This window comes from Dietzia sp. IN118, assembly GCF_032905965.1.
GTDB classification, from domain to species: domain Bacteria; phylum Actinomycetota; class Actinomycetes; order Mycobacteriales; family Mycobacteriaceae; genus Dietzia; species Dietzia kunjamensis.
Genome location: NZ_JAUMSR010000001.1, coordinates 1891155 through 2006497, shown reverse-complemented (window position 1 = coordinate 2006497; position 115343 = coordinate 1891155). Strand labels below are relative to the sequence as shown.

Annotated in this window: 103 protein-coding genes, 1 tRNA gene and 1 rRNA gene (1 of these 105 only partly in view); 70 read left to right on the top strand and 35 right to left on the bottom strand. The window is 70.2% G+C overall.

All coding sequences use genetic code 11. From position 1 onward, the window contains the following. The 3 genes from nadA to Q2K20_RS09710 all read left to right on the top strand — a co-directional run. Positions 1 to 1043, top strand: the 3' portion of a protein-coding gene (gene nadA / locus Q2K20_RS09720; protein WP_269502625.1) for a quinolinate synthase NadA. It extends 43 nt beyond the left edge of the window; the window shows 1043 of its 1086 coding nt (coding positions 44–1086); the start codon falls outside the window, past its left edge; it ends in the stop codon at positions 1041 to 1043. Further along, positions 1040 to 1945 carry a carboxylating nicotinate-nucleotide diphosphorylase gene (nadC, locus tag Q2K20_RS09715; RefSeq protein WP_390890254.1) on the top strand — a complete coding sequence of 302 codons (906 nt, stop codon included), beginning with the start codon at positions 1040 to 1042 and terminating at the stop codon, positions 1943 to 1945. The genes nadA and nadC overlap by 4 nt, the downstream gene beginning before the upstream one ends. A 64-nt stretch (positions 1946 to 2009) precedes the next feature. Beyond that, entirely contained in the window at positions 2010 to 2534 is a 525-nt protein-coding gene (locus tag Q2K20_RS09710; protein ID WP_269502627.1) for a hypothetical protein, read from the top strand. 36 nt (positions 2535 to 2570) lie between these two features. Here the strand turns inward: Q2K20_RS09710 and Q2K20_RS09705 are convergent, their stop codons facing one another. From Q2K20_RS09705 to Q2K20_RS09680, 6 genes are read right to left on the bottom strand one after another with little or no spacing between them, the layout of a single operon-like run. Next, positions 2571 to 3095: a hypothetical protein gene (locus tag Q2K20_RS09705; RefSeq protein WP_182636191.1), complete on the bottom strand. Its 525-nt coding sequence runs from the start codon at positions 3093 to 3095 to the stop codon at positions 2571 to 2573. Positions 3096 to 3134: 39 nt separating this feature from the next. Then, the gene (locus tag Q2K20_RS09700) at positions 3135 to 4151 is read right to left on the bottom strand and encodes a cation diffusion facilitator family transporter (RefSeq protein ID WP_313313464.1); all 1017 of its coding nucleotides are present in this window, start codon (positions 4149 to 4151) and stop codon (positions 3135 to 3137) included. Continuing rightward, positions 4148 to 4687: a transporter substrate-binding domain-containing protein gene (locus tag Q2K20_RS09695; RefSeq protein WP_227022248.1), complete on the bottom strand. Its 540-nt coding sequence runs from the start codon at positions 4685 to 4687 to the stop codon at positions 4148 to 4150. Before Q2K20_RS09695 ends, Q2K20_RS09700 begins: the two co-directional genes overlap by 4 nt. Positions 4688 to 4711: 24 nt before the next feature. Then, complete coding sequence (locus tag Q2K20_RS09690) at positions 4712 to 5602, bottom strand: NAD(P)H-hydrate dehydratase (protein ID WP_119192923.1); 891 nt, start codon at positions 5600 to 5602, stop codon at positions 4712 to 4714. Then, the gene (locus Q2K20_RS09685; protein WP_132063179.1) at positions 5599 to 6423 is read right to left on the bottom strand and encodes a histidine phosphatase family protein; all 825 of its coding nucleotides are present in this window, start codon (positions 6421 to 6423) and stop codon (positions 5599 to 5601) included. Before Q2K20_RS09685 ends, Q2K20_RS09690 begins: the two co-directional genes overlap by 4 nt. Beyond that, positions 6420 to 7601 carry a zinc-dependent alcohol dehydrogenase gene (locus Q2K20_RS09680; protein WP_269502632.1) on the bottom strand — a complete coding sequence of 394 codons (1182 nt, stop codon included), beginning with the start codon at positions 7599 to 7601 and terminating at the stop codon, positions 6420 to 6422. Before Q2K20_RS09680 ends, Q2K20_RS09685 begins: the two co-directional genes overlap by 4 nt. 196 nt (positions 7602 to 7797) lie before the next feature. Between Q2K20_RS09680 and Q2K20_RS09675 the strand changes: the two genes are divergently transcribed. After that, positions 7798 to 8757 (top strand): hypothetical protein, encoded by a 960-nt coding sequence (locus Q2K20_RS09675; RefSeq protein ID WP_269502634.1) that lies wholly within the window; start codon positions 7798 to 7800, stop codon positions 8755 to 8757. A 29-nt stretch (positions 8758 to 8786) separates the two neighbouring features. Here Q2K20_RS09675 and Q2K20_RS09670 read toward each other — a convergent pair whose 3' ends face one another. Next, positions 8787 to 9932 carry an alkaline phosphatase family protein gene (locus Q2K20_RS09670; protein ID WP_096905615.1) on the bottom strand — a complete coding sequence of 382 codons (1146 nt, stop codon included), beginning with the start codon at positions 9930 to 9932 and terminating at the stop codon, positions 8787 to 8789. 88 nt (positions 9933 to 10020) lie between these two features. Beyond that, positions 10021 to 11892 (bottom strand): HNH endonuclease signature motif containing protein, encoded by a 1872-nt coding sequence (locus Q2K20_RS09665; protein ID WP_317176781.1) that lies wholly within the window; start codon positions 11890 to 11892, stop codon positions 10021 to 10023. Between the two features lie 210 nt (positions 11893 to 12102). Between Q2K20_RS09665 and Q2K20_RS09660 the strand changes: the two genes are divergently transcribed. After that, the gene (locus Q2K20_RS09660) at positions 12103 to 12621 is read left to right on the top strand and encodes a hypothetical protein (RefSeq protein WP_159149162.1); all 519 of its coding nucleotides are present in this window, start codon (positions 12103 to 12105) and stop codon (positions 12619 to 12621) included. 94 nt (positions 12622 to 12715) lie between these two features. Here Q2K20_RS09660 and Q2K20_RS09655 read toward each other — a convergent pair whose 3' ends face one another. Genes Q2K20_RS09655 through Q2K20_RS09640 form a run of 4 tightly spaced genes read right to left on the bottom strand, consistent with a single transcriptional unit; the run spans position 12716 to position 18616 of the window. Further along, on the bottom strand, positions 12716 to 13102 hold the full coding sequence (locus Q2K20_RS09655; RefSeq protein ID WP_269502639.1) for an MmcQ/YjbR family DNA-binding protein: 387 nt from the start codon (positions 13100 to 13102) through the stop codon (positions 12716 to 12718). Then, positions 13099 to 15672, bottom strand: coding sequence for a GNAT family N-acetyltransferase (locus Q2K20_RS09650; protein ID WP_269502641.1), 2574 nt, complete (start codon positions 15670 to 15672; stop codon positions 13099 to 13101). Before Q2K20_RS09650 ends, Q2K20_RS09655 begins: the two co-directional genes overlap by 4 nt. Next, on the bottom strand, positions 15669 to 17048 hold the full coding sequence (locus Q2K20_RS09645; RefSeq protein WP_269502644.1) for a lysine N(6)-hydroxylase/L-ornithine N(5)-oxygenase family protein: 1380 nt from the start codon (positions 17046 to 17048) through the stop codon (positions 15669 to 15671). Before Q2K20_RS09645 ends, Q2K20_RS09650 begins: the two co-directional genes overlap by 4 nt. Next, positions 17045 to 18616, bottom strand: coding sequence for a pyridoxal phosphate-dependent decarboxylase family protein (locus tag Q2K20_RS09640; RefSeq protein WP_269529417.1), 1572 nt, complete (start codon positions 18614 to 18616; stop codon positions 17045 to 17047). Before Q2K20_RS09640 ends, Q2K20_RS09645 begins: the two co-directional genes overlap by 4 nt. A 239-nt stretch (positions 18617 to 18855) precedes the next feature. Between Q2K20_RS09640 and Q2K20_RS09635 the strand changes: the two genes are divergently transcribed. The 5 genes from Q2K20_RS09635 to Q2K20_RS09615 are packed head-to-tail and all read left to right on the top strand — an operon-like array spanning position 18856 to position 23996. Then, complete coding sequence (locus Q2K20_RS09635; RefSeq protein ID WP_159148478.1) at positions 18856 to 19962, top strand: iron-siderophore ABC transporter substrate-binding protein; 1107 nt, start codon at positions 18856 to 18858, stop codon at positions 19960 to 19962. Between the two features lie 5 nt (positions 19963 to 19967). Further along, positions 19968 to 21092 (top strand): FecCD family ABC transporter permease, encoded by a 1125-nt coding sequence (locus Q2K20_RS09630; protein ID WP_269502650.1) that lies wholly within the window; start codon positions 19968 to 19970, stop codon positions 21090 to 21092. After that, positions 21089 to 22180 (top strand): iron ABC transporter permease, encoded by a 1092-nt coding sequence (locus Q2K20_RS09625; RefSeq protein ID WP_317176780.1) that lies wholly within the window; start codon positions 21089 to 21091, stop codon positions 22178 to 22180. Before Q2K20_RS09630 ends, Q2K20_RS09625 begins: the two co-directional genes overlap by 4 nt. 44 nt (positions 22181 to 22224) lie before the next feature. Beyond that, positions 22225 to 23061 carry an ABC transporter ATP-binding protein gene (locus tag Q2K20_RS09620; RefSeq protein ID WP_313313321.1) on the top strand — a complete coding sequence of 279 codons (837 nt, stop codon included), beginning with the start codon at positions 22225 to 22227 and terminating at the stop codon, positions 23059 to 23061. After that, on the top strand, positions 23058 to 23996 hold the full coding sequence (locus tag Q2K20_RS09615; protein WP_096905605.1) for a siderophore-interacting protein: 939 nt from the start codon (positions 23058 to 23060) through the stop codon (positions 23994 to 23996). The genes Q2K20_RS09620 and Q2K20_RS09615 overlap by 4 nt, the downstream gene beginning before the upstream one ends. Before the next feature lie 6 nt (positions 23997 to 24002). Here the strand turns inward: Q2K20_RS09615 and Q2K20_RS09610 are convergent, their stop codons facing one another. Genes Q2K20_RS09610 through Q2K20_RS09575 form a run of 8 tightly spaced genes read right to left on the bottom strand, consistent with a single transcriptional unit; the run spans position 24003 to position 33409 of the window. After that, entirely contained in the window at positions 24003 to 24746 is a 744-nt protein-coding gene (locus Q2K20_RS09610) for a phosphodiesterase (protein ID WP_317176779.1), read from the bottom strand. Between the two features lie 16 nt (positions 24747 to 24762). After that, positions 24763 to 25968: a Wadjet anti-phage system protein JetD domain-containing protein gene (locus Q2K20_RS09605; protein ID WP_269502657.1), complete on the bottom strand. Its 1206-nt coding sequence runs from the start codon at positions 25966 to 25968 to the stop codon at positions 24763 to 24765. Between the two features lies 1 nt (position 25969). Beyond that, a complete protein-coding gene (locus Q2K20_RS09600; RefSeq protein WP_269502659.1) occupies positions 25970 to 29290 on the bottom strand; it encodes an ATP-binding protein in 3321 nt (1106 codons plus the stop codon). After that, a complete protein-coding gene (locus tag Q2K20_RS09595; RefSeq protein WP_269502661.1) occupies positions 29280 to 29975 on the bottom strand; it encodes a DUF4194 domain-containing protein in 696 nt (231 codons plus the stop codon). Before Q2K20_RS09595 ends, Q2K20_RS09600 begins: the two co-directional genes overlap by 11 nt. Continuing rightward, the gene (locus Q2K20_RS09590; RefSeq protein ID WP_317176778.1) at positions 29975 to 31462 is read right to left on the bottom strand and encodes a DUF3375 domain-containing protein; all 1488 of its coding nucleotides are present in this window, start codon (positions 31460 to 31462) and stop codon (positions 29975 to 29977) included. Before Q2K20_RS09590 ends, Q2K20_RS09595 begins: the two co-directional genes overlap by 1 nt. Positions 31463 to 31520: 58 nt before the next feature. Continuing rightward, a complete protein-coding gene (locus Q2K20_RS09585) occupies positions 31521 to 32120 on the bottom strand; it encodes an energy-coupling factor transporter transmembrane component T family protein (protein ID WP_096905600.1) in 600 nt (199 codons plus the stop codon). Next, positions 32121 to 32825, bottom strand: a complete 705-nt coding sequence (locus Q2K20_RS09580; RefSeq protein WP_159148818.1) for an energy-coupling factor ABC transporter ATP-binding protein — start codon at positions 32823 to 32825, stop codon at positions 32121 to 32123. It lies immediately after the preceding gene. Continuing rightward, on the bottom strand, positions 32822 to 33409 hold the full coding sequence (locus tag Q2K20_RS09575) for a biotin transporter BioY (RefSeq protein ID WP_119191839.1): 588 nt from the start codon (positions 33407 to 33409) through the stop codon (positions 32822 to 32824). Before Q2K20_RS09575 ends, Q2K20_RS09580 begins: the two co-directional genes overlap by 4 nt. Before the next feature lie 348 nt (positions 33410 to 33757). Between Q2K20_RS09575 and Q2K20_RS09570 the strand changes: the two genes are divergently transcribed. After that, on the top strand, positions 33758 to 34837 hold the full coding sequence (locus Q2K20_RS09570; RefSeq protein ID WP_241504332.1) for a hypothetical protein: 1080 nt from the start codon (positions 33758 to 33760) through the stop codon (positions 34835 to 34837). A 100-nt stretch (positions 34838 to 34937) separates the two neighbouring features. On the opposite strand, the gene Q2K20_RS09565 is transcribed toward Q2K20_RS09570, so the two are convergent. Next, positions 34938 to 35522 (bottom strand): helix-turn-helix domain-containing protein, encoded by a 585-nt coding sequence (locus tag Q2K20_RS09565; RefSeq protein ID WP_120285857.1) that lies wholly within the window; start codon positions 35520 to 35522, stop codon positions 34938 to 34940. Between the two features lie 108 nt (positions 35523 to 35630). Here Q2K20_RS09565 and Q2K20_RS09560 point away from each other — a divergent pair, with 108 nt between their 5' ends. Genes Q2K20_RS09560 through Q2K20_RS09550 form a run of 3 tightly spaced genes read left to right on the top strand, consistent with a single transcriptional unit; the run spans position 35631 to position 38927 of the window. Further along, on the top strand, positions 35631 to 36584 hold the full coding sequence (locus tag Q2K20_RS09560) for an NAD(P)/FAD-dependent oxidoreductase (protein ID WP_317176777.1): 954 nt from the start codon (positions 35631 to 35633) through the stop codon (positions 36582 to 36584). Beyond that, positions 36568 to 37257 (top strand): class I SAM-dependent methyltransferase, encoded by a 690-nt coding sequence (locus tag Q2K20_RS09555; protein WP_317176776.1) that lies wholly within the window; start codon positions 36568 to 36570, stop codon positions 37255 to 37257. Before Q2K20_RS09560 ends, Q2K20_RS09555 begins: the two co-directional genes overlap by 17 nt. A gap of 59 nt (positions 37258 to 37316) precedes the next feature. Then, positions 37317 to 38927, top strand: a complete 1611-nt coding sequence (locus Q2K20_RS09550) for an NERD domain-containing protein (RefSeq protein ID WP_163375638.1) — start codon at positions 37317 to 37319, stop codon at positions 38925 to 38927. Between the two features lie 74 nt (positions 38928 to 39001). Here the strand turns inward: Q2K20_RS09550 and Q2K20_RS09545 are convergent, their stop codons facing one another. Both Q2K20_RS09545 and Q2K20_RS09540 read right to left on the bottom strand, forming a co-directional pair. Continuing rightward, positions 39002 to 39460 (bottom strand): Hsp20/alpha crystallin family protein, encoded by a 459-nt coding sequence (locus Q2K20_RS09545; RefSeq protein ID WP_067713942.1) that lies wholly within the window; start codon positions 39458 to 39460, stop codon positions 39002 to 39004. Between the two features lie 122 nt (positions 39461 to 39582). Next, positions 39583 to 41103 carry a lamin tail domain-containing protein gene (locus Q2K20_RS09540; protein ID WP_283467006.1) on the bottom strand — a complete coding sequence of 507 codons (1521 nt, stop codon included), beginning with the start codon at positions 41101 to 41103 and terminating at the stop codon, positions 39583 to 39585. 230 nt (positions 41104 to 41333) lie between these two features. Here Q2K20_RS09540 and Q2K20_RS09535 point away from each other — a divergent pair, with 230 nt between their 5' ends. The 26 genes from Q2K20_RS09535 (at position 41334) to Q2K20_RS09410 (ending at position 65235) form a co-directional block, all read left to right on the top strand. Further along, positions 41334 to 41969, top strand: coding sequence for a hypothetical protein (locus tag Q2K20_RS09535; RefSeq protein WP_283467008.1), 636 nt, complete (start codon positions 41334 to 41336; stop codon positions 41967 to 41969). 29 nt (positions 41970 to 41998) lie between these two features. Next, positions 41999 to 42904, top strand: a complete 906-nt coding sequence (locus Q2K20_RS09530; RefSeq protein ID WP_269502683.1) for a hypothetical protein — start codon at positions 41999 to 42001, stop codon at positions 42902 to 42904. A gap of 29 nt (positions 42905 to 42933) precedes the next feature. Further along, positions 42934 to 43164 carry a hypothetical protein gene (locus Q2K20_RS09525; RefSeq protein WP_119191832.1) on the top strand — a complete coding sequence of 77 codons (231 nt, stop codon included), beginning with the start codon at positions 42934 to 42936 and terminating at the stop codon, positions 43162 to 43164. Positions 43165 to 43184: 20 nt separating this feature from the next. Then, entirely contained in the window at positions 43185 to 44525 is a 1341-nt protein-coding gene (gene hisD / locus Q2K20_RS09520) for a histidinol dehydrogenase (protein WP_159148056.1), read from the top strand. Further along, a complete protein-coding gene (locus Q2K20_RS09515) occupies positions 44522 to 45661 on the top strand; it encodes a histidinol-phosphate transaminase (RefSeq protein ID WP_119191831.1) in 1140 nt (379 codons plus the stop codon). The genes hisD and Q2K20_RS09515 overlap by 4 nt, the downstream gene beginning before the upstream one ends. Beyond that, positions 45658 to 46281: an imidazoleglycerol-phosphate dehydratase HisB gene (hisB, locus tag Q2K20_RS09510; RefSeq protein WP_120285867.1), complete on the top strand. Its 624-nt coding sequence runs from the start codon at positions 45658 to 45660 to the stop codon at positions 46279 to 46281. The genes Q2K20_RS09515 and hisB overlap by 4 nt, the downstream gene beginning before the upstream one ends. A 7-nt stretch (positions 46282 to 46288) precedes the next feature. Continuing rightward, complete coding sequence (locus tag Q2K20_RS09505) at positions 46289 to 47536, top strand: MFS transporter (RefSeq protein ID WP_269502692.1); 1248 nt, start codon at positions 46289 to 46291, stop codon at positions 47534 to 47536. Continuing rightward, a complete protein-coding gene (gene hisH, locus Q2K20_RS09500; RefSeq protein WP_119191829.1) occupies positions 47533 to 48198 on the top strand; it encodes an imidazole glycerol phosphate synthase subunit HisH in 666 nt (221 codons plus the stop codon). The genes Q2K20_RS09505 and hisH overlap by 4 nt, the downstream gene beginning before the upstream one ends. A 22-nt stretch (positions 48199 to 48220) precedes the next feature. Next, on the top strand, positions 48221 to 48472 hold the full coding sequence (locus Q2K20_RS09495; protein WP_119191828.1) for a hypothetical protein: 252 nt from the start codon (positions 48221 to 48223) through the stop codon (positions 48470 to 48472). Continuing rightward, positions 48472 to 49227 carry a bifunctional 1-(5-phosphoribosyl)-5-((5-phosphoribosylamino)methylideneamino)imidazole-4-carboxamide isomerase/phosphoribosylanthranilate isomerase PriA gene (gene priA, locus Q2K20_RS09490; protein ID WP_119191827.1) on the top strand — a complete coding sequence of 252 codons (756 nt, stop codon included), beginning with the start codon at positions 48472 to 48474 and terminating at the stop codon, positions 49225 to 49227. The genes Q2K20_RS09495 and priA overlap by 1 nt, the downstream gene beginning before the upstream one ends. Before the next feature lie 65 nt (positions 49228 to 49292). Further along, on the top strand, positions 49293 to 50207 hold the full coding sequence (locus Q2K20_RS09485; protein WP_159148050.1) for an inositol monophosphatase family protein: 915 nt from the start codon (positions 49293 to 49295) through the stop codon (positions 50205 to 50207). 7 nt (positions 50208 to 50214) lie between these two features. Beyond that, entirely contained in the window at positions 50215 to 50988 is a 774-nt protein-coding gene (hisF, locus tag Q2K20_RS09480; RefSeq protein ID WP_096905587.1) for an imidazole glycerol phosphate synthase subunit HisF, read from the top strand. Beyond that, positions 50985 to 51338, top strand: a complete 354-nt coding sequence (gene hisI / locus Q2K20_RS09475; RefSeq protein ID WP_119191825.1) for a phosphoribosyl-AMP cyclohydrolase — start codon at positions 50985 to 50987, stop codon at positions 51336 to 51338. Before hisF ends, hisI begins: the two co-directional genes overlap by 4 nt. A 5-nt stretch (positions 51339 to 51343) precedes the next feature. Continuing rightward, positions 51344 to 51523 carry a tautomerase family protein gene (locus Q2K20_RS09470; RefSeq protein ID WP_119191824.1) on the top strand — a complete coding sequence of 60 codons (180 nt, stop codon included), beginning with the start codon at positions 51344 to 51346 and terminating at the stop codon, positions 51521 to 51523. Next, positions 51520 to 53061 (top strand): anthranilate synthase component I, encoded by a 1542-nt coding sequence (locus tag Q2K20_RS09465; RefSeq protein ID WP_269502710.1) that lies wholly within the window; start codon positions 51520 to 51522, stop codon positions 53059 to 53061. The genes Q2K20_RS09470 and Q2K20_RS09465 overlap by 4 nt, the downstream gene beginning before the upstream one ends. Continuing rightward, complete coding sequence (locus tag Q2K20_RS09460) at positions 53058 to 53705, top strand: TIGR02234 family membrane protein (protein ID WP_317176775.1); 648 nt, start codon at positions 53058 to 53060, stop codon at positions 53703 to 53705. The genes Q2K20_RS09465 and Q2K20_RS09460 overlap by 4 nt, the downstream gene beginning before the upstream one ends. A 97-nt stretch (positions 53706 to 53802) precedes the next feature. Continuing rightward, positions 53803 to 54615: an indole-3-glycerol phosphate synthase TrpC gene (gene trpC, locus Q2K20_RS09455; RefSeq protein ID WP_159148048.1), complete on the top strand. Its 813-nt coding sequence runs from the start codon at positions 53803 to 53805 to the stop codon at positions 54613 to 54615. A 66-nt stretch (positions 54616 to 54681) separates the two neighbouring features. Continuing rightward, on the top strand, positions 54682 to 55977 hold the full coding sequence (trpB, locus tag Q2K20_RS09450) for a tryptophan synthase subunit beta (protein ID WP_119191823.1): 1296 nt from the start codon (positions 54682 to 54684) through the stop codon (positions 55975 to 55977). Continuing rightward, positions 55974 to 56765: a tryptophan synthase subunit alpha gene (gene trpA, locus Q2K20_RS09445; protein ID WP_120285877.1), complete on the top strand. Its 792-nt coding sequence runs from the start codon at positions 55974 to 55976 to the stop codon at positions 56763 to 56765. The genes trpB and trpA overlap by 4 nt, the downstream gene beginning before the upstream one ends. After that, the gene (lgt, locus tag Q2K20_RS09440; protein WP_067713993.1) at positions 56762 to 57670 is read left to right on the top strand and encodes a prolipoprotein diacylglyceryl transferase; all 909 of its coding nucleotides are present in this window, start codon (positions 56762 to 56764) and stop codon (positions 57668 to 57670) included. The genes trpA and lgt overlap by 4 nt, the downstream gene beginning before the upstream one ends. A gap of 46 nt (positions 57671 to 57716) precedes the next feature. Next, positions 57717 to 59135 carry a pyruvate kinase gene (gene pyk, locus Q2K20_RS09435; RefSeq protein ID WP_159148045.1) on the top strand — a complete coding sequence of 473 codons (1419 nt, stop codon included), beginning with the start codon at positions 57717 to 57719 and terminating at the stop codon, positions 59133 to 59135. 174 nt (positions 59136 to 59309) lie between these two features. After that, positions 59310 to 60023: a M23 family metallopeptidase gene (locus Q2K20_RS09430; RefSeq protein WP_269502720.1), complete on the top strand. Its 714-nt coding sequence runs from the start codon at positions 59310 to 59312 to the stop codon at positions 60021 to 60023. A gap of 140 nt (positions 60024 to 60163) precedes the next feature. Beyond that, positions 60164 to 61249, top strand: a complete 1086-nt coding sequence (locus Q2K20_RS09425; RefSeq protein ID WP_159148041.1) for an S-(hydroxymethyl)mycothiol dehydrogenase — start codon at positions 60164 to 60166, stop codon at positions 61247 to 61249. Then, a complete protein-coding gene (locus Q2K20_RS09420) occupies positions 61246 to 61905 on the top strand; it encodes an MBL fold metallo-hydrolase (RefSeq protein ID WP_172812117.1) in 660 nt (219 codons plus the stop codon). The genes Q2K20_RS09425 and Q2K20_RS09420 overlap by 4 nt, the downstream gene beginning before the upstream one ends. A 51-nt stretch (positions 61906 to 61956) precedes the next feature. After that, positions 61957 to 64704, top strand: a complete 2748-nt coding sequence (locus tag Q2K20_RS09415) for a cation-translocating P-type ATPase (RefSeq protein ID WP_268091999.1) — start codon at positions 61957 to 61959, stop codon at positions 64702 to 64704. Between the two features lie 81 nt (positions 64705 to 64785). Further along, positions 64786 to 65235: an SRPBCC family protein gene (locus Q2K20_RS09410; protein ID WP_269502727.1), complete on the top strand. Its 450-nt coding sequence runs from the start codon at positions 64786 to 64788 to the stop codon at positions 65233 to 65235. A 25-nt stretch (positions 65236 to 65260) separates the two neighbouring features. Here Q2K20_RS09410 and Q2K20_RS09405 read toward each other — a convergent pair whose 3' ends face one another. From Q2K20_RS09405 to Q2K20_RS09395, 3 genes are all read right to left on the bottom strand, one after another. Further along, the gene (locus Q2K20_RS09405) at positions 65261 to 67051 is read right to left on the bottom strand and encodes an MDR family MFS transporter (protein ID WP_317176774.1); all 1791 of its coding nucleotides are present in this window, start codon (positions 67049 to 67051) and stop codon (positions 65261 to 65263) included. Continuing rightward, complete coding sequence (locus Q2K20_RS09400) at positions 67048 to 67518, bottom strand: MarR family winged helix-turn-helix transcriptional regulator (protein ID WP_067714010.1); 471 nt, start codon at positions 67516 to 67518, stop codon at positions 67048 to 67050. Before Q2K20_RS09400 ends, Q2K20_RS09405 begins: the two co-directional genes overlap by 4 nt. Before the next feature lie 164 nt (positions 67519 to 67682). Further along, positions 67683 to 67759, bottom strand: a tRNA-Leu gene (locus Q2K20_RS09395). 79 nt (positions 67760 to 67838) lie between these two features. On the opposite strand from Q2K20_RS09395, the gene polA reads away from it, so the two are divergent. The 4 genes from polA to Q2K20_RS09375 all read left to right on the top strand — a co-directional run bounded on the left by polA (position 67839) and on the right by Q2K20_RS09375 (position 73367). Next, positions 67839 to 70625 (top strand): DNA polymerase I, encoded by a 2787-nt coding sequence (gene polA, locus Q2K20_RS09390; RefSeq protein ID WP_181694257.1) that lies wholly within the window; start codon positions 67839 to 67841, stop codon positions 70623 to 70625. Between the two features lie 86 nt (positions 70626 to 70711). Beyond that, positions 70712 to 71614, top strand: coding sequence for an ABC transporter substrate-binding protein (locus Q2K20_RS09385; RefSeq protein WP_159148648.1), 903 nt, complete (start codon positions 70712 to 70714; stop codon positions 71612 to 71614). Positions 71615 to 71625: 11 nt separating this feature from the next. Further along, positions 71626 to 72609: an amino acid ABC transporter permease gene (locus Q2K20_RS09380; RefSeq protein WP_119191811.1), complete on the top strand. Its 984-nt coding sequence runs from the start codon at positions 71626 to 71628 to the stop codon at positions 72607 to 72609. After that, positions 72606 to 73367 (top strand): amino acid ABC transporter ATP-binding protein, encoded by a 762-nt coding sequence (locus tag Q2K20_RS09375; protein ID WP_119191810.1) that lies wholly within the window; start codon positions 72606 to 72608, stop codon positions 73365 to 73367. Before Q2K20_RS09380 ends, Q2K20_RS09375 begins: the two co-directional genes overlap by 4 nt. 29 nt (positions 73368 to 73396) lie before the next feature. Here the strand turns inward: Q2K20_RS09375 and Q2K20_RS09370 are convergent, their stop codons facing one another. Further along, positions 73397 to 74149, bottom strand: coding sequence for a class I SAM-dependent methyltransferase (locus tag Q2K20_RS09370; protein ID WP_235027857.1), 753 nt, complete (start codon positions 74147 to 74149; stop codon positions 73397 to 73399). Positions 74150 to 74291: 142 nt separating this feature from the next. On the opposite strand from Q2K20_RS09370, the gene rpsA reads away from it, so the two are divergent. Then, complete coding sequence (gene rpsA / locus Q2K20_RS09365) at positions 74292 to 75767, top strand: 30S ribosomal protein S1 (RefSeq protein ID WP_067714021.1); 1476 nt, start codon at positions 74292 to 74294, stop codon at positions 75765 to 75767. Between the two features lie 358 nt (positions 75768 to 76125). Here the strand turns inward: rpsA and Q2K20_RS09360 are convergent, their stop codons facing one another. Next, positions 76126 to 77679 carry a DUF4185 domain-containing protein gene (locus Q2K20_RS09360; RefSeq protein ID WP_269502740.1) on the bottom strand — a complete coding sequence of 518 codons (1554 nt, stop codon included), beginning with the start codon at positions 77677 to 77679 and terminating at the stop codon, positions 76126 to 76128. 101 nt (positions 77680 to 77780) lie between these two features. Here Q2K20_RS09360 and coaE point away from each other — a divergent pair, with 101 nt between their 5' ends. Further along, complete coding sequence (gene coaE / locus Q2K20_RS09355; protein ID WP_096905573.1) at positions 77781 to 78869, top strand: dephospho-CoA kinase; 1089 nt, start codon at positions 77781 to 77783, stop codon at positions 78867 to 78869. Between the two features lie 43 nt (positions 78870 to 78912). Here the strand turns inward: coaE and Q2K20_RS09350 are convergent, their stop codons facing one another. Further along, positions 78913 to 80469 (bottom strand): DUF4185 domain-containing protein, encoded by a 1557-nt coding sequence (locus Q2K20_RS09350; protein ID WP_269502747.1) that lies wholly within the window; start codon positions 80467 to 80469, stop codon positions 78913 to 78915. A 1-nt stretch (position 80470) separates the two neighbouring features. Next, on the bottom strand, positions 80471 to 81895 hold the full coding sequence (locus tag Q2K20_RS09345) for a DUF4185 domain-containing protein (RefSeq protein WP_269502749.1): 1425 nt from the start codon (positions 81893 to 81895) through the stop codon (positions 80471 to 80473). Between the two features lie 126 nt (positions 81896 to 82021). Between Q2K20_RS09345 and uvrB the strand changes: the two genes are divergently transcribed. Both uvrB and Q2K20_RS09335 read left to right on the top strand, forming a co-directional pair. After that, a complete protein-coding gene (gene uvrB / locus Q2K20_RS09340) occupies positions 82022 to 84151 on the top strand; it encodes an excinuclease ABC subunit UvrB (protein ID WP_120285892.1) in 2130 nt (709 codons plus the stop codon). 90 nt (positions 84152 to 84241) lie between these two features. Next, positions 84242 to 84691: a universal stress protein gene (locus Q2K20_RS09335; RefSeq protein WP_069390259.1), complete on the top strand. Its 450-nt coding sequence runs from the start codon at positions 84242 to 84244 to the stop codon at positions 84689 to 84691. A gap of 39 nt (positions 84692 to 84730) precedes the next feature. Here Q2K20_RS09335 and Q2K20_RS09330 read toward each other — a convergent pair whose 3' ends face one another. The 4 genes from Q2K20_RS09330 to Q2K20_RS09315 form a co-directional block, all read right to left on the bottom strand. Beyond that, positions 84731 to 85150 carry a DUF732 domain-containing protein gene (locus tag Q2K20_RS09330; RefSeq protein WP_240341260.1) on the bottom strand — a complete coding sequence of 140 codons (420 nt, stop codon included), beginning with the start codon at positions 85148 to 85150 and terminating at the stop codon, positions 84731 to 84733. Further along, on the bottom strand, positions 85147 to 87543 hold the full coding sequence (locus Q2K20_RS09325; protein WP_269502754.1) for a HelD family protein: 2397 nt from the start codon (positions 87541 to 87543) through the stop codon (positions 85147 to 85149). Before Q2K20_RS09325 ends, Q2K20_RS09330 begins: the two co-directional genes overlap by 4 nt. A 167-nt stretch (positions 87544 to 87710) precedes the next feature. Further along, a complete protein-coding gene (locus Q2K20_RS09320) occupies positions 87711 to 88778 on the bottom strand; it encodes a DoxX family protein (protein WP_269502756.1) in 1068 nt (355 codons plus the stop codon). A gap of 195 nt (positions 88779 to 88973) precedes the next feature. Then, the gene (locus Q2K20_RS09315) at positions 88974 to 89675 is read right to left on the bottom strand and encodes an MBL fold metallo-hydrolase (RefSeq protein WP_069390172.1); all 702 of its coding nucleotides are present in this window, start codon (positions 89673 to 89675) and stop codon (positions 88974 to 88976) included. Between the two features lie 148 nt (positions 89676 to 89823). Here Q2K20_RS09315 and uvrA point away from each other — a divergent pair, with 148 nt between their 5' ends. After that, positions 89824 to 92904, top strand: a complete 3081-nt coding sequence (gene uvrA / locus Q2K20_RS09310) for an excinuclease ABC subunit UvrA (RefSeq protein ID WP_069390173.1) — start codon at positions 89824 to 89826, stop codon at positions 92902 to 92904. 91 nt (positions 92905 to 92995) lie between these two features. On the opposite strand, the gene Q2K20_RS09305 is transcribed toward uvrA, so the two are convergent. Beyond that, the gene (locus Q2K20_RS09305) at positions 92996 to 93397 is read right to left on the bottom strand and encodes a DUF1844 domain-containing protein (RefSeq protein ID WP_069390177.1); all 402 of its coding nucleotides are present in this window, start codon (positions 93395 to 93397) and stop codon (positions 92996 to 92998) included. A 353-nt stretch (positions 93398 to 93750) separates the two neighbouring features. Between Q2K20_RS09305 and infC the strand changes: the two genes are divergently transcribed. The 21 genes from infC to Q2K20_RS09200 all read left to right on the top strand — a co-directional run bounded on the left by infC (position 93751) and on the right by Q2K20_RS09200 (position 115297). After that, positions 93751 to 94335 carry a translation initiation factor IF-3 gene (gene infC, locus Q2K20_RS09300; RefSeq protein WP_082923789.1) on the top strand — a complete coding sequence of 195 codons (585 nt, stop codon included), beginning with the start codon at positions 93751 to 93753 and terminating at the stop codon, positions 94333 to 94335. A 92-nt stretch (positions 94336 to 94427) separates the two neighbouring features. Next, entirely contained in the window at positions 94428 to 94622 is a 195-nt protein-coding gene (rpmI, locus tag Q2K20_RS09295) for a 50S ribosomal protein L35 (protein WP_007630819.1), read from the top strand. A 69-nt stretch (positions 94623 to 94691) separates the two neighbouring features. Continuing rightward, positions 94692 to 95072 carry a 50S ribosomal protein L20 gene (gene rplT / locus Q2K20_RS09290; protein WP_007630820.1) on the top strand — a complete coding sequence of 127 codons (381 nt, stop codon included), beginning with the start codon at positions 94692 to 94694 and terminating at the stop codon, positions 95070 to 95072. Positions 95073 to 95082: 10 nt separating this feature from the next. Continuing rightward, positions 95083 to 95946 (top strand): TrmH family RNA methyltransferase, encoded by an 864-nt coding sequence (locus Q2K20_RS09285; RefSeq protein ID WP_269502775.1) that lies wholly within the window; start codon positions 95083 to 95085, stop codon positions 95944 to 95946. Next, the gene (locus Q2K20_RS09280) at positions 95943 to 97604 is read left to right on the top strand and encodes an ABC-F family ATP-binding cassette domain-containing protein (protein ID WP_067714054.1); all 1662 of its coding nucleotides are present in this window, start codon (positions 95943 to 95945) and stop codon (positions 97602 to 97604) included. Before Q2K20_RS09285 ends, Q2K20_RS09280 begins: the two co-directional genes overlap by 4 nt. Before the next feature lie 119 nt (positions 97605 to 97723). Beyond that, positions 97724 to 98773, top strand: coding sequence for a phenylalanine--tRNA ligase subunit alpha (gene pheS / locus Q2K20_RS09275; RefSeq protein ID WP_069390175.1), 1050 nt, complete (start codon positions 97724 to 97726; stop codon positions 98771 to 98773). A 43-nt stretch (positions 98774 to 98816) separates the two neighbouring features. Then, positions 98817 to 101336 (top strand): phenylalanine--tRNA ligase subunit beta, encoded by a 2520-nt coding sequence (gene pheT, locus Q2K20_RS09270; RefSeq protein WP_269502779.1) that lies wholly within the window; start codon positions 98817 to 98819, stop codon positions 101334 to 101336. After that, complete coding sequence (thiD, locus tag Q2K20_RS09265; RefSeq protein ID WP_067714077.1) at positions 101329 to 102168, top strand: bifunctional hydroxymethylpyrimidine kinase/phosphomethylpyrimidine kinase; 840 nt, start codon at positions 101329 to 101331, stop codon at positions 102166 to 102168. Before pheT ends, thiD begins: the two co-directional genes overlap by 8 nt. Positions 102169 to 102259: 91 nt before the next feature. Beyond that, the gene (locus Q2K20_RS09260) at positions 102260 to 103078 is read left to right on the top strand and encodes a DUF2786 domain-containing protein (RefSeq protein ID WP_269502784.1); all 819 of its coding nucleotides are present in this window, start codon (positions 102260 to 102262) and stop codon (positions 103076 to 103078) included. A gap of 112 nt (positions 103079 to 103190) precedes the next feature. Then, positions 103191 to 104228 carry an N-acetyl-gamma-glutamyl-phosphate reductase gene (argC, locus tag Q2K20_RS09255; protein ID WP_067714078.1) on the top strand — a complete coding sequence of 346 codons (1038 nt, stop codon included), beginning with the start codon at positions 103191 to 103193 and terminating at the stop codon, positions 104226 to 104228. Then, positions 104225 to 104701, top strand: coding sequence for a hypothetical protein (locus tag Q2K20_RS09250; RefSeq protein WP_067714079.1), 477 nt, complete (start codon positions 104225 to 104227; stop codon positions 104699 to 104701). The genes argC and Q2K20_RS09250 overlap by 4 nt, the downstream gene beginning before the upstream one ends. 1 nt (position 104702) lies before the next feature. Next, on the top strand, positions 104703 to 105638 hold the full coding sequence (gene argB, locus Q2K20_RS09245; RefSeq protein ID WP_067714080.1) for an acetylglutamate kinase: 936 nt from the start codon (positions 104703 to 104705) through the stop codon (positions 105636 to 105638). Next, entirely contained in the window at positions 105635 to 106876 is a 1242-nt protein-coding gene (locus Q2K20_RS09240) for an acetylornithine transaminase (RefSeq protein ID WP_119193435.1), read from the top strand. Before argB ends, Q2K20_RS09240 begins: the two co-directional genes overlap by 4 nt. Then, on the top strand, positions 106873 to 107850 hold the full coding sequence (gene argF, locus Q2K20_RS09235) for an ornithine carbamoyltransferase (RefSeq protein ID WP_119193436.1): 978 nt from the start codon (positions 106873 to 106875) through the stop codon (positions 107848 to 107850). Before Q2K20_RS09240 ends, argF begins: the two co-directional genes overlap by 4 nt. Then, the gene (locus Q2K20_RS09230; protein ID WP_082923787.1) at positions 107847 to 108344 is read left to right on the top strand and encodes an arginine repressor; all 498 of its coding nucleotides are present in this window, start codon (positions 107847 to 107849) and stop codon (positions 108342 to 108344) included. Before argF ends, Q2K20_RS09230 begins: the two co-directional genes overlap by 4 nt. Positions 108345 to 108401: 57 nt before the next feature. Beyond that, positions 108402 to 109601, top strand: coding sequence for an argininosuccinate synthase (locus Q2K20_RS09225; RefSeq protein ID WP_269502795.1), 1200 nt, complete (start codon positions 108402 to 108404; stop codon positions 109599 to 109601). Beyond that, the gene (argH, locus tag Q2K20_RS09220; protein ID WP_067714091.1) at positions 109598 to 111037 is read left to right on the top strand and encodes an argininosuccinate lyase; all 1440 of its coding nucleotides are present in this window, start codon (positions 109598 to 109600) and stop codon (positions 111035 to 111037) included. The genes Q2K20_RS09225 and argH overlap by 4 nt, the downstream gene beginning before the upstream one ends. Before the next feature lie 5 nt (positions 111038 to 111042). Continuing rightward, positions 111043 to 111264 carry a Trm112 family protein gene (locus Q2K20_RS09215; protein ID WP_067714095.1) on the top strand — a complete coding sequence of 74 codons (222 nt, stop codon included), beginning with the start codon at positions 111043 to 111045 and terminating at the stop codon, positions 111262 to 111264. Positions 111265 to 111320: 56 nt separating this feature from the next. Next, the gene (locus Q2K20_RS09210; protein ID WP_067714140.1) at positions 111321 to 111947 is read left to right on the top strand and encodes a DNA-3-methyladenine glycosylase; all 627 of its coding nucleotides are present in this window, start codon (positions 111321 to 111323) and stop codon (positions 111945 to 111947) included. Between the two features lie 6 nt (positions 111948 to 111953). Next, the gene (tyrS, locus tag Q2K20_RS09205) at positions 111954 to 113234 is read left to right on the top strand and encodes a tyrosine--tRNA ligase (protein ID WP_172812119.1); all 1281 of its coding nucleotides are present in this window, start codon (positions 111954 to 111956) and stop codon (positions 113232 to 113234) included. 546 nt (positions 113235 to 113780) lie between these two features. Continuing rightward, positions 113781 to 115297, top strand: a 16S ribosomal RNA gene (locus Q2K20_RS09200). Positions 115298 to 115343 lie beyond the last annotated feature (46 nt).

Genomic DNA, 115343 nt, shown 5'->3' with positions numbered 1-115343 from the left:
CGGACACCACCGTCGGGCGGCTCGACTCGCCCCTGGCCGCGAGGATCCGCCATGACGGCTCGGTGTACACGGGCGTCGAGCCCGACGCGGAGTGGGCCGCCGAGATCCGCCGCCTCGCCGCCGAGCGCGACGCGGTGATCCTCGCCCACAACTACGAGGTCCCCGCCATCCAGGACATCGCCCACCACGTGGGGGACTCCCTGGCCCTGTCGCGGATCGCCGCGGAGGCCGAGCAGTCGACCATCATCTTCTGCGGCGTCCACTTCATGGCGGAGACCGCCAAGATCCTCTCGCCGGACAAGGCCGTCCTCATCCCCGACGAGGCCGCGGGCTGCTCGCTGGCCGATTCCATCACCGCCGAGCAGTTGGCCGAGTGGAAGTCCGAGCACCCGGACGCCGTGGTGGTCTCCTACGTCAACACGACCGCCGCGGTGAAGGCCCTCACCGACATCTGCTGCACGAGCTCCAATGCGGTCGAGGTCGTCGAGTCGATCGACCCGGACCGCGAGGTGCTGTTCCTTCCCGACCAGTTCCTCGGTGCGCACGTCCGGCGCAAGACGGGCCGCGAGAACGTCCTCGTGTGGGCGGGCGAGTGCCACGTCCACGCGGCGATCAACGGTGACCAGCTCACCGCCAAGTCGGAGGCCCACCCGGGCGCCGAGCTGTTCGTCCACCCCGAGTGCGGCTGCGCGACGAGCGCCCTGCACCTGGCCACCGAGGGTGCGGTCCCCGCCGATCAGGTCAAGATCCTGTCCACCGGAGGGATGGTCGACGCCGCCCGCGCCTCGGGGGCCAGCGAGGTCCTGGTGGCGACCGAGATCGGGATGATCCACCAGCTGCGAAAGGCCGCGCCCGAGATCGACTTCCTGCCGGTCAACGACCAGGCCAGCTGCCCCTACATGAAGATGATCACCCCGGCCGCGCTCCTGCGCGCCCTCGTCGAGGGTGCCGACGAGGTGCACGTTGATCCCGCCACGGCCGAGGCCGCGCGCGGGTCCGTCGAGCGGATGATCGCCATCGGCAACCCGGGGTCGGGGGAGTGAGCGGCGCTGCACCCGGGGCTGACGACGACGAGCTCTTCGATCCCGACACCCGTGCGGACGCCCTGATCGCGGTCCGTCGTGCCCTCGAGGAGGACCTGCGATACGGCCCGGATGCCACGTCGCTGGCGACGGTGCCCGCGGACGCCCGTGCCACGGCCCGCCTCGCGACCCGATCCGACGGCGTCGTGGCCGGGCTGCCGCTGATCGAGATGGTCCTGGCCGAGGTGCTCGGCCGGGCCGAGCCGGGGCGGGCGGATTTCTCGGTGACGCGCCACGCCCGCGACGGAGACCGCGTCTCGGCCGGCGACGTGGTGGCCGAGATCAGCGCCCCGACACTCGGTCTGCTCACCGCCGAGCGGACCCTGCTCAACCTCGTCTGTCACCTGTCGGGGGTGGCGACCGCGACCCGGGCGTGGGCCGACGAGCTCGCCGGCACGGACTGCGCCGTCCGCGACACCCGCAAGACCATGCCCGGCATGCGACTGCTGCAGAAGTACGCGGTGCGCTGCGGCGGCGGGGTCAACCACCGACTGGGCCTCGGCGACGCGGTGCTGGTCAAGGACAACCACGTGGTGGCCGCCGGCGGGGTGCTCCCGGCGTTGGCCGCGGTCCGCGAGCGCTTCCCCGACCTGCCCTGCGAGGTCGAGGTGGACTCCCTGGAGCAGCTCAACCAGATGTTGGACGCGGGCGTGAACCTGGTCCTGCTGGACAACTTCCCCGTCTGGCAGACCCAGATCGCGGTCCAGCGCCGCGACAAGGTCTCACCGGCCACCCGGCTGGAGTCCAGCGGCGGGCTGACCCTCGACGCGGCCGCCGACTACGCCCGCTGCGGGGTGGAGTTCCTGGCCGTGGGGGGCCTGACCCACTCCGTCGCGGTGCTCGATCTGGGGCTGGACATGTGAGGTACGCCCCACCGCCGCCTTCGGGCTCGGGCGACGGGCCGCGGTCCGCGTAAAGTCGAGGACCATGACGGGGTTCTGGGACTCAGGCGAGAAGAGCACGGCATCGGAACGACGATTGCAGCGGATGGAGGAAGCCCGCCGCCGCGTGGAGGCCGGGGAGAACACCTCGCCGCCGCCTCCGCCCGCACCCGCCAGGAGCACCCGGCCGACTCGGTCCGCCCGCACGGCCAAGGCCCCGACCGTCGATCCGCTCGCGGTGACCGGCGCGCAGTTCGCGGTGTGGCGCAGCGTCCAGCACTTCTGCAGCACCGACTCGACGCCCGACGCCCGCGGCGCGAACCTCGACCTCTTGGTCGCCTGGTCCGACTCGATCCAGCCGTTCCGGCTCCGGCAGCGCATCGTCGCCCGCCTGGACAACGAGGGCACCTGGCTGCCCGTCTGCTACGCCAAGGACGGCGCCCGCGAGCCCATCACGCAGGCCCAAGCGGAGCGCTACCGGGAGGCCCGGATCGGTGAGACCACCCTGTCCGGCGGGGCCCAGAAGCCGCTCAAGGACACCGACCACCCGGACGAGACGCTCACCCTGTAGTCGTCCCTGTCGCGCCCCGACCCCGCCGGCCGGGGGTCAGCGGTCCCCGAGCGCGAACCGCCGCCCCTCGGGCTGCGGGCCCGTCGCGAGGACGATCTCCTCGGCTCCCGCCTTCGCGGCCGCCGCGTCGGTGGTCTCCTTGGCGGCGGTGACCTCGTCGTCGTCGTTGTTGTCATTGCCGTCGTCGTGGTTACCACAGGCAGGGTCCCCCTCGCCGGTGGCGCGGACCATCTCGCCGTCGCCGGGCAGGGGATCGACGGCCACGATCGTCCCCTCGTCCAGCAGGTCGATGATGGCCGTGCGCGCGGCCCGGGCGTAGCGCAGGTTCCGTAGGGCCGGGGTGTCCGACTCGGGCGCGGACGGATCCACGTCGACCAGCCGCAGCGGCTCGCCCGATGGCGCCTCGTACGCCTCGCAGACGGATTCGACGAGCTCGTCGAGCGCCAGGCTGTCCCGCTCGCCGAGCTTGTCCACGATGATCATGCGGGCGCGCTCCAGCGCCGGCGCCTCGGGCTCGGTCGCGGTGTCGATGGCGGTTCGGATGGTCTCGAGTGAGGTCATACCCCGAGCCTGCCAGCCCGGGCGACGACGTGCAGCCGGTCAGCAGGGCCGGTGGGCGTCGTGTACCTCCGATACCACCGTCACCACCACGTCCTCGATCTTCCAGCTCAGCTCCGCCAGCCTCCGGCGCACGTCCGCGAGCCGCTCGACGGTGATCTCCCGGCCGCGGGCCGGGACGAGGAACGCCTCGACGTGGAAGACGTGCCCCTCGTCGCGTACCCGCGCGCCGTGGTCATCCGCCCAGTCGACGCCCGCCAGCAGTTCGTCGATCCGGTACACGAGCGGGTGCGGGTCCGTGCCGTCGAACCGGGTGGGTCGCGCATCGGCGAGTCCCTCGATCGCCCCGCGCAGGTTTGACCACCCGTCCCGGACGATCGACGCACTCACCACGAGCGCCGCCACCGCGTCCGCCCACCACAGGCCGAGCGAGATGCCCAGCACACCGACGATGGTGGCCAGTCCGGTCTTCCAGTCGGCCCGGTTCATGTCGGCGTCGGCGTAGAGCACCTTGTCGTGCAGCGCCTCGGCGGGACCGGTCTTCATGCGACCGAGGATGAGCGGCCCGATGACGGACAACGCCATCACCGCGATCATCAGCCACCCGGACCAGATCACCTGCCCGCCGATCACCACGACCCCCATCGGCGGGCGTTCACGGGTCAGCAGAGCCGTTCCGGAGTCGACGACGAGGAACGCCCCCATCGCGAGCAACGCCACCCCCGCGACGAGGTGCCCGATCCCGACGGAGCGGTGCCTGCCGTAGGGGAAGCGGGCGGTCGGCGGCATGCGGGAGACCCGGATCGCCACGAGGAAAGCGATCGGCGGGAGCAGCGACAGCGAGTCCTCGATCCACGCGGCCTTCATCGCCTGCGACTGACCCGACACCGCGTACACCGCAGCGACGGTCACGGTCATCACCGCGAGGGTGGCCCACTCCAGGCGGATCGCCCGGCGCAGCGCTTCCCGCTGCTCGACGGGCAGGTCGTCGCGACCGAGCCCCGAGGCCATGCCCGCCACCGCGCGTTCGCCCCGGCCCCTGTCCCTCTCGTCGCTCACGATGCACCCCCGGCCTCGGCGAGGTAGGTCTCCAACGCCACCAGCAGTGCGTTCTCCCCGAGCGGAGTGGCCATCACCATCTTCTCGGTGTCCCCGTCCGGGGTGACCTCCTCGGCGTACGGCCTCGTCAGTGCGACCTCCTTCTCCCACGGCGAGTCGGAGGTCAGCCCACCCACGACCACATCGAGGTCACCGCGGGCCATCGCCATTGCCAGTTCGCTCTCCGCGCCCGGCGTCCACTCGACGTCCGCAGCGTGGGCTCCGGCGAAGCCGGTGACGAGGTCGACCTCCCGACCGGCGACGCGGCCGTCGTCGTATACCTCGGTCCACGGTGGGTTCTCCGACACGCCCACCCGGAGCACGCCGTCGGTGATGCGCGCGAGGCTGCCGTCGGTGTCCTTGGGTATGGGTCCGCCGCATGCGGCCGCGAGGGTGGTGACGGCGGAGGTGAGAACAACGGCGACGACGCTGCGGGCGGTCGTCGACACCGGGCTGCGGGACGGACGACGCACGACGAGATGGCTTCGGACCTGCACGATTCCCCCTCCGCGTGGAGCAGTTCAGGACGAGAGTTCCACCAGGACGCCGGGGATCTCGGCCAGCAGTTCGCGGGCGAGGAAGCCGGTCGCACCGATCCGTGCGGACAATCGTTCCCCTGCCCGCCCGTGGCTGTGGGTCGCCCACGCGGCGGCCTGGGCGGGTTCGGCGCCCCGGGCGAGCAGCCCGCCGATGAGCCCGGCCTTGACGTCACCCGATCCCGAGATCCCCAGCCCGAACGAACCGGTCTCGTCCCGCCAGAGTCGGCCGTCCGGGGCGGCGATCCACGACGTCGAGGTGCCGGTCACCACCACGGCCCCCGCGCGCTCGGCCAGCGCCACGGCGTGTCCCGGGGTGTCGGCCTCCACGTCGTCCTCCGGCACGTCGAGGGTCCGGGCGAGCTCTTTGGGGTTGGGGCTGAGGACCGCGCGGCCGTCGAGGTGGGCGAGTCCGCCGGGGTTCTCGGTGACGTAGGCCATCCCCAGCGCGTCAAGCACGAGGGTGGTGTCCAGCCGGGGCACGACGTCCGAGAGCAAGTCCACCGCTGCGACCTTCTCGCAGATCCCGGGGCCGAGCACCACGGCGTCACACCCCTCGGCGAGCTCGACGATCGTGTCCGCCCCCGCGGCGGTGAGTTCACCGGCGTCGTCCTCGGGCAGACCGATCGACTTCGACTCGGGAATGTGGATCGCCAGCGACGACGACACCGACCCGGCGGTGGCGATCTGTAGTTTGCCGGCCCCGCACCGCAGCGTCGCCTCGGCGGCCAGCAGCACAGCGCCCGGGGTGGACCTGCTGCCACCGACGACCAGCACCCGCCCGCGGCCCTCCTTTCCACCACCGGGGGAGGGGAGCGCCCAGTCCCGCAGCGCATGGTGCGTGAGGACCGACTCGCTGCTCACCTCGCCGCTCATCTCGCCGCCTCCTCGTTCCCTGAAGGCGACTCCCGCGTGGTGGGCGCATGGCCGCGCTCCACGGCCGTCGTGTCGGCATAGCTATGCAGCTCGAGCCCAGCGCTGCCGGGGTGGTGCCCCACCGATTCGTGCCGCCCCGGGCGGTGCTGCCTCGGTGCGAGCTGCCGCTGGCGATAGATCGTCACCGAGCAGTTGGGCAGCGGGTCCTCGCGGTCGACCCGGAGGACCTCCTCTTCGGCCAACTGCTCCAAGGCAACCCGGAAACACATGATCACGGCCTGGTGGCTGAACACGCAGACCCGCTCGCCCGCGTACTGCTGCCGGAGGTCCGTCAGCAGGTACCGCACGCGCAGCAACACGTCGGTCCAGCTCTCACCACCCGGCGGGCGGTAGTAGAACTTGCCGATCCGGTCCCGTCGCTCGGCCTCCTCCGGGTACCGCTGCCGGATGCCCCGGCCGGTGAACCCGTCGAGGATCCCCAGGTCGCGCTCCCGAAGTCGCTCGTCGGTGAGCAGCCCGGTGCCACTCGCCCGACCGCCCGCCGCGCTGCCGCCGGCCGCCTCGAGCGCAGCCGTGGCCGTGTCCGCCGCACGGCGATAGGGCGAGGTGAGCCACACCGTCGGCAGGGCGTCCTCGGGTAATCCGCCGAGCCAGGCGCCCACTGCCCGAGCCTGTCCCACTCCCGACTCCGACAGCGGGGTGTCGGCATCACGGTGGTCCAGGTCGAGACGGTGGGCGCCGGCGGCACGGGCGTTGTCATTGGCGACGTTGCCCACGCTCTGACCGTGGCGGACCAGGAGGAGTCCGGCGAGTTCCGTCACGGCTCGAGGACCACCTTCACGGCGCCGTCCTCCTTCTTCTGGAACATCTCGTACGCGCGGGGCGCATCGGCCAGCGGGAGCCTGTGCGTGGCGAAGTCGTCGACGCCCAGCGGGTCGTCGTCGGTGAGCAGCGGCATGATCTCCGGAACCCAGCGCTTGACGTTGGCCTGGCCCATCTTCAGGGTGATCTGCTTGTCGAACAGCGTCAACATCGGAATGGGATCGGCGGTGCCGCCGTACACGCCCGAGAGGGAGATGGCCCCACCGCGGCGCACGATGTCGATCGCCCCGTAGAACGCCCCGAGGCGGTCCACCCCCGCGTTCTCCATCATCTTCTTGCCGAAGAACTTCGGCATCAGACCGACAGCGGCGTGCGCAGCGCTGGCGACCGGCGAGCCATGCGCCTCCATACCCACCGCGTCGATCACGGAGTCGGGCCCGCGGCCGTCGGTCATGTCGCGGATCGCATCGCCGATCTCGCCGGGAACGTCGGTCGGATCGAGGACCTCCACCCCCCGGTGGGCCTGACGGGCCCGGCGCTCGGCCACCGGGTCCACGCCGATCACACGGTGACCACGGTGGGCGGCGATCCGCGCGGCCATGTCCCCGATCGGCCCGAGGCCCAGTACGACGACCGTGCCGCCGTCGGGGATCTCGGCGTACTCGACGGCCTGCCACGCGGTGGGCAGGACGTCGGACAGGTAGAGGTAGCGGTCATCGGAGTGCTCGTGCGGCACCTTGATGTGGGTGTTCTGGGCCTGCGGGACGCGCAGGTACTCGGCCTGGCCGCCGGAGACGCTGCCGTACAACTCCGAATAGCCGAACAGTGCGGCGCCCATACCCTGGTCTCGGACCTGCGTGGTCTCACACTGGGTGTTCAGGCCCTTGTCGCACATGTAGCAGTGGCCGCAGGAGATCTGGAAGGGCATCACCACGCGGTCCCCGGGCTTGAGCCCGGTCACCTCGGCGCCGACCTCCTCGACGATTCCCATGGGCTCGTGACCGAGGATGTCGCCTTCGTTCATGAAAGGACCCAGCACCTCGTACAGGTGTAGATCCGATCCGCAGATGTTGGTGCTCGTGATCTTGACGATCGCGTCGGTGGGCTCCTGGATCTTCGGATCAGGAACGTCCTCGACGCGGACGTCGCGCTTGCCGTGCCAGGTGACTGCCTTCATGTGCGGGGCTCCTCTCTGGTCGTGCCATGCGCGTTCACGCATGCCTCCGACGGTAGTAACGGAGGGCAGCGTCCGCATCCGGTAACCGGGGGCCGCGGGTCGCAGGACGCTCAGGACAGCGCAGTGTGGTCGGGACATCATCGCGTTCGGGAGACCGTCGGCGAACCGGGGCTCTCGCTTCGCGATACCGGATAAAGTGATCGTCATTCAGATCGGATCGGTCGGTTACCCGACCCCGTCGCTGGTGGTGACCATGAGTAGTCCGCCCAACGGACCCGGCTGGGGTAACGAGGGGTGGGGGCACGCCTCGTACGGAGAGCCTCCGCAGGATGCGCGTCGCTCTCCGGTGGTCTGGGCGCTCGGCGCGCTCATCGTCGTGTTGCTGATCGCCCTCGCAGGCACTGTCGGGTACCTGCTCGCGTCCGACGACGACCAGCCGGGCGCGGCTTTCGCACCCACGACGACCCCCTCCGAAGCGTGGACGACGAGGCAGGGCGCCCCCTCGGCCTCGACAGGGAACGGCACGCGCGCAGGAGTGGCGGGGGTGGGGCCGTGCGACCCGGACGAGATCGCGGCAGAAGCGGGTATCACCCGCCGGGATGTGAACATCGATCGGTGCCTGGGCGACTGGGCTCTCGCTCATGTGGACGTTCCGGCCGGCGAACCGGCCGGGGACACGCAGTACATCCTCGGTCGCGCCGACGGAACCTGGAGTCGCTATACCGGCATTCCTTCGGGGATCTGCTCGGATGATGCGGAGGGTGACGGGATGCCCTCCGAACTGGCCGCGTTCCTGAACGAGTGCCCGCGATCTGAGGGCGCGGCGGGGGATCTGGGCCTGGCCACACCGATGTCGAGGCCGGCCTGCGATGGCCGGGGAATCGTGGTCCTGTATTCGGCTGTCACGCCGGGGGCCTACTCGGAGGAGATCTCTTCCGCGATGTCGAGGCACCCGGGGGCGTCCTACCTCCGTACCGACATGGCGTGCCCGTCCCTGCGTTCTCGCGATGAGAACGGCAATGTCATCTACGCGGTCTACCGGCCGTCGGGGTACACGCGTGGGGAATTGTGCAGCGATGTGCGAGCGGTGGGTCCGCCCGCATACGGCCGGTGGCTGGACACCACGAGCGACCCGACCGAGCTCGTCACCTGCTGACCCGGAGGTCGGCCGGGTCGGGGACGGGGTCAACGAATGAGCAGCGGAATGTGTTGTTCATCAGTGGTGTTGGCCCCGTGGTGGCCGAGCAGGGATGACTCCATCTTCTCGAGCTGTGTACGCGCGAGAATCACCCCTCCGGCGGCGATGCCGATGACGTCGCCCAGACGATCGGCGTGGTCTCGGTCAGGTCCGAAGAGGTGCTCGTCGAGTGCCTGCTCACGACTGATCACCCGGGCTCGCCCGGCCAACTCTGACCGCCACGTGTCCAGGACATCGTCGGCCGATCCCGGTCGCGCGTAGACGTGGCGCACTCGGGGCTCGCCGGCAACGGTCTCGACGTCGGCGAGCAGCGTCGGCGCCGCGTCTATGTCGACAACGGTTTCAGCAGTGACCATCCCGTGGTCTGCCGTCAAGATGAGCCTGCAGTCGCGGGGCAGGTCAGTCGCGAGGTCCGCGACGCACCTGTCCACTGCGCGCAGGGACTGCAGCCACTCGGGAGACCCTGGCCCGTGGACATGGCCGATGAGATCGAGGTCGCCGAAGTAGGCGTAAGCGAACCGTCGAGCGCGAGATGGCTGACTGAAGGTGTCGAGTATTCCCTGGCGGACTTCGTCAAGGGTGCTCGCCGCCCGATAGTCGCCCCCCGCCCGGAACGCTGCGCGGGTCAGTCCCGACTCGCGGAAATCCTCTCGCATGACGTAGGTGACATCGACCCCGTCAGCGGCAAGCAGCTCTAGAATGCTCGGCTGTTGTTGAACCTGTCGGGGCGGGAAGCGATCCATCGCCGAGGGGCCGCTCGACGATTCGACCGTCCACCGCAATGGATTGAACGACGCTGGCGGACCGCCGGACTCGCCGGAGATCCGGAAGCTGTATCCCACGATGCCGTGTTTGGAACACGGGGCACCCACCGCGAGGCTGGTCAGGCTGGTCGCAGTTGTCGAGGGAAAACCTGCGGAAATCATGCGGCTGGTCATCGCGGCGAGGGTGGGGGCCTCCTCGGCGTGCTGGCGGATGAGCTCCGCACCAAGCCCGTCGATGAGTACGAGTACTGCGTCCCGAGCCGGCGGTAGGTGCAGGGGGTTGCGAAGGTCAAGCCCCAGGGCCGCAGCAACTGACGGCATGACGTCGGCCAGTGAACCGTCAGACGGGTTGGCGGGGATCGCGCTCATCTCCTCACCATCCCCCAAAGACCCGCTCGGGGTGGGGGAAATCCGTGCCCCCAGGAGGTTCGGTTCACTCGGTGCGGCCCTCGTGGTGTCAGAAGGGTGGTGGGTCGATGAGTTCGTCGAGGCGTTCGTGGAGTAGGGCGCGGATGCCTTTTTCGATGTCGCTGTGGTGGGGTTTGTTGCGGGCCCACCAGCGGCTGGCGCTCTCGGGGGTGGCGCTGGCGGGGGTGGCTTTCTCGGGCGTGGCGTCCTCGGCCGCGGCGGCGCTGGAACCGGCGCCGCCTGTGCTCGTGCCGTTCCCGGTGCCCGTCCCGGTGCCGGGGGCGGGTGGGGTGGGGTCAAAGGTGCGGGCGCGTTCGGTGTTGCGGCGTTCGGTGCGGTGGCGGGAGGCGCGGCGCGACCAGAACGTCGGTTCCGCGTTGGCCTGCTCGTCACCGGTGGGCCCGGGGCTGCGGCGTTGCTGCCGGGTCCACGCCTCGGTTTCGGCGTGGGCCTGTTCACGCCGGTACTCGGCCAGTGGGCCGGAGGGTCGGGTGAGCATGGTCGAACCGTCCGGGGTGCGCACCAGCAGGGTGCCGTCGGGCTGCAGGTCGTAGATCCAGTCGGAGAAGGTCTTGAACCGGTGATGGCGCCGGCACATCGCCGCGAGGTTGCCCTCGACGGTGTGTCCGCCCCGCTGGGGGTTGGCGTGATCGAACGGCACCACATGGTCCAGATCGCAGGCCTCGGCCGGGATCGCGCAGCCGGGGTGGCGACAGGTGCCGTCCCGCAGCCGGATCCGGCGGGCCAACTGGGCACCGGGCCGGTATTTCAGGGCGGTGCGGGCGTCATCGGCGGCCCCGATGCGCGGGTCGATGGGTTCGAAGGTGGCTCCGTCGCTGGTGGCGAGCATGTCGAGCAGGGCTTGCAGGGCGGCCTGGCCGGTGCGGGTGAACTCCACTCGGGCGCCGCCGGCGTCGCGGGCGGTGTTGCCGGTGGCGATGACGGTGACCTTCGGCCGCAACGCCACCCCGGCACCAGGCGCGCCGGGCCGGCCGGGGCGGGTGGGGGTGCCGGCTAGGCCGGGATCGCCGCACACCAGGGACATCAGGGCGTCGGCGCGCCGCTCGGCGATCGAGTAGTCCTCGACCTCGCCAGAGCCGCCAGCGCCGCCGGCGCCGGGGTTGGCGGTGTCGGCTTGGGTGTTGGCGGCGGCTTGGGCGTCGGCGCACTTGTGGTCTTTCACGCGTTGGTCGAGGGCCTCGGCCAGGACGGCTGCTTCCTCGGTGGCCAGGATCGCCGACACGCTGGACATGCCGTCGACGCCCTTGTGGAACCGCACCCCGCGGGTGCGGGCCGCTTCCTGACGGCGCAAGCGGATCCCGTTGGCGTCGTAGCGGGCGATGATCGCATCGACGTTGCCGCGGATGGCTTTCTCACCAAGGCGCACCCCGCCCTCGATCGCGGCGAGATACTCCTCGACGACCTGCCGCTGCACCGCCTCGAGCACATCGACGTGGACGGTGGCCATCTGCGAGGCCAGGATATTCGCGGCCTGCAGATCCAGCCGCCCCTGCGCCATCGCGGACAGGATCGCCGGATACCGCAGGTGCAGATCGAGCGCGAAGGTGATCATCCGTTCGGCCCGGCCCGTCGAGATCGCCATCGCCGACACCACGTACCCCGCCGCGACATCGATCGGATCGAGCACCGCATGACCGGGCCGACACTCACCGCCGCCCGCCCCGGACTCCTCCCGGCGCTGGCATTCGACAAACAACTCGTAACAGGCCACGAACCGGCGCGCCGCCGCACGATTCTCGCCCATCCACCCCTCCCGCGCCGCCGCCCGCAACCCCGACAGCGACACGGGCGCCGCGGAACCGGAGCCGCCACCGGACGGGGACGGGCCACCGGACGAGGAGGGGCCACCGGACGAGGAGGGGGACGGGCCACCGGTCGCGGCGTCTGCGTTACCGCCCATGTGCCCCACCCCCTGCCCGTGCGCCGCCTACCCGGTATCGAATCTGTGTTCCATGATACGCACACACATTCGAACAGGCAAGGGTTTGTTCCGCTTCTGGCCTATCCATTGAATTGCAATCACCGATCGCCCATTTCAGCGAAATGTGTGATCCACTCTTCTTGATTGCTTGGGGTGGATGCCCCGTAGACCCAAACTCGGAGGCGTTCCATGACCAAGACCATCACCTGTGCCGGAGCCGTGGCCGCCGCGCTCCTCGTCTTCTCTACGGGGGCCGCCGCCGCCCAGACTTCGGAAGCCGCCGGCTCCGACTCCCTCCCGGGAGCATCGGAGACCGAGGGGGGCTATCTCGGCGAGGCTGGCGAGCTGCTGCCCGGTTCCGTTACAGGTTCTCTGCCCGGTTACGCCTCCGGACCGCTGGGTTCCACCGCCACCCTCGTGTGCAATCTCGGTTCGGCGGCCGGCGCTGCCGCCAACCTGATGGGCGTGCCGTTGCAGGTTCCGGTGGGAGTCATCTGCATGGTCCTCAACCCGGTCGCCGAGTCGGCGGATGCGCTGCTCGAGGGAGACGTCCAGGGTTCCGTCGGCGCGGTGGTGTCCGGTGTGCCGCTGGTCGGCGCGTCGCTCGAGGATCAGATTGACACCGGGTCCGCCACCGAGTCGGTGGAGGGGTCCGTGGGTGATCGACTGGGTTCTGTCTCCGAAGCCGCGCTGACTCCGGCGAACTGAGGCGGCTTCCGCGCCCCGCGCCCCGCGCCCGGACTCCAACCCCAAGGCCCTGGCTAAGGGGCGGGGTCGATCCGGGTGGTGGGCGTCGGCCTACCTAACGCTGCTGGCGCCCGAAGGCGTGCGGTTCGACGGGCTGCTGTGCCCGGGGTAGGCCCGACACCACGAGTCGGTAGGACTCGGTGACCAGCTCGAAAACCATGTCCGCGGTCAGCGTGCCGCCGGGGTGCAGCGAGATCCAATGCCGCTTGTTCATGTGGTACCCGGGCGTGATGTCGGCGTGCGCATCGCGCAGGGCCATCGAGTCCGACGGCAGTGCCTTGAGGATCACCTGACGCTCGCCGTTGACGACCGCGTGGAACATGAACATCTTCCCGCGGACCTTGAACACATCGAAGTCCGGCCCGAACGGGAACTCCAGAGTCGACGCGGGCAGTTCGCGGGCGCGCATCGCCGCGCACTTCTGGAGTTCCCGTCCGTTCATGCCGTCGACGCTACCGTCGCCGGCTCCGCGCCCGGGCGGGCGGGACGCTGCGGTTCGCCCGGCGTGTCGTCGTCCCGGACCAGCCGGGAGACGAGCGGGTTGGCGAGCGTCCCCGCGAACTGCAATGACCCGGCCTGATCGGTCAGGTCGACCATCTGCCGCGTATTACGCAACTGCAGGCGGTTGAGACACGAGTGCTTGAACCGCGGAGCGAACAGCGCCTCCCAGGTGGGACGGTGCACCTCGCCGTCGTGCACCCGGCCGTCGTAGTCCCCGCCGTCGTGGTCCTCGCCGTTGTGCCCCTCGCCGCCGCGACCCTCGCCGCCGCGACCGCCGCCGGGAGCCAGGGTCTCCAGGCACTGCCGCGTCTCGTCCCAGAACTGATCCGCCTCGAGCACCCCGGCGACGTCGAGGATCGAGGCGAGGTGGCGCAGCACCCCGTCCATGACGTCGGTGTGGACGCTCAGTGCGGCTGTCTCCGCGTCCACCACGTGGCGGATCCGCTCGAGCCCAGAGGGCAGAGGCCGGTCACGCACCACGGCGACCTCCTCGCCGATGTCCTTGAACAGCGCCCGGCGCACGGTGTGGTCGGGGCCCATCACCACGATCACGTTCTCACCGTGCGGCATGAAGACCAGCCCGTGCACGAGCAGGCATCTCGCGACGGGCAGCACGTAGGCGTCGAGCAGCGCCCGGAGCCAGGTGCGGGCGTCCAGGCCCGACCGCTCGAGGTGCTCGACGGCGAGGGACCGCCCGTGCAGGTCCACGTGCAGCATCGAGGCCAGCGTGACGGCACGTTCTCCGGGGGCCAGCCGCGAAACGGGGCTCTCGCGCCACAGGGCCGCGATCATCTTGGTGTGCGGCCCCTCGTCCGAGATCCCGGCCGCGGCCGCCCGGTGGTAGGCGTCGCCGGTGTAGCCCACGGCGGCGACCTCCCGCAGGATCTGGAAATCCAGCGCGCGCAACACCGGATCCGAGGCGACGACCCCGGCCACCCAGTCGTTGACGGCCGGGGTGTCGCGCATGTACTTCGGCGACAGGCCGCGGGTGAACCCCATGTTCTGCACGGCGAGGGCGGTCTTGACGTAGCCGCGCTCGGGGTGGGTCACGTCGAAGAAGGTGCGGACGGACTGCTGTGGCCGGTACTCGCTGTCGGATTCGCCCAGGTGGACCAGGTCGTGGCGCGCGAGATCGGGGGCGAACGCCACCGCGACCTCGTGCTGCCACTGCCACGGGTGCACGGGCAGGATGCGGTAGTCGGCGGGGTCGAGGCCCAGCGAGCGCAGCTGGTCGTCGCACCGCATTAGCGCCTCGGTGCCGAACTCGCGCGCGTAGTGGTCGCGCTCGTCGAGGCCCGTGACGGTGGCCAGGTGGCTCAGGCCGCGGCGGGCTGCTAGCCACACCAGGCGGACGGTCGACGGGGCTTCGGGCGTGTAACGGTGACGGTCGGACAGACCCAGGCCCACGCGGCCGTTGTTGGCGACGAACCCGGGATGACCCTCGGTCATCGCGCCCTCGACCTCCTGCAGGCCCGCCTCCGCCAGCTGTTGTGCGGGGCGATCGCGGTGATGCAGGCAGAACGCCGCCGAGCCGAGCGTGGCCGCGATCTCCTCCAGGTAGGTCCCCACGAGCGACCCGGGGATCCCCAGGTACGGCGCGAGGGTGAGGATCAACTCCTGCGCGTCCGGCTCGACCGGGACGCCGTCGACCTCGCGGTGCAGCGTGGCCTCGTCGATGGCCCAGTGCTCCAGCGGCAGCACCCGCGCGCGGAAGGTCCACCGCTCGTCGCCGGCGCGTATTTCGTAGGTGTCGGGGCCGGCGTCGGTGTGAGTGGAGCGGGTGGGCGCGAGGAGCCGCTCGTGGGAGAACTCGGCCAGCGCCTTGGCGCAGAGGTGGCGGTGCGCGCGGCGCATGGCGTGACCGGTGAGGTGGGCGTGGGGTGGCGGTGTGACCGGGGGTGACGACGACGAGACCGGCATCGACGTCCGGCCGATCTCCGACTCGCGGAACGCCTCGGCACGACAGATGGAGAGCAGCGCCGTCTTGTCGGGCAGGTCGACGGGGTCTTCCTCGCGGAAGCCGGCGCGGGCGTTGAGCCGGTGCACGGCGGTGTTCCGGATGTCCGGCTCCACCACCACCCGGCGGGCCGGGGCGCCGAACAGCGGCACCTCGAACGCGGTCGAGCAGATGGCCCCCATCACGGCCGCGGACGTGCCGGGGACCGGCGTGCGGGTGGGCGCGACGAGCAGGTGCATCCCGAGGTCGCCCGGCTCGTGCGGGTACCGGCCGTCGAGTTCGACGACGTCCGGGTCGTAGAACACGGCCAGGCCCACACGTAGACCGTCGATGCGCACCATGTGCACCGACCGGTGCGGGCTCGCCGACCAGTCGGTGAGGAACTCCTCGACCCGCGCCGGGGTGGTACCCCGCATACCCCAGTAGGCGGAACCGGGATGGTCGAGCCACGCGTGCAGGGTGCGGACGGTGTCGTGGTCGAGGGCCAGTGGTTCCAGGGTGACCAACCCGGCTGGCGTGTGGACGGTGCTGGTGTGGACGGTGCTGGTGTTCATCGTGCCTCCTGGTGCCGGGCGGTGGGGGCGCCGAACTGCTGGAACGCGATCGACGACTCGATCGGGTAGACCTCGCGGCCGCAGATCCCGCGCAGGATGATGCTGTTGCGCATCGCTCCCATGCCCAGGTCCGGGGCGGTGAGCCCGTGGGTGTGTTCCTCCGCGTTCTGGACATGGATGAAGGAGTGTGCGCGGTCGACGGTGTGATCACGGGCCACCCGGTAGCGCCCGCGGCCGTCCCTGTCGATCTCCTCGGCGATCCCGTCGAGGAACCGCGGCGGCGTGGGGGAGTAACCCGTCGCGAGGACGAGTCCCTCCGTGTGATGGGTCCACTGCCTGCCAGTGTCGGTGCAGTGCAGGTCCAGGCGCAGGGCAGAGGCGGTGGCGGTGGCGGTGGCGGGGCCGGCCTCCCGGCGGGCACCGTCGAGGGCCGTGGCGGCGGCCAGCAGCCCGGTGTCCAGGCCCTGGACCGAACGGCGGTAGAGCAGATCATGGATTTGGTTGATCAACTCGGCGTCGATGCCCTTGTACAACGAACGCTGCTCGCGCAGCATCCGGTCGCGCTGGTCAGGGGGCAGGTCGTGGAAGTGGTCGACGTAATCCGGTGACGTCATCTCGAGTGTGAGCTTGGTGTACTCCATCGGGAAGAACCGTGGCGAGCGTGTCACCCAGTCGACGCGCGGGCCGACGCCGGCGGCGGCGGAGAGCAGGTCGTAGTAGATCTCCGCGGCCGATTGGCCGCTGCCCACCACGGTCACCGACCCCAGCGAGAGCAGTTCCTCCCGCCGGTGCAGGTAGTCGGAGGCGTGGAGAGCCACCGTGCCGCCACCGTCGAGCGGGCCCGTGTCGATCGGCGACCACGGGGTCGTGCCGATCCCCAGCACCAGGTGGCGGGCGCGATAGGTCTCGGTGCCCTCGCGGGTGAGGGCGGTGACACGGTAGACGGGGGCCTCGTCGTCGTCGCCCGGTCCCTCTCGTCCCTGGTCTTCCCGTCGGACGTCGACCACCTCCCGCCCCCAGCGCAGGCCGCGCACCCGCTCGGCAGCCCACCGGCAGTAGGCGTCGTACTCGGCGCGCAGCGGCTGGAAATTCTCACGGATGTAGAACGCGTACAGACGCCCGACCTGCTTGAGGTAGGCGAGGAACGAATACGGCGAGGTCGGGTCCGCCAACGTGACCAGGTCGGCGAGGAACGGCACCTGGATGGTCGCGTCGTCGAACATGAGTCCGTGGTGCCAGGCGAAACCGTCGCGGGAATCGAGGAACACCGCGTCCAGACCCAGCGGCTCGGCCAGGCACGCCAGGCCCAGGTTGAACGGGCCGATACCGACGCCGAGCAGGTCGTGCACACGGGAGGAGCCCAGGTCAGTGCTCACGTCAGCACCCCCGCGGTCGTGGCCTCGCGTATCCCCTCGGCGAGGTAGCGAGCGGCGTCGCGGACGTCCGTCAGCACGACGGCCACGTCCTCGTCTTCGAGGTTCGGATCGAGGACCGTCAGCTTGAGACAGGGCCGGCCGTCCACGACCGTCGATGCGACGAGCGAGCGTCCCTCCGCGAACAGCGCGTCGCGGACGGGGCGCACGAGGGCGTCGGCCTCGTCGTCAGTGAGTGCGCTGCCGGTGACGGGACGGTCGGGTGCGGTCACCGCGGGCCGGGGCCGGAAGAGCACCGTCGACAGCGCCGGGCGCCGCACCAACTCGAGTTCCGGGTCGGCCTCGATCGTCCGGCCGATCCGGGCGGCCACGTCGATCGCCTCGTCGAGTAGACGGCCGATGCCGTCGGCGCCCATCACTCGGAGCGTCATCCACAGTTTGAGGGCGTCGAAACGGCGGGTGGTCTGCAGGGACTTGTCCACGGCGTGGTCGTCGCCGTCGGCGGGGTTGAGGTAGTCGGCGCTCACGGTGGAGTGGCGGAAGCCCGAACCGTCGCGCAGCAGCAGCGCCGAGGCGGCCACCGGCAGGAAGAACGTCTTGTGGAAGTCCACGGTCACCGAGTCGGCGAGCCCGATCCCGTCGAGCAGGTCCCGGCGCGTGGGGGAGACCAGCAGCCCGCCGCCGTACGCGGCGTCCACGTGTAGCCAGACGTTGTGGCGGCGGCAGATGCCACCGACCGCCCGCAGCGGGTCGATCGCGCCGTGGTCGGTCGTGCCGGCCAGCGCGACGACGGCCGCGACCTCGTCCCCGGCGTCGGCCAGCGCGGACAGGGTGCGGTCCAGGGTCGCGGGGTCCATCCGGTCGCCGTCTCCGGGCAGGGTGATGACCGCATCCGGCGAGAGTCCCAGTAGGCGGGCCGCCTTGACCACGCTGAGGTGGGCGTGTTCGCCCGTGACGATGCGCAGGCGGGACAGTCGGGCGCCGCGGTCCGCGTCCCGCCCCGCACCCCGGCGCCCGGGGGCCGGTCGGGCGAGACGGTCCTCGCGGGCGGTGAACAGGCCCTGCAGGTTGGAGGCGGTACCGCCGGTGGTGAAGACGCCGTCCGGGCGGGGGGTGGCGTCGAGAACACTGGCGTCGAGATCACTGGCGTCGAAAGCACTGGCGTCGAAACCGATGAGCCCGGTGACCCAGTCGATGAGCCTCTGTTCGATCAGACACGCCGACGTGCCCTGGTCCCAGGTTTCTACAGCCGTATTGACCGATGTCGCGAGTGCCTCGGCGGCGACCGCCGGGATGGTGATCGGGCAGTTGAGGTGGGCGAGGTAGCGCGGGTGGTGGTAGCCGACGGCGTGGTCGAGGTAGAGCTCCCGAACCTCCTCGAGTGCCCTGTCCAGCGTGCCCAGCGGTGCGGCGAGATCGACGGCGGCGGTCTGCGCTGCCAACGTCGAGGGCGACGCGGACGAGCGCGGCGTGGTCCGACCGTCGAGATACCGGCTCACCTCGGCGGTCGCGGCAGCCAGGGCGGCGGCGTGGGCCTCCCGGTTCCGGCTGCTCAACAATGGATCGTTCACGGGTACTCCGACCTACTCGGGGACAGTGGCACGACCGAACGCTATGCAGGGTAGGCTTACCTAAACAACAGTAGAGTGACATGAATCACGTTGCGGGACAGGTGAAGTGGAAATCTTTGACGTAGCTGTTGCGTTGAGGGTCCGGCTCCCGCTACGGTGACGCCCACCAAGGTAAGCCAAGCCTAAGTCGCCTGGGTCGGTTTCGGGCCGGGCGACGTTCCACACCAGACGGAGACCCCATGACCGCACCCGCTACACGATCCCGGCTGACGCTCGACGGACCTGACGGCCCCGCGCTCCCTCGGGCCCGGGCGGTCCTCGTGGCCCTCGCGGCCTTCGCGGCGCTCCTGGCCGTGCTGGCCGGGTGCTCGACCGGCGCCGTCGGCGACGGCGGGGACGCCGGCGCGGGAGGCGAGGTCGAGCGGCAGGGCGAGTTCCCCCGCACCATCGCGCACGCCTACGGCGAGACCGAGATCCCGGAGGCGCCCCAGCGGGTGGCCACCATCTCCTGGGTCAACGCCGACGTCTCCCTGGCGTTGGGCGTGGTTCCGGTGGGGATGCCCCGCAACTCGTTCGGCGCCAACGCGAACGGGTCCACCGACTGGTTCGACGCGGAGCTGGAGGAGGTCGGCGGTGACATGCCGACGCTGTACTCCGAGACCGACGGAATCAACACCGAGGCGATCGCCGCCCTCGAGCCGGATCTCATCCTGGGTGTCTACTCCGGGATGACCGAGGAGGAGTACGAGACCCTCTCGAAGATCGCCCCCACCATCGCGATGCCGGAGGGCGACGTCGCGTTCGGCACCGCGTGGCAGGACTCAACCCGGCTGATCGGCGAGGCCCTCGGTCGTTCCGAGGCCGCCGAGGAGCTCATCACGGACGTCGAGGGGCAGATCGATCAGGTCGCCTCGGACAACCCGGGAATCCGCGACACGACCTTCATCTACGGCACCGTCGACCCCGACGCGGCGGAGAAGATCTACGCCTTCACCGACGTCGACAACCGCCCCCGCTTCCTCGAGCAGCTCGGGATGGTCCAGGCGCCGGTCGTCGCCGAGGCCTCGAGCGGCTCGCCCGAGGAGTTCGCGGTGACCTGGTCACCCGAGCGCGCCGACGAGCTGGTGTCCGACATCCTCGTCACCTACGCCACCTCCCCGGAGGTCCGCGAGGCCATCGAGTCCGACCCGCTGCTCGGGCGCATCCCCGCGGTCGAGGCCGGGCGGATGGTCGTCCAGACCGACGAGCAGCAGGTGCTCTCGATCTCCGCCTCGTCGCCGCTGAGCCTGCCGTGGGCGCTGGAGAACGTCGTGCCCGACATCATCGCGGCGGCAGAGCAGGCCTGAGAAGCGTGACCAGCCCCGCGACGAGCACCGCCGACCCGCCTGTCCTCCCGGCGGGCGGGTCGGCGGTGCCTGCGGTACCGACCGTGCAGCGGCGCCACCGTGTCGTGATCGGCACGGTGGCCTCGTCGACGTTGCTCGTCGCGGGCGTGGCACTCTCGCTGTTCGTGGGAGCGCGATCCGTCGACCCGACGGTGGTGTGGTCGGTGTTGGCGGCGCTCCCGTCGCAGGTGTTCGCCGGTGACCTCATGGCCACCCTCGCCCCCGGTTCGGGTACCGGGATGGACGAGGTGGTGGTGGCCGCCCGGGTTCCCCGCACGATCACCGCGATCCTCGTGGGGGCCGCGCTTGCTGTGGCGGGCGCCGGGCTCCAGGGCGCCACCCGCAATCCGCTCGGCGACCCGGGCCTGCTCGGGCTCACCGCGGGCGCCGCGCTCGGCGTGGTGCTGGGGCTGGCCCTCGCGCCGGCCGCCGGCCCGTCCGCCGTCGCGTTGTTCGCGGTCGTCGGTTCCCTGGCCGCGGGCATGCTGGTGGTCGGCGCCGGCCGACTCGGAGCCGACTCGGGCACCGGACTCGTCCTCGCCGGGGCCGCCGTCACCGCAGGGTGTACCGCGGTGACCTCCTCGCTGGTCATCGCCCTTCCCGGGGTCCTCGACCGGTTCCGCTTCTGGGGCCTGGGCTCGGTGGCCCGCGCGTCCGCACCCGAGATCGGTGCCGCCGCGCCGTTCATCCTGCTGGGGCTCGCCCTCGTCCTGGCCGGCGCGGCCACCCTCGACGCCCTCGCGCTCGGCGACGACCTGGCCCGCGGGCTGGGAGTGGGACCCGTCGTCGGGCGCGCCGTGGTTCTGGCAGGTGTGGTGATCCTGTCCGGGGTCGCTACCGCGCTCGCCGGCCCCATCGCCTTCCTCGGACTGCTCGTGCCGCACCTGCTGCGGCGGCTGGTGGGGGTGGGCAACCGCGTCGTCCTGGGCCTGTCAGTGATCGTGGGGCCGGTGGTCCTGCTGTTCGCGGACACGGTCGGGCGTGTGGTCGCCCCGCCCGGGGAGATCGCCGTCGGGGTGATGACCGTGGCGATCGGTGTGCCGTTCCTCATCGCCCTGCTCCGCGCGAACCGGGGGGTGGGCGGCTCGTGAGCCCCGACGTCCTCGACCGAACGGCCGGCCCCGCCAGTGGCGCCTCGACCCACACCGAGCTCGCCGAGACCGAGCAGATCGTCAGCCACCTGTCGTCCCGCCGCCGCAGGCATGCGGGCCTCGTCGTCGTCGGCCTCGCGGTCGCGCTGGTGACGGTGATGGCGGTTCGCGTGCTGCTGGGTCGCTACATGGTGACCATCCCCGACTTCGTCGCCATCCTCGGCGGGGCGACGATCCCCGGTGCCACGTTCGTGGTGATGGAGGACAAGCTGCCGCGTGCGGTCCTCGGCGCGCTCGCCGGCCTGGCGTTCGGCGCGTCCGGCGCGCTGTTCCGACGCGTCCTCGGCAACCCCCTGGCCAGTCCAGACATCCTCGGGATCTCCCACGGCGCCTCCGCCGGGGCCGTGGCCGGGATGGCGCTGTGGGGGCTGCGCGGCGTGGGGGTCGTACCCGCCGCGCTGCTGGGATCCGCCGTCGCGCTCGCGATCGTCCTGGCGGCCTCCGCCGGTCGGCGCACCGGGATCGTCGGCCAACGCTTCCTGCTCGGCGGTGTGGCCGTCGCCGCCCTCGGCACCGCGGTGGTCACCCAGCTCATCGCGCGGCTCCCGCTGACCGGAGCCCAGGAAGCGGCGGTGTGGACCGTCGGCTCGCTGTCCGGGGCGTCGGGGGAGCGCATCGCCTGGCTCGCCGTCGCGCTGGTGGTCCTGCTCCCGCCGGGGATGTGGCTGCACGCCGCGCTCCGGCCCGCCGAGCTGGGGCCCGAGCTCGCCGTCGGCCTCGGGTCCCGCCCGGTCCCCACCCGTGCTGCCGCGCTGGGGGTGGGGAGCCTGCTCGCCGCCGCCGCGACGGCGGTGGCCGGCCCGCTCGCGTTCGTCGCCCTGCTGTCCACTCCCGTCGCCGCCGCGCTCGGCCGCGGACGCCCGCGCATCGGGGCGGCGGCGTTGACCGGCGCCGTGATCGTCGTGGCCGCGGACATCGTGGCCTCAGAGGCGTTGGGCACCGTCGACCTGCCCACCGGCGTGGTGACCGGCGCACTGGGCGCCCCCGCCATGCTGTGGATCCTCCTGCGTTCGAGAAAGGTGGCCTGATGAGCATCCCCGCGCCCGTCGCGTCCGTGACCCCGGCCCTGCCCATGGACCTCGGCCCCGAACCCGACCCGGCCTTCCGCCTGCGCGGCCTGACCCTGGGATACGGAGCCGAGCCCGTCATCCGCGACCTCGACCTGGATCTCCCCGCCGGACGGACCACCGTGCTCATCGGTGCCAACGGCTGTGGCAAGTCCACGATCCTGCGGGCCCTGGGGCGCCAGCTGCGTCCGCTGTCCGGGTCGATCGAGACCGACGGGCACCTGTTGTCCGAGGTCGGGGCCCGCGCGCACGCGCGGTCCGTGGCGTTCCTGCCGCAGTCCCCGCTGGTGCCGGAGGGTCTCACCGTGGCCGAGCTCGTCGCGCGCGGCCGGCACCCGCACCGTCGGTGGTGGGGAGGGGGCGACGACGACGACACGGCCGTGGCCGAGGCGTTGGCGATGACCGGCACCGCCGAATTCGCCCACCGGCGGGTCGACGAGCTGTCCGGCGGCCAACGGCAACGCGTCTGGGTCGCACTCGTTCTGGCCCAGGCCACTCCCACCCTCCTGCTCGACGAACCGTGCTCGTTCCTCGACCTGGCGCACCAGCTCGACGTCCTGGATCTCGTACGCGACCTGCCGCTGCCGGCCGGCCACCGCGACCACGGCACCGGCCGCCGCACCGTGGTGGCGGTGCTGCACGAACTCAGCCTGGCCGCGCGGGTGGCCGATCACCTGGTGGCGGTCGCCGAAGGCGGCGTGGTCGCCGCGGGCCCGCCCGGTCAGGTGATCACCCAGGAGACCTTGCGTCGCGTGTTCGACCTGGACGCCGACATCATCACCGATCCGGCCACCGGCCACCCCGTGGTGCTGCCCCGGGGACGACGAAAGGGGACCACATGACCGCTATAGCCGTAGAGGCACCGATCGTCGTCTCGGAGACCCGCGTCATCGACGCCCGTCTGCTGGGGGAGTCGTTCGTCCGCCTCGTGGTGGCCGGGCCCGGCCTGTTGCGGTGGTCCGCCGACGTGGTGGACCCGGGCACCGTCCGGGATGCCTACATCAAGGTCATCGTGCCCCCGCCGGGTGGCGGCGGAGCGATCCCCGACGCCGACGCGATCCGCGACTGGCTCGCTCTGCCCGAGGCCGAACGTGGCTGGATGCGCACCTACACCGTCCGCCGCGCGGACACCGTCGAACTGGACGGGGAACATGTTCCCGCACTGACGGTGGACATGGTTGTCCACCCCGGGGGCGACGAGGGGCCGGGATCCGCCTGGGCGCGGTCCGTACGTCCGGGCGACACCGTGCACATCGCCGGACCCGGGCGCGGGCACGCGCCGTGGGCGGCCTGGGCGCCCGGCCGCGCCGAGCGTGTCGTGTGCGCCGGTGACGAGACCGCCGCGCCGGCGCTGCTGGCGATCGCCGAGGAACTCGCCGCGGAACGGGCCACAGCCGGCTCGGTGACGCGGCGTCGGGTACAGATCATCGTTGAGGTGCCCACCCACCGCGATGCCGTGGCATTGGCAGAGAGTGCTCCCGACTTCGTCACGGTGCTGCCGAGGGAGGGGGAGCCCGGCACCGCGGTGGCCCGTCGGCTGGCGGGCGTGTTGGACCTGGGCGACGAGTGTGTGCGGACCGTCCTGGGTGGGCGCCGACCCGCGGAGCGCGAGTGGCAGCCGGCGACCGCCGTCTCCGCCGGCCAGCCGTATGTATTCCTCGCCGGAGAGGCGGGGCTCGTCCGTGCCATGCGCCGCCTCGCCGTGGACGCCGCCGGGGTGCCCAAGGAGGCCGTGGCGTTCATGGGGTACTGGCGGCGCGGCGCCGCGGAGTGCTGATCGGCCCTAGGCGCCGCGGTCGGCGGGCGGGTACGACGGGTCCCGCAGCGCCCTGAGGACATTCGGGTAGCGCGACCCGGGCAGACGGTTCCCGATCGGATCGAAGTGGAGGTTCTCGTCGTCGTCCTCCCACGAGTCCACCGTGATCCGGCCCAGCGTCTTCCACTTGCCGAGCGGTGTGGCGTGCTGCAGGGTCCACGTGCCGCCGTCGCCGGTGGGGATCGCGGCCAGGAGGAGCGGGCGACCGGCGATGAGCACCGGGAACATGGACGTCATGGTGCGGCCCATCGTGCGCCAGCCCGTGGTGAGGACGTACCGGCTCAGCGGGCCCGTGCCGGTGCTGGCCAGCAGGATGTCCACCGGCCTCTCGGCGTGGATGCGGACGGCCATCCCGCCGATATCGGGCACCGCGTCCGGCAGCCCCACCGCGCGGGAGAACCGGATCGTCGCCGGCCAGCGGCCCGTCACGTCCAGCAGGGACGACCCCGTGCGACCGACCCCGGTCACGCTCAGCGTGGCCTCGGCGATCACACCCTTGGGGTGCAGCGCCTTCGGGCGCGCGAGTCGCGCCACCGCGGCCACGGCGCCGAACGCGGACCCTGCCAGGCTGGACAGCGGGGCCGAGCGCAGCGCGACCTCCTTCGACTCCGTCGTGGTGGGCACGAGAGCGGAGGACCGGGGGGAAGAAGACTCGGCTGGAGAGCTCGCTGCGGCGTCGTCGCGGCCGGCATTCCGGGTGCGTCGGGACATGGCCCCACGATACGGGTCACTCCCAGGCTGCGCGGAGATGCGATATGGCCCAGTCCCAGGGGATTCGTTCCTGCTCGAGTCGGAGGTCCCCGGCGATTGTCAATTCCTCGAGCGCAGCGGATTCGTCCGGGGTGAGCCGCGTGGGCGCAGCACGGGTGGGCCTGGGGTCGGTCACGGCGAACTGTCGCCAGGCGGAGAACGTGTCGACATCCATGAGTGCACTAATCGCGTCGGGGGCGTGGTGTCTGAGTCGGTCGAGGATCGCGAACCCGTGCGAATCGAGGTCGCCCCAGTAGATGATGCGGGCGGTCAGGGCCCAGGGCAGCGCTGCGACAGCGTCGACTGCGAATCCCCGCCCGAACAGTGCGACGGCGCCGGGTAGAGGCGGGAGGGCGAGGAACGTGGTGAGATTCTCGACGACGACGAGGTGTTGCGGTCCCGTTCCGTCGTTCCAGAGCTCGGCCAGCTGATCGACCGGGCTCTCCACATCGCGCAGCGGAAAGGGGATCGCGGGGTCGAGGATCCGCATCCGGACGCGGAGGTCGGAGCGTTTGAGTCCCAGCCCGGAGACGATCGTCGATTCGTCGTGCGCTGCGCTGTCGCGACCCGACCGGGCGGCGTCGACGAGCTGCTCGACCAGACTGATGCGGGTTTCGATCCACTTGGTGTCGACGCCGGGAACCGCGACTTCGCGAGCTCGCAGCCCCTCGGTGGGATGCTCGAGCACCCATCGACACACGGCGAGCAGTCGCTCCATGTCCCGGTCGGCAAGCTTCTCCCAGAGGGGGGCCGTGGCGGCCGCGGCACGCCCGAGCGCTTCGGGGTCGGGACCGAGCTTCAGCACGTCTCCGGCCCGGCGGCGTAATTCCTTCCATCGGTCGGACTGCCCGGCGATCCGAGCGATCGCGTCGGCGCCTCGGACCTCGGCGCTCTGGGGGAGGGCGACCAGCCCGAACCCGGGCAGTCGGCGGTCCGCCCAGGTGACGCGCACATCGGGACCGTCGCAGCCGGATTCGACGTCCCGCCACCTCTCGATCCACTCCGAGGTGCGGGAGGGGTCCTCGGCGGCTCGCGTCGCGGTAGGGGCCGCGGTGGTGACGCGAACGACGTCGGCGGTTCCCTCACCAGGGTGCGCGATCCAATCGCGGTAGCGGCGGTTGAATCGGGTGGCGCAGGCACGTACGAGGTCGTCGGGTGAACGTGGCGACGTCCGGGCGGTCATGTCAGCCCCGGTCCCAGGTGACTCGTTCGATCCGGGACCGACTGCCGTCCTCGTTCCCCACCACTACCAGGCCCCCGATATATGGCTCCAGGGTCTGGAGCAGCTTGAGCGGGGTCGCCAGGACCATGTGGAACCCGAAGTCGGTGAACACGTCCATCGCGCGCCGGGTGTAGTCGGGGTCGGCCCGGTCGAACGCCTCGTCCAGGACGACGGTCCCGTAGCGGGGCACGTCGTCGTCGACCTCCGCCAGCTGGAACCGCAGCGCGGCGGCGAGGCAGAAGAACACCAGCTTCTGGGCCTGTCCGCCCGAGAGCCCCGAGGACGAGTCGTGGTAGTTGGTGGCTGCCCCGGACTCGTCGACCTCGACGCCGATGAAGCCCACGTGCCGCCTGGTGTCGAGCACCGTCTTCCTCCAGTGCTGGTCGCCCGCCTCGGCCGAACCGAGTCGGTCCAGGATCCTGGACATGACCGCGAAACCGGCCTCGGCGGCGTCGACGGTTCGCTTGTCGAGGGCACCGGACACCGCCTTCTCGAGATCACCGAGGAAGTCCGTGACGGTCTCGGAGCGTCGATCGCGTACCTGGATCTGCAGCCACCGGCCGGATTGGAACTCGGACCGTCGCAGGGAGTCGTTGACGGGCCCGATCTTGCTCTCGATCTCCGAGCGTGCGCGGCGGATGCGGCGGGCGAGCTCACCCAGGTTGCGGGTCTGCATGTCACCGATGAGCCCCAGGAAGCGGTCCTCGAACTCGGCCAGTCGGTCGCGCCGCAGCTGGACGAGCCACTCGACGGCTTCGCCGACGAACTCCGAATCCGGCCTGAGGTCCGACTTCTTCGCCGGCCAGAGTTCCAGGTACGAGGCGAGGATCGTGTCGATCCGTCGCGTGACACGTTGCAGATCCGCCGCAGTGGACGCCTGCTCGGTGGCGATCGCGCGCTCGGTGAGCTGGCAGATGTCCTGGACGTTGTCCGCGTTCAGGCGGCGGGTCGCGGTCGACAGCCGTTCGCGGATCCGGCGGGCCGCCGCCTCGTCGAGCTCGGATATGGCCTGACGGGCGAGCTCGGCGAGCCGGTTCTCCAGGGCCACCACGATGCTCGCGGCCACGGCACGGTGGCCGGTAGCGGAGTCGTAGTGGTCCTGGGCGCGCGTCTGGTCCTCCTCGGCAGTACGCAGTGCACGTTCCATCTCGGCGACCTCGGGGTGCTCCTGACGCCACCGCTCCAGACGATCGTGGGCGGCCTCGGCGCGCTGCTGCGCGGTCGTCGAGTCGATGTCCTCCCACCGCAGCCCCATGAGTGCGGAGGCCGCGCGACCGCGGGCGCGACGTTCGGCGTCGCGGGAGTCGAGCGTGCTCCACCGGCGCTCATGAGCCTCGATACGTGCCGAGATCTCGTCGCGGAGCGCGGTGAGGGCCTCGACCTTGGCATCGTCCATGCTGCCCAGCTGGAAGGCCGCCGGGTCGTCGATCCGCCGCCGGTCGTCCTTCTCGTACCTGGCGCCGCGCCGGATCAGGCCGTTCAGAGTGACGGCCCTGGGGTGGTCCTGTAGCTCGGCCGCGGTCTCCACGCAGGCGACGTCGAACTCTGTGGCGAGCCGGCGGTTGAGCCAGTGAAGAAACGGCCCGCGGGCCGGCCGGACCTTCCGGACCAGACTGTCCGGCCCGCTGCGCCGCGCCGCGGAGTCGTCGCCGTGGTCGACCACCTCGTACACCAGACGTGCCCCGAGGTGGATCGAGTCGACTGCGGCGGCGACCCGGACGTACAGGTGATCGGGGACGAGCATCGTGCGGGCGAATCCGGACAGGACCCGCTCGATGGCGGGCCGCCAGCGGGAATGCTCGGGCGGCACGTCGAGGAGCTCGCCCGCGAAGGGTAGCTCGCGGGCGCTGACGCCCGCGGCCTCGCAGATGAGCTCCCGGGCGGCCAACAACCGGGAGTCGATGTTCGACCGGTGACGGAGGAGAGCGGTCAGCTGCGCCTGCGCCAGGTCCAGCGAGCGTTGCTCCTCGTTGAGAGAACCGGCCACGTCGCGCAGGGTCGCTCGGTCGCGTTCCCGCTCGGCCTCCTGGTCCGCCTCCTCCCGCTCGAGATCCGCGAGCAATTCCGCGAAGTCCTCGGCGGTTGACGGGAGAGACGCTCCGAGGCGCCCGAGGTCCGCCGCGGCCCGCTCGCGCCGTGCCGAGATGTCGGCGGCGCGGTCGCGGGCGTGGCCCAGCTCTCGGGCGAGCTCGTCGCGGCCAGCGCCGGCGCTGCCCCTGAGCCGGGCGCGGAGATCCTCGGTCATCAGCCGCTCCGCGTCGAGACGGTCGCGGGCGGACGCCACGGTGGCCTCCGCGGCCACCAGTGCCCCACGGGCTGCGCGGAGTTCCTCCTCGACCAGCTCCGTCGTGACGGCTGCCTGGACCGCGGGGAAGGACTCGCTCTCGGCGTGCAGCTCGGCGGCCCGGTCTCGGAACCGGTCTCTCGACACCTTGAGATCCGCCAGCGGACTGAGGTGCGCGATCTGGTCGCGGACGTCGACGACCGACCGGTGCGCCTGGCGAAGCTCCGCGAACTGCTCCACCGCGCGGTCCGCGACGGCGAAGGTGCCCGGGACGTCCAGCATGAAGTCGCGGAAGAGCTGGTCGAGGCTGGACAGGGACTTCGCGGACAGGGTCCGGTGCAGTAGGAGCTGGGCCGACTCGGAGGCGATGCCGAGGCGGCGCCGGAACGCTGACGCGAACGCGGAGTAGCTGTCGTGGAACCGCACGTGCGACATCTCGCGTTTCAGCGCGCGCTTGTCGATACCGCTGCGGAGGTAACCGAACAGGTCCGGGAGCTCGAGCGGCTGGTCGGACGGGTGTTCGCCGATCCCGTGCAGACGCTTGACCCCGGTCGCGGAGTTGTCTCCGGAGCGGAGGTAGAGCATCAGAAGCAGGGTGACGCTGTGCCCCGTGCCGTCCGAGTAGGTCAGGGCGATCGCAGAGAACGTGGCCTTGGGCCGCAGGTAGACCGACGCGAGGTCACCCGACTCGGCGTCGGCACCCCGCCGCCAGGCACCGCGGATATAGGACACCAGGGTCCGTCCCGAGCCCCGCCCGGCTTCCTCTTGGGCGGCGGCGTTGAACCGCAGGTTCGCCGGCGGCACGAGTACGGCGGAGACGGCGTCGATGAGGGTGGACTTGCCGGAGCCGGACCCGCCGGTGACGAGGAATCCTTTCCTGGGCACCTTCACGTCGTGGTAGCCGTCGAGAGTTCCCCAGTTGCACACCTGGATCCGCGACAGCCGCATCTGGGCGGGGTGTTCGGGCGCGCCGGACAGCTGCAGAGCCTCAGTCATCATTGATGCCCTCGTCGTCGTCGAACAACGTCTCGTCCTGGTCGTCAGACCCGTCGCGCGCCTCGATCAGGGCACGGTACTCTTCGCGGATCCCTGCGACCACGTCGGCGTCGAACAGGTGACGGAGCACGGGGGAGACCTCCGCGCGGTTCTCGGTTTCGGTGTCGGACAGCAGCGAGTAGGACTTGAGCCGATTCCAGGAGGCGTCGAACTTGCGCGTGTACCGGGTCCGGTCCGAGTCGATGACCGAGCGATAGACGTCGATCTGTTCGGCGACGTCCTCTCGATCCACGATCACCCGCTCGCCCGGCTGCGCCACCGACAATTCGGACCGCAGGTGCAGGAGCAGGACGGTGTCCATATGGGACAGCGTCTCCGTTCGCAGCACAGCGGGAACCTCGACCCGGCCGCCGGTGTCAACCTGCCGGGTGAACGCGATCCCGGCGTCGTGGTCCAGCACGAGGTCGAGGAACACGTCCGCCAGCCGCGACCGGAGGGCGGGCTCGTCGGAGATCACTGCCGCCCAGATCTCCGGTTGGCGGTGGGCGTGGACCAGCGGGCCGGTGAGCAACCTGGCCAGCGCTCGTCGGGAGGCGAAGGACAGCGTCCCGGTATCGCCGGGCCACAATCCCTGCTCGGCCTGTTCGATGTCGGGTGGAACGTCGGAGCCGCCCACGTCGGGGGTCATCACAGGTCGTCCTCCAGTACGTGATCGGCCGTGAAGACCAGTGTGGGGATCCGGGCGCTGCGGACGGCATCGGAGCCACTAGTCCACCTGACGGTTTCGGTCGCAGTCGCCTCACCGGGAGGGGCCGTGGACCGTCTGGCCATGGCCAGATTCACCAGCCCGACGATACTGGCGACTCCCTGGGTGGCCGGGTGTTCGCTCAGAATCGTGGCAATCGATGACGGGCCACGCCTCGTCACCACGTCGCGCACGTGCGCGCGAAGCTCGGTCTCGTCGATCTCCGAGGCGCGTACGAGAGCGGTGAGCGCTCCGAGGTCCGCCGACCCCTCGTCGTGGTGCGTGACCTCCGTGGCAACTCGTTCCTCGCCCGGGTTCCGCAGGCGAAGCGCCCCGACCGAGCGGACCGACATGCCGATCCGGCGCAGCGGCACGGACATCCTAGTGTTCGGCCGTACGGCCCGTGCGGTGCTGGCCTCGGCCGCGGAGGCGCGAGCGGACCGGATGAGGGCCAGCATCCGCCGGTGCTCCACGTAGGCGTCGGTCGTGACGAAGTGTCGCAGGCTGCGTGACAGAGAGGTGAGCACCCCGTTGACTTCGGCGCCAGCGGTCTCCATCTCATCGAACAGTCCGCGGAGGCCGCGTCGGGCGGGCGCCGGAAGGCCCGTGACCTGCTGCCGACTCAGGATGTCGTCGATCCAGGTGTCGACGGAGGCGGAGCGCTCGGGATCGAGCAGTACCGAGTAGAAGGACGAGAAGCTACGGCCGGCCTCGGAGTCACCGATGAGGTCGACCCCGCCGAAGACTGCGTCGAGGACGTCGCCGCGGGCACCGTCCTGGTCGAGGAGACGACGTCGAAGATCCTGGTTGAGTGAGTCGAATTCAGCGCGGACGCGGGCGAAGTCCGCGGGGATGTCGTCCGCCCCCCGAAGGATCTCCGACACCTTCTCCGCGACCCGTTCCGGGCCCGCGAGATCCACCTCACCCTCCTCCACACGGGCGATGGCGGTATCGATACGGTCCCGTTCGCGGTGGAGGGCGGCCAATCTGCCCTGGACCGAAGGATCGGTCTCGCGGGCGAGATCCTCCAACTGCCGGGTGAGTGTCTCCACCCGGGACACGGTCAGCCCGCGCCGTGGCGTCTGCAGGCCGCCCAGGAAGTCCATCACCACCAGCGCGGCCTGGGTGGGCTCGAGCGTCTCACCCGTCGCGGCAGTCCCCGGCCGGCGGAGCATCCATCCGGCGTCCACCCAGGTACGCACATAGGACTGTGCAGTGCCGGGGGCCTCCGTGCCGACATCGCGTACGGCGGTCAGTGTCCGGTCCAGGAACTCGTAGAACTCGGACGAGGGGACACGCCTGGACGATCCCTCGAACACCTCACTCAGTACCGCGACGATCAACGGCCACAGCTGGCTCCGCAGCAGCGCCAGAGCAGGCGACTCGGCGCCGAGGCGGGAGAACGCGAGGTAGCGCGCGAGTGCGGACACGAGTTCATGGTGGCACGCGACACCGACACCACTCGTCCTGAGGTGGCGCCGGAGGTGATCAGTCGTCCACGCCCCGGGCGGCCAACGCGTCGCCCAACTGGTCGGCGGTGGTGAGCGCGCCGAGCACGGTCGGCACCACGAGCGCGCGGATCGACATGCCCAGGCCGCGGGCCTTGCGGGCCTCGGTGACCTGGCGAAGCCGACGCGCGAGCAGGGGGATGGCGCGGATGGTCAGTACCAACACCAGCGCGATCCGGTCCGGTGAGACACCGACGTGCCGCAGCGGCTGGGCGGCCCGCGTGACGGCGTCGAGCATGTCCGAGACGCGGGTGGTCAGGGCGACGAGGCCCGCCACGGTGATCGCGACGAGCAGGGCGCCGCACACCCGCAGGGCGGTGTCGAGGTCGGCGACGATCCACTGGAGTGCCAGAATCGCGACGAGCATCGGCAGCACCGGGCGGACCTGGTCCCACGCCGCTCGCGGACGGATCCGTCCGATCGCGTAGAGGACCGCGGTCACCCCCAGGGCGGGCAGCACGTGCCAGGGCTCGCGTATCGCCAGGGTGGCGACGAGGATGAGCACGCACACCAGCAGGATCTTCCACCCCGCCGGCAGTCGGTGCAGGAGCGAGTTCCCCGGTTGATAGGTGGCGAACACCTAGGCCCCCGGCCCCGAATCCAGCGCGATCCGCCGGTAGCCCGCCAGCGCGGGGCGGGGGGCGTCGTCGATCACGACGCGACCGCCGTCGACGACCAGCACGCGGTCGAAGTCGGCGACGAGGTCCAGGTCGTGCGTCACCACCACGAGCTGCTGCTCCAACCCGGCGAACGTCTCGGCGACCAGCGCCCGGTTGCGCAGATCCAGCAGGGTCGTGGGCTCGTCGGCGACCACCACGGCGGGTTCGATCACCAACACCGCGGCCAGGGCCAGCAACTGCTTCTGGCCCCCGGAGAGGAGGTGGCACGGATGTTCGGCATGGCCGGCCAGGCCGTAGGTCTCGAGCACCTGCGCGACTCGTCGTCGTCGCTCCTCCCGGTTCAGACCCGACCGGCGCAGGGAGAAGTCGACGTCCTCCTCCACGGTCGGCATGACGATCTGGGTGTCCGGATCGGTGAAGCAGAAGCCCACACGGCGGCGGATCGCCGCGCCCTTGCGGCGGGTGTCGAGGCCGTCGACGGTGACCGTCCCGGTGGTGGGGACCACGAGACCGTTGATCATCCGAGCGAGCGTCGACTTGCCGCCGCCGTTGACGCCGACGATCCCGATGCGTCGCTCGGTGAGGGTCAGGTCGACGTCGGCGAGGACGGTCCGGTCACCGTAGGTGTGGCCGACCCCGTCGAAGCGGATCTCCGTGCTGGTCACTTCCGGCGCAGCGGCGCGATCAGGCCGGGACGTGCCTTGTGGACCTGCGTCGCGACGATCGCCGTGACGACCGCCTTGACCAGGTCACCCGGCAGGAACACCGTGTTGGCGGCGATCGCACCGCCGAGCGTCAGTTCGGTGCGGAGCAACATGCCGGCCACCCCGACGGCATAGATGACGACGATGCCGCCGAGGAAGTTGATGAGCAGTCCCGGGACGAGCCGGTAGCGCGGCATGATCCACGCGGTGAGCAGACCGATCACGATCACCGCCGGGATCCAGCCGATGAGGAAGCCCGCGGTGGGGCCGGCCAGCGAGGTCAGGGTCGTGCGGCCGCCCGCGAGGACGGGCAGCGCGAGACCGATGACCATGACCGCGAGCACCGACAGGGCGCCCTTGCGCCAGCCGAGCAGTGAGCCGGCGAGCATCACGCCGAGCGTCTGCAGGGTGATGGGCACACCCGCCGAACCGATGCTGATCTGGCCGGGCAGGCCCAGCACCACGATGAGAGCGGCGAACACCGCGATCTGGGCGAGGTCTCGGGTGGCGCTACGGGCCGGGGCCCGGTCGACGGTGGTGCTCACTGGACTCCTTGGCTCCGCGGGTGCTGCTCGACAGCCTGATCCGGTCCATTGTCGCGCGTGTCACGTCGGATGGCCTCATCGGGCTCCGGCGCGTGCGGTCGCCGGCCGGAGGGATGCCGCATAAAGTGACTCAGATCACAGTCGGGCGAGCGGGGGGCGGTGCGTCATGGGTCGAGCACCAGACGGACTCGGAGCCCTCACTGTCGCACTGCTCGCCGCTCTCATGCTCACGGTGGTGTCCGTCGTCCACTCGCGGACGACCGCCGGTGCCACGCCGTATTCGGGGTCTACCTCGATGTCCCGGCCGACAACGCCGACGGCGAAATGGCGGGCGGCGTCTCCACCGGGATGACCACCGACGTGGCCGAGCTCCGGGCCGCGCTCGACGTCGTGAGGGCGGCCCGTGTCGCTCCGGAGAGGTACTCGACCCTGGCGCGCCAGTACTGGTTGGCGGTGGGGGCGGAGAACGCCGACATCGACCTGGAGCAGTGGGGACCCGCCCGGGGGTTGGCGGCTAACCTCGACACGGTCGACAAGGTGTACGTCAACTACCTGCGCCTGTACAACTCCCACGACGGGTACTGGTGGGCCGGGATGGCCGGGCTCGCGGGGATGTCGTTCGCCGCCGGGTTCTGGGACCTCGACGACGTCGGCGGTGTGCTCACCGTTCCCGGGGTGCACGAGGCGGGGCGCGGGGTCGGGGGAGCGATGGCCGGGCTGCCGTGGGAGGTGGCCCGCGAGATGCCGCGCGACGTCCGGCTGCTGGCCACGGTCGGCCCCACACTGCGGCAACCCGACGTGGACTGGTACCTGCACCGACTCCTCGTCATGCAGCGGCACATATTCACGGACATGATCCCGGTGCACCAGGCCTACGCCGCGGGGGGCCTGCCCGCGGTCGAGGAACTCGCCGCGGGAGGTGCGTACGACGACTATGCGCTGGAATCCTGGCGGATGCTCGACGAGGGATCCCCCGACGGCCTGTCCGAGGCGCTGCTGCGGATGGCGTCCCGGGAGCAGAACCAGATCATCGCCGACCAGTGGGATGCCACCGCCTCCGGTCGCGGCGACGTCGGCCGGGTTCTCACCTACATCACCACCGTCGGCGGGGCGCCCGACATCCCGGGCGCCCGCACGCTGGGGCAGTTCCGACCACTCTCGGTCCGCGCGGAGGTGGGCGGTCAGCCGGTGGTCGCCCACACGCCGCTCCCGGCCTTCAACTGGGCCGACCGCGTACCCCGGTGGGAGTACATCGAACAGGACCTGGTGCCGGCGTACCGCTCGCTCGTCCGCGACCGCCCCGACGAGGCGCCGCGGTATCTCGACGTGGGTTTCCGTCCCCGTGCCGAGCAGAACCGGATCCTGGTGCGTCTGCCGGAGTTCGCCGGTCAGATGACCACGGGGTGGGCGGTCGTCCCGGGGCGGTAGGGGAGGACGATCACAACTCCCGGCAGGGCGACCGACTCGCCTGCTCGGAACCGCCCCTCGCCCTCGTGCCCGACACGATGCTGACATCGTGTCGCGAAGATCACCGGGCCGGTGCCGCCCGGATGTGCGCCCGCTCGCCCTGCCGGCCCACCAGGCTGAGGAACTCCACCGGGCCGGCGCTCGTGGCGCCGAACCAGTGCGGGGTGCGGGTGTCGAACTCGGCCGCCTCGCCCGGCGTGAGGACGAGATCGTGCTCGCCGAGGACCAGTCGGAGCCTGCCGTCCAGGACGAACACCCAGTCGTAGCCCTCGTGGACGTGGAGGTGGGGCTCGTCGTCGTCACTCCCCGTGGGGAGCACGAACTTGTACGCCTGGATCCCACCCGGTCGGCGCGACAACGGGATCACGGTCGCGCCGTGGTCGGTGGCGATCGGCTGCAGCGTCACCCGCGGGTCACCGGTCGGCGGGGCGTCGACGAGCTGATCCAGGGTGACGCCGTGTGCCCGCGCCAGCGGCAGCAGCAGTTCGAGGGTGGGTCGGCGCTGCCCGGACTCGAGTCGCGACAGCGTGCTGGTGGAGATGCCGGTGGACTCCGCCAGGGCGGTCAGGGTGAGGTCGCGGCGTTGCCGGAGGGCCCTCAGCCGCGAACCCACCGCGTCGAGGGTGCGGGCGGTCGGATCGGTCATGCGCCGAGTTTGCCAGACTGGCAAGGTTAGTTGCGACACCGGGTGAAGGGACCATCGTCGAGGGGGACGAGGCCCGGAACCGGTGGCCCGGAGAGCGGAGGTCGACAGATGGACTCGGACGATCGGGAACTGCGGGATGTGGTGGTGGTCGGTGGCGGGGCGGCCGGCCTGAGCGCCGCGCTGACGTCGGCCCGCGCCCGCCGTCGGGTGACGGTGGTGAACGCCGGCGAGCCGCGCAACGCTCCCGCCGAGGGTGTCCACGGGCTGCTCGCCCTGGACGGGGTGAGCCCGTCGGACCTGCTCGCGCGAGGCCGCGCGGAGGTCGGACGGTACGACGGCGAGGTCATCGACGGCGAGGTCGTGGACACCCGCACGGCCGCGCACGGCTTCGACGTCATCCTGCGCAACGGTTCGGTGCTGCCCACCCGCACACTGCTCATCGCGACCGGGGTGAGCGATGAACTCCCCGACATCCCCGGGGTCCGCGAGCAGTGGGGGCGCGGCGTCCTGCACTGCCCGTATTGCCACGGTTGGGAGGTGCGCGACCAGCGGATCGGCATCCTGGGGACCCATCCGATGTCCGCGCACCAGGCCATGCTGTTCCACCAGTGGAGCCGGGACATCACGTTCTTCAGCGGCGGTCGCCCGATCGACGAGCAGGACCGGGTCTCCCTGGCCGCCCTGGGCATCCCGATCGAGGAGCGAAGGATCTCGGGAGTGGCGGCCGACGGTGGGCGGGTGGTCGGCGTGGAGGTCGACGACGACGAGGTGATCGATCTGGACGCCGTGGTGGTGGCCACCCGGTTGACGGTCGGGGTCGAGCCGTATGCGGCCATCGGTCTGGAGGCGGTCGATCACCCGGTCGGCACGGTCATCCCGACCGACGAGATGGGCACCACCCCGGTGCCGGGGGTGTGGGCCGCGGGCAACTGCGCCGATCTCATGGCGCAGGTCGGAGCCGCCGCCGCCCAGGGGGCCCGCGCCGCGCAGCAGATCAACGCCTCGCTGATCATGGCCGACCTCGAGAAGGCGATCGAGGTGCGCGATGGCACACGAGTTTGACCGCGCCTACTGGGACGACATCTGGGCGGGTGCCGGCGGCAGCGTCGGAGACGACGACGGTGACCGCCCGGCCGCGATGGCCGCGAACCCCCCGAACCCGCACCTGATCCGGGAGGTCTCCCGCCTCGTCCCCGGGACCGCGCTCGAGGCGGGCTGCGGCGCCGGGACCGAAGCGCTCTGGCTGGCCTCGCAGGGCTGGCAGGTCACCGGGGCGGACATCGCCGCGGAGGCGTTGACGATCGCCGCCCGGCGCTCGGCGGAGCTCGGGCTGTCCGGCCGGGTGTCGTGGGTGGAGGCGGACCTCTCGGCTTGGGAGCCTCCGGCGCGGTACGACCTGGTCACCACCTATTATGCCCACCCGGCGATTCCGCAGCTGGACTTCTACGAGCGGCTCGCCAGCTGGGTCGCCCCTCGCGGCACGCTGCTCATCGTCGGGCACCTGAACGACGCCGGGCATGGGCGGCACGGCGGGCACGTGACCCACGCCGGGCACGATCGCGGCGCCCATCCGCCGGCAGAGGCCGGTGTCACCGCGGCGTCCGTCACCGCGCGGCTCGAGGCCGACCGGTGGGAGATCGTCGCGGCCGAGGAAACCTCGCGCGAGATGCCGGGCCGCGGCGGCGCGCCCGTGACGGTCCACGACGTCGTCGTCACAGCCACCAGGAGGCCCTGAGGCGGTGGGTCGCGGCGTGTGGCCGACCCGCGCGACGGTGGCGAAGGTAGTTCTTATACATGGCCCGTGTCATCCCCGCTCACCCCGTCTACGGACATCCCACCGAGGAGAAGGTGGTCGACCTCCTCCGCGACCAGCTCTCCGACGACAGCCTGATCGTCGTGGGTCAGCGGGTGTCCACATACGAGAAGGAACACGAGGTCGACATCCTCGTGGCGATGCCCGGCGCGGGGATCGTGGCGATCGAGGTCAAGGCCGGGCAGATCGCGATCGAGGACGGCCGGTGGGTTCAGGGCAGCGGCACCAAGAAGGTCACCATCGACCCGGTCGCCCAGTGCCGCGACGCCCTCTACGCGTTGCGCGGGTACGTCAGTGAGGATCCGCGGTGGCCGGATCAGCTCCAGCGCTGGACCCACATGCTGGTGTTCCCGAACGCCTCGATCCCCGCGGACTTTGCGATGCCGGAGATCCCGCGCGACCGGATCGTGGACCGCGATCAGCTCGACGACCTCGCGATGATCGCTTTCCGGTTGGCCCGTGACTCGGGCCCGGCTGACCGTCCGTTCCTGTCCGCGGACACCGTCGACCGGCTGTCCGAGATCCTCGGAGGTCGGGGGCTACCCCAGCGCGACGTGGTGGCCCGCGCGGCCGAGAACGCCGACATCGCCGACGCGCTCACCCGTGAACAGTCGGTGCTCCTGCGGGCGGTCGACGCCCTGCCGCGGGTGGAGATCCGGGGCGGCGCGGGCAGCGGTAAGACCTATCTGGCGCTGGAACAGGCTCGACGGTTGTCAAGGGACGGGCAGCGCGTCGCATTGATCTGCTACTCGCACGGGCTGGCCAGCTACCTCAAGCGGGTCACCAGCGGATGGAAGCGCCGGGAACGACCCGCGTACGTCGGTGAGTTCCACGCCCTGGGCGTCGAGTGGGGCGCGCCGGTGGGCCCGGACGAGCGGATTCGGTCCACGGAGACGGTGCGGTGGTGGGAGGAGGATCTGCCCGGGTTGATGTCCGACCTGGCAGACGAACTGCCCGACGGCAAGCGATTCGACGCCGTGATCGTCGACGAGGCCCAGGACTTCGCCGACAGTTGGTGGCAGCCGGTCGTCGGAGCGCTGCGCGACAGGGAGAACGGTCGGCTCATGATCGTCGGCGACGCGGGCCAGAGAGTGTTCGAGCGTGCCGGCCGCCCGCCCGTGGACCTCGTACCGCTCGTGCTGGACCACAACCTGCGCAATACGCGGCAGATCGCCAGCGCGTTCATGCCGCTGGTGGGTCAGCGCATGGAGTTGCGCGGCGGCACCGGTCCCGCCGTCCGTTACGTGGAGGTGCCGGAGGGCGCCGATCCCGTCGCGGTGGGAGACGACGAGGCGATGCGACTGCTCGACGAGGGGTGGGAGCCCCGCGACGTGGCGTTGCTGACCATCGGCTCGCGTCACCCCATGCAGGTCGAGCTCCAGGAGGACGGCAACGACGCCTACTGGGAGACGTTCTGGGACGGCGAGGACATCTTCTACGGTCACGTCCTCGGCTTCAAGGGTCTCGAACGACGTGCCGTGGTCCTGGTGTGCAACAGCTACGAGGGCATCGACCGCCTCCGCGAGCGCATCTACGTGGGGCTGTCTCGGGCGACGGACGTACTCGTGGTGGTGGGGGAGATTGACACCTGAGCTCTCGCGGACGACACCGGCCGCCCCGGCCTCGAGGGGAGGCCGGGGCGGCCGGGGCGCGACGGAGTGGTGGATCAGCTCCCGAGGTCGGTCTCGCCCTCGACGAGCTCGGCCTGCTCGGCCCTCTGGTTGCCGTGCGAGACGGCGATCTTGCGCGGCTGGGCCTCTTCGGCCACCGGGATCACCAGGCGCAGGACGCCGTCGGTGTAGTCGGCCTCGATCTTGTCGGTCGCCAGGCCCTTGCCCATGGCGAGCTGCCGGGCGAAGGTCCCCGACTGCCGCTCGTGCATGAGCCACTGCGCGTCACCCTCGGCAGGCGCCCGCCGCTCGGCGCGGACAGTGAGGGTGCGGTCCTCCACGTCGATGTCGATGGTGGAGGGGTCGACCCCCGGCATATCGATGAGCCCGACGAAGCGATCGCCCTCCTTGTAGAGGTCCATCGGCAGGGAAGTCGAGGCGGTGGCGCTGCGGAGCCCCTCGCCCAGGAGGCGATCGAGCTCACGGAACGGATCGAAACGGGTGCTGGTGGCCATGATGGTCTCCTTCAGGACTGGTCGGGGCGCTCCCGGCATCTCCGGGTCGCACTCGGTTCAACCGCGGGTCGTAGTTGAGTATTCCCGACTCAGGCCAGATTTCTTGATTGAGTCCTCTGGGCTCAACCCACTGGGAGGGCGGGCAGTGCCGGAAGCAGATCGGCGACCGAACCGGTGTCGATCCCGAGGCCCTCGAGCGAACCGAGCAGGGCGCCCGGGTCGAGCAGGCCGCCGTCCTCGTCGTCGTCACCCTCCAGGCACTCCCCGGGCGCGGTGACGGCCGTGCGGAGGCCGGCACCGTCGGCGGCGGCGTCGTCGGCCCACAGGAATCGGACCCGCTCGGCGATTCCCTGAGCGTCACCGACGGTGCACTCGACGGTCTCGCGGTGGGCGGCGAAGCCCTCGTTGGCGAGGTTGGCCATCCCGGCCGGGCGGGCGTAGAGAGTGCCGTCGGTGACGAACCCGGTCCCGTCGAAGGTCATCTCGATCGAGCGCCCCTCGCAGACCTCGTCGCAGAGGACCCGGAGGGTGCCGGACGTTTCGTCGTGATCGAGCGCCATCACACCCTGGAACGGCGACGTGAAGGTCTGCAACTCCGTGACCGCTCCGGCCTCGCCGAACTGGACGAAATGGACCTTGCCCGTGCCCTCGACACCCACGGCGAACGCACCTCCCCATGCTTCGGGGAGGAACTCAATGGCTTCGAGGCCGCCGTTCGCGCCGACCTGCCCGGTGAGGGAGGAGAGGGAGTACTCATCGGTGGCGGCGAGCGTGCCGGAGTCGCGGTCGGCGGGGAGGTCGAAGCGCAGGACCGACGGGCGGCTGGTGCCGCCGGCGTTGTTGTTGCGCTCGGTGGCCACGTAGATCGCGCCGTCCGAGCCCACGGTCACGCCCTCGGCGTCGGGCAGCCCCGAGCCGTCGGGGTACCGGAGCACGAAGGTCCGCGCGAGCGAGTACGTGCCTGCTGCGCGGTCGTAGTCGAGGACGTAGAGCGCGCCGGTGCCGTTGTTCACGACGTACGCGGTGCCGTCGGCCGCGATGTCGACCCCGGACATGTCGTCCTCGGCGAAATCGCCACCGAGGGCGGCCGGGGAGACGGTCAGGGGGTCGAAGGGCCACAGAGACGTCGCGATCGGCTCCTGCGCGACCGCCGCGACATTCCGCGCGTCGCGGGTGGACTCGCCGGTGACGGCGAAGTCGCCCGTCATGTCGGGGATGCGACCCCAGGTGACGGCCGCGTGGCCGGACCAGGTCGTGGAATCGACCAGGTTGCCGTCGGCGTTGCGCAGGGTCACCGAGTCGTTCCCGCCCAGCCCGAAGTAATCCGGGTCCACGTCCGTGTAGAAGGACCGGTAACCGCCGGACTCAATGGTGGTACCGGAGGGGAACACGATCGGGTCGTGCGTGGGGTCGCCGTCGATGAGCGTCCAGCCGGAGATGTCGAGGTCCTGATCGGTGTCGAGGTTGGCGAGCTCGACCCAGTCACCGACCGGGTCGCCGTTGGACTCGACCTCGTTGATGACGATGTCCGCGGCGGTCGCCGCGGGTGCGGGTGCGGCGGCGGAGACCGTGGGCAGTCCGACCGTTGCACCGGCGGCGAGGAGTGTCGAGAGGGCACCGGAGAGGAGGGTGCGTGAGCGCATGTGTGGCCTTTCCTGGGCTTCAGGCGCGGGTGAGTGACCACGGAACCGTACGAGTGTCCCGTGCCCGGGGGCTTGCCGGATCATGGCGGGGAGCTGAACACTCCCTGACAGGCCGTTCCCGAACGTGGGGTGGTCGGCCCGATATTCCCTCGTCAAACCGGGATATCTCGATGAACTCACCTTCAGATTAGGATCCTGCGACTGCCGGATCCGGTGACTGGAGCTGCGACATGACACAGAATCCTCCCCCCGGATGGGACGGGCCGCCCACGTCGGAGTTCAGGGCCGTCCAGCAGCCAGGGCACGGAACGGGCGGGTACGGTGCCGGCGGCTACGGATCGAGCGGCTACGGGGACTACGGCGCCCCGCCACGTAAGCAGGGGATGTCCCCGGTCGCGATCGTGGCCCTGACCGTCGGTGCCATGCTCCTGATCGGGCTGGTCATCGCCACGGTCTTCCTGGTGGTGCCGAGGTTCACACAGGACTCGGCAGCGCCGGTGACCTCCACCGTCTCGGTGACAGCCACCGCGCCGGAGTCCCCGGCCCAGCCCACCGTCCAACCCGCTCGACCCGCTCGACCCGCTCAACCGGTGCAACCGGCGCGACCGGCGTCGCCGTCCGGCTCGTATGAATGCTCCAACGCGGAAGACGGTGCCTACTCGCGATCGGCGGTGGGTTCGAATGCCACCTCCTGCGAGTTCGCCCTGTCCGTGTGGGCGGAATACCTGCTGGCGGGTGGCAACGGCGCGCCGATGGTCCTGGACGCCTACAGTCCGGTGACCGGCGAGGTATACACCATGTCGTGTTCCGGTGGAGACGTGGTGACCTGCACCGGCGGCAACAACGCCGTGGTCTACATCTACTGATGGTGCCGCTACGCTGGAGGCGCGCGGTCGTGGCCGCCACGGCCGCGACAGCGGCCGCGGCGGGGGCCTGCTCCCCCCTCGGCGCGACCGATGGTGCGCAGCGGGCCGTCCTGGTCGTCACCGAGACGGTGGCCACCGTGACCGGGGCGCCACCGCCACCCGTGCAGGGCGGGGTCGGAGCGCCGGAGGTCCGCGCGGACACCCCGCCGGCGGCCCCCACCGCCGTCCCGCCGGCACCGAGCGCGCCGATCGACCTGTCCTCGGTTGTCGAAGGGGTGTCCGGCACCGCCGGTATCGCCGTGTCGCCGGTCGGCGGAGGGGACGTTCAGACGGCGGGCGAGTGGAGGACGGGTGTGGCGTGGTCGACCATCAAGGTCCCGCTGGCCGTCGCGGTGGCCCGCACCGACCCGCAGGCGCTCGAGAATGCGGCCACCGCGATCACTCTCTCGGACAACCAGGCCGCCGAGCAGCTGTGGAACGCGCTCGGCGGCGGAACCGCCGCGGCCTCGGCCGTGGGGGCGGTCCTGGTCGACGGCGGGGACGTCACCACACAGGTGCCGGCGGTCCGGGCCCGTGCGGAGTATTCGGTCTTCGGTCAGACCCGGTGGGCGCTGACCGATCAGGCCCGCTTCGGTGGTCGGCTGCCCTGCGTGCGGTCCGCCGGGCGGGTCCTGGAGCTCATGGGCCAGGTCTCGCCCGATCAGCGCTGGGGTCTCGGTCGGATCCCCGGGGCCCGGTCCAAAGGCGGCTGGGGCCCGGGGGAGAGCGGCGGATACCTGGTCCGCCAGTTCGGGATCGTGCCGGGCGCCGGAGGGGACGTGGCCGTCGCGATAGCGGTCGATGCTCCGTCCTTCGAGGCCGGGACGGCGGACCTGTCGACGATGGCGGACGCCCTCGCGCCGCTGCTGCCCTCGATCCCGGGCGGAGCCTGCTGACCCGCACGTGCGGGAGCCTTGTCACGACCGTGGCGACCGACACGAAAGAAGACAAGGTCGCCTGTCGGTTCGTCGCTCCCGACCTCGTAGTGCTTGCGGGTGAGCAGTATCGACAGCAGGCGAATCCCGGCGCGGTCGACCAGGGCCCTTACGCGGAGGCCGGGTCCGGCAACACCCGCGAGGGTGGCGTGACGATGTCGCCGTGGCAGCCGCACCTAGACTGGGTCAGGGCCGTCGACCGGGTGGTCGCCGTCCCGTGACCCGAAGGAAAGGCCACACCATGCTCTCCCGCATCGACCTGCGCGGTCGCAGTCTCGGCACCGCCGAGTTGCGTCGCACCCTCCCGCGCGGCGCCGCCGACGTCGACTCTGTCGTCGACACCGTCCGCCCGGTGGTCGAGGCGATCCGCGAGCACGGGGCCCCGGCGGCACTCGAGTACGGCGAGACGTTCGATTCGGTCCGTCCGGCGTCGGTCCGGGTTCCGGCCGAGGTCATCGCCCGGGCGGTCGACGAGTTGGACCCGGACATCCGGGCCGCGCTGTCGGAGGCGATCCGTCGTGCTCGCATCGTCCACTCCGCGCAGCGCCGCGGTGACACCGTCACCGAGGTCGCCCCCGGGGGGTTCGTCACCGAGCGCTGGGTGCCGGTCGAACGCGTGGGCCTCTACGTTCCCGGCGGTAAAGCCGTCTACCCCTCCAGCGTGATCATGAACGTCGTGCCGGCTCAGGTCGCCGGGGTCGGGTCGCTGGCAGTGGCCTCTCCGCCCCAGGCGGATTTCGGTGGCTGGCCGCACCCGACCATTCTCGCCGCGTGCTCACTGCTCGGGGTTGAGGAGGTCTGGGCGGTGGGTGGTGCCCAGGCCGTGGCGTTGCTCGCCTACGGCGGTCAGGACACGGATGACTCCGTTCTCGAGCCCGTCGACATGGTCACCGGCCCCGGCAACGTGTACGTCACCGCCGCCAAGCGCCTGTGCCGCAGCGTCGTGGGCATCGACTCCGAGGCGGGCCCCACCGAGATCGCCATCCTCGCGGATGACACCGCCGACCCGGTCCACGTCGCGTACGACCTCATCAGCCAGGCGGAGCACGACCCGAACGCTGCGAGCGTCCTGGTCACCCACTCCGAAACGTTGGCGGACGCCGTGGACCGTGAGATCGAGGCGCGCTACGAGGTGACCCTCAACTCGGACCGGGTGCGCGAGGCGCTCGAGGGGCCGCAGTCGGGCATCGTCCTGGTGGACGATATCGAGGCCGGCCTGCGGGTGGTCGACGCCTACGCGGCCGAGCACCTCGAGGTCCAGACCCGCGATTCCGCAGCCGACGCCGCCCGCGTGCGCAACGCCGGCGCGATCTTCGTGGGCGCCTACTCGCCCGTCCCGCTCGGGGACTACGCGGCGGGGTCCAACCACGTCCTGCCCACGTCCGGCACGGCGCGACACTCGTCGGGGTTGAGCGTGCAGACCTTCCTCCGGGGAATCCATGTCGTCGACTACGACCAGGCCGCCCTCAAGGAGATCGCGCCGACCGTAGTCGCACTCGCTGACGCCGAGCGGCTGCCCGCGCACGGTGAGGCCGTACGGGCCCGGTTCGAGGACCTCGGCACGGGAGAGGACGGACGATGACCGATTCCCCACGTCCCGGAGTCGGGCTCGGCGCCCTCCCACTGCGGGAGAATCTCCGCGGCCAGAGCGCCTACGGGGCCCCGCAACTCGAGGTCCCCGTACAGCTCAACACCAACGAGAACCCACACCCGCCCAGCGCGGAACTGGTCGCCGGCATCGCCGGCGCCGTCGCCGCTGCCGCCGAAGACCTCAACCGCTATCCCGACCGTGACGCCGTCGCACTGCGCACCGACCTGGCCTCGTACCTCACCCGCCAGACCGGCGTCGATCTGGACGTGGACATGGTCTGGGCCGCCAACGGTTCCAACGAGATCCTGCAGCAGCTGCTGCAGGCGTTCGGCGGGCCCGGGCGCAGCGCCATGGGCTTCGTCCCCAGCTACTCGATGCACCCGATCCTCGCGGCCGGAACCGATACCGAGTGGATCCCGGTGGACCGCGGGTCCGACCTGTCCATCGATATCGCCGCTGCGGTGGCTGCGATCGAGGAGCACCGGCCGGACGTCGTGTTCGTCACCACGCCCAACAACCCCACAGGGCATGTGGTCGACCTCGACGACCTGCGACGCCTGCTCGACATGGCCCCCGGCATCGTGGTGGTGGACGAGGCGTACGCGGAGTTCTCGCCGTCCCCGAGCGCCTGCACCCTGCTCGCCGACTATCCGACCAAGCTCGTCGTGTCGCGGACCATGAGCAAGGCGTTCGCGTTCGCGGGGGGCAGGCTCGGCTACTTCGCGGCCGATCCGTCCTTCGTCGAGGCGGTGCTGCTCGTACGGTTGCCCTACCACCTGTCGATGATCGCGCAGGCCGCTGCCCGTGCCGCGCTTTGTCACGCCGACGAGACGTTGGCCTCCGTCGCGTTGCTCGCCGAGGAACGCAAGCGCGTCACCGCCGGGCTGGAGGAGCAGGGCTTCGAGGTGCTTCCCAGCGAGGCCAACTTCGTCCTCTACGGGCCGTTCGTGGACGCGGCGCGTGCGTGGCGGCGTTATCTGGACGCCGGCGTGCTGATCCGTGACGTGGGCATCCCGGGTCGACTTCGTGCGACCATCGGGCTCGAGCACGAGAATGATCGGCTGCTGCAGGTGAGCGCCGAATTGGCGGTCGAGGAGATCGAGACCCGAACCGAGGAGAAGCGATGAGTGAACAGACCGCGCGGCGGGGTCGCGTCGAGAGGACGACCAGGGAGTCGTCGATCGTCGTGGAGATCGACCTCGACGGGACCGGCCGGACCGACATCTCGACCGGCGTGCCGTTCTTCGACCACATGCTGACGGCCTTCGGGCAGCACGGTGCCTTCGACCTCACCGTGCGCGCGACCGGTGACAGCGAGATCGAAGCGCACCACACGGTGGAGGACACCGCGATCGTCCTGGGACAGGCGCTCGCGCAGGCCCTCGGCGACAAGCGCGGCATCCGCCGCTTCGGTCAGTGTTCCCTGCCCATGGACGAGACGCTCGCCGAGGCGATCGTCGACGTCTCCGGACGGCCCTACTTCGTCCACACCGGTGAGCCCGAGATGATGGTCGGCTACGTCGTGATCGGTCACGACAGCGCGCCCTACGGAACGGTGCTCAACCGGCACGTGTTCGAGACCCTCGCCTACAACGCCCGGATCGCGTTGCACGTCCGCGTGCACTACGGCCGCGATCCGCACCACATCACCGAAGCCGAGTACAAGGCGGTCGCGCGCGCTCTGCGCGCAGCCGTCGAGCCGGACCCGCGGATCACCGGCATCCCCTCGACCAAGGGCGCGCTGTGATGCCGGCGTGACCCCGCGCGTCCACACCCCGGGGGCCTTCTCGAAGCTGGCGCGTACCCCCGGGGTCCCGGCCGCGTTCGTCCTGGTCCTGCTCGCCTTCGGCGGGTTCTCCCTGCTGCTGCCCGTGGTGCCGCTCGCCGTGGTCCGTGGCGGCGGGAGTGAGTTCGTCGCGGGCGCCACCACCGGCGTGTTCATGACGGTGACCGTCCTGTTCCAACTCGCCACCCCGAGAGTCACGGCCGCGATCGGCTATCGCTGGGTACTGGGGATCGGCAGCGCGCTGCTCGGTCTCCCCTCGGGTCTGCTCGCACTGCTCGATGGCCCGTTCGCGGTATTGGCGATCAGTGGAGTGCGAGGCGCAGGATTCGGCATGATGACCGTCGCCGGCTCGGCTCTGGTGGCAGAACTCGCGCCCCCCGGCATGCTCGGTCGGGCGACGTCACTGATCGGACTCGCCGTCGGCATCTCCGAAGCCATCTTCCTGCCGGTCGGCCTGTGGCTGCTCGACCTCTTCGGCCTGCCCATGGTGGCCTGGGCGGCCACCGGGTTCGGCGTCGTGGGACTGGTCGCCGCCGCTCGACTGCCCCATGTGTACCCGAGCCCGCCGGGGGAGTCGGACCAGTCGGCGCTCGGCCCGAGGCAGGTCGTTCTCCTCCTGGCCGGGCCGTTCCTGGTCATGGTGGCGGTGACCCTGCCCTACGGAGCAGCGGCGTCGTTCCTGTCACCCGCGTTGGATTCCATCGTCTCCGGAAGCGGCGCGGTCGTCGCCGGCGTGGGACTCGGACTATTGGGCGCCGGTGTCATCGTCGGCCGCACCGTCGCCGGGTTCATCTCGGACCGACGTGGACCCGGGGCACTGGTCTGGCCGGGTCTCGGGGTGGCGGCACTCGGAATGCTCGGCATCGCGGGGTTGTTGACCATGGAGGTGAACCCCTGGTGGTTCCTCGTCCCGACCGTCGTCTTCGGTCTCGGGTTCGGAGCCGTTCAGAACGAAGCCCTGGTCGCGTCGTTCGAACGGATGCCGCGCTCGCGTCTGGGGACGGCGTCCGCGTCGTGGAACATCTCCTTCGACGCCGGTACCGGTCTCGGATCCGTCGTCATGGGCGGGTTCGCCGGCCTCGGCTACGTCGTGCTGTTCGCCGTGGCGGCCGGGGTCGTCCTCGCGGTGGGCGGCCCGGCGGCGGTGGGCGCCCGACGCACCAGGCCCACGCGCGATCTGACCCTGACCGACACCGGCGATAAGGTGAACCAATGACGACTTCCGCCACACGGGTAGCACTCCTGGACTACGGCTCGGGAAACCTGCGGTCCGCGCACCGTGCGCTCGAGCGGGTCGGCGCCGAGGTCGAGCTCACCTCGGATCCCCGCGTCGCCACCGAGGCGGAGGCGTTGGTCGTGCCGGGGGTCGGCGCGTTCGCCGCCTGCATGAAGGGACTCGAAGCGGTCAAGGGCCCCCGGATCATCGGTGAGCGTCTCGCCGGCAGCCGGCCCGTCCTGGGTATCTGCGTCGGCATGCAGGTCATGTTCGAGCGCGGCACCGAGTTCTCGGACGGGGAGCACGAGGACTCCCCGGGGGTCCCCGGGTGCGGTGAGTGGCCCGGCGTGGTGGAGAAGCTGCACGCGCCTGTGCTGCCGCACATGGGTTGGAACACCGTCGAGGCGCCCTCGAACAGCATCCTGTTCGCCGGCATGCCCGCCGACGAGCGGTTCTACTTCGTCCACTCCTACGGCGTCCAGCGCTGGGAGATGGAGCCGTCGGATCACCTCCGAGCCCCTGACGTCACCTGGGCCGAGCACGGCACCAGGTTCATCGCGGCTGTGGAGAACGGCCCGCTGTCGGCCACTCAGTTCCACCCCGAGAAATCGGGCGACGCGGGACTGCAGCTCCTCGAGAACTGGATCCGTTCTGTCCGATAGGGGTGAGGGGGACCGGGCTCCGGTGTCCTTCGCCGTGCTCGCCTTGGGGGTGGCCGGGGCGGGAGTACTCGGTCTCGCGCTGACCGCGATCGCGGTGGCCGTGGTCCCCGTGCCGCCGGTCGGCAAGGCCGTCGTCGCACTGGTCGGGCTGCTCCTGTCGGTCGCCGCGATGGGTCTGGTGTCCAACCGCATCACCGATCGCGCGATCCGCGCCGAGTACGGCGAGGAGCCCGGCGGGCAGGCGGAGCGCCCCGGTGACGACGGACTAGGCTGATGGCCGTGACCAACGCCAATTACCTCGAACTCCTGCCCGCCGTCGACGTCGCAGACGGTCAGGCCGTCCGTCTCGTCCAGGGGGAGGCCGGGACCGAGACCTCGTACGGGGCCCCGCTCGACGCGGCGCTGCAGTGGCAGCGTGACGGTGCGGAATGGGTGCATCTCGTGGACCTCGATGCCGCCTTCGGCCGGGGCTCGAATCGCGACCTCCTCGCCGAGGTCGTGGGGGCGCTCGACGTCAAGGTCGAGATGTCCGGTGGCATCCGCGATGACGACTCGCTCGAGGCCGCCCTGGCCACCGGCTGTGCGCGCGTGAACCTCGGTACGGCCGCGTTGGAGAACCCGGAGTGGTGTGCCTCGGCCATCGCCCGTCACGGTGATCGCATCGCGGTGGGACTCGACGTGCGGGTGGTCGACGGCGAGCCCAGGCTGCGTGGTCGCGGATGGGTCTCCGACGGCGGCAACCTCTGGGAGGTTCTCGAGCGTCTGGACGCGGACGGCTGCGCCCGGTACGTCGTCACCGACGTGTCCAAGGACGGCATGCTGAACGGGCCCAACCTCGAGATGCTCTCGCAGGTGTGCGCGGCCACCGACGCCCCCGTGGTGGCGTCGGGAGGTGTCTCCTCTGTCGCGGACCTCGAGGCCATCGCCACGCTGGTGCCGCAGGGCGTGGAGGGCGCGATCGTCGGCAAGGCGCTCTACGCGGGCCGGTTCACCCTTCCCGAGGCGCTCGCCGCCGTCAGCCGACGCTGACCACGCGGCCTCGTGACCGCCAGGTAGCTTCCCGACCCCGCATGACCTCAAGCAGGAGGCCCGAGATGGACCATCAGACCGGAAATGCCCTGCCGACGGACCTCCCCGTCGACCCGACCGAGGCGCTCGCGCTGGCGACGCGCGTGCTCGACGAGGTGACTCCTCGCTTCGTCGAGGGGGTCGGCGCGAAGGGCATCCAGAACAAGGGATCGCGCAACGACTTCGCGACCGAACTGGACCTCGAGTTGGAGCGCCGTATCTCGGAGGCCCTGAGGGAGGGGACAGGGCTCGAGGTGCACGGTGAGGAGTACGGCGGTCCGCCCGTCAACGAGGGCACGCTCTGGGTGGTCGACCCCGTCGACGGCACGGCCAACTACTCGTTGGGCATCCCGACCGCCGGCATCCTGGTCTCGTTGGTCCACGAGCGTCAGCCGGTGCTGGGGCTGACCTGGTTGCCGCTGCTGGGGATGACGTTCACCTCGATCGCGGGGGGACCGCTCAAGGAGAACGGCGCGGAGGTCTCGCAGATCCCCGACGTCTCCATCCGTGACGTCGCACTGGGGCTGGGTTCCCTCAACACCGGTGCCCGCACGACCTACCCTCCGGCCTATCGCCGCGAGGTCTTCGAGCAGCTCACGCTCGACGCGGCCCGGACCCGCAAGTTCGGCTCCACCGGGGTGGACCTGTCTTTCGTCGCCTCGGGGCGACTGTCGGCGGCGGTCAGCTTCGGCAACTTCGCGTGGGACAACGCGGCCGGCGCCTCCCATGTCCGCGCAGCGGGTGGTGTGGTCACCGACCTCACGGGGGAGCCCTGGTCCACCGACTCCCAGTCCATCCTCGCCGCGGGCCCGCGAGCCCACGCGGAGGTCCTCGACACGATCCGTCAACTCGGCGAGCCGAGCAACTTCTTCGAGGCCGGGCGACGGCGCGCCACTCCGGAGCCCGAGAGCCCCCGTCCGTGGCTCCAGGGCGGGCGGTGACCGGATCATGACACTCGCCACCAGGGTCATCCCGTGCCTCGACGTGGACGCCGGCCGCGTGGTCAAGGGCGTCAACTTCCTCGACCTCCGCGACGCGGGTGATCCCGTGGAGTTGGCCGCCGCCTATGACGAGCAGGGCGCCGACGAGCTGACCTTCCTCGACGTGACCGCGTCGTCGTCGGGTCGCGGGACCATGATCGACGTGGTCAAGCGCACCGCCGAGCAGATCTTCATCCCCCTCACCGTGGGAGGAGGCGTGCGTACCGAGGAGGACGTCAACCAGTTGCTGCGGGCCGGCGCGGACAAGGTGAGCGTCAACACCGCCGCCATCGCCCGCCCCGAGCTGCTCGGCGAGCTCAGTCGACGATTCGGCTCGCAGTGCATCGTCCTGTCCGTGGACGCGCGGACCGTACCCGAGGGGTCCGAGCAGACCCCGTCGGGATGGGAGGTCACCACGCACGGTGGTCGCCGCGGTACCGGCATCGACGCCGTCGAGTGGGCGCGGCGCGGGCAGGAGCTCGGCGTGGGCGAGATCCTGCTCAACTCGATGGACGCCGACGGCACCAAGGCGGGTTTCGACCTGGCGATGGTGAAGGCGGTCCGCGAGGCGGTGTCGATACCCGTCATCGCCTCGGGCGGTGCCGGTGCGGTCGAGCACTTCGCTCCGGCGGTCCACGCCGGGGCCGACGCCGTCCTCGCGGCCAGTGTCTTCCACTTCGGGGAGATGACCATCGGCGACGTGAAGGACGCGCTCGCGGCAGAGGGGATCACGGTCCGATGAGCGCCCACGTCCTGGATCGTTCGATCGCCGAGAGGCTGTCGCGCAACGCCGACGGCCTCGTCGCCGCGGTCGTGCAGGACGCGACGTCGGGCAGGGTGCTCATGATGGCGTGGATGGATGACGCCGCGCTGGCGGAGACGCTGGCGACCCGGCGGGGTGTGTACTACTCCCGCTCGCGTGGGCAACGGTGGGTCAAGGGGGAGACCTCCGGCCACGTGCAACACGTGCGTCGCGTGGAGATCGACTGCGACGGAGACACCGTCCTGCTCCATGTCGACCAGACCGGCGCGGCCTGCCACCGGGGCACCACCAGCTGTTTCGACACCGCAACCCTGCTCGGAGAGGACTGAACGGCGTGCCCTTCATCCAGATCAACCAACTCGACGGGATGGCCGCGGCGGACAAGGCCCGCGTCATCGAGGCGGTCACGGCCGCGTACGCCGAGGCCTCGGGCAAGGACCCGGCGAAGGTGTGGGTCCACGTCCACGACATGCCGCACGATTCCTTCGGGATCGGCGGCAAGGCCCTCGGATGAGCACCGAGACGACCACGTTCGAACAGTTCCGCGCGCTCGCCGCGGGCCACCGGGTCGTGCCGGTGGTGCGCACGGTGTTGGCGGATTCCGAGACCCCGTTGTCCGGGTACGTCAAGCTCGCCGGCGACCGACCGGGGACGTTCCTGCTGGAGTCGGCGGAGCACGGGCGCTCGTGGTCGCGGTGGTCGTTCATCGGCTGTGGGGCGGCCGCCGCGTTGACCGTCGACGGCTCGGGCGAGGCGACGTGGTGGGGCAACGTGCCCGCGGGCGCGCCCACCGGCGGTGACCCGCTGGACGCGCTCCGGAGGACACTCGACCTGTTGCGCACCGATCAGATCCCGGGACTGCCCCCGTTGACGTCGGGAATGGTCGGTTACCTCGGGTACGACATTGTGCGCCGGCTCGAGCGGATCCGGCCCGACACCGTCGACGACCTGCAGGTGCCGGAGATGGTCCAGTTGCTGGCCACGGATCTGGCGGCGTTCGATCATCATGAGGGCCGCATCCATCTCATCGCCAACGCGGTCAACTGGGACGGCAGCGACGAGCGGGTCGAGCAGGCCTACGCGGACGCGGTGGCCCGGGTCGACTCGATGACGGCGCGGCTCGCCGACCCGGGGACGGGCGGAGTGAGCGTGTTCGACACTCCCGCCCCCGATGTGCGTCGCTGCACCGACGAGTCGACGTACCATGCGCGGGTCGCCGACATCATCGAGCAGATCTACTCGGGCGAGGCCTTCCAGGTGGTGCTCAGTCAGCGGTTCGAGGTCGACACCGCCGCCTCGCCGCGCGACGTCTACCGGATTCTGCGCACCACCAACCCGAGCCCCTACATGTTCCTCATGACGATCCCGGACGGTAGCGGGGAGGACGGGTTCGGCGATACCGCCTTCACCATCGTGGGATCGAGCCCGGAGGCGTTGGTGACCGTCCAGGACGGGGCGGCGACGACCCATCCGATCGCGGGGACCAGACCGAGGGGCGACGACGAGGAGCACGACGTCCTGCTCGCCAAGGACCTGGTGGATGACGCCAAGGAGAACGCCGAACACCTGATGTTGGTCGATCTCGGTCGCAACGACCTCGGCCGGGTCTGCGTGCCGGGCACGGTGGAGGTGACCGAGTTCCGCCAGGTCGAGCGCTACAGCCATGTGATGCACCTCGTGTCCACGGTGACCGGGCGCCTGGCCGACGGGCAGACGGGCATCGACGCCGTGACCGCCTGTTTCCCGGCCGGCACGCTGTCCGGATCGCCCAAGCCCCGCGCTCTGCAGATCATCGAGGACCTCGAGGACACGCGACGCGGTGTCTACGGGGGCGTGGTCGGCTACGTCGACTTCGCCGGAAACACCGATCAGGCCATCGCGATCCGGTCGGCCGTGATCAAGGACGGCACGGCCTACGTCCAGGCGGGTGCCGGCATCGTCGCCGATTCGGTGGCCGCCTCGGAGGATGCGGAGTGCCGCAACAAGGCGATGGCGGTCCTGCGGGCCGTCGCAGCCGCGGAGACACTGCGCGACGCAGGGGAGGGCCGGTGACCCACCGCGCCCGTCTGCTGGTCCCCGTCGTGCTGTTGGTGGTGGGGGCGGCGCTGCTGTGGGTCGCCTCGCGGATGGTGTGGCTCGACGTGGTGGCCTTCAACGACCAGTCGGGAGAGGGCCGACGGGCCCTGACCGGAGCGGACTGGCAACCCGCCCTCGTCCCGCTCGCACTGGGTGCGCTGGCGGCGATCGCCGCTGTGGCGCTGGTCCGAGGTACTGCCGCGCGAGCGGTGGGCGCCGTCATCGCACTGCTCGGCGTGGCCGCCGGGGGCCTCATGGCGATGTCGGTGGGGGAGGTCGACGCCGACCGGGTCCACTCGGTGATCACGAGTGACGAGGGCCTGGCCCGGACCGATGCCGGGCCGGGTTCCGAGGGCGCGGAGGCGATCCCGCAGTGGTCGGAGATCACCGAGTTGTCGACCCGGCCCGCGGGACCCGTGATCACCGGCGCGGGCGCCGTCGCCCTGTTGGCGGCGGGGATCGTCGTCCTGGCCGGTCCGGCCCGCCCGGTGCGCCGCGACGACCGGTACGTGACCCCGGCGGCCCGGCGGGAGGGTGCGGCGACCGGACCGGACACGGAGGACGACGCCGGGCGGGACCTGTGGCAGGAGTTGGACGACGGACGGGATCCGACCGGCTGACCGGGTCGGGGCGGTCCCGATTCGGGAACCCCGGCCGGGACCTCTATTGTTGATCTCGATCACACTTTCCGCCCTACGACTGCAGAGGGAGGTCACGGTGGGTACCGTGCTCGACTCGATTCTCGACGGGGTCCGTGAGGACGTCGCGGCCCGTGAGGCCGTCATCGATATGGCGGCCGTGAAGAAGGCGGCCCAGTCGGCGGCGGACCCACTCGACGCTCTCAAGGCGTTGCGCGATCCCGGGGTGGGCGTCATCGCCGAGGTCAAGCGGGCCAGCCCGTCCAAGGGTGCCCTGGCCGAGATCCCCGACCCCGCTGTCCTGGCCCGGATGTACGAGAAGGGCGGGGCGCGCGTCATCTCCTGCCTCACCGAGGAGCGGCGTTTCAACGGCAGCCTGGCCGATCTCGACGCGGTCCGCCGCGCGGTCGACATCCCGGTTCTGCGGAAGGACTTCGTGGTGGGGCCGTACCAGATCCACGAGGCGCGGGCGCACGGCGCGGATCTGATCCTGCTCATCGTGGCCGCGCTCGAGCAGGACGCCCTGGTGTCGCTCCTCGATCGCACCGAGTCGCTGGGTATGACGGCGTTGGTGGAGGTCCACACCGAGGAGGAGGCCGACCGCGCGCTGGAGGCCGGAGCCACGGTCATCGGTGTCAACGCCCGCAACCTCAAGACACTCGAGGTCGACAGGGACGTGTTCTCCAGGATCGCGCCCGGGCTCCCGTCCGACGTCGTCAAGATCGCCGAGTCCGGGGTCCGGGACGCCTCGGACCTCCTGGCGTACGCCAGCGTCGGGGCGGACGCCGTGCTCGTGGGCGAGGGACTGGTGACGCAGGGCGACCCGCGGGCGGCCTGCAACGCCCTGGCCACGGCCGGTGCCCACCCGTCCTGCCCGCAGGGACCCCGCTAGTCCGGTGCCGCCGGCTTCCGGCAGACTGGGGACGTGAACTCCAAGGATTTTCCGACACTGCCCACCATGGGAGAGGTGCTCCGGTCCACCACCGGACATGAGCCCGACCAGCGGGGCCACTGGGGGCCGTTCGGCGGCCGTTACGTCCCCGAGGCGCTGATGGCGGTGGTCGACGAGGTGACCGACGCCTACGCCAAGGCCCGGGCGGACGACGAGTACCTCGACGAGCTCGACCGGTTGCAGCGCCACTACTCGGGTAGGCCGTCGCCGTTGTACGAGGCGACGCGGTTCGGTGCGGAGATCGGTGCGCGGGTGTTCCTCAAGCGCGAGGACCTCAACCACACGGGCTCCCACAAGATCAACAACGTCCTCGGCCAGGCGCTGCTCGCGCAGCGGATGGGCAAGAAGCGGGTGATCGCGGAGACCGGCGCCGGTCAGCACGGGGTGGCCACGGCGACGGCGTGTGCCCTCCTCGGCCTCGAGTGCAAGGTCTACATGGGCGCGGTGGACGTGCGCAGGCAGGCGCTCAACGTGGCGCGGATGCGGTTGCTCGGTGCCGAGGTCGAGGCCGTGGAGATCGGTTCGGCCACGTTGAAGGACGCGATCAACGAGGCGATGCGGGACTGGGTCGCCCACGCGGACGACACCTATTACGCGTTCGGTACCGCGGCCGGGCCGCACCCCTTCCCGACGATGGTCCGCGACTTCCAGCGCGTCGTCGGCGCCGAGGCCCGGGTGCAGATCCTCGATCAGGCCGGTCGGCTGCCGGACGCCGCCGTGGCGTGCGTCGGCGGTGGTTCCAACGCGATCGGGTTGTTCCATTCGTTCATCGACGACGAATCGGTTCGTCTGGTCGGGTGCGAGGCCGGGGGTGACGGCGTGGGGTCCGGACGCACCGCGGCGACCGTCAACGCGGGGACGCCCGGGGTCTTCCAGGGTTCGTACGCCCATCTCATGCAGGACTCCGACGGGCAGACGATCGAGTCCCATTCGATCTCGGCGGGCCTGGACTACCCGGGTGTCGGGCCCGAGCATTCGCGCCTGGCGGAGATCGGGCGGGCCGAGTACCGCCCGATCACGGATACCCAGGCCATGGACGCGTTCGCTCAGTTGTGCCGCACTGAGGGCATCATCCCCGCCATCGAGTCGGCGCACGCGATCGCCGGTGCCGCGCAGCTCGCCGCGGAGGGCGTGGACCTCATCCTGGTCAACGTCTCCGGTCGCGGCGACAAGGACGTCGACACCGCCGCCCGGTGGTTCGGCCTGTTGGACGGGGGGACCCCGCCCGAGGCCGGGGTGGATTCGAGCCAGGGCGCCGACGACGGCGCGGGCGAGTTCGCGGACGGAGGAGTCGAGGGATGAGCGTTCTCAGTGACGTGTTCGAGCGGTGCCGGAGCGAGGACCGGGCCGCGCTCATCGGCTACTACCCGGCGGGTTACCCGACTCTCGAGGGGTCGATCGACGCCGTGCGCACGATGGTCGAGGGCGGATGCGACATCGTCGAGGTCGGCATCCCGTACTCCGATCCCATGATGGACGGGCCGACCATCCAGGCCGCCGCCGACACCGCGATCGAGGCCGGGTTCCGCGTGGCGGACACCTTCGAGGTGGTCCGCGCGGTCGCCGCAGCCGGTGCGGTCCCCGTGGTCATGACCTATTGGAACCCGGTGCTCCAGTACGGTGTCGACCGTTTCGCCGCCGACCTCGCCGCCGCCGGCGGTACCGGCGTCATCACGCCCGACCTCATCCCGGACGAAGCCGAGGACTGGATCGCCGCGTCGGACGCCCACGGAATCGACCGGGTGTTCCTCGTCGCGCCGTCGTCGACCCCCGAGCGACTCGCGATGACGCTCTCCAACACGGGCGGTTTCGTCTACGTCCAGGCCGTCATGGGAGTCACCGGCGCCCGGGACGTCGTCTCGGACGCGCCCCGGACCCTCACCGCGCGGGTCCGTGAGATCTCCGGCCTCGCCTGTGGGGTCGGGCTGGGGGTGCGCAACGGTGAGCAGGCGGCCGAGATCGCATCGTACGCCGACGGCGTGATCGTCGGGTCGGCACTCATCACGGCGGCGACCGAGGGGCTCGACGCCCTCGGGAGGCTGACCGCCGAGTTGGCCGAGGGCGTCCGCCGGCGCGGGACCGGGTCGTGATCCCCAGCCCTCCCCAGGGCGTCTGGGAGATCGGTCCGTTCCCCCTGCGTGCGTATGCCCTGTGGATCATCCTCGGCATCGTCGTCGCCATCTGGTGGGGCGAGAAGCGCTGGGTCGCCCGTGGCGGCCGGGCCGGCGTGGTGATCGACACGGCGCTGTGGGCGATCCCCTTCGGCCTGATCGGCGGACGGATCTACCACGTGGCCACCGATTGGTACCGCTACTTCGGAGAGGGCCGCGATCCCGTCGACGCGTTGAAGATCTGGGATGGCGGCCTGGGCATCTGGGGCGCGGTCGCGTTCGGCGCTCTCGGCGCCTACATCGGTCTGCGTCAACAGGGCATCCGGGCGCTGGGGGCGCTGGGCGACTCGATCGCCCCCGGCATCGTGTTGGCACAGGGGATCGGCCGACTGGGCAACTACTTCAACCAGGAGCTCTACGGCCGCGAGACCGATGTGCCCTGGGCGCTGGAGATCTACCAGCGTTACGACGAGTCCTACGGGTACTCGGAGACGATCGGGCGGTCGACCGGCCAGGTGCTGGCGACCGTTCACCCGACATTCCTCTATGAGCTGCTGTGGAACGTTCTCGTGGCGATCGCGTTGGTGCTGATCGACCGGCGGTTCCGCCTGGGCCACGGTCGGCTCTTCGCCCTCTATGTGGCGTTGTACTGCTTCGGTCGCTTCTGGGTGGAACTGCTGCGCGCGGACGCCGCCACAGAGGTGTTCGGACTGCGTATCAACACCATCGTCTCACTCGTGGTCATGCTCGCCGCGCTGGTGTATCTCTGGCGGGCCCGCCGCGGCCGGGAGGAGGCCTCTGACCTGCGGGCGCCGGACGACGTCGGGGACGACCCGGCGGAGGGTGGTCCCGCGGGCGACGCACCCCCGTTGGCTGGTCGTTGACCTCGGGTTAACCGGGTGGCCGGTCGAGGGGACTAGATTGGTACGAGTGAATCGTCGTACCAAGATCGTCTGCACCCTGGGTCCCGCCGTCGCGTCGGAGGAAGGCATCCGAGAGCTGGTCGACGCGGGGATGGATGTCGCCCGCCTCAACTTCAGCCACGGAGAGCACGCTGACCACGAGGCCAACTACCGATGGGTCCGCAAGGCCTCCGACGAGTCCGGCCGGGCCGTCGGCGTCCTCGCGGACCTGCAGGGCCCCAAGATCCGCCTCGGCCGCTTCATCGAGGGCCGGCACGAGTGGGCGGAGGGCGACCGTGTCGTCATCACCGTCGCGGAAGTGGAGGGCACCAAGGATCGCGTCTCGACCACCTACAAGGGGCTGGCGAACGACGCCCGCCCGGGAGACCGCCTCCTCGTCGACGACGGCAACATCGGACTGACCGTCGAGAAGGTCGACGGTGACGACGTCCACTGCGTCGTGACCGAGGGCGGAACCGTCTCCAATAACAAGGGCGTGTCCCTGCCGGGTATGAACGTCTCCGTCCCCGCGCTGAGCGAGAAGGACATCGCCGACCTCCGGTTCGCCCTCGGTCTGGGGGTGGACTTCATCGCGCTGTCGTTCGTGCGGTCGCCGGCGGACGTCGACCTCGTGCACGAGGTGATGGACGAGGTGGGCATCCACGTTCCCATCATCGCCAAGCTCGAGAAGCCGGAAGCCGTCAAGAATCTCGAGTCCATCGTCCTGGCATTCGACGCCATCATGGTGGCCCGGGGCGACCTCGGCGTGGAGTTGCCGCTGCAGGAGGTGCCGCTGGTCCAGAAGCGTGCCATCCAGATCGCGCGCGAGAACGCCAAGCCCGTCATCGTGGCCACCCAGATGCTCGAGTCGATGATCACGAACTCCCGGCCCACCCGGGCCGAGGCGTCCGACGTGGCGAACGCCGTCCTCGATGGGGCGGACGCGGTGATGCTCTCGGGGGAGACCTCCGTGGGCAAGTACCCGATCGAGACCGTACGCACGATGTCGTCCATAGCACTCGCGGTGGAGTCGGACTCCACGGCCGCGCCGGATCTGGTGCACATCCCACGGACCAAGCGCGGTGTCATCTCCTACTCCGCCCGCGAGATCGGTGAGCGGCTGGGGGCGAAGGCGCTCGTCGCGGTCACCTCGACGGGGGACACGGTGCGGCGGCTCGCCCGTCTGCACAGCCACCTGCCGCTCATCGCCATCACCAGCGACCCCCGCATCCGCAGCCAGCTGGCGCTGACGTGGGGGACCGAGACCTTCCTCACCGACCGCGTCAACGACACGGCGGAGATCGTCAAGGTCACCGACGAGATGCTGCTCCCGCTCGACGGGTACAACGAGGACGACCTGATCGTGCTCGTCGCGGGGAACGTGCCGGGCGTCGAGGGGTCGACCAACTTCATCCTCGTCCACCGGATGGGCGAGGTCGACCACTGATCACCATCGGATAACAACCGACAGGCGCCGGTGAGCAAGCCGCTCACCGGCGCTTTCGTCTGTGTTCGTGCCTTTGACGTGACAGAGTCGAGACACTTCTGTTACCTTCTTGGGGTCGACCGGGGAAGCCGGTCACGTCCCTGCTTCACCCGCTCCAGTCTCCGAGGTTCCCTGATGTCCGACGCCACTCGCATTTCCTACGCCGAGCTCGCCGATCGACTCGGCGTCGAGGGCACCGGCGCGACCGCCGGGCGCCACCGCGCCGCCCGCTCGTCCAACATGGGCCGCCTCGTTGCCGGCACCGTCGCCGGCGCCGCCCTCTCCGGCGGCATGGCCATGGCCGCCGCCCCCGCAGCCTCCGCCCAGTCCGCCGAGATCAACGCCGACCAGCTGACCGAGATGGCGCAGGGCGTCATCCAGGGCATCGGCCTCACCGAGGACCAGCTTCGGGAGTACGCGATCGACCCGGCTGTGTTCGGCTCGCTCGGTGTCCCCTCCGTCGGTGGCGCCCACGCCCCGACCTACGGTCCGATCACCTCCGGCTTCGGCCCCCGTTGGGGAACGTTCCACAACGGCACGGACTTCGGTGCACCGATCGGGACCCCGATGTTCGCCGCCAAGTCCGGCACCGTCGTGGCTGCCGGCCCGGCCTCGGGGTACGGACTGTGGATCCGGATCCAGACCGACGACGGCCACCTGCTCGAGTACGGACACAACGACCAGAACCACGTCTCGGTCGGCCAGCGGGTCAACGCCGGGCAGGTCATCGGAATGGTCGGAAACCGCGGCTACTCCACCGGGCCGCACCTGCACTTCGGTGTGCGCAACCCGGCCGGCCAGTGGATCGACCCGGTGCCGTGGCTCCGCGCCAACGGCGTCGCCGTCTGATCGATCGACGCCCCCGACACGCACCCGTCGCGCCCCGTCTCCCCTCGAGGAGGCGGGGCGCGACCGCGTTGACGGGCCACGTGTCGGGCCTTTCTGACACAGTGGGGCGAGAGAGTCCACCACCAGTCGAGAGGCGATCCATGTCGCAGACCGTCAAGGGCGTCATTGCCCGTAGCAAGGGGGCCGAGGTCGAGTTGGTCGACGTCGTCGTCCCCGATCCCGGACCGAACGATGTCATCGTGCGGGTGCAGGCGTGCGGCGTCTGCCACACGGACCTGGCGTACCGGGACGGCGGGATCAACGACGAGTACCCGTTCCTGTTGGGCCACGAGGCCGCGGGCATCGTCGAGACCGTCGGTGACCGGGTCACCCATGTCGCCGAGGGCGACTACGTCGTCCTCAACTGGCGCGCGGTGTGCGGTGAGTGCCGGGCCTGCAAGAGGGGCCAGCAGCAGTACTGCTTCGCCACCCACAACGCGTCCAAGAAGATGACGCTGAGCGACGGCACCGAGCTCACCCCCGCGCTCGGCATCGGCGCGTTCATCGACAAGACCCTCGTCCACGAGGGGCAGTGCACCAAGGTCGACCCAGCGGCGGACCCGGCGGTCGCCGGACTGCTCGGATGCGGTGTCATGGCCGGCATCGGCGCGGCCGTCAACACCGGCCAGGTCAGCCGTGGCCAGTCCGTCGCCGTCATCGGGTGCGGTGGAGTCGGTGTCGCCGCGGTCGTGGGCGCCCGACTCGCGGGCGCCTCGACGATCATCGCGGTCGATATCGACGACACCAAGCTCGAGTGGGCCAAGGACTTCGGTGCGACCCACGCGGTCAATTCGACCTCGACCGATCCGGTGGCCGCTATCCAGGAGCTCACGGACGGCGTCGGCGCCGACGTCGTGATCGACGCCGTCGGTCGGCCGGAGACGTACGAGCAGGCCTTCTACGCGCGTGATCTCGCCGGGACCGTGGTCCTGGTGGGCGTGCCCACGCCGGAGATGCGGTTGGAGTTGCCGCTGCTGGACTTCTTCGGCCGTGGTGGCTCGCTCAAGTCGTCCTGGTACGGCGACTGTCTGCCCGAGCGCGATTTCCCGATGCTCGTGGATCTGCATCTGCAGGGTCGGCTCCCGCTCGAGAAGTTCGTCTCCGAGCGGATCGGCATCGACGCCGTCGAGGCGGCGTTCGACGCGATGAAGTCCGGTTCCGTCCTCCGATCGGTGGTGACGATGTGAGCGAGATCCACACCAGCGCCGGGCACGCCGGCGGTCTGCGCATCGAGAAGGTCGTCACGAGCGGCATCTTCGCGCTCGACGGCGGCGAGTGGGAGGTCGACAACAACATCTGGATCCTCGGGGACGACTCCGAGGTGTACGTGATCGACGCCGCGCACACTGCCCAGCCGATCATCGACGCGGTGGCGGGCCGCCGGGTCAAGGGCATCCTGTGTTCGCACGCCCACAACGACCACATCACTGTGGCGCCGGAACTGTCGGAGAAGCTGGATGCGCCGATCCTGGTGCACCCGGGTGACCAGATGCTGTGGGACGAGACCCACCCCACCGTCTCCCACGGCGAGCTCTCCGACGGGCAGCGTCTGGAGATCGCGGGTACCCGCATCGACGTGATGAACACGCCCGGGCACTCACCGGGATCGTGCGTGTTCCACGTTCCCGAGGCGGGCGTGTTGTTCTCCGGCGACACCCTGTTCTCCGGCGGACCGGGGGCAACGGGCCGCTCGTACTCGGATTTCCCGACCATCATCACCTCCATCCGCGAGCGCATCCTCACGCTGCCCGCGGAGACGCTGGTGCACACCGGTCACGGTGACGGGACGAAGGTCGGGGACGAATCCCCGCACCTCGAGGAGTGGATCGCCCGAGGGCACTGAGACCGCCGCCGTGGGCGCGGGGAGGACTGACGCGGGGGAGGGTCCGGGGAGATGACGACGACGAGGACGCCCGCAGAGTCCGGTCCTCCCACTCCGTGGCACACCCTCGCGCCCGCGGAGGTGTTGTCCCGCCTCGGTGCGGGCCCGGACGGGCTCACCAGCGCCGAGGCGGGCGCCCGTCTCGTCCGGCACGGGCCCAACACCTTGCCCGAGGCCGAGCGGGTTCCCGGGTGGCGGCGGGTGGCAAGGCTGCTGGCGGACCCGATGATCCTCGTGCTCGCGGTCGCGGCTGCGGTGAGCGCGGGGGTGTCCCGGGAATGGGAGACCCCCGTGGTCATCCTGCTGGTGGTCGCACTGAACACGATCCTCAACTACGTCCAGGAGACCCGTGCCGAGGCCGGTCTCGCAGCCCTGCGCGATATGTCGGTCCCGCACAGCCGGGTGGTGCGGGACGGCGTGGAGGCCGAGACCGACAGCAGTGGGCTCGTCCCGGGCGACATCGTGGTGGTGGAGTCCGGAGACAGGGTCCCCGCCGACGGCCGGGTGCTCTCCGGATCCCGGTTGCAGGTGGCCGAGGCGACGTTGACCGGGGAGTCGGCCCCGGTGGACAAGGCCGCGGGAGCGGTACAGGGCGTCGACGCGCCTCTCGGAGACCGCGCTGGCATGGTGTTCATGAACACGGAGGTCACCCGGGGCCGGGCGCGCATCGTGGTGACCGGTACCGGTGAACACACCGAGATGGGCGCGATCGCGGACCTGCTGGGCGGTGCGGGCGCCGGTCCGACGCCGCTGCAGAAACGGATCGGTACGCTCGCCCGCGTCCTCACCGGGATCGCGCTGACCGTGGTGGGACTGGTCCTCGCGATCGGGCTCGTGCGCGGTCAGTCCTGGGAGGACATGCTCCTGTCCGCGGTCTCCCTGGCGGTGGCCACGATCCCGGAGGGGCTCACGGCGGTCGTGGCGTTCACGCTCGCGATGGGTGCCTCGCGCCTCGCCCGCGAGGGCGCGATCATCAAGAACCTCGCCGCCGTCGAGACACTCGGTTCGACGAGCCACATCGCGACGGACAAGACCGGGACCCTCACCCTCAACGAGATGACCGTCACGCGGATCGTCGCGGGCGGCGGGTCGTACTCCGTGACCGGGACCGGATACGACGGGGCCGGGACCGTCCTGTCGTCCGACCCGGACGTCGTACCGGACCTGAGACGGGCCGCGGTGGCCATGGCGTTGTGCAACGACGCGATCGTCGCCGACGGGCGACTGGTCGGAGATCCGACCGAGGGCGCACTGTTGGTGGCGGCGACCAAGTGCGGGATCGACGTCGAGGGGCTGCGCGCCGCCCGTCCGCGGGTGGCCCAGGTCCCGTTCGACTCGGCGTACAAGTTCATGGCGACGGTCAACCGCGCACCGGGTGGAGACCTCGTCCTCCACGTCAAGGGTGCCACCGGTGCCGTCCTGCCTCGCGCCACGCACGTCTGGGACGGGGCGACGGCGGTGGAGCTCGACGACGAGCGGCGTGGAGCGTTGCGCGCGGACACGGAGGGGCTCGCCGCGTCCGGCCTGCGCACGCTGCTCGTGGCCGCCCGGCCTTTCGGCGACGGTGACGGACCACCCGACGAGGACTCTCTGCTCGGCGAGGTCCGCGACCTGACAGTGCTCGCGGTGCTGGGGATCGTCGACCCACCGCGGCCACGCGCCGCCGAGTCGATACGCATCGCCCACCAGGCGGGCATCTCGGTGCACATGATCACCGGAGACCACCTGGTCACGGCCTCGGCCATCGCCCGCGACCTCGGTATCGGCGGTGAGGCGGTGAGCGGTGTCGAACTGGACCGCATCGACGCCGAGGAGCTGTCCGCCCGGGCCGCTCGCCTCGGCGTGCTGGCCCGCGTGACCCCCGAGCACAAGATCCGGATGGTGCGGGCCCTCCAGGCTGACGGGGACGTGGTGGCGATGACGGGAGACGGTGTGAACGATGCGCCCGCCCTGCGTCAGGCCGACATCGGGATCGCCATGGGGATCACCGGTACCGACGTGTCCAAGGGCGCGGCGGACATGGTGCTCACCGACGACAACTTCTCGACGATCGTCTCCGCGGTGCGGCAGGGGCGGGGGATCTACGACAACATCGTCAAGTTCGTGAAGTTCCAGCTCACCACCGCGTGGGCGTTTGTGATCGTCTTCTTGGCGAGTGGTCTGTTGGGGCTGGCGACGGTGCCGTTCACCGCGCTGCAGGTCTTGTTGGTCAACATCGTCATGGACGGCCCGCCGGCGATGGCCCTGGGTGTCGAGCCGGTGGAGAAGGATGCCATGCGCAGGCCTCCGCGTCCGGCCGGCGAACAGATCCTCACTCTGACGCGCTTGGTGCGGATCCTCTGGCTGGGCGTCGTGATGGCCGTGGGTACCCTGCTCGTGCTGGCGTCCGCCGAGGCGGTGTTCCCCGATCGAGCAGGGGAACCGCTGTTCGCCACCACGTTGGCGTACGCGACGTTCGTCTTCTTCCAGGTGTTCAACCTGATGAATGTTCGATCCGACCACGGCTCGGTGTTCTCTCGCGACATGGCGCACAACGCCCCGATCTGGGTCGCGCTGGGCGCGGTGCCGCTGCTGCTGATCGCGGTGGTCCAGGTGCCGTTCCTGCAGGGCGTCTTCGACACCACCTCGCTCCGCGCCGACGAATGGCTGCTGGCCACCGCGGTGGCGTCGTCGATCCTCTGGCTGGAGGAACTGCGCAAGGCCGGCGCGAGATGGCGTACGCGACGGGCCGGTGTGTCGGGCAGGATGGACGTGGTCTGACGCGCCCACCCGAGGGCGCCGCCACCACCGCGTCAGGTAGCGGGCGCGACACGGTCGGACCGACGAGGAGGAGTCATCATCATGGCCAGGGTCACCGCCAGCAACACCATCGTCATCGAGGCGCCCGTCGAGGCCGTGAGCGCGGCGATCGCCGACTACGCGCAGGTCCGGCCCCGCATCCAGCCCGAGCAGTTCAGCGCCTACCGCCTGATCCAGGGTGGACAGGGGGACGGCACCGTCGCGGCGTGGAACCTCCAGGCCACCAAGAAGCGAAGCCGGGACGTCAAGGCCAACGTCACTGTCGACGACGCCGCAGCGCACTGGTCACTCGTGGAGAAGGACGAGAACTCGTCCATGGCCACCACCTACACGGTGCGCGAGGCGACGGGGGGCGCGCTCGTCGAGATGACCACCTCGTGGGACGGCGCCGGGGGAGTGGGTGGATTCTTCGAGCGGACCTTCGCGCCGGCCGGGCTCAAGCGCATCCAATACGCCCTGCTGTCCAATCTCAAGGACGACCTCGAGGGGTAGCCGACCGGGCTCAGTCTGGCCGGGCTCAGTCTGGCCGATCCGCCGAGCGGGAGCGGTCCGCCGAGGGACTCGTCGTAGTCGCGGTGGCGGACTCGGCCGCCTCGACATCCGTCCCCGTGGGCGCGGCCGCCGCGGCCGCCTCGCGCGCGGCCTCGGCCTGTGCCGAGCCGGTCCGGAGTATGATCTGCGGCATGAACGCCAGGATCACCGAGGCGGCCACGGCGAGGATGCCGGCCACCAGATAGATCTCGGACATGCTCAGTGCGTAACCCTGCTCGAAGGGGTGGGCGACCAGCTCGGGAAGCCGGTTGATCACCGAGGAGTCCTTGGTGACCGTTTCCAGTGCCCCCGCGCCGGTGGTCGGGTCGGCGAGGGCCCGGACGATCCCGTACGCGTCGGGATCCTGCCGCAGGGCGGGGTCGGCGAGGCCCTCCTGAACACCGCGGGCGAGGCTACCGTCGGCGGCGGCCTGCTCTAGTTCGCCCGAGATGGAGCCACCGACGCGGCTGAAGAGAATTGACAGGAACACCGCGACGCCGGCGGTGCCACCGAGCTGACGGAAGAAGGTGGCCGACGCGGTGGCCACACCGATCTCCCGCGGACTCACGGCGTTCTGGACGAGCAGGGTGAGCGGCTGCATGCAGTTGCCGAGCCCGATGCCCAACACCAGCATGTAGACCATCACCAGCGTCAGCGACGTGTCTGCATCGATCGTCCACAGCAGGAACAGGCCGACAGCGGCCACCGCCGTGCCGAAGATCGGGAACTCGCGGACACGACCGGTCCTGGAGATGAGCTGGCCCGACACGATCGAGGCACCCATCATCCCCGCGACCAGCGGGAGCATCATGAGTCCCGACTCCATGGGATCGGCTCCGTGCACGATCTGCATGTACAGCGGCAGCGTCATCATGCCGCCGAACATGGCCATACCCACGATCACGCCTCCGACCGTGACGATCGCGAAGGTGCGGTCGCGGAACAGGCGGAGCGGGATGAGGGCCTGGTCGCCCGCGCGGGCCTCCACGATGAGGAAGAGCCCGATGCCGGCCAGCCCGACGACGTAGCAGCCGAGGGCGGCGGGGGAACCCCACCCCCAGGTGTTGCCCTGCTCGGCCACCAGCAGGAGAGGTACCAGACCGACAACTATAGCGGCGGCCCCCACCCAGTCCACGCGATGGTCGACCCGGACGTTCTTGACGTTGAGCGTGATCATCACGAGGGTCAGGGCCGCCGCGCCGATGGGGACGTTGATGAGGAAGATCCAGCGCCACCCGTCGATGCCGAAGATCGTGTCCGCCCCGGCGAAGAACCCGCCGATCACCGGCCCGAGGACCGACGACGACGCGAAGACCGCCAGCATGTAGCCCTGGTATTTGGCGCGGTCACGGGGCGGGATGATGTCGCCAATGATCGCGAGCGCCAGGGACATCAGTGCGCCGGCACCCAGTCCCTGGATGCCGCGGAAGACGGCGAGCATGTACATCGAGGCGGCGAGCGTGCAGAGCAATGAGCCGAACACGAAGATGACGATGCCGATCACGAAGAACGGCTTGCGTCCGTAGATGTCGGAGAGCTTGCCGTACAGGGGCGTCGAGATGGTGGACGTCATGAGATACGCGGTGGTGACCCACGCCTGGGCGTCAAGGCCCTGCAGGTCGTCGGCGATGGTGCGGATCGCCGTGCTCACGATGGTCTGGTCGAGGCTGGCCAGGAACATGGCGGACATGAGGCCGGCCAGGATGACGAGGATCTGGCGGTGCGTGAACTCGCCGTCCTCGCTTGCGTGGACCGAGGATGTCTTGGGAGTGGTCATCGGTTCTCCTCGGCGGAGGTGAGAGAGCAGAGTTCGGCGTGGAGGGAGTCGGCCAATCGGGCGAGGTCCGCGATGAAGGCGTCCGCCCGGTCCGGCGTCCAGTCCTCGAGGAGGCCGGCCATCCAGTCACCACTGCGCTCGAACACCTGGCTGACGAGATCGGTGCCCTCGGCGGTGAGTGTGACGAGGCTGGCACGTCCGTCATCGGGATCGGGGACCTTTGCGATGAGCCCGCGGGTCTCGAGTTGGCGGACCTGGCGACTCACCACCGAGACGTCGGTGTGGACTCGGGCGGCCAGGTCGGTGACCCGGGCCGGGCCGTCATGGATGGCGAACAGCAGCGGATGCGCGGACGGCTCGACGGCCTCGTCGTAGCGGGGCACCGAGAGGTTGACCGCACGCAGGAGTTTGACCACCCGCGAGAGGTCCACCACCAACCGGCCACCGCGTTCCGCGTCTATCGCCATCTTGACTCCTCGAACCGATTGCTTGCAACAAGCAAACATTACGCGCGTCGCGGACCACTGCGCCACCGGGTGGCGCGCGGGTGGAGAGGGCGGACGCGGTGATGAGGTGATGAAATGATGGGCTGATGAGAGGAATGCGAGCGGGTCTGACCTCGCTCGAGGGGTGGTGCCCCCGGTCGGACTCGAACCGACACTGGACGGGTTTTGAATCCGTTGCCTCTGCCAATTGGGCTACGGGGGCGAACGCGGTGAACCGCTGGTCCGGAAGTCTAACCGACGACCGATGAGCGTCTGTCCGACGCCCGCCCTAGAGTGGCCGTGTGAGCACCACGAGTCAGACCGCAGAAGCCAACACCGCCCCCGGTTCGGGCGCCTCCTCCGGCGCCCCAGCGGGGGAGGGGCCCACCCGACTGCTGCTCCTGGACGGGCACTCACTCGCGTTCCGTGCGTTTTACGCGCTGCCGGCCGAGAACTTCTCCACGGCGTCCGGCCAGCACACGAACGCCGTGTACGGATTCCTGTCGATGGTCGCCAACCTGGTGACCGAGGAGGAGCCCACGCACCTGGCCGTGGCATTCGACGTCTCCCGTGCGACGCTGCACCGCACGGCGGAGTACCCCGAGTACAAGTCCACCCGGTCGGCCGCGCCCGAGGAGTTCAAGGGGCAGGTCGAACTCATCCAGGAGGCGCTGGTGGCGTTGGGGGTGCGGACGCTGTCTCTGGAGGGCCACGAGGCCGACGACATCATCGCCACCCTCGCCACCCACTCGGGCGGCGCCGAGACGCTGATCTGCACCGGGGACCGCGACGCTCTGCAGTTGGTGTCCGACGAGGTCACCGTCCTCTATCCGGTCAAGGGGGTATCCGAGCTCGCCCGCTTCACACCCAGCGCCGTCGAGGCGAAGTACGGGGTGACCCCGGCCCAGTACCCGGATGTCGCGGCGCTGCGCGGTGACACCTCCGACAACCTCCCGGGCGTGCCCAAGGTCGGCGACAAGACCGCAGCCAAGTGGATCACGCAGTACGGCACCCTCTCGGAGCTCATCGCGCACGCGGACGAGGTCAAGGGCAAGGTCGGTGAGAGCTTCCGCGAGCACCTGCCCCAGGTGCAGCTCAACCGGCGGATCACCGAGCTCACGCGTGACCTGGACCTGGGCGTCGAGATCAGGGACCTCGTCCGCGCGACCCCGGAGCGTGCCGACGTCAACGCACTGTTCGACCGGTTGGAATTCGGCCCCCAGGCGCGCGACCGCTTCCTCTCCGCCTTCCTGCCGGAGGGCGCCCCCCAGCCCGCCGCCGAGGTGGAGCTCGAGCAGGCCGCGGTGCTGCACGCCGGCGAGGTCTCCGACTGGCTCGCCGCCCATGCGCCGGCCGGGCAGCGGCACGGCCTCGTCGTCGTCGGACCCTCCCGGCCCGGGGCGGGCGACGCACAGACCATCACCATCGCCGCCGCAGGCGGGGCCTCCGGACACCTCGATCTCGCGGCCATCGGGCCGGACGACGAGCAGGCGCTGCGCGCCTGGCTGGCCGACGACGCGGTATTCAAGGCGGTCCACGACGCCAAGGCCGCCACGCACGCACTGACGGGACGCGGACTCCGGTTGGGCGGGGTGACCATGGACGTGGCCCTGGCCGCCTACCTGGTGCGACCCGGACAACGCAGCTACGGACTGGCGGAGCTGTTCCAACGTCACCTACAGCGCGAACTGCCCGAGGCGAAGGCGGGGGACAAGCAACTGTCCCTGCTCGACGATGTCGATGACGCCGAGACTGAGCAGAAGAACGCCGACGCCGCCGCGACCCGCGCCCGCGCGGTGGTCGATCTCGCAGAGCGGCTGGACGTGGAACTGGAGCAGGTGCACGGGGCGCGCCTGATGGCGGAGATGGAACTGCCGCTCGTGCCGGTGCTGGCGCGGATGGAATCTATCGGGATCGCGGTGGACGGCGGCGCCCTGGGCGGGCTACGGGACGACTTCGCCGACCGCGGGCGGCAGGCGGCCGACGCCGCCTACGCCGCAATCGGCGGCGAACAGATCAACCTCGGTTCGCCCAAGCAGTTGCAGGTCGTGCTGTTCGAGACCCTCGGCATGCCCAAGACCAAGAAGACCAAGACCGGGTACACCACAGACGCCAAGGCGCTGGAGGAACTGCTCACCAAGGAGACGGGCGACACCCCTGGACGGGCGTTCCTCGAGGCACTACTGCTGCACCGCGAGACCACCAAGATGCGGACCACGGTCGAGGGGCTCATCAAGACCATCGGTGACGACGGGCGTATCCACACCACGTTCAACCAGACCGTGGCCGCGACCGGCCGGCTTTCCTCGACGGACCCCAATCTGCAGAACATCCCCGTGCGCACCGAGGACGGTCGACGAATCCGCGAATCGTTCGTCGTGGGTGAGGGCTACGACTGTCTTCTCACCGCCGACTACAGCCAGATCGAGATGCGGGTGATGGCACACCTGTCCGGCGACGCCGGGCTCATCGAGGCGTTCCGGACAGGGGAGGACCTGCACTCGTTCGTCGGCTCGCGCGCGTTCGGCGTGCCGATCGACGAGGTGACCCCGGAGCTCCGTCGCCGGGTCAAGGCCATGAGCTACGGGCTGGCCTACGGGCTCAGCGCGTTCGGCCTCGCCGCCCAGCTCGGGATCAGCCAGGGTGAGGCCAAGGATCAGATGGAGGCCTACTTTTCCCGCTTCGGCGGCGTGCGCGACTACCTGCGCGCAGTGGTCGAACAGGCCCGCCGAGACGGCTACACGGAGACACTGTTCGGGCGGCGTCGCTACCTGCCCGAGCTCAACTCGGACAACCGGCTCAAGCGGGAGAACGCCGAACGTGCCGCGCTCAACGCACCCATCCAGGGCACGGCCGCCGACATCATCAAGGCGGCCATGCTCAAGGTCGACGCGGACCTCACCGAACGGCGGCTGAAGAGCCGCCTTCTGCTCCAGGTCCACGACGAACTCGTGCTCGAGGTGGCGGAGGGCGAACTCGACGAGGTCCGGGACCTGGTCGTGGACCGCATGTACTCGGCCATCGAGCTCGACGTCCCGTTGGATGTCTCGACCGGAACCGGTCCGGACTGGGACTCGGCGGCGCACTGAGCGTCCCGTTGACCTCCCGGGCGGCAGCCGACCTGTACCCTAAGTTCATTTCAGATTCGGCTCCACGACGCCTGAAAGGGCACCCCATGACGCTCACCTCCCGGCGCGGACTGCGCGCCGCCATGGTCCTGACCGCCACCGCGGCCCTCGCGCTGACCGGTTGCACCACCAACACCGAGGGACCGCAGGACTCCGGGGAGCCTCGTGACGAGGTGTCTCTCGAGACCGACGAGGAGATCGCCGCGCTCGTCCCGGCCGAGATCCGGGACAAGGGCGCCATCGTGATCGGCACCAATCCGCCGTACGCGCCCAACGAGTTCAAGAACGAGAGCGGCGAGATCGTCGGCTTCGACATTGACGTATTGACCGCCGCCGCCCAGCTGATGGGGCTTCGCGCGGAGTTCCGCGAGTCCGACTTCGAGAAGATCATCCCGGCGATCGAGGGCGGCACCATGGACATGGGAGCCTCGTCGTTCACCGTCAACGACGAGCGGCTCCAGACCGTCGACTTCGTCACCTACTTCGAGGCCGGCATCCAGTGGGCAGCCGCCGCCGGCAACGACGTCGACCCCGATGACGCCTGCGGCCTGAACGTCGCCGTCCAGCGGACCACGGTCTCCGACCAGGAGGACGTGCCCGCCCGCAGCGAGGCCTGCGTCGCGGCCGGGAAGCCCGCGATCGAGAAGGTCCAATTCGATTCCCAGGACGAGGCCTCGACCGCCGTGGCGCTCGGCAAGGTCGACGCGATGTCCGCCGACTCGCCCATCTCCGCCTACGCGGTCAAGCAGTCCGAGGGCAAGATGCAGCTCGTCGGCGATGTGTTCGACTCCGCCCCCTACGGCTGGCCCGTCCGCAAGGACTCGGAACTCGCCGCCGCCCTCGAGGCTGCCGCCGACAAGCTCATCGAGACCGGCGACTTCGAGACGATCGCCCAGAACTGGGGCCTCGAGGCCGGTCTCATCGATGACGCCGAGATCCGGAAGGGCTGAGTGACCGGTAGGTGAGTACCGCGCAGAAGGGGGCGGACGCCCCCGCGGCGGAGGCCCCGGAACCGATCCGGGCGGTGCCTCTCCGGCACCCGTGGCGCTGGGTGTCGGCGACCGTCGTACTGGTCCTGGTGTTCCTGTTCATCTGGGGCGCGGCGACCAACCCGGCCTACGGGTGGGACACCTACGCCCGCTACCTGTTCGACACCAGGTTCGGCATGGCCGTGTTCTACACGATCGCGCTGACGCTGCTGTCGATGATCCTCGCCGTGGTTCTCGGCGTTATCCTCTCGGTGATGCGGATGAGCAGCAACCCCGTGCTCAAAGCAGTCGCCTGGGTGTACTTGTGGATCTTCCGCGGGACGCCGATCTACGTGCAGCTGCTGTTCTGGGGCCTGATCTTCACCCTGTACCGCCAGATACAGTTCGGGATCCCGTTCACCGACCTGCAGTTCGTCCGGTTCGACGACACGATGGTCCTGTACTCGGCGTTCTGGCTGGCCGTGGTGGGCCTGGCCATGAACGAGGCCGCGTACATGGCGGAGATCGTCCGCGCGGGCATCTCGTCGGTTCCCGAGGGGCAGGCCGAGGCCTCGACCGCGCTGGGGATGACGTGGGGCCAGACGATGCGTCGGACCATCCTGCCGCAGGCGATGCGGGTCATCATCCCGCCGACGGGCAACGAGTTCATCTCGATGCTCAAGACCACCTCACTCGTCGTGGCGATCCCGTTCTCCGGTGAGCTCTACGGGCAGGCGCGCGACATCTCCGGCGTCAACTTCCAGCCCATCCCGCTGCTGCTGGTGGCCGCCACGTGGTACCTGGTCATCACCAGCGTGCTCATGGTGGGTCAGCACTACCTCGAGAAGCGCTTCTCCCGCGGCGCCACCCGGAGGCTCACCGGCCGGCAACTGCGCGCACTCGCCGATGCGGACGGGCTCACGCCGTCCGCCCTCGCCGCTGTCAAGGGCACCGATCAGTCGGGAGGGCTGGCATGACGTCGATGGTCAGGGCCGAGCAGGTCTGTAAAAACTTCGGGTCGCTGCGCGTCCTCAAGGGCATCGACCTCGAGGTCGCCGCCGGTGAGGTGCTGTGCCTGGTGGGGCCCTCCGGATCGGGCAAGTCCACCTTCCTCCGGTGCATCAACCACCTGGAGCGGGTCGACGCCGGCAGGCTCTACGTCGACGGCGAGCTGGTGGGCTACCGGGAGAAGGGTGACAAGCTCTACGAGATCTCCCCGAAGCAGGCCGCCCGCCAGCGACGGGACATCGGCATGGTGTTCCAGCACTTCAATCTGTTCCTCCACCGCACCGCCCTCGAGAACGTCATCGAGGCGCCGATGTTGGTCAAGGGCCAGTCGCGTGGGGAGGCCACCGAGCGGGCCCGCGGCCTGCTCGCGAAGGTGGGTCTCGCCGCCAAGGCCGATGCCTACCCGGCCCAGCTGTCCGGCGGGCAGCAGCAGCGCGTGGCGATCGCCCGGGCCCTGGCCATGGACCCCAAACTGATGCTGTTCGACGAGCCGACCTCGGCCCTCGACCCCGAGCTGGTCGGGGAGGTCCTCGGCGTGATGCGCGATCTCGCGGACGCGGGGATGACCATGGTCGTGGTCACCCACGAGATGGGGTTCGCCCGGGAGGTCGCCGACACGGTGGCGTTCATGGACGACGGTGTCGTGGTGGAGTCCGGCACACCCGCGGACGTTCTCACCTCGCCGTCCCACCAACGGACCAAGGACTTCCTGTCCAAGATCCTGTGACGCCGGGGCGGGTCCGGCGAGAGGGTGGGTCAGGAGAGCGTGGCCACGAAGATCGCCGTGCCGGGGAAGATCCCGCCACGCAGCGGGCTCCATTGCCCCCACTCCCGGTCCAGCCACTCCGGCCACTCCGGCTCGATGAGGTCCTGCACCACGAACCCGGCGGCGACCAGTTCGCGGATCCGGTCGCCCACCGTCCTGTGGTGCTCGACATAGGTCAGCTCGCCGTCGTCGTACTCGGTGTACGGCGAGCGGTCGAAGTAGGGGAACACGGCCAGTAGACCCTCCGGGCCCGGATCGTCGCGGAAGATCCACCGCATGGGGTGGTTGACCGAGAAGACGAACCGGCCGCCCGGTCGCAGGACGCGCGCCGCCTCCGCCATCACGCCCGCGGAGTCCGCCACGAACGGGATGGCTCCGAACGCCGAAAACGCGACATCGAAACTGCCGTCCGCGAACGGCAGCCGGCCGGCGTCGGCCTGGATCAGGGGTACGGTCGCCGCCGGGCCCGTCGCCCGGCTCGCAGCCTCAGCCCCCACACGGAGCATCCCGGCCGAGAGGTCGACGGCCACGGCACGGGCGCCCCGGCCGGCGATCCACCGGGAGCACGGAGCCGACCCCGACCCGATCTCGAGCACGTCGCGGCCCTCCAGGTCACCGAGCAGGTGCCAGTCACCTTCGTGCAGGCCCTCGGGGCACCAGACGAACTCGCCGTCGGCGGAGTGGGCGCCGAGGAACTCGCCGTGGTGATGGTGGTAATCCGTCGCCTCCGAGTCCCACCACATCCGTGAGGCTCGGACCGACTCTCCATGTCCTGGGGGGTTTGTGGACGTCACGTGTGAAGCGTACAGTTGACGGTCGCGTGCGTACGCGCTCGCTTTCTTCCCGTCCGCTACGATTCCTATCCACTCCGGAGCACCCCACCATATGACCACCAACACCACGTCCCCGCAGGTAGCCGTCAACGACATCGGCTCCGCTGAGGACTTCCTCGCCGCCATCGACGCCACGATCAAGTACTTCAACGATGGTGACATCGTCGAGGGCACGATCGTCAAGGTCGATCGTGACGAGGTCCTGCTCGACATCGGCTACAAGACCGAGGGCGTTATCCCCTCGCGCGAGCTCTCCATCAAGCACGATGTCGACCCGGGTGAGGTCGTCGAGGTGGGCGATGAGGTCGAGGCCCTGGTCCTGACCAAGGAGGACAAGGACGGCCGTCTGATCCTGTCCAAGAAGCGCGCACAGTACGAGCGCGCCTGGGGCACGATCGAGGAGCTCAAGGAGAAGGACGAGGCCGTCAAGGGCACCGTCATCGAGGTCGTCAAGGGTGGCCTCATCCTCGACATCGGTCTCCGTGGCTTCCTCCCCGCCTCGCTGGTGGAGATGCGCCGCGTCCGTGACCTCCTGCCCTATGTGGGTCAGGAGCTCGAGGCCAAGATCATCGAGCTGGACAAGAACCGCAACAACGTGGTGCTCTCGCGCCGTGCATGGCTCGAGCAGACCCAGTCGGCCGTGCGCTCCGAGTTCCTGCACCAGCTGCAGAAGGGCCAGGTCCGCAAGGGCGTCGTGTCCTCGATCGTCAACTTCGGTGCCTTCGTGGACCTCGGCGGGGTCGACGGTCTCGTCCACGTCTCCGAGCTGTCCTGGAAGCACATCGATCACCCGTCCGAGGTCGTCGAGGTGGGCCAGGAGGTCACCGTCGAGGTCCTCGACGTCGACCTGGACCGCGAGCGCGTCTCGCTGTCGCTCAAGGCCACGCAGGAGGATCCGTGGCGGCACTTCGCCCGGACCCACGCGATCGGTCAGATCGTCCCGGGCAAGGTCACCAAGCTCGTGCCGTTCGGCGCCTTCGTGCGTGTCGACGAGGGCATCGAGGGCCTGGTCCACATCTCGGAGCTGGCCGAGCGCCACGTCGAGGTCCCGGACCAGGTCGTCACGGTCAACGACGACGCCATGGTCAAGGTCATCGACATCGACCTCGACCGTCGTCGTATCTCGCTCTCGCTCAAGCAGGCGGACGAGGACTATGCTGAGGAGTTCGACCCGTCGAAGTACGGCATGGCCGACAGCTACGACGAGGCCGGCAACTACATCTTCCCCGAGGGCTTCGATCCCGAGACCAACGAGTGGCTCGAGGGCTTCGAGAAGCAGCGCGAGGAGTGGGAGAACCGCTACGCGGAGGCCGAGCGTCGCCACAAGATGCACACGGCCCAGATCGAGAAGGGTCGGGCCGCTGCTGCGGAGGCCGCCGAGGCCGCCCCGACCAACTACTCGTCGGAGTCCACCCCGTCGTCGCGTCCGGCTGCGGCGGAGGCCGCTCCGGCCGAGTCCACCGGCGGTTCGCTGGCCTCGGACGAGCAGCTGGCCGCCCTGCGCGCGAAGCTCGCCGGAGGCGAGTGATCGCACAGTAGGCATCTGAGAGCGGCCCCGCACCGGTATCCGGTGCGGGGCCGCTCCGTCTATCCCCGGTGCGCTCCGGTGGCGGTGGCCGGTCTGTGACGTGCGCAGTGCGGAAGTGCCGCCTTGCGCGCCGGACGGGTGAGCACCCTTGGCGATGCGAGCTCCCGGGTTTGGCTGGTGGCGCGTCATGCCGGGGGCGAGGAGGCCGCCCGCACCGACCGTCCCGCTCCCGGGGTCATCGCGGTGGATGTCGGAGCGGGTGAGATCGGGGCGGTGACCACCCTGCCTCGCATCCCCGAGGACTCACGGGCGTCGGCGGGGGTGTGCCCGACACGCGGGAGTGGCGCGCAGCGATCGATCAACGACCGGGCGGTTCGACGATCGGCTCGGCGACGGCGGGCTCGACCTCCGCGATCTCCTCGAGGCGCTCCTCGTCGATCACACCGCGGTCGTCGATGGCTCCGGACTCCGCCGCAGTACTGACCGTGACACGGGACTCCACGGTGGTCCGGGGGTCCGCGTCCGGAGCGGCGAAGTCGAACTCGTCGAGGTCGGTGCGAAGTAGGAAGACGTTGTACGCGTCCCAGGTGGAGAGCGTGTAGTACAGGTACCGGCTGTCGTTGTCCGTGGTGAAGGGATGGATCATCGGGGCGTAGCCGTTCGGGAACATGCTTCGATCGACGATGGTCTGGGGCTCGGACCACGGTCCCCAGGGGCTCTCCGACACCCGCATGGAGACGACGCCCGTCGGCGAGGGCGTCACGGCGATGTACTTGTCCAGGTGCTCGTTGTACTGTACCGAGAGTTCCTCGACGCGTGCCGGGATGACGTCGTACCCGGTCGGCTCGTCGGTCCAGCCCGCGCCTGGACCCGCGTACCACTCGTACGCGGCGGGGTCCTCGATCTGCGCGATCGGAACCCGAGTGAGCATCGCAGGACCCTGACGACCGGACGGGGTCACGTACTCATAGAGATGACCAGCGTCGAGGAGGAACGCACTCATCTGCGCCCCGTACCAGCGGTCTCCGTCCACCGGCGGCAGGGTCTCGCTGTCCGGAGCGGGTTCGAACTGAACTGTCGGGTTCCATCCGGTGAAATCCGTGACGCGCCGCATCGTCTCGGTGAGCACCGTCCACGATTCGCCGTCGTCCGTGGACTTCACCAGTGCGGAGTAGTTGGTGTTCCAGCCGCCAGGCGCGTTCCAGTCCCGCACGGACATGACCCGCATGTACATGTCATCACCGGTGCTGATCGCGGCGGTCGGGATGACGGTGACCTCGCCGGCCCCGTTGGACTGGTGCGCACCCTGGACGAGTGCCGTGGCCTTCCCTTGTGGATCGGAGGGGACCGCCCTGAGGACGTCCATCCCGTTCTCGGGGCTCCCGCCGGCGGTGGCGAGCATGACGTTGGAGCGCCACTGGTTGTCTGTGGGAGTGCAGTCTCCGAAGGTGTCGCCGAACAGGGCCATGGTCTCGCCATCGTGGGTGAAGGTGATCCCGAGGTCTGTGCCGTGGATGTCGTACAGCTCGTCGGTCTTCGCGGGGCTGGTCGGCCCGGTAACCAGCTGGCGTACGGACGTGGCGCCCTTGAGGACCGGGATGGTGCCGTCGGCCCCGGTGACCCATCGGGGGAATCGGCGAACCGAGGATGCGGTGGCGTCGAGCACCGAGTTGGTCGCGTTCGCGAGCGATCCGGTGACGGGGAAGGGGCCGAGGGAACCCGGGGGGATGTTCCCGAAGAAGCTGTTGCAAGGACCGCTCTCGCCGAGCAGTGAGCCTGTCGAGCCCGAGGACCCGGTCGATCCGGTCGACCCGGAGGAACCGGTGAAACTGGTGGAACCCGTGGAGTCTGCGGACTGGGCGGCTGCGTGGGCGGGAGCCACCGTGATCGCCAGTGCTACAACGAGAGGCAACGCAGAGAGCAGACGTGGCACAGAGTTAATCCGGTTCACACGTGAGACCTTACCTACGTCGCTCGGACCGGCACGCCTTTCGGTCACCTAGACTCCACGTCATGCTGATGGTGGGTCTGACCGGTGGGATCGGTGCCGGCAAGTCGACGGTGACGGCGGTGCTCGCGGAGGCTGGGGCGGTGATCGTGGACGCGGACCTCATCGCCCGCGAGGTCGTCGAACCGGGTTCCCCCGGGTTGGCGATGCTCGTCGCCGAATTCGGCGAGGACATCCTGGGGCCGGACGGTGCACTCGACCGCGCCGCCCTCGCCGCCCGCGCCTTCGTCGACGCGGAGCGGACCGCGGCCCTCAACGCCATCACCCATCCGCTGATCGGGGAGCGGACCGCCGAGCTGTTCGGCTCGGCGCCGGAGGACGCGATCGTCGTGCACGACATGCCGCTCCTCGTGGAGGGCGGGATGACACCCGGCTACCACCTGGTGATCGTCGTAGACACCCCGGAGGAGATCCGGTTGCAGCGGTTGGTGGAGTTCCGGGGGATGCCGGAGGACGACGCCCGCGCCCGCATGTCGAGGCAGGCCACCGATGAGGCCCGCCGGGCCGCCGCGGACGTGGTGATCGACAACTCCGGGGACCGGCAGACCGCCGTGGACCTCACCAGCGCCCTGGTCGAGGTCCGCCTCCGCCCGTTCGAGCACAACCTGCGCACCGGGACCCCCGTGGTGGGCGACCGCACCGTCGTCCCGTTCCGGCCCGAGTGGGCAGGCGAGGCGGAGCGGGCGTGCGGGCGCCTGCGTCACGTGGTGGGGAAGATCGCCACCCGGATCGACCACGTCGGTCCGACCGCGGTCGAGGGACTGGACGCGCCCGACGTCATCGATCTGCAGGTGACGGTGCGGGACGCGGCAGCGGTCGAGGTCGCCCTGCGCACGCTCACCGAGGCGGGATACGTGCGTGATCGGTCGAGCGAACGGCCGTTGCTGCACTGGTGCGACCCCGCCAGGCCGCTGGAGGTGTCGATCCTGGCAGAGGACGACCCCGAGCACGAGTTCTCGCTACTCATGGCCGAGGTGATCGGCGCGGACCCCGACGCACGGGCCGAGTACGCGGAGATCCTGCGTCGCGCGGACCGCGAGGAGACGCGTCAGTGGGAGCGCACCCTGAGCGAGGCCGTGCTGCGGGGGCGGTAGCGCCGACCGGGGGCGGGTCCGCAGCCCCGCCCCCGGCCGGGTCTCACTCGGTCGGGACCACCCCGTCGACCAGCTCGGAGACCGGCACCTGTCGCACGACCTCGGTCGGCGCCGGCTGAGAGCTGGCCCGGCGCAGGTTCGGGTCGGGGAACACCTCCGACAGCCGGGTGCGCACGAGGAAGACGTTGTAGGCGTTCCAGGTGGTGACGAGGTAGTAGAGGTCCTCGCCCTGCGCCCACGGGTGCATGAACGCCCCGTAGACGCCGGGCAGCACCGAATAGTCCACCAGCGTGGTGGCGGAACTCCACGGCCCCTCGGGGCGGTCGGCGGTGCGGAGGACCACCGAGTCGTACCCCTGTGAGTACATCGCGGTGTACTTCCCGAGGTACTCGTTGTACATGGTCGATATCTCGCTCGCCGGGGCGGGCAGGACCCGCTCGGCGGCGCCGACATCGGACACCCATGCCGAGCCGTTCCAGTACTCGTACGCCTCGGGGGCGAGGACGCCCGCGGCGGGCGGGGTGGCGGATCCGTCGAGCTCGTCCGCGGTCGGGGAACCGGCGAGCGGAACGCGTGCGACGACCGCCCCGCCCTGTCGCCCGGAGGGGGTGAGGTACTCGTACAGGTGCGTGTCCGTCTTGAGGAACGAGCTCATCTGGGAGCCGCGCCACGCAGGATCCACGGCCGGGGCTCCGGCGCCGAGGGGGACCGTGTCGGTGATGGGGCGGGCCAGAGAGGGGACGACGGCCCAGTTCTCGCCGTTGTCCGTCGAGTACGCCATCCCCGAGTAGTTGGTGGTCCACGATCCGGGTTGGCCCCAGTGGGCCACGGACATGAACCGCAGGTACTGGACACCCTCGACGGAGATGCCCGAGGTCGGGATGATCGTGACCTCACCGGGCAGCCCCGATCGCGGGACCAGCGACTTGGCGAGACCGTCGGTTCCCATGGCGGCGGAATCGATGGTGATGCCATCGGTCAGATCGGTGTCGGCGGAGCGGAACAGGACGTTGGAACGCCACTGGTTGCCGGGCACCGTGCAGTCGCCCATCGTGTCGCCGAACGCCATCAGGACCTGTGGGTCGGCGGGATCACCGTTGTCCCACATGATGCCCAGGTCCGTTCCGGCCACGCCGAACCGGTTGACGGAATCGCCGGGACTCGTGGGCCCGGTGACGAGCTGTTCGAACCGGGTGGGTCCACGCAGGACGGGTACCGTGCCCTCCTCTCCGGTGATCCACGGGGGCATCCCGTAGACCGACCCGATCATCGGATCGAGCGAGCCGGATAAACCGTTGCCCAGGGAGCCGGTCTCCAACTGCTGGACCAGCGATCCCGAACGGTCGGCGGAGCCCAGCGCGCGGGAGGCGGAGCCCAGCGACCCGGAGCCACCGGAGGACCCGAGCGAACCGAGGGAACCGATGCCCATACCGGCCCCGGTCCGGTTCTCCAGCAGGGAACCGAAGTTGCCGAACATCTCGCTGCACGGGCCGGCCGCGGCGGTTCCGGCTCCGACCGTGCCGAGGGTCACGACCGACGCGGCGGCCGTGATCGACGCGACGACGACCGAGCTCAGGCGGCGGGGGAGAGGTCGGGTCATGTCACGCCTCCGGGATGGGCCGACGCTCGACCAGGACGGTCTCGCCGGTGTCCGCCGGGTCCGGGGTGTTGCGGGTCCAGCTGTCGTCGGTCGTCCGCATCCGCGCCCGGGCGTCGGGAAGGGTCCGCGGCGGGATCTGGGTGAGGTCGGTCCTCATGAGGAAGACGTTGTAGGCGTCCCAGGTGGACATGGTGAAGTACAGGTCCTCGCCGCGGGTCTCCACCGCGGGGCTCCACGGGTGGACGAAGGCGCCGTAGAGGGTCGGGACGTGCTGGTACGAGAGCAGGATGTCCTCACCCGACCACGGGCCCCAGGGGGTGGCGGACTGGGCCATGACGATGTTGTTGGCGCTGTTGTTGTACAACGCGATGAAGCGACCCAGGTGCGCACTCCAGGACACCGACAACTCGCTCACGGCCGAGTTGACCGTCGGAGCGCCGAGCACCGGCACGGCGTCGCGGTGATCGACGACCCAGTCGCCGCCGTCCCAGAAGCGGTAGGCCGCCATCTCCTCGATCCGGTTCTCGGGGACCCGCGCGAGCCGTGCGGACCCGCTCCGACCGGACGGTGTGAGGTACTCGTAGACGTACCCGTCGTGCTTGAGGAACGCGCTCATCTGCCCGGCGGTGTGGGTGGTGGACTCCGGGCCCAGGTCGACCGGGAGGGGCATCGGTGCGGTACCCCGCCGGGCGGTATCGCGTACGGGGACCCAGTTCTCGCCGTTGTCCGTCGACCGGGCGAGAGCGGAGTAGTTGGTGGTCCACTCGCCGGGCGAGCCCCACCGTTCAACGGACATGTACCGCAGGTACTGGGTGCCGCCCACCTCGACGCCGGCGGTGGGGATCACCGTGGTCTCGTCGGGGTGGCCGGTGCGGGGGAGGATCGACTTCGCCATCCCGGGCCGCTCCATCGGCGCGTCGGTGATGCGCATCCCGTCGGCCAGTGTGCGGTCGCCGGATCGGAAGAGGATGTTGCTGCGCCACTGGTCACCGGGCTCGTCACAGTCGCCCATCGTGTCCCCGAGGGCCATCATCATCTGCGGATCCGAGGCGTCGCCGTTGTCCCAGAGGATTCCCAGGTCGGTGCCGGAGATGCCGAATCTGTCTACCGTGTCGTTGGGGCTGGTGGGTCCCGTCAGCAACTCGACCGTGGTGGTCCGGCCCCGGAGAACCGGGATGTACCCGTTCCCGCCGTCGGCCCACGGGGTGGCGGGCGCGGACGTGGGCGCCCCCAGAGACCCCGAGAGGGAGCCCGACCCGCCCGCGGTGCCGCCGGCCGGGGGCCACGGGTCACACGGTGCGGCCGTGGCGACCGGTGCGAGGAGGGTGAGGGCCCCCGCCGCGAGAGAGGCGGCGGCGACCGCCGTGATCGGCCGACGCGCGCCGTCAGGGCGGGCGGTACGACGACGAAGTGGGCTGCGGGCCATGGGGTTCTCCAGACGACATGACAGGGACGGTGAGGGGCTGCTCACTCCTACGGTAGTTGGCACCCCTGACATCCGCTGCGGCGACACCGGTGGGCGGGGGTGAACGGCTGCTCGTACGCTGGTGGTATGGCTTTCGCGACAGAGATCCCCGACGACGGGGTCCCCGCCGACCCGACAGTGCTCTCGTACTCGGAGTTCCGACCGATCGGCGATGTCGAACGAAGTGCGACCCGCTTCGAGGTCGTCAGTGAGTTCACACCGTCGGGCGACCAGCCCACGGCGATCGCGGAACTGACCGAACGCCTCGCACGTGGGGAGCGCGACGTCGTGCTGCTCGGCGCGACCGGCACCGGTAAGTCGGCGACCACCGCCTGGCTCATCGAGAAGGTGCAGCGGCCGACCCTGGTGATGGCACCCAACAAGACGCTCGCCGCGCAGCTGGCCAACGAGTTGCGCGAGATGCTGCCCAACAACGCGGTCGAATACTTCGTCTCGTACTACGACTACTACCAACCGGAGGCATACATCGCCCAGACGGACACCTTCATCGAGAAGGACTCGTCCATCAACGACGACGTGGAGAGGCTCCGGCACTCCGCGACATCGTCCCTGTTGTCCAGGCGCGACGTCGTCGTCGTCAGTTCGGTCTCGTGCATCTACGGTCTCGGCACACCCCAGTCCTACCTCGACAGGTCGGTGGCGCTGGCCGTCGGGCAGGAGGTCGACCGCGACCAGTTGCTCCGGCTGCTCGTGGACGTCCAGTACGAGCGCAACGACGTGTCCATGACCCGGGGCACGTTCCGAGCGAAGGGCGACACCGTCGACATCATCCCCACCTACGAGGAACTCGCCGTCCGCATCGAGTTCTTCGGGGACGAGATCGACGCGCTGTACTACATCCACCCGCTGACCGGTGACGTCGTGCGCAGGGTCGACGAGGTGCGGATCTTCCCGGCCACCCACTACGTCGCCGGTCCCGAGAGGATGGCCAAGGCGATCGCCTCGATCGAGGCCGAGCTGGAGGAGCGCCTGGCGGAGCTGGAGAACCAGGGCAAACTGCTCGAGGCGCAGCGGCTGCGCATGAGGACGTCCTACGACATCGAGATGATGCAGCAAGTGGGCTTCTGCTCCGGTATCGAGAACTACTCCCGGCACATCGACGGCCGGCCGGCGGGCAGTTCGCCGGCCACGCTCATCGACTACTTCCCCGAGGACTTCCTCACGGTGATCGACGAGTCCCACGTGACCGTGCCGCAGATCGGCGCCATGTACGAGGGCGACGCCTCCCGCAAACGCAATCTCGTCGACTTCGGGTTCCGCCTGCCGTCCGCCCTGGACAACCGTCCCCTGACCTGGGAGGAGTTCTCCGGCCGGGTGGGTCAGACCGTCTACCTCTCCGCCACGCCCGGCCCCTACGAGATGGGGCGCGCCGGTGGGGAGTTCGTCGAACAGGTCATCCGGCCGACCGGGCTCGTCGACCCGAAGATCGTGGTCAAGCCCACCAAGGGGCAGATCGACGACCTGATCGGGGAGATCCGTCAGCGCGCCGAACGCGACGAGCGGGTGTTGGTGACCACGCTGACCAAGAAGATGTCGGAGGACCTCACGGACTACCTGCTCGAGTTGGGGATCCGGGTTCGGTACCTCCACTCGGAGATCGACACCCTCCAGCGGGTGGAGCTGCTCCGGGATCTCCGGCGCGGGGAGTACGACGTCCTGGTCGGCATCAACCTGCTCCGGGAGGGACTGGACCTGCCGGAGGTCTCGCTCGTGGCGATCCTGGACGCCGACAAGCAGGGTTTCCTCCGCTCGGCCACCTCGCTCATCCAGACAATCGGCCGTGCGGCCCGCAACGTCTCCGGTGAGGTCCACATGTACGCGGACTCGGTCACCGAGGCCATGCGGCAGGCCATCGACGAGACCGATCGCAGGCGTGAGAAGCAGGTCGCGTACAACACCGAGCACGGCATCGACCCGCAGCCGCTCCGCAGGAAGATCGCCGACATCCTCGACCGGGTCGGAGAGGAACACGGGGACGACGCGGATCCCAGGGCACGACCGGAGCTCGTGGGCGCCCGGGCGGCCGACGGGTCGGCGCGACCCCGAAAGGAGCTGGAGAAGCTCATCGAGGAGATGACCGAGCAGATGATGTCCGCGGCCACCGACCTGAGATTCGAGCTTGCGGGGAGGCTCCGGGACGAGATCGCCGAACTGCGTAAGGAACTCAAGGGGATGCGTGAGGCCGGGGTCGACTAACCTGGGCCGCTTTTTCCCGCGTTTACCCCGCCCGTCGGCGGCGTCCTCGGACTACTCTGGGTGAAACGTGTTCCCGAGGAGAGGAAGCAAATGAGCGCCTACACCAGAGTGGTGGTGGGAACCGACGGTTCCGAGTCGTCCTACCGCGCCGTCGATCGCGCCGCGCAGCTGGCCGCCGACGCCTCGGCGGACCTCGTGATCGCCTGCGCCTACGTGCCCGCCGATCCGCGTTCGGTCAGCCAGGCCGCGGATCAGCTCGGTGACGACGCCTACCAGATCCGCGGGGACAATCCTGCCGAGGACATCGTCCGCGGCGCCAGGGACCGGGCCCAGAAGGCCGGAGCGACCAAGATCGAGGCGCGCACCGTGAAGGGGGCGCCCGTCGAATCGCTCATCAAGCTGGCCGACGACGTGGGGGCCGACCTCCTCGTGGTGGGCAACAAGGGACTCAACTCCCTGACGGGCCGGCTGCTCGGGTCCGTACCCGCCGACGCCGCACGACGCGCGACCTGCGACGTGCTCATCGTCCACACCACCTAGACCGCGCGCCGAACCCGGCGCCCCACCCGGCCGCCGGGGTCAGTGGCAGAGGTGGGTCCGGCTCGCATCGACGATCGCCCGACCCACCTCGGCGGTGTCGAGGTCCGGGTCCTGCGCCGCGATCGCGCTGGTGAGCGGGCGGATTCGTTCGAGGATCGTCTCGTCGTCCGCGCCGTCGGCGATCCCCCCGCAGATGCCGGCGCCCACCTCGATGGTGGTGACGGCGGTCATCTCGGTGGGGAGGCCGAATCCGGACAGTTCTGCGAGGAACTCCTGCTCGTCGTCGGTGCGCGGGTCGGGCCTGTCCCGGGCCGCGGTCTGTGCGGAGGTCACGGGTCGGGGCTCCGCGACGGCGGACACGCTGTCGACCGGGGCCTCCGCCCGGGTGCCGCACCCGCCGGCCGCCGCGACCGCGATGAGGGCCGAGGCCGCCAGCACGCGGGATCGGGTGTGGGTCATGCGGTGGGCTCCTGTGCGCTGTCATCGAGACGGTCCCGTATACCCGAGAGTAGCGGGCCGAAGCCGCCGGGCTGGACCAGGATGAGTTCCTGTGTCGCCCGGGTGGCGCCGACGTACAGGTCCTGCATCCCCTGGGGCGAGCGCGCCAGGACGCGTTCGGGGTCCACCACCACGACCACGTCGAACTCCAGCCCCTTGGCCAACGCCAGCGGCAACACCGATGTGCCCGGCCGGGCCAGTTCGGCAGCCTCGTGGACCGCGGGATAACCGGCGCCGGCGAGTTCGTCGTCGTCGTCTCCTCGGGAGTCCTCGTCGCCGCCGGGATCGGGCAGCAGCACCGCCACCGCCCGCTCCGACGGCACCGCCGCGACCTCCTCGGCGACCGCCTGCGCCACCGACCGACCGTCCGGCTCGAGCCACGCGACCGGCCGTCGCCCCGCGCGCACCGTCCGCGGCGACGACGCGGCCGGGTCGATCTCGGCGAGCAGCAGCTCCGCCACGGCGGAGATCGTCTCCGGGGTGCGGTAGTTCACGGTCAGCTCGGACAGCACCCACCGGTCGTCCACATACGGCGACAGGGCATCGGCCCACGAGTCGATGCCCGCCGGGCTCGAGGTCTGGGCGACGTCACCGACGAGGGTCATCCACCGGTTGGGGGAGCGGCGCATGAGCACCCGCCACGCCATGGTGGACAGCTCCTGCGCCTCGTCGACGATCACGTGCCCGAACGCCCACGTCCGGTCCGCGCCGGCCCGGTCGCCCACGGTGAGATCGGAGTCCTCGCTGTGACGGCGGGCCAGGGACTCGGCGTCGACGACGTCGTAGGCCATGAGCACCTCCGGATCGAGGTCGTCCTCGATGTCCTGCACGGCCGAACCCGTGAGGATCTCGAGAGCCTCCTCCGCCTGTCGGACCTGCTCCGCCCACGCGCGGTCCGCCTCACTGCCATCGGCGGTCGGGTCCTCGCCGAGGAGTTCGGCGAGCTCGTCCAGCAGCGGTACATCCGCCACCGAGAACGCGGCGCCGTTTTCCCGGAAGAGCGCATCCTGGTCCTCCGCGACGTAGTCACCCGCCGCCTCGGCGATCCGGTCGCGGCTCGACAGCAGGTCGGCGAGGAGTTGCTCGGGCCGTAGCACCGGCCACCACCCGTCGATCGCCTCGGCGACCTCGCGGGAGGCCTCGACCTCCCGGCGGAGTTCCGCGCGGTCATCCGCGTCCAACAGGGGGCGGGCGGCGTCGCCGAGGTCGCCGACACCGTCGCCGTCCGGTGACCATGCCTCGTCCTCCGCCCGCCCGACCGGGTCGGTGAGTGCGGAGACGTACTGCTCGGTGAGGGCGTCGATGATCCGCGTCGCGAACGCGTCGCGGGACTGGTTGTGGGGTCGCCGGGTCATCCGTCCGCGCCCTCTCGCCGCCCGCACCGTCGCCGGGGTCAGTGTCAGATCGTGTCCCTCGACCCGCACCACGACGTCGGCCTCCGGGGCGAGCTGGCGGGCCCGCACCGCGGCCTTGAGGATTCCCACCATCTCGCCGGAGCCCTTGACCTCCTCGCCGCGCAGTGTCTCCGGTCCGGTCGCCCGGACGCCCGGATAGAGATCGGCGAGCGTCCGCAGGACCACCCCCGACTCGCCGAGGGACGGCAGCACGCGCGCGATGTAGTCGAGGAACCGCGCATTGGGTCCGACGATGAGCACACCGCTGCGGTCCAACCGCTGCCGGTGCGTGTAGAGGAGGTAGGCGGCGCGGTGCAGCGCCACGGCGGTCTTTCCGGTACCCGGGCCGCCCTGGACCACCAGGACGCCGGAGTGCGGGTTGCGGATGATCTCGTCCTGCTCCCGCTGGATGGTGGCCACGATGTCCGTCATGTGGGCGGAACGGGCGGTGTCCAGCGCCTCGAGCAGGGCGGACTCGCCCACCACGTCGTCGTGGTCCTCGGGGACCTCACCGTCTTGCGGGGCCGTGAGGTACTCGTCGTGGATCCCGATCACCCGGCGACCGATCGTCCGCAGGTGGCGGCGCCGGTGAGCGCCCTCCGGCCGGGCGGTCGTCGCCAGGTAGAAGGGCCGGCTGTGGTCGGCGCGCCAGTCGAGGAGCAGCGTCGTGAGGTCGTCGTCGTCGTCGCGGAGACCCACGCGCCCGATCCGACGTACCTCGCCGTCCCCCATGTCCAACCGGCCGAAGTACAGGCCCAGGTTGGCGGCGCTGAACGCCGCGAGCTCGGAGGTGTAGAGCCGGGCGAACGACTCCCGTTCCGACCGCGCCTGCGGGGTGCCGCCCGACCCGCGCAGGACGGCGTCCAGGCGCGCACGCGTGTCCGCCCGCAACTCCTCGAGGCGGTCGAGGAGGCGGCCGAGGTGACGTTGTTCCTCGTCGACGGCGTCGTGTCCCGTCACGGGCGCTCCTTCCGGGGTCTGCGTGGTCGGTTCGGGCAGGATGACCAGGCTACCGGGAACCGCGACGGGTGCTCAGACGACGACGACCCCGCCCGGGTGGGGGCGGGGTCGTCGGGAGGCGGTGTGGCCGCCGGCGGTAGTCCGGGGGCGGTGGCCCGCCCCGGTCGTCAGGGACGGATGACGTCGGCGGCCTTCGCGCGGACCTCGTCCGTCATCTTCTTGGCCTCGGAGGCCTTCTTGCCCGCCTCCTTCTCGAACCGGGCGGACTTCTTCCTGGCGTCCTTGCCGGCGCGGGTCGCCTTCTTGCGGGCGTCCTTCTTCTTGGCCTGCGCGGCCTTGCGGGCCTCCTCGGCCCGGACCGCGGCGAGTCGGGTGGCGACACCGGCCTGGTCGCGGACCTGCGCGGTGTAGGGCCGGGCCTCGTCGGCCGCTGCGTGGGCCGCGGCGCCCGCCTGCTCGCGGACCTGGGCGGCGATCGGGGCGGCCTGCTCCCGGGCGGTGGCCGCGCGATCCCGCACGCGAGCGGCGACCACCGGCGCGGTGTCACGCACGACCCCGGCGAAGCCGGACGCCTGGTCACGCACCTGATCGGCGACCTCCGGGGCCTTCGCCCGCACGGTGTCGGCCACCTCGGGAGCCTTGTCGCGCACGGCGTCCGCCGCGCCACGCGCCTGATCGGCCACGGTGTGTGCGACACCGGCGAGCGCCGCACCGGCGGCCGCGGACTCGGCCTTCGCCCCGGGCAGCTTCGCGGCCATCTTGTCGCCGGCCTTCCGGGCGCGCCAGGCCACCCCGGGCTGTCCGGCGGTGTCGACCGAGGCGAGGATGAGCCCGCCGAGGAGCGCCACGTCGGTCGCCAGACCGGTGGTCTTGCGACTGCGGGCGTCCTTGTCGGACTCCATCCAGAACGCGTGGCGGCTGACGGTCGAGGGCACGTGGGCGGCGGTGAGCGCGAGCGCCGACAGGCGGGGGGCCTTGCCCAGCGCGAACAGGACGCCCGCGCCGATCTTGACCCCGGCGAGCGCCTTGACGAGCGTCTCGGTGTCCTTGGGGACGGGCGGCACCGATGCGGAGACCGTGTCGTTCACCGCCTGCTCGCCCTTCTCCACCAGCGGGGTGGCCTTGTCGACGAGCGGCGCCGCGTCGGCGACATGGGCCTGCGGATTGCGAAGCGTCTCAACGCCGTCGATGACGAACACCGTGGCGAGCATGGGTCGTGCGAGTCGTCGGATCATCGTTCCTCCTGGATAGGTGGGAGTGCGTGGTCGAACCTAGTCCGAACCCGGTGAGGGCGCCTCCGGTCGCGATCCGGGGCTACCCGTCGACGGACCGTCACCGGGGGGGTGTGCTGCGGCGATCGCACACGGTGGCGGTTTGATAACGATTGGATGTCGGCCCACAGGGCGACGGGGGCAGGACCCCCGTCGCGGTCACCACCCGCGCTCCCGCCACTCGCCCAGATGCGGTCGCTCGGCACCGATGGTGGTGTCGTCCCCGTGTCCGGGATGGACCACGACGTCGTCATCGAGGACGTCGAAGACCCGGGCCTCGAGGTCGTCCATCAGCGAGGCGAAGTCGGCTTCCGAACCGGTCTTCCCGGGGCCGCCGGGGAAGAGGGAGTCCCCGGAGAACAGGTGGGTGCCCGCGTCGGTGCGCAGGACGAGTGCGATGCCGTCCGGAGTGTGACCCCGCAGGCCGATCACCGCCAGCCGGAGGTCGCCGACCACGAGCTCGTCCCCGTGCGCGACATGTCGGTCGGTGGGGACGTCGATGCCCCCGGCGTCGCCGGGGGAGGCGATGGTGGTCAGGCCGAGGGCGGCGACCGTCTCGGCGAGACCGATCCAGTGATCGGCGTGGAGGTGCGTGGTGAGCACCTCCTTGACCCCGGGTGCGCGGTCCCTCAGATGGGAGATCAGCTGCGGCGCGTCGTTGGCGGCGTCGACGAGCAGTACATCGCCCGTCGCGGTCGACTCGATCACGTAGACGTTGTTGTCCATCTCGCCGACCGAGATCTTGGTCAGTCGGGCGGGGCCCACGGTCCAGCGCTCGCCGGTCAGTCGGCCTCCGGTACGGCCGGAGTAGCCCTCGGTGAGGGTGATGCGGTCGGGTAGTGACTCGGTGGGATTCGACATAACGGCAGGCTACCGACGTCGGGCGCGGTCGGTGGCCGGAAGCGTGTCGTACTACGTTGGTACCTTCGTCTGCGGGAACGGCAGCCATGCGGCAGGTGCGGCTTTCGCCACGGAGACGTGGCGGCCTCCCGACTCGGAAGGAGAACCCATGGTGGACCGTCTGGTCGTCCGCGGCGCACGGGAGCACAACCTCAAGGGCGTGGACATCGACGTCCCCCGCGATTCGCTGATCGTGTTCACCGGACTGTCAGGGTCCGGCAAGTCCTCGCTGGCGTTCGACACCATCTTCGCCGAGGGCCAGCGCCGCTACGTCGAGTCGCTGTCCTCCTACGCCAGGATGTTCCTCGGGCAGATGGACAAGCCGGACGTCGACTTCATCGAGGGACTGTCCCCGGCCGTGTCGATCGACCAGAAGTCGACCAACCGCAATCCCCGCTCGACCGTCGGCACCATCACCGAGGTGCACGACTATCTGCGCCTGCTCTACGCCCGCGCCGGGGTCCCGCACTGTCCCACCTGCGGGGAGGTGATCTCCCGACAGACCCCTCAGCAGATCGTCGACCAGATCCTGGAGGGCGAGGAGGGTGCACGGTTCCAGGTGCTCGCCCCCGTCGTCCGGACACGCAAGGGTGAGTTCGTCGACCTCTTCGCCCAGCTCGCCGCCGACGGGTACAGCCGCGTGCGGGTGGACGGCGAGCTGCACACGCTCGCCGAGCCGCCCGTCCTGAAGAAGCAGGAGAAGCACGACATCGAGGTGGTCGTGGACCGGCTCGCGGCGAAGCCGTCCTCACGGCAGCGGCTCACCGACTCCGTGGAGACCGCCCTGGGGCTGGCGGACGGCGTGATCGTGATCGAGTACGTCGACCTCGACGACTCCGACCCCGCCCGGCACCGCAGGTTCTCCGAGCACATGGCCTGCCCGAACGGGCACCCGATCGCGCTGGACGACATGGAGCCCCGCGCGTTCTCGTTCAACAACCCCTACGGGGCCTGCCCCGTGTGCGACGGTCTCGGTTCCCACCTGGAGGTGGATCCGGACCTGGTCGTCCCGGACCCCGAGCGGTCGCTCGCCGACGGCGCGATCGCACCATGGTCGGGTGGCCAGAGCGCCGATTACTTCCAGCAGTTGCTGACCGGCCTGGCCGGGGACATGGGCTTCGACCTCCGCACCCCGTGGCAGGACCTGCCCGCGAAGGTGCGCAAGGCCGTGATGGGGGGCGCCCCCACCAAGGTCCGGGTGCAGTACCGCAACCGGTTCGGCCGCGTCCGGACCTACGACGCGAAGTTCGAGGGCGTGATGTCGTTCCTCAAGCGTCGCCTGGACCAGACCGAATCGGAATCGCAGAAGGAGCGCTACCAGGGCTACATGCGCGAGGTGCCGTGCCCGGGATGCGACGGCACGAGGCTCAAGCCGGAGATCCTCGCCGTCACCCTCGCCGGACCCGGGGGCACGGAGCGCTCGATCGCCGACATCAGCCGCATGTCCGTGGAGGACTGCGCTGCGTTCCTGGACGGGCTCGAACTCGACCCGCGCCAGGCGATGATCGCCGGTCGTGTCCTCAAGGAGATCCAGGCACGGATGGGCTTCCTGCTCGACGTGGGGCTGGACTACCTGTCGCTCGACCGCGTCGCCGGCAGCCTGTCCGGTGGCGAGGCCCAGCGAATCCGCCTGGCCACGCAGATCGGATCGGGTCTCGCGGGCGTCCTCTACGTCTTGGACGAACCGTCCATCGGTCTGCACCAGCGGGACAACCGACGACTGATCGACACCCTCGTCCGGCTGCGCGACCTCGGAAACACGCTGCTGGTGGTGGAGCACGACGAGGACACCATTCGTTCGGCGGACTGGATCGTCGACATCGGGCCGCTCGCCGGTGAGCACGGGGGCCGGGTCGTGCACTCGGGCGACTACAAGGGGTTGCTGGCCAACTCCGAATCGCTGACCGGCGACTACCTCGCCGGGCGTCGTCAGATCGCCATCCCGGACAAGCGGCGCGCGCCGAGCCCCGACAAGCGTCTGCACGTGAAAGGCGCCCGGGAGAACAACCTCAAGAACGTCGACGTGGTCTTCCCCGGCGGCGTGCTGTGCGCGGTCACCGGCGTCTCCGGTTCGGGCAAGTCCACCCTGGTCAACGACATCCTCGCGACCTCGCTGGCCAATCAGCTCAACCGGGCCCGACAGGTGCCCGGCCGGCACTCCCGGATCGACGGCGTGGACGGGTTCGACAAGCTCGTCCAGGTGGACCAGTCGCCGATCGGTCGTACCCCGCGCTCCAACCCCGCCACCTACACCGGCGTGTTCGACAAGATCCGCACCCTCTTCGCCGCCACCACCGAGGCCAAGGTCCGCGGGTACAAGCAGGGCCGGTTCTCGTTCAATGTCAAGGGTGGGCGCTGCGAGGCCTGCCAGGGTGACGGGACGTTGAAGATCGAGATGAACTTCCTGCCGGACGTCTACGTGCCGTGCGAGGTGTGCCACGGGGCGCGGTACAACCGTGAGACCCTGGAAGTGCACTACAAGGGCAAGACCATCGCCGAGGTTCTGGACATGCCCATCGAGGAGGCGAGCGAGTTCTTCGAACCGATCACCTCGATCCATCGCTACCTCCAGACCCTCACCGAGGTGGGGCTCGGATACGTGCGGTTGGGTCAGCCCGCCCCGACCCTCTCGGGTGGTGAGGCCCAGCGCGTCAAACTGGCCGCCGAACTGCAGAAGCGGTCGAGCGGGCGGACGGTGTACATCCTCGACGAGCCGACCACCGGTCTGCACTTCGAGGACATCACCAAACTGCTGTTGGTCATCCAGGGGTTGGTGGACAAGGGCAACACGGTCATCGTGATCGAGCACAACCTCGACGTGATCAAGAGCGCCGACTGGGTCATCGACATGGGGCCCGAGGGCGGTGCCGGGGGCGGCTCGGTCGTGGCCGAAGGCACCCCGGAGCAGGTGGCGACCGTACCCGGGAGCCACACCGGCCGTTTCCTTGCCGAAGTGCTCCCCGGGGTGGCCGACGGGGAGGACGAGGACGCGAGGGAGTCCGTGGTCACCGAGCAGACGACGGGGAAGAAGGCGTCGGCGAGGAAGTCACCGACGAAGAAGGCTGTCGCCACGACGAACCAGTCCTCGAAGAAGCAGGCTGAGAAGACCGCCGAGGCGGGGTCAGCGGCGTCCGCGACGGCCAAGAAGACCGCTGCGAAGGCAGCACGTAAGGCGCGCGCCCTACGCTGACGGCTTCCCGGTCGGGGACGGATGGCCCCGGACCGGGGCCCGTCGGGTCAGCGCGGCGCGGTCAGTGGGCGGCGCGGTCGGCGCGGCGCGGTCAGTAGACCGGGCCGGTGAACTTCTCGCCGGGGCCCTCGCCGGGCTCATCGGGGTACGCGCTGGCCTCGCGGAACGCGCGCTGCAGCCCCTGTAGACCGTCCTTGACGACCCGGGCCTGCGGCCCCAGGTGTTCGGCCGACCCGGCCACCAGGCCGGCGAGGGCCGTGATGAGCTTGCGGGACTCGTCGAGATCCAGTCGCGGGCTGGCGGAGGGGTCGTCGTCGGAGAGCCCCAGTTTCTCAGCAGCGGCACTCATGAGGACGACGATCGAACGGAAGATGATCTCCTGTGCGGAGACGTCCGCCAGATCGACGACCTCGACCTCGCGGGCGTCGAGGTGCCCCTCGAGCAGGTTCTCGGCGGCGGCCTGGTCGGTGGAGGCGGGCTGGTCGGTGGTCATGCCGAACACTGTCCCACGGACCGGTCGATATCGTGTCGCCAGCCACCGGTTTGGGGGCAACGCCGACGACTGGTACAGTCAACTCCCGACTGTGGGAACCTGCTACGTAGTGGGTTCCATCGTCCAAGAGGAGCCCGATCTCCCACCATCCGACGCCGGAAGGCAGTTTGATGGTCACCACCCCGACGAGGGGCCGCGAGTGATCGCGGAAGTCTCGTCGTCGACGGGTGAGGAGTGAGAGGCCCCCGGCATCCCTGCCGTGGGGCCTTCTCGGTTTCACCGGCGTACCCGGTGTGGCCCGGGGTCCCTCGAGGGCGGATGCGCGACCGCGCCAGTGGTCGCGACAGAGCACCATCTACCGAGGAGGGCCCATCAGCGCCGAAGCACGTATCAACGAACGAATCCGTGTCCCCGAAGTCCGACTCGTCGGCCCCGGGGGCGAGCAGGTGGGGATCGTTCGCGTCGAGGATGCACTTCGTCTGGCCCTGGAGGCCGATCTGGACCTCGTCGAGGTCGCGCCCACCGCGCGCCCGCCGGTCTGCAAGATCATGGACTACGGAAAGTTCAAGTACGAGGCGGCGCAGAAAGAGCGCGAGTCGCGGAAGAACCAGCAGCAGACCGTGGTCAAGGAGCAGAAGCTCCGTCCGAAGATCGATACCCACGACTACGAGACCAAGAAGGGGAACGTCGTCCGTTTCCTGGAGAAGGGCTCGAAGGTCAAGGTCACGATCATGTTCCGCGGACGTGAGCAGTCCCGCCCCGAGCTGGGCTTCCGTCTGCTCCAGCGCCTGGCGGACGACATCACCGAGTACGGATACGTGGAGACCAGCGCCAAGCAGGACGGCCGCAACATGACCATGGTCGTCGCCCCCCACAAGGGCGCCAAGACCCGCGCCAAGGCGCAGGAGTCCAAGGTCACGGACCCCGCTTCCGAATAGGCACTCCGCCGCCCAGACCACGGACGCCCGACGTCCGCACACCCGAGGTCCCACCGGGCCTTCCGGGACGAACCATGTGAGGAAGACCGATCATGCCGAAGATGAAGACCCACAAGGGCACCGCCAAGCGCTTCCGGAAGACCGGAACCGGCAAGCTGGTCCGCCAGCAGGCCAACCGTCGCCACATCATGGAGAAGAAGCCCACCAAGCGCACCCGTCGCCTCGACGGCCGTACGGATGTCGCCCCGGCCGACGTCCCCCGCATCAAGCGGCTTCTCGGGCTCTGAGCCCTCCCACCACCGAAGAGACTTCCGGTCGCCCACGAGCGACCGGCCCAAACCAGTGAGGATTGATCAGTGGCACGCGTGAAGAGGGCAGTCAACGCCCAGAAGAAGCGTCGGACCGTACTCGAGTCCACCAAGGGCTACCGCGGACAGCGTTCGCGGCTGTACCGCAAGGCCAAGGAGCAGATGCTCCACTCGATGACCTACAGCTACCGCGATCGTCGTGCGCGCAAGGGCGACTTCCGCAAGCTGTGGATCTCCCGCATCAACGCCGCGGCCCGCGCCAACGACATGACGTACAACCGCTTCGTCCAGGGCCTCAAGCTCGCGGGCGTCGAGGTCGACCGCAAGGTCCTCGCGGACCTCGCCGTCACCGACCCGGCCGCCTTCACGGCGCTGGTCGAGGTCGCGCGCAAGGCGCTGCCGGCCGACGTCAACGCGCCGGCTGCCTGACGCCCGCGAATTGACGAACACTCCGCCCGCAGAGGGCGCGGGACGACCCGCGGATCCGTTCACCGAACGGACCCCGCGGGTCGTTTCCGCATCCAAGCTCCACCGCGCCGCCGCCAGGCGTAAGGCCGGCCGGTTCCTCGCCGAGGGCACCAACTCGGTCGAGGCGGCGGTGGCCACCGGCGTCGCGGTCGAGATCTTCTGCACCGCCGACGCACTCGACCGGTTCTCCGGCCTGGTCGACGCAGCCCACGCAGCCGGGATCCCGGTGTCCGTGGCGACCGACCGGGCCCTGAAGGGGCTGTCGGACACGGTCACCCCCACGGGCATCGTCGCGTTGTGCCGCACCGTGGTGCGGACGGCGAACGCGGACCCGGTCGCCGGCGGGCCCGCGGCCGGGACCGAACCGCTGCCCCGGTTGGTCGCCGTCGGCCAGGCGCTGTCCGAACCCGGCAACGTCGGCACCCTGGTCCGCGTCGCGGACGCGCTCGGGGCCGACGCGGTCTGGCTCACCGAGGGCGCGGCCGACCCGGAGAATCCCAAGGCGGTCCGGGCGTCCGCCGGCAGCCTGTTCCATCTCCCCGTCGTGCGGGGGATCGCCGAGGACCACCTGATCGACCGGGCGCACCGGGCGGGCCTGCAGGTGGCGGTCGCCGACGCCCACGGAGAGGTGGACGTCGAGCGAGCGGATGACGTCCTCGCCGAGCCGACCGCGTGGATCTTCGGCAACGAGGCCCACGGGGTGCCCGAGCACCTCGCCGCGCGGGCGGATCTCCGCGTCCGCATCCCCATCCGTGGAAGGGCCGAGAGCCTGAACATCGTCACCGCCGCCTCCATCTGCCTCCACACGAGCGCCCGGCTGCTGGCGGGATCGTGACCGCGACCCTCACCGCCCGCGGATTCGGTGCCACCCGCGGGGCGCGGACCCTGTTCGACGGGCTCGACCTCGTCGTCGCACCCGGGGACGTCTGGGGTCTCACCGGACCCAACGGTGCCGGAAAATCCACCCTCCTCCACGCGCTGGCCGGCGACCCCGTCGCCGAGATGACCGGGCAGCTCACCCTCAGCCCGCCGGACGCCACGGTCGGGCTCCTCCGACAGGAGGTGGAGCGCGACGACGACGAGGTGGTCCGCGACTTCCTGCACCGCGTCACCGGCGTCGCGGACGCGCTCGAGCGGATGAACGCGCTGGCAGGGCAGATGGCGGATTCCGACTCGGCCGCCGACGCCTACGGGGACGCCCTGGAGCGCTGGTTGGCGCTCGGCGGTGGCGACCTCGACGAGCGGATCCCCGTCACCGCAGCCCGGCTGGGGCTGGACGACACGGTCCCGGACCTGCCGATGTCGGCGCTGTCGGGAGGGCAGGCCGCCCGCGTGAACCTCGGCGCCGTGCTGCTCAGCCAGTACGACATCCTGCTGCTGGACGAGCCCACCAACGACCTCGACCTGGCGGGGTTGGCCGTCCTCGAGGATTTCATGCAGGCCGAACGGCGCCCGATGGTGGTGGTCAGCCACGACCGCGAGTTCCTGGCCAGGTGCGTCACCGGCATCGTCGAACTGGACTCGGCCCAGCAGCAGATCGCCGTCTTCGACGGCGGCTACGAGGCATACCTCGCCGAACGGGCGCTGGCACGGCAACGGGCCCGCGACGCCTACGAGGAGTACGCGGGCCGGGTCGATCAGCTGAAGGACCGCGTGCAGACACAGAAATCCTGGCTGGACAAGGGCGTGCGCAACACGATGCGCAAGACCGGCGGAAAGGACGCGGAGCGCGACAAGCACATCCGGAACCGGGCGGGCCAGCGCTCCGAGAAGCAGGCCGCCAAGATCTCCCAGTCCGAGCGGGCGATGGAACGCCTCGAGGTGGTCGCCGAACCGCGCAAGGAGTGGGAGCTCCAGATGGAGATCGCGACAGCGCCCCGCTCCGGTTCCGTGGTGGCCGTGCTCGCCGAGGCCGTCGTGCGCCGCGGCGACTTCGTCCTCGGCCCGGTGACCCTGCAGATCGATGCCGGGGACCGGATCCTCATCAGCGGCTCCAACGGCTCGGGCAAGACCACGCTGCTCGCCGCGATCACCGGGGAGCGGGCGGTCGACTCGGGCCGCGCGACCGTCGGGTCGGGGGTCCAGCCCGGGACGGTGGACCAGGCACGGACGGAGTTCGGCGGGCCGGACCCGCTGCTGGACACGTTCTGCGTCGCCGCCGACCCGGCCGGCCTCGACCCCACCGAGGCCCGCACCCTGCTCGCCAAGTTCGGGCTCGGTGGAGAGCACGTCGCCCGCGCCTGCGCGTCACTGTCACCGGGGGAGCGGACCCGTGCCGCGCTGGCCCTCCTGCAGCAGCGCGGGGTGAACCTGCTGGTGCTGGACGAGCCGACCAACCATCTGGACCTGCCGGCGATCGAGCAACTCGAGCAGGCCGTGGACGCGTTCGGCGGCACGGTCCTGCTCATCACCCACGACCGGCGGATGCGGGACGCCTTCCGCGCGACCCGCGAGCTGCTGGTCGACGCCGGGTCGGTGCGGGAACGACACTGACGCGGCTCCCCCCGGCCATCGCCGGGGGGAGCGGGGGCGGAACCGGGGATCGACTAGTCTTGGCCCCGATGCGGGGCGGTCGACGGAAGTCCGCCGTGACGGGGAGGACGAGGGCACCGGTGAGCGAAGACACAGGCGAGGTCCGGATCGACGAGGAGTCGCTGGCGCGGTACTCCGCGGACGCCGAGGCCGCGTTCGCCGCCGCGGCGGATCTCGAGGCGCTGGCCGCCGCCAAGACGGCGCACCTCGGTGACCGCAGCCCCATCGCCCTGGGTCGTCGTACCCTCGGCTCTCTCCCCAAGGAGCAGAAGGCGTCCGCGGGCAAGGCCGTCAACGTGGCACGGACCCGGGTCCAGCAGGCGTATGACTCCCGCCTGGCCGAACTGCAGGCCGAGCGGGACGCCGCCGTCCTCGTGGCCGAGACGCTCGACCTGACGGTCCCGTCGGGGCGCGCGCCGGTGGGCGCGCAGCACCCCATCACCATCATCACCGAGCAGGTCACGGACGTGTTCGTGGCCATGGGGTGGGAGATCACGGAGGGGCCCGAGGTCGAGGCGGAGCACTACAACTTCGATGCGCTCAACTTCCTTCCCGACCACCCGGCGCGCACCCTCCAGGACACCTTCCACATCGCGCCCGAGGGCAGCCGGCAGGTGTTGCGCACCCACACCTCGCCGGTGCAGATCCGCACCATGCTCGACCGGGAACCGCCGATCTACGTGGCCTGCCCGGGCCGCACGTTCCGCACCGACGAACTCGACGCCACCCACACCCCGGTGTTCCACCAGGTCGAGGGACTGGCGATCGACAAGGGATTGACCATGGCGCACCTGCGCGGCGCGCTCGACGCGTTCGCCCGGGCCCTGTTCGGTCCGGAGACCCGCACCCGGATGCGGCCCAACTACTTCCCGTTCACCGAGCCCTCCGCCGAGGTCGACGTGTGGTTCCCGCGCAAGAAGGGCGGCGCCGGCTGGGTCGAGTGGGGCGGCTGCGGGATGGTGCACCCCAACGTGCTGACGGCCTGCGGCATCGACCCCGAGGAGTACTCGGGCTTCGCGTTCGGCATGGGCCTGGAGCGCACCCTGCAGTTCCGCAACGGCCTGTCCGACATGCGCGACATGGTGGAGGGCGACGTTCGCTTCTCCCTGCCGTTCGGCATCCGCTCCTGACCCGCCGCATCCACCCCCACCCCAGAAGACGAAGGACCCCACAGTGCGAATTGCGCAGTCCTGGCTGACCGAGATCCTGCAGCGGGCCAACGACGGCTGGTCCGTCAGCCCGGCCGAGCTCGACGCCGGTTTCGTGCGCGTCGGCCTCGAGGTGGAGGGTGAACCGGAGCAGTTGCCCGAGATCGACGGCCCGCTCACCATCGGCCGTGTCAGCACCATCGAGGAGCTGGAGGGCTTCAAGAAGCCCATCCGCTTCTGTCTGGTCGACGTGGGCGGTGACGAGCCGCAGCAGATCGTGTGCGGCGCCCGCAACTTCGCGGAAGGCGACCTGGTCGTCGTCGCCCTACCGGGCACCGTCCTGCCGGGCGGGTTCGAGATCGGCAAGCGCAAGACCTACGGCAAGCCGAGTGAGGGCATGATCTGTTCGGCCTCCGAGCTGGGGATCGGCTCCGACCACAGCGGGATCATCGTCCTCGCCGAGGGCACCGCCGAGCCCGGGGTCCCCGCCGGCCCGGTGTTGGCCGCGGGTGCCGGCGAGCGGGACACCGTGATCGAACTCAACGTGACGCCGGACCGTGGCTACTGCCTGTCGGCCCGTGGTCTGGCCCGCGAGCTGGCGTGCGGGTTCGACCTGGATTTCGCCGACCCGGCGGTCGAGCTCGGGCTGCCGTCGGAGAAGGAGGCCTGGCCGCTCGAGGTGACCGCCGAGTCCGGTGCCCAGCGGTTCGCCCTGCGCCGGGTCACCGGAGTCGACCCGTCCGCGCGGACCCCGTGGTGGATGGCGCGCCGCCTGCTGCTCTCGGGCGTGCGGCCGATCTCCCCGGCCGTCGACGTCACCAACTACGTCATGCTCGAGCTGGGTCATCCCATGCACGCGTTCGACGCGGGGCGCCTGCAGGGCGGGCTCGTCGTCCGTCGGGCTCGCGCGGGGGAGGCCCTCACGACCCTCGACGACGTCGAGCGCACGCTCGATCCCGAGGACGTCGTCATCTGCGACGACCGCGGCCCGATCTCGTTGGCGGGCGTCATGGGCGGTGCGAGCACGGAGGTCTCCGACGACACGACCGACGTCCTGCTCGAGGCCGCCGTGTGGGACACCCTCGCGGTGTTCCGGACCATCCGCCGCCACAAGCTCCCCAGCGAGGCGGGCAAGCGTTACGAGCGTGGGGTCGACGCCGCCGCGTCGATCGCGGCGTTGGACCGCGCGGCCACCCTGCTCGCCGAGATCACGGGTGGCTCCGTGGAGGCCTCTCTCACGGACGTCGGCTCGGCGCCCGTGATGCCGACGATCGCGTTCGATCCCGAGCGCCCCTCGCGGGTGGCGGGGGTCGGGTATCCGGCGGGGACCACGCGCCGCCGTCTGGAGCAGATCGGGTGCACCGTCGCCGGCGATGACGCGGTGTTGCTGGAGGTGACCGCCCCGGCATGGCGCCCCGACCTGACCCTGCCCGCGGATCTGGTCGAGGAGGTGCTTCGCCTGGAGGGACTGGAGAACATCCCGTCGGTGCTGCCCACCGCGCCCGCCGGTCGCGGACTCACCGCGTTCCAGCGCGGCCGCCGTGCCGTGGGGCACGCCCTGGCGGCGGCCGGGCACGTCGAGGTGCTCACGTCGCCGTTCTGTGACCCGTCGGTGTTCGACGCCATGGGACTGGACGACGACGACGAGCGCCGCAGCACCATGGCCGTGGTCAATCCCCTCGAGAGCGACAAGGCTCATCTGGCCACCACGCTGCTGCCCTCGCTGGCCGAGATCGCCCGCCGCAACATCACGCGCGGGGCCCGCGACCTCGCGCTCTTCTCGGTCGCGCAGGTGTCCTTCCGGACGCCGACGACGTCCGGGGTCGACATGCTGCCGGTCGATCGGGAGCCGACCCCGCAGGAGCGGGACAGCCTGGCGGCGTCGCTGCCCGACCAGCCGCTCCACGTGGCAGCCCTCTACACCGGTAGGCGCGAGCCGGGCGGGCACTTCGGCCCCGGCAGGGAGGCCGACGCCCTCGACGCGGTGGAGGCGGCGAGGATCGTCGGACGGGCCTTCGGGGCCGAGGTCGAGGTGCGGGCGGCCGAGCGCGCGCCGTGGCACCCGGGTCGCTGCGTGGAGGTCCTGGTCGATGGTGGCGACCGCGACGCCGGGCCGGGTGAGATCGTGGTGGTCGGTCACGCCGGTGAGCTACACCCCGCGGCGTGCGAGCGGCTCGGGCTCCCGGCGCGCACGTGCGCGGTCGAACTGGACCTCACCGCGATCGGCGCCCGGGAGGTGCTGCCGGCCCCGACCATCTCGTCGTTCCCGTCCGTGAACCAGGATGTGGCGCTCGTCGTGGACGTGGCCGTGCCCGCTGCACAGGTCGAGGCTGCACTCCGCTCGGGAGGCGGGGAGCTGCTCGAGAGCGCGCGACTGTTCGACGTCTACACCGGCGCCCAGCTCGGGGACGGGCGTAAGTCCCTCGCCTACGCGTTGACGTTCCGTGCCGACGACCGCACCCTCACGGAGGACGAGGCGAGCGCATGGCGCACGGCCGCCGTCGAGGCGGCGGAGAAGGCCGTGGGGGCGAGCCTGCGTGGCTGACGGTCGACGCCCCGCCGGTGCACGGGTGCCGCGGGTCCTGTGCATCGCGGGCACGGACCCGTCCGGCGGCGCCGGGCTGCTCGCCGACACCAAGGCCGTCGCCGCGATGGGCGGGTACGGAATGGGTGCCGTCACCGCGGTCACGATCCAGAACACCGTCGGGGTGACCGGGGTGCACGCCGTGCCCGTCGACGACGTGATCGCCCAGCTCGACGCCGTCGCTAATGACGTGACGATCGACGCCGTCAAGATCGGCATGCTCGGTGAGGCCGCTCTGGTGGAGGCGGTCGGCGACTGGCTTCGTCGTCGTCGTCCACCCCACGTCGTCCTCGACCCGGTGATGGTGGCCACCACCGGAGGCCGGCTGGCCAGTGAGGACGCGGCGCGGATGCTGCGGGACCTCGTCCCGCTGGCGGACCTGGTGACGCCCAATGTCCCCGAACTCGCGGTGCTGTGTGGCGGCGAGCCCGCGGAGCACATCGAGACGATCGTCGGGCAGGCCGAGCTCGTGCACGAGCAGACCGGCTGCGCGGTGCTCGCCACCACGGGCGATCTGGACGACGGCAGTGCGGAGGACGTGCTGGTGGAGTCCGAGGGGGACCGACGCACGACGCTGCGTCTGCCGTTTGTCCGCGTCGACACCCCGCACACGCACGGCACCGGGTGTTCGTTGTCCTCGGCGCTGGCCACCGCGCGGGTGGGGGAGAGGGACTGGGAGGCGGCCTACCGCCGCGTCCGCCCGTGGATCGACGGGGCCCTCCACGGCGGTCTCACCCTGGAGGTCGGCCGCGGTTCCGGCCCGCTCGACCACACTTGGTTCCTGCACCGCTGACCTGGGACGGCGCGGCCGTCCGCACCGACTGTGTCGTACACCTGTGCGAGTATCGGTTCCGCCGAACGGCCGAGACGATCAGGAGCAGACAGTGAACACCTCCCACAACACCTCCCACAACACCTCCCACAACACCTCCCACAACACCTCGCAGGGCACCTCGCAGAGCCGATCGCAGGACGGGCACGAGGGCGCCGGGCCCCCCTCGTCAGAGAAGGCGTTGGACAGGGTCCGCAAACTCTTCGCCAAAGCCGAGAGCGTGGCGGGCACGCCCGAGGCCGAGGTCCTGCTCGAGCGTGCCTACGCCCTGCTCGCCAAGTACGGCGTCGACGAGGCGCTCGCGCGGACCGGTCCGGATACCGCCGCCGCCGAGGTGGCGGTCATCGACCACGTGATCTCCGGGAGCTATCAACCCGACCAGGTGGGACTGGTGGCCGCCCTCGCCGCCGCGATGCACTGCCGGGCCGTCACGTCCGCCCGCGGCGACGGCACCCGGGTCGTGCACATCGTGGGGGTTCGCCGCCACGTCGAGCGGGTGGGCATGCTCGCCGGGGCCCTCACCGGGGTCATGCTCGCCGCAGCGGCCAGACAGCGGCCCTCCCCGGGTGTCTCCGCGGTCACCCACCGCAAGTCGTTCATGACCGGTTTCGCCTTCGAGGTGGGGCGGAGACTGGAGGCCGCCGAGCGGGGCGCGGTGGCCGAGAGCCGGGACGCCGCGGGCGCCGGGCTCGTCCTGCGGTCCGACTCGCAGCGGGCGGAGACCGAACTCCGTCGGCGCTTCCCGACCGCCGTCCGCGGTGCCCGCAGGCGGGTCGGTACGTCCGGGATCGAGGAGGGGCGTCGGGTCGGTGGCTCGGTGGATCTCGGCCAGCGCCGCTTCACGGGCGGCCGCCGGCAGATCGGGGCCTGACCCCGCACGCGGGGCGCCGGGCGGCGGGGCGTCGGACGGCGGGGGGCGGGGCAAGGGGCGCGGCTCGCCGGGCGAGATGCAAAACATTGCAAAGTGGTGCATACTCGTGCGTATGGCAATCACGGTGGCGGTCGCAGGTGCTTCGGGTTACGCGGGCGGGGAATTCCTCCGACTCCTACTCGGGCACCCGTCCTATGCGGCGGGGGAGTTAAAGATCGGCACGCTCGCCGCCGGGTCGAGCGCCGGACAGACGCTCGGGGAGCACCACCCGCACCTGCTGCCCCTCGCCGACCGCGTCCTCGCGGAGACCGAGGCGGAGACGCTCGAAGGCCACGACGTCGTGGTGCTGGGGTTGCCCCACGGGCATTCCGCGGCGATCGCCGAGCAACTGGGGCCGGACGTCCTCGTCGTCGACCTCGGGGCGGACTTCCGACTGGTGGACGCAGAGGACTGGACGGCGTACTACGGCTCCGAGCACTCCGGTACCTGGCCGTACGGTCTCCCGGAGCTCCCCGGGGCGCGTGAGGCGCTGCGGTCCACCCGCCGCGTCGCGGTCCCGGGGTGCTTCCCCACGGGCGCCACGCTCGCGCTGTTCCCGGCCGTTGCGGCCGGCCTCGTCGACGCCTCCGCCATCACGATCGTCTCCGTGACCGGAGCGTCGGGCGCAGGCAAGGCTGCCAAGGTCCCGATGCTCGCCGCGGAGGTCATGGGCTCGGCCAAGGCGTACGGCGTGACCACCCACCGGCACACGCCCGAGATCACCCAGAACCTTCGTGCGGTCACCGACGCGGAGGTGTCGGTGAGCTTCACCCCGGTTCTCGCCCCCATGGCCCGCGGCATCCTCACCACCGCGGTGGCGCCCACGACCGCGACCGCCGGGGAGCTCCGGGCGGTGTACGCCGAGGCGTTCGGAGACGAGCCGTTCGTCCACGTCCTGCCCGCGGGCGTGCAGCCCATGACCGCCTCCGTGCTCGGATCCAATGCGGTGCAACTCGGCGTCGAGGTCGACGAGCGCGCCGGCCGCGCGGTGTTCACCGCGGCGATCGACAACCTCGCCAAGGGCACCGCCGGGGGCGCGATCCAGTCGATGAACCTCGCGCTCGGACTCCCCGAGACCGCCGGACTCAGCACCGTCGGCCTGGCCCCGTGACCGCGGACGCCCTGGCGGGCGCCACCTCCAGAGGCCGGGTCCACGGTCTCGAGATGTGGTGGGCCCCGGAGGGAACCCATGCGATGTTCTGGGTCGCCCCCGCCGGCTCGACCGGCATCCTCAACGTCCACGGTGACGGGGCGGACGCGGTGGAACTGCGGTGGAGCACCCTGAGCGCCGAGATCCCGTCCACTCGCGCGGTCGTCCTGCTCGACGGCCCCGGCGTCGGAGACCCCGGCGCGGACTTCACGGCCGCGCACGAGGTCGCCGAGAACGTCGCCCGGTTCGTCAGCACGAGATCGGGTGTCGAGGCCGGCCCGATCGAGGTGCTCGTCTTCCGGCCTGACACCGATCACGCGCCGTGGCCGGAACCCGCACCGACGGCGGACGGAGCCGAGTTCCGTTTCCGACACCGCGGTGGCGCGGACGTCCGACTCGCCCTGACCATTCCCGACCAGCCCGGAGAGGCCTGACATGACCACCGAGATGAACGACGGCTCCACGCAGCTGACGCCGTTCGTCCGCGCGCACGTGCTCGCCGAGGCGCTGCCGTGGCTGCAGAAGTTCCACGACAAGATCGTCGTGGTCAAGTACGGCGGTAACGCCATGGTGGACGACGACCTCAAAGCGGCGTTCGCGGCGGACATGGTGTTCCTCCGCACCTGCGGGCTCAAGCCCGTGGTGGTCCACGGGGGCGGGCCGCAGATCACCTCCATGCTCGGTCGTCTGGGCATGGAGGGCGAGTTCCGCGGCGGGTTCCGGGTCACCACCCCCGAGGTCATGGACATCGTCCGCATGGTCCTGTTCGGCCAGGTCGGACGCGAGCTCGTCGGTCTGATCAACGCCCACGGCCCCTACGCGGTCGGGATCTCCGGAGAGGACGCGGGACTGTTCACCGCGGTTCGCCGGACAGCGATGGTCGACGGGGAACCCACCGACATCGGCCTGGTCGGCGATGTGCAGTCCGTCGACCCGCGGGCCGTCCTCGACCTCATCGAGGCGGGCAGGATCCCCGTCGTGTCGACCATCGCGCCCGACTCCGACGGAACCGTGCACAACATCAACGCCGACTCCGCGGCCGGGGCGCTCGCAGCGGCCCTGGGTGCGGAGAAGCTGATCGTCCTGACCGACGTCGAGGGGCTGTACACCGACTGGCCGGACCGCTCGTCCCTCGTGACGCATCTCGGTACCGAACCACTCGAGCGGCTCCTCCCGTCCCTCGAGAGCGGGATGGTGCCCAAGATGGAGGCCTGTCTGCGGGCGGTCCGGGGCGGGGTGCACGCAGCCCACGTCATCGACGGCCGCGTCGAACACTCGGTGTTGCTCGAGATCCTCACCGAAGGGGGCATCGGGACGATGGTCACCGAGGGCCACCACGAAACCAGGTCGCCGGCAGGAGTCGAGAAATGAACGACACGCACACCGTCACCGACACCCCGACCCTCACCGCGCGGTGGGACGACGCGCTGATGCGCAACTACGGCACCCCGCCGCTCGAGCTGGTCTCGGGCAGTGGCGCGACGCTCACGGGCGCCGACGGTCGTGAGTACGTCGACCTGCTCGGCGGGATCGCCGTGAACTCCCTCGGACACGGCCACCCGGCCGTGGTCGACGCGGTCAGTCGCCAGGTCGCCGAACTCGGGCACATCTCCAATCTGTACGTCCACCCCAGGGTGGTGGAGCTGGCCGAACGCCTCGAGTCCCTCTTGGCGGTGGACCAGCCGGTCCGGGCCTTCTTCTGCAACTCGGGAGCCGAGGCCAACGAGGCCGCGTTCAAGATCGCCCGGCGCACGGGCCGGTCCCGGATCCTCGCCGCGCAGAACGGCTTCCACGGCCGGACGATGGGGGCGTTGGCGATGACGGGCCAGCCCGCCAAGCGCGCGCCGTTCGAGCCCATGCCACCCGGGGTCGAGTTCTCCCCCTACGGCGACATCGACGCCCTGACCACGCTGGTGGAGCTGGCTCCGGGCGAGACGGCCGCCGTCATCATCGAGCCGCTCCAGGGCGAGGGCGGCGTCGTCGAGCCCCCCGAGGGGTTCCTCGCCGACGTGCGCGCCCTGTGCACCGAGCACGGCGTCCTCATGATCGTGGACGAGGTCCAGACGGGGATCGCCCGTACCGGTGCGATGTTCGCCTGCCGCAAGGCCGGGGTCGTGCCCGACGTGATCACCCTCGCGAAGGGGCTCGGTGGTGGCCTGCCGATCGGCGCGTGCCTCGGCGTCGGCGCCGCGGGCGAACTACTCACCGCCGGGCAGCACGGCACCACCTTCGGCGGTAACCCGATCTCGTGCGCCGCCGCTCTCGCCGTCCTCGACACGATCGAGTCCGATGACCTCGTGACGCACGTCGACCGCCTCGGCAAGATCATCGCCGCCGAGATCGAGTGCCTCGACCACCCACTGGTCGACCACGTGCGTGGACGGGGCCTCCTGCTCGGGATCGTGCTCACCGCGCCCGCTGCCAAGGCGGTGGAGGAGGCGGCGCGCGGAGCCGGGTACCTGGTGGGTGCCACCACGGCGGACGTGGTCCGCCTCGCACCACCGCTCATCCTCACCGAACAGCAGGTCGCCGAGTTCGTGTCCGCGCTGCCCGGGATCCTCGACACCGCGTCGTCCACCATCGCAGCCCAGAAGGAGTCCTCGTCATGACCGGCCCGACCGTCAGCTCATCGACCGCGTCGACCGCGACCTCCACCCCTGCGGTCCGTCACTTCCTCCGCGACGACGACCTCAGCCCCGCCGAGCAGGCCGAAGTCCTGGACCTCGGGTTGAAGCTCAAGGCCGAGCCGTTCTCCGCCCGACCCCTGGAGGGCCCGCGGTCTGTCGCGGTCATCTTCGACAAGACCTCCACCCGCACCCGGTTCTCGTTCGACGCCGGGATCGCGGAACTGGGCGGGAACGCCATCGTCGTCGAGTCCGGCTCCACCCAGATGGGCAAGGGGGAGACCCTCTCCGACACCGCCCGGGTGATGTCGCGCTACGTCGAGGCGATCGTGTGGCGCACCTACTCCCAGGACGGCCTCGTAGAACTCGCCGCCCACGCGGACGTTCCCGTCGTCAACGCCCTGAGCGACGAGTTCCATCCGTGCCAGATCCTGGCCGACCTGCTCACCATCCGGGAGAACTTCGGCCGCACCGAGGGACTCCGGGCGGTGTACCTGGGGGACGGGGCCAACAATATGGGCCACTCCTACCTCCTCGGGTTCGCGACCGCGGGTATGCACATCACCATCGCGGCCCCCGAGGGGTATCAACCCACCGGTCAGGTGGTCGCCGACGCCGAGCGGATCGCCGCGGAGACCGGTGGTTCGGTGACCATCACGACGGACGTCGACCGGGCTGTCGACGGCGCCGACGTCCTCATCACCGACACCTGGGTCTCGATGGGCATGGAGGACTCGGCCACGCAGCGTCTGCGGGACCTCGCCGACTACCAGCTGGACCGGGCGTCGGTGGCCAGGGCCTCGGACGACGTCATCGTGCTGCACTGCCTGCCCGCCTACCGGGACAAGGAGATCGCCGCCGAGGTGATCGACGGCCCCCACAGCCGAGTCTTCGACGAGGCCGAGAACCGACTCCACGCCCAGAAGGCGCTTCTGGTCTGGCTACTGGAGCGATCGTGACCGCCGTCGGCAGCGTCAGCAGGACGGCCCGGCACGCCCGGATCACGGAGATCCTGCGTCGCCGACCGGTGCGCAGTCAGACCGAGCTCGCCGAGGCGTTGGCGCAGGAGGGTATCGCCGTGGCGGTGGCCACCCTCAGCCGGGACCTGGACGAACTCGGCGCCGTGAAGCTCCGCGCCGCCGACGGAGGCGCCGGCCGCTACGTGATCCCCGAGGACGGCAGCCACGTGCCGGGAATCCCCGGTGGGACGGACCGCCTGGGCAGGCTGATCGCGGACCTGCTCGTGTCCGCCGACCACAGTGCCAATATCGCGGTCCTGCGCACTCCTCCCGGGGCGGCCAACTTCCTCGCCAGTGCCCTCGACCGGGCCAATCTGGATGACGTCGTCGGGACCATCGCGGGGGATGACACCATATTCGTGATGGCCCGCGAACCCGTCACCGGAGCTGAACTCGCCGACCGACTGGCCGGACTGGCACGGCGCCAGATCTGACCGGCCCCGCGCACACCGAACCACCCCGAACAGACCCCACACATCAAGGAGAACACCATGTCCGATCGCGTCGTCCTCGCCTACTCCGGCGGACTCGATACCTCCGTCGCCATCAGCTGGATCGGTCAGGAGACCGGTGCCGAGGTCGTCGCCGTCGCCATCGACCTCGGTCAGGGTGGTGAGGACATGGACGTCATCCGGCAGCGCGCACTGGACTGCGGAGCCGTGGAGTCGGTGGTCGTGGACGCCCGCAACGAGTTCGCCGATGACTACTGCGCTCCCACGATCAAGGCCAACGGCCTGTACATGCGCGAGTACCCGCTGGTCTCGGCGATCTCGCGTCCGCTCATCGTCAAGCACCTGGTCACCGCGGCCAAGATGCACGGCGGGACCTCCGTGGCGCACGGCTGCACGGGTAAGGGCAACGACCAGGTCCGCTTCGAGGTCGGTTTCGGGGCGCTCGCGCCGGACCTCGACGTGATCGCGCCGGTCCGTGACTACGCCTGGACCCGTGAGAAGGCCATCGAGTTCGCCGAGCGGAACGAGATCCCGATCAACGTCACCAAGAAGTCGCCGTTCTCCATCGACCAGAACGTCTGGGGCCGTGCGGTGGAAACGGGCTTCCTCGAGGATCTGTGGAACGCCCCGACCAAGGACGTCTACGACTACACCGAGGACCCGACCATCAACTTCGCCGCCCCCGACGAGGTCACGGTGACCTTCTCCGAGGGCGTGCCGGTCGCGATCGACGGCCGCAAGGTGAGCGTGCTCGAAGCGATCGAGGAGCTCAACCGTCGCGGCGGCGCGCAGGGCGTCGGGCGCCTCGACATGGTCGAGGACCGCCTGGTGGGCATCAAGAGTCGCGAGGTCTACGAGGCGCCGGGCGCCATGATCCTCATCACCGCCCATAAGGCACTCGAGGACGTCACCCTCGAGCGTGAGCTCGCCCGCTACAAGTCCGGCGTGTCCGACACCTGGTCCAACGCGGTCTACGACGGTCTGTGGTTCTCGCCGCTCAAGTACGCCCTGGACGCCTTCATCGACAACACGCAGCAGCACGTGTCCGGTGACATCCGGATGGTCCTGCACGGCGGCTCGATCACCGTCAACGGCCGTCGTTCCGACTCCTCGCTCTACGACTTCAACCTCGCCACCTACGACGAGGGCGACTCGTTCGACCAGAGCTACGCGAAGGGCTTCGTCAACCTGCACGGCCTGAGCTCCAAGATCGCCGCCAAGCGGGACCTCGGCCTGTGAGTGCGGAGCAGGGCGACTCCGGGCGCCACGGCACCAACACGGGCTCCCTGTGGGGAGGTCGGTTCTCCGGCGGGCCGTCGGAGGCCATGGCCGCGCTGAGCAAGTCCACCCACTTCGACTGGGAGCTGGCCCCGTACGACATCCGCGCGTCCAAGGCCCACGCCCGGGTTCTGCACCGTGCGGGTCTGCTCACCGGTCCCGACCTGGACGCCATGCTCGACGGGTTGGATCGCCTCGCCGCGGACGTCGATTCGGGGGCGTTCGTCCCGGCGCAGTCCGATGAGGACGTGCACGGCGCCCTCGAGCGCGGCCTGATCGAGCGGGTGGGGCCCGAGGTGGGGGGCCGGCTGCGAGCGGGCCGGTCGCGCAACGACCAGGTGGCGACCCTGTTCCGCATGTGGCTCCGCGACGCCGTGCGGGCGGTCGCGGCGGGGGTCCTCGATGTGGTCGACTCGCTCGTCGGCCAGGCGGACGCCCACCCCGAGACGGTGATGCCGGGCAAGACGCACTTCCAGGCCGCGCAGCCGGTCCTGCTCGCCCACCAGTTGCTCGCGCACGCCCAGCCGTTGCTGCGCGATCTGGACAGGATCCGTGATCTCGACCGTCGTCTGGCGGTGTCGCCGTACGGATCGGGTGCGCTGGCGGGGTCGTCGTTGGGGTTGGACCCGGACGCGATCGCCGCCGAGCTCGGTTTCGACCGGGCGGCCGACAACTCGATCGACGCCACGAGCTCCCGCGATTTCGCCGCCGAGGCGTCGTACGTGCTGGCGCAGATCGCGGTCGACCTGTCCCGCCTGGCGGAGGAGATCATCGCCTGGTCCACGCCCGAGTTCGGGTACGTGACGTTGGCGGACGAGTGGTCGACGGGCAGCTCGATCATGCCGCAGAAGAAGAACCCTGACGTGGCGGAGTTGATGCGCGGGAAGACCGGTCGACTGATCGGTAACCTGACCGGCCTGCTGGCGACCCTCAAGGCGCAACCGCTGGCCTACAACCGCGATCTGCAGGAGGACAAGGAACCGGTCTTCGACTCGGTGGCGCAGCTGGATCTGTTGCTGCCGGCCATGGCCGGTCTCGTGGCCACCCTGGAGTTCCATCCGGAGCGGCTCGCCGAGCTCGCTCCCGCCGGGTTCACCCTGGCCACCGACATCGCGGAGTGGATGGTCCGGCAGGGCGTCCCGTTCCGGGTCGCCCACGAGGCGGCGGGGGAGTGCGTCCGTGTGGCCGAGAACCGCGGTGTGGGGCTCGACGAGTTGGACGACGACGAGTTGGCGGCCGTGGACCCCGCGCTGACGCCCGAGGTACGCGAGGTCCTCACCGTCACCGGTTCGATCGCGTCGAGGAACGCCCGGGGCGGCACCGCGGGCGAGGCGGTGGCCGCGCAGCGCAGGCGGCTGGGCGAGATCCGCGACGAGTTCGCGGGCTGGGTAGGGTGAGCGCCATGTCCGTCATCGACGCACGTCTGCTCGAGATCCTCGCCTGCCCCGAGGACAAGGGCCCGCTCCTGCTCGCGGGATCGGAGACGCTGTACAACCCGCGTCTGCGCCGGGCCTACCGGATCGACGACGGCATCCCCGTGCTGCTGGTCGACGAATCCCGGCAGGTGGACGACGCCGAGCACGCGGAGCTGGTCGCCCTGGCAGGTGGAGGCACCGAGGGGTGAGTCCCCCGGACGACCGGACAGGCCCCGCCGTCGGCACCGATACCGATCGGTTCCGGTTGCTGCTGCGGGAGTCATCGCCTGACACCGCGGCCCGGGCTCTGCTCGGAGGGATCCTGTCCCACGGCGCGGTCTCGGTGAGGATCATGGAGGTCGAGGCCTACGGCGGGCCACCGGAATCCCGCTTTCCCGACGCGGCCGCTCACACCTGGCCGGGCCCCACCCCCCGGAACGAGGTCATGTTCGGGGACGCCGGTCATCTGTACGTCTACCTGAGCCACGGGATCCACCAGTGCGTGAACATCACGTGCCGGCCCGCCGGGGAGGGCGGGGGAGTACTGCTCAGGGCGGCCCGCATCGCCGGCGGCCACGAGATCGTGGACTCCCGCCGGCCCGGCGTCCCGGCCGAGCGGGCCGCCCGCGGACCCGGCAATCTCGGCAGCACCCTGGGCATCGACCTCACGATGAGGGGCATCGACGTGCTCGACTCGTCGTCGTCGGTCCAATTCCGCCCCGACCCGGTCCCCGGGCACCACATCAGGTCCGGTCCGAGGGTCGGGGTCTCCCGCGAAGCGGACCGCCCGTGGAGGTTCTGGGTGGCCGGCGCGCGGGAGGTCTCCGCGTACCGACGCAGCCCACGGGCCCCGCAGCTGACCCGCCCCGTGGTGGCCGGACACGCCGAGTGAGGGACAATGTCCGTCGTGACCAACAACATCCTCGATGAACTGCAGTGGCGCGGGCTGATCGCCCAGTCGACCGATCTCGACGCGCTCCGGGCGCACCTCGACGAGGGCGCCGTGTCGCTCTACTGCGGGTTCGACCCGACCGGGCCGAGCCTGCACGCCGGTCACCTCATCCCGCTACTGACCCTGCGCCGGTTCCAGTTGGCCGGACACCGGCCGATCGTTCTGGCAGGCGGCGCCACCGGCATGATCGGTGACCCCCGCGACGTGGGGGAGCGGGTCATGAACACCTCCGACACCGTGGCGGAGTGGACCGAACGGATCGCCGGGCAGCTCGAGCGGTTCGTCGACCTCACGGAGGGCCCCGCGGGGGCGCGGGTCGTCAACAACATGCAGTGGACCGGCCACATGACGGTGATCGAGTTCCTCCGCGATGTCGGCAAGCACTTCTCGCTGAACACGATGCTGGGTCGGGACACGGTCAAGCGTCGGCTGGAGGGGGAGGGGATCTCCTTCACCGAGTTCTCGTACATGCTCCTGCAGGCCAACGACTTCCTGCAGTTGCGCCGCAACATGGGGTGCACGCTGCAGCTCGGGGGGTCCGATCAGTGGGGCAACATCGTCGGCGGAGTGGATCTGAACCGCCGGGTCGACGGGGAGCCCGTGCACGCGATGACCGTTCCTCTGGTGACCTCATCGGACGGGAAGAAGTTCGGGAAGTCGACCGGAGGCGGGAGTCTGTGGCTCGATCCAGCGATGACGAGCCCGTACACCTGGTACCAGTACTTCCTCAACACCGCCGATGCCGATGTGGTGCGGTACCTGCGGTGGTTCTCCTTCCTCGGTAGGGAGGAGATCGACGAACTCGAGGAACTCACCCGGGAGAAGCCCCACATGCGGGCCGCGCAGAAGCGACTCGCCGAGGAGATGACCACCCTGGTGCACGGGGTCGCCGCCACCGAGTCCGTGCAGGCCGCCGCGCAGGCACTCTTCGGCAGGGGAGAGTTGACCGGCCTCGACGAGGCGACGCTGGCGGCGTCGCTGGAGGATGCCGGCGCTGTCGAGATCGCTCACGGTGAGCCCGCCACGATCGTCGATCTCCTGGTGGCCTCCGGTCTCTGCGACAGCAAGGGGGCGGCGCGGCGTGCGATCGGGGAGGGCGGCGCGTACGTCAACAACGAGCGCGTCTCGGATCCGGAATGGACGCCGACGGCCCCCGATCTCCTCCATGGTTCATGGCTGGTGCTCCGCCGGGGGAAGAAGAACTTCGCCGGGGTCAGGATCGCCTGAGTCCCGAGGATCGTTGACAGCGCCGGTGATCCCGGCGCTGTCGGCGTTTCGGCGGGTTACCTGCGGGTTTGCGTTTTCGTTCACGTCTGCGTAACTTATTGGAAGTCGCCGAGAGCGGCCCGGGCCGAGAGGCCGGGGACGCCGAGGAGACAGGCTCCGAACAGCAGGAAGATCCCGCCGGTTTGACCCGGTGAGACCGGATAGCTAACATGGAGAAGTTGCCCTCGAGAGAGTGGCAGCGGCGCCGCGAGGCGGGAAAGCAGACCGGATTGTGAATCGGAACGCGAACCTGTTACGCTGGTGGAGTTGCCCTCCTCGGGAGGGCAGCGAAGATCACCCCGGTTGAGGCGAGGCGAACAGCCCCGCGGAGACGGTGTGTGGGTGTTGTTTGAGAACTCAACAGTGTGTTTTGTTTGTGATAGTGCCAAATTTTTTGTTTGGTTGCGACCCTTTCACATCCCTGTCGTGGGGGTCGCGTTTTTGTTTGAACAGCCAGTTTTTGGTTTGTTTTTGCTTGGATTGTGCTTTTCGTAGTGCTGAGAAGCTTTTATGGAGAGTTTGATCCTGGCTCAGGACGAACGCTGGCGGCGTGCTTAACACATGCAAGTCGAACGGTAAGGCCCCTTCGGGGGTACACGAGTGGCGAACGGGTGAGTAACACGTGGGTAATCTGCCCTGCACTTCGGGATAAGCCTGGGAAACTGGGTCTAATACCGGATATGAACTCCTGCCGCATGGTGGGGGTTGGAAAGTTTTTCGGTGCAGGATGAGCCCGCGGCCTATCAGCTTGTTGGTGGGGTAATGGCCTACCAAGGCGACGACGGGTAGCCGGCCTGAGAGGGTGATCGGCCACACTGGGACTGAGACACGGCCCAGACTCCTACGGGAGGCAGCAGTGGGGAATATTGCACAATGGGCGAAAGCCTGATGCAGCGACGCCGCGTGGGGGATGACGGTCTTCGGATTGTAAACCCCTTTCAGTAGGGACGAAGCGCAAGTGACGGTACCTGCAGAAGAAGCACCGGCTAACTACGTGCCAGCAGCCGCGGTAATACGTAGGGTGCGAGCGTTGTCCGGAATTACTGGGCGTAAAGAGCTCGTAGGCGGTTTGTCACGTCGTCTGTGAAATCCCTCGGCTTAACCGGGGGCGTGCAGGCGATACGGGCAGACTTGAGTACTACAGGGGAGACTGGAATTCCTGGTGTAGCGGTGAAATGCGCAGATATCAGGAGGAACACCGGTGGCGAAGGCGGGTCTCTGGGTAGTAACTGACGCTGAGGAGCGAAAGCATGGGTAGCGAACAGGATTAGATACCCTGGTAGTCCATGCCGTAAACGGTGGGCGCTAGGTGTGGGGTCCTTCCACGGACTCCGTGCCGTAGCTAACGCATTAAGCGCCCCGCCTGGGGAGTACGGCCGCAAGGCTAAAACTCAAAGGAATTGACGGGGGCCCGCACAAGCGGCGGAGCATGTGGATTAATTCGATGCAACGCGAAGAACCTTACCTAGGCTTGACATATACAGGACGACGGCAGAGATGTCGTTTCCCTTGTGGCTTGTATACAGGTGGTGCATGGTTGTCGTCAGCTCGTGTCGTGAGATGTTGGGTTAAGTCCCGCAACGAGCGCAACCCCTGTCTCATGTTGCCAGCACGTAATGGTGGGGACTCGTGAGAGACTGCCGGGGTCAACTCGGAGGAAGGTGGGGATGACGTCAAATCATCATGCCCCTTATGTCTAGGGCTTCACACATGCTACAATGGCTAGTACAGAGGGCTGCGATACCGCGAGGTGGAGCGAATCCCTTAAAGCTGGTCTCAGTTCGGATTGGGGTCTGCAACTCGACCCCATGAAGTCGGAGTCGCTAGTAATCGCAGATCAGCAACGCTGCGGTGAATACGTTCCCGGGCCTTGTACACACCGCCCGTCACGTCATGAAAGTCGGTAACACCCGAAGCCGGTGGCCTAACCCTTGTGGAGGGAGCCGTCGAAGGTGGGATCGGCGATTGGGACGAAGTCGTAACAAGGTAGCCGTACCGGAAGGTGCGGCTGGATCACCTCCTTTCTAAGGAGCACTCACCACGCTTTGGTGTGGTCAGAGTTTGCGCAGG

Bases quoted from the DNA above. Each gene is read 5' to 3' on its own strand.
- Q2K20_RS09385 (WP_159148648.1), top strand. From the start codon at position 70,712: ATGACGCTCACCTCCCGGCGCGGACTGCGCGCCGCCATGGTCCTGACC.
- uvrB (WP_120285892.1), top strand. From the start codon at position 82,022: ATGGCTTTCGCGACAGAGATCCCCGACGACGGGGTCCCCGCCGACCCG.
- hisD (WP_159148056.1), top strand. From the start codon at position 43,185: ATGCTCTCCCGCATCGACCTGCGCGGTCGCAGTCTCGGCACCGCCGAG.
- Q2K20_RS09670 (WP_096905615.1), bottom strand. From the start codon at position 9,932: ATGAGCGCGATCCCCGCCAACCCGTCTGACGGTTCACTGGCCGACGTC.
- Q2K20_RS09710 (WP_269502627.1), top strand. From the start codon at position 2,010: ATGACGGGGTTCTGGGACTCAGGCGAGAAGAGCACGGCATCGGAACGA.
- Q2K20_RS09405 (WP_317176774.1), bottom strand. From the start codon at position 67,051: ATGACCACTCCCAAGACATCCTCGGTCCACGCAAGCGAGGACGGCGAG.
- rpmI (WP_007630819.1), top strand. From the start codon at position 94,428: ATGCCGAAGATGAAGACCCACAAGGGCACCGCCAAGCGCTTCCGGAAG.
- hisB (WP_120285867.1), top strand. From the start codon at position 45,658: ATGAGTGAACAGACCGCGCGGCGGGGTCGCGTCGAGAGGACGACCAGG.
- Q2K20_RS09565 (WP_120285857.1), bottom strand. From the start codon at position 35,522: ATGACCGATCCGACCGCCCGCACCCTCGACGCGGTGGGTTCGCGGCTG.
- Q2K20_RS09345 (WP_269502749.1), bottom strand. From the start codon at position 81,895: ATGGCCCGCAGCCCACTTCGTCGTCGTACCGCCCGCCCTGACGGCGCG.
- Q2K20_RS09650 (WP_269502641.1), bottom strand. From the start codon at position 15,672: ATGAACACCAGCACCGTCCACACCAGCACCGTCCACACGCCAGCCGGG.
- Q2K20_RS09430 (WP_269502720.1), top strand. From the start codon at position 59,310: ATGTCCGACGCCACTCGCATTTCCTACGCCGAGCTCGCCGATCGACTC.
- Q2K20_RS09215 (WP_067714095.1), top strand. From the start codon at position 111,043: ATGTCCGTCATCGACGCACGTCTGCTCGAGATCCTCGCCTGCCCCGAG.
- hisF (WP_096905587.1), top strand. From the start codon at position 50,215: ATGACACTCGCCACCAGGGTCATCCCGTGCCTCGACGTGGACGCCGGC.
- Q2K20_RS09600 (WP_269502659.1), bottom strand. From the start codon at position 29,290: ATGATGACTGAGGCTCTGCAGCTGTCCGGCGCGCCCGAACACCCCGCC.
- trpB (WP_119191823.1), top strand. From the start codon at position 54,682: ATGGGAGAGGTGCTCCGGTCCACCACCGGACATGAGCCCGACCAGCGG.
- Q2K20_RS09555 (WP_317176776.1), top strand. From the start codon at position 36,568: ATGGCACACGAGTTTGACCGCGCCTACTGGGACGACATCTGGGCGGGT.
- argB (WP_067714080.1), top strand. From the start codon at position 104,703: ATGACCACCGAGATGAACGACGGCTCCACGCAGCTGACGCCGTTCGTC.
- Q2K20_RS09680 (WP_269502632.1), bottom strand. From the start codon at position 7,601: ATGAAGGCAGTCACCTGGCACGGCAAGCGCGACGTCCGCGTCGAGGAC.
- Q2K20_RS09335 (WP_069390259.1), top strand. From the start codon at position 84,242: ATGAGCGCCTACACCAGAGTGGTGGTGGGAACCGACGGTTCCGAGTCG.
- Q2K20_RS09330 (WP_240341260.1), bottom strand. From the start codon at position 85,150: ATGACCCACACCCGATCCCGCGTGCTGGCGGCCTCGGCCCTCATCGCG.
- Q2K20_RS09375 (WP_119191810.1), top strand. From the start codon at position 72,606: ATGACGTCGATGGTCAGGGCCGAGCAGGTCTGTAAAAACTTCGGGTCG.
- argC (WP_067714078.1), top strand. From the start codon at position 103,191: ATGGCAATCACGGTGGCGGTCGCAGGTGCTTCGGGTTACGCGGGCGGG.
- Q2K20_RS09665 (WP_317176781.1), bottom strand. From the start codon at position 11,892: ATGGGCGGTAACGCAGACGCCGCGACCGGTGGCCCGTCCCCCTCCTCG.
- Q2K20_RS09705 (WP_182636191.1), bottom strand. From the start codon at position 3,095: ATGACCTCACTCGAGACCATCCGAACCGCCATCGACACCGCGACCGAG.
- Q2K20_RS09315 (WP_069390172.1), bottom strand. From the start codon at position 89,675: ATGTCGAATCCCACCGAGTCACTACCCGACCGCATCACCCTCACCGAG.
- Q2K20_RS09610 (WP_317176779.1), bottom strand. From the start codon at position 24,746: ATGTCCCGACGCACCCGGAATGCCGGCCGCGACGACGCCGCAGCGAGC.
- Q2K20_RS09560 (WP_317176777.1), top strand. From the start codon at position 35,631: ATGGACTCGGACGATCGGGAACTGCGGGATGTGGTGGTGGTCGGTGGC.
- Q2K20_RS09615 (WP_096905605.1), top strand. From the start codon at position 23,058: ATGACCGCTATAGCCGTAGAGGCACCGATCGTCGTCTCGGAGACCCGC.
- Q2K20_RS09550 (WP_163375638.1), top strand. From the start codon at position 37,317: ATGGCCCGTGTCATCCCCGCTCACCCCGTCTACGGACATCCCACCGAG.
- Q2K20_RS09535 (WP_283467008.1), top strand. From the start codon at position 41,334: ATGACACAGAATCCTCCCCCCGGATGGGACGGGCCGCCCACGTCGGAG.
- argF (WP_119193436.1), top strand. From the start codon at position 106,873: ATGACCGGCCCGACCGTCAGCTCATCGACCGCGTCGACCGCGACCTCC.
- coaE (WP_096905573.1), top strand. From the start codon at position 77,781: ATGCTGATGGTGGGTCTGACCGGTGGGATCGGTGCCGGCAAGTCGACG.
- priA (WP_119191827.1), top strand. From the start codon at position 48,472: ATGGCCGTGACCAACGCCAATTACCTCGAACTCCTGCCCGCCGTCGAC.
- Q2K20_RS09635 (WP_159148478.1), top strand. From the start codon at position 18,856: ATGACCGCACCCGCTACACGATCCCGGCTGACGCTCGACGGACCTGAC.
- Q2K20_RS09240 (WP_119193435.1), top strand. From the start codon at position 105,635: ATGAACGACACGCACACCGTCACCGACACCCCGACCCTCACCGCGCGG.
- Q2K20_RS09595 (WP_269502661.1), bottom strand. From the start codon at position 29,975: ATGACCCCCGACGTGGGCGGCTCCGACGTTCCACCCGACATCGAACAG.
- Q2K20_RS09225 (WP_269502795.1), top strand. From the start codon at position 108,402: ATGTCCGATCGCGTCGTCCTCGCCTACTCCGGCGGACTCGATACCTCC.
- Q2K20_RS09620 (WP_313313321.1), top strand. From the start codon at position 22,225: ATGGACCTCGGCCCCGAACCCGACCCGGCCTTCCGCCTGCGCGGCCTG.
- Q2K20_RS09515 (WP_119191831.1), top strand. From the start codon at position 44,522: ATGACCGATTCCCCACGTCCCGGAGTCGGGCTCGGCGCCCTCCCACTG.
- hisH (WP_119191829.1), top strand. From the start codon at position 47,533: ATGACGACTTCCGCCACACGGGTAGCACTCCTGGACTACGGCTCGGGA.
- Q2K20_RS09410 (WP_269502727.1), top strand. From the start codon at position 64,786: ATGGCCAGGGTCACCGCCAGCAACACCATCGTCATCGAGGCGCCCGTC.
- Q2K20_RS09305 (WP_069390177.1), bottom strand. From the start codon at position 93,397: ATGACCACCGACCAGCCCGCCTCCACCGACCAGGCCGCCGCCGAGAAC.
- Q2K20_RS09570 (WP_241504332.1), top strand. From the start codon at position 33,758: ATGACCACCGACGTGGCCGAGCTCCGGGCCGCGCTCGACGTCGTGAGG.
- Q2K20_RS09320 (WP_269502756.1), bottom strand. From the start codon at position 88,778: ATGATCCGACGACTCGCACGACCCATGCTCGCCACGGTGTTCGTCATC.
- rpsA (WP_067714021.1), top strand. From the start codon at position 74,292: ATGACCACCAACACCACGTCCCCGCAGGTAGCCGTCAACGACATCGGC.
- tyrS (WP_172812119.1), top strand. From the start codon at position 111,954: ATGTCCGTCGTGACCAACAACATCCTCGATGAACTGCAGTGGCGCGGG.
- Q2K20_RS09655 (WP_269502639.1), bottom strand. From the start codon at position 13,102: ATGAACGGACGGGAACTCCAGAAGTGCGCGGCGATGCGCGCCCGCGAA.
- Q2K20_RS09425 (WP_159148041.1), top strand. From the start codon at position 60,164: ATGTCGCAGACCGTCAAGGGCGTCATTGCCCGTAGCAAGGGGGCCGAG.
- hisI (WP_119191825.1), top strand. From the start codon at position 50,985: ATGAGCGCCCACGTCCTGGATCGTTCGATCGCCGAGAGGCTGTCGCGC.
- Q2K20_RS09415 (WP_268091999.1), top strand. From the start codon at position 61,957: ATGACGACGACGAGGACGCCCGCAGAGTCCGGTCCTCCCACTCCGTGG.
- Q2K20_RS09465 (WP_269502710.1), top strand. From the start codon at position 51,520: ATGAGCACCGAGACGACCACGTTCGAACAGTTCCGCGCGCTCGCCGCG.
- Q2K20_RS09400 (WP_067714010.1), bottom strand. From the start codon at position 67,518: ATGGCGATAGACGCGGAACGCGGTGGCCGGTTGGTGGTGGACCTCTCG.
- Q2K20_RS09605 (WP_269502657.1), bottom strand. From the start codon at position 25,968: ATGACCGCCCGGACGTCGCCACGTTCACCCGACGACCTCGTACGTGCC.
- uvrA (WP_069390173.1), top strand. From the start codon at position 89,824: ATGGTGGACCGTCTGGTCGTCCGCGGCGCACGGGAGCACAACCTCAAG.
- Q2K20_RS09540 (WP_283467006.1), bottom strand. From the start codon at position 41,103: ATGCGCTCACGCACCCTCCTCTCCGGTGCCCTCTCGACACTCCTCGCC.
- Q2K20_RS09545 (WP_067713942.1), bottom strand. From the start codon at position 39,460: ATGGCCACCAGCACCCGTTTCGATCCGTTCCGTGAGCTCGATCGCCTC.
- trpA (WP_120285877.1), top strand. From the start codon at position 55,974: ATGAGCGTTCTCAGTGACGTGTTCGAGCGGTGCCGGAGCGAGGACCGG.
- Q2K20_RS09485 (WP_159148050.1), top strand. From the start codon at position 49,293: ATGGACCATCAGACCGGAAATGCCCTGCCGACGGACCTCCCCGTCGAC.
- Q2K20_RS09370 (WP_235027857.1), bottom strand. From the start codon at position 74,149: ATGTGGTGGGACTCGGAGGCGACGGATTACCACCATCACCACGGCGAG.
- Q2K20_RS09690 (WP_119192923.1), bottom strand. From the start codon at position 5,602: ATGAGCGGCGAGGTGAGCAGCGAGTCGGTCCTCACGCACCATGCGCTG.
- Q2K20_RS09350 (WP_269502747.1), bottom strand. From the start codon at position 80,469: ATGACCCGACCTCTCCCCCGCCGCCTGAGCTCGGTCGTCGTCGCGTCG.
- Q2K20_RS09660 (WP_159149162.1), top strand. From the start codon at position 12,103: ATGACCAAGACCATCACCTGTGCCGGAGCCGTGGCCGCCGCGCTCCTC.